We start from the raw sequence: 115,343 nt of genomic DNA, 5'->3' as shown, positions 1-115,343 counted from the left end.
TTTTCTACTCCAATGACAGCCGCATCGAGCTGGCGACATTTATCGAGGACGTGCCGCGCTCCGAGTTTGCCGCACGCCTGGAAAGCCGCCCCACGGGTGACCTGCGTATCAGCAGTGAGGTGATCTACCACGACAGCGACAACACCATTAACCGCGGCAACGTCAGCCTGCGTTATCTGGATGACGATTTTCGTCTGTTTAACGTAAGCTACCGTTACCTCCGCAAGGAAGAGCGCTTCGACTCGACCGATACCTTCCTGGTACAGGGACCGGTACGCCAGGGCGACATCTCTGCGGCCTGGCCAATAAATGATCGCCTTTCGTTGCTGGCCCGCGCCAACTACGATTTCACCTTCGACAGGGAACTGGAGTACCTGGCGGGACTCGAATATGACACATGCTGCTACCGCACCCGGGTGCTGTGGCGCCGTGAACTGGACAATGACCTGGCCGACGTCGTACCACCGGAAGAGCTGGAATTCGACGAGGGTGTCTATATTGAACTGCAGCTGAAGGGCCTAGCCGGCCTGGGCGGTTCCGTCACCCGTATTCTGTCCCAGGGCATTGCCAACTTTGAACAACGAGAAGTACTGAAACAGTGATGACAATAATGCAGATGTTCACCTCTCTTCGCCGCGGCCTGCTCGCCGTAGCCGCCGCCAGCGCCATCGCGCTCCCCGCCTGGGCCCAGGTACAGCAACTGGATCGCGTGGTAGCGGTAGTGGACGATGATGTGGTCATGGCCAGTGAACTGCAGCAACGCATCAATACCATCACCCAGCAAATTGCCGCACAGAATGTGCAGGCGCCACCAATCGATGTGCTGCGCCGCCAGGTGCTGGAGCAGCTGATCGTCGAGCGACTGCAGCTGCAGATGGGTTCTCGCGCCGGCGTTACCATTTCCGAAGAGGAGCTCGATCAGGCCATCGCACGGGTACAGCAGAACATGAACCTGTCCCCGGCCCAGTTCCAGCAAAAGCTTGAGGTAGACGGCATCTCCAACAATGCCTTCCGTCAGCAGATTCGCCAAGAACTGATCATCCGCCGGGTGGAGCAGGGCAGCGTCAGCCGCCGCATCCAGATTACCGACCAGGACATCAACAACTTCCTGCGCTCCAAAGAGGGAGAATTCTGGAAGTCCCCGCAATATGAGCTGGGGCACATCCTGATCGCGGTAAGCTCCAGTGCCCCCGCCGAAGAAGTCACTGCGGCGCGTGAAAAGGCCGATGCTATCTATGAGAAAGCCAAGGGTGGAGAAGATTTCCGTGCCCTCGCCATTTCCAACTCCTCCGGCCAGAATGCGCTGCAAGGCGGCGATCTCGGTTGGCGTAAACCCGTTGAGCTGCCGACCCTGTTTGCCGACGCGCTCGACGGCGTGAAGGTGGGTGAAACCACCAAGCCATTCCGCAGCGATGCCGGTTTTCACATGCTGAAGATCCATCAGCAGCGCGGCGCCACCGAGCAGGTGGTCGAGCAGACCAAGGTGCGTCACATCCTGGTTAAAACCTCTGCCATCCGCGATGACGATGCGGCCTACAACCTGCTTACCGACCTGCGCAGCAAAATTGAAGCCGGTGAGCTGAAGTTCGAAGATGCCGCCAAAGACAATTCCGAAGACATCGGCACCATGCTGCAGGGTGGTGACCTGGGCTGGTCCACGCCTGGCCAGTTTGTACCCGAATTCACCCAGGCCATGAACAACACCCCGGTGGGTGAAATCAGCATGCCGTTCCGCAGTCAGTTCGGCTGGCACATCCTGCGCGTGGATGAGCGCCGCCAGCAGGATATGACGGACCAGTACATCCGCAACCAGGCCGCCAACCTGCTGCGCAACCGCCGCTACGAGGAAGAACTGCAAAACTGGCGTCAGGAAATTCGCGACCAGGCGTATGTGGAAATCAAATTGCCAGATGCCGAATCCAGCGATACCGAGCAAAGCGCCGAGAGCGCCAACGATTCCCAGTAACGCTTTATGGTCCCTCGCATTGCCTTCACCCCCGGCGAGCCCGCCGGGATAGGCCCGGAGCTGGCAGTCAAAATTGCCTGCTCCGAGCGCTCTACATCTGCGGTCCGCGCACAAATCATCGCCATTGCCGATCCAGACCTGCTCCAGCAGGAGGCTTCCCGCCAGGGGAGATCTTTGCAACTGATACCCTTCGACCATGCACGCGCTGCGGAGCCAACCCCCACAGGCAGCCTGCACATAGCCCCGGTAGCACTGGCGGAGCCAGCACGTCCAGGACAACTAAATCCCGCCAACGGTTGCTATGTACTGGAAACCCTGCGCGTTGCCGCCGAGGGATGCCTGCAGCGCAGTTTCGATGCGGTGGTAACCGGACCGGTGCACAAAGGCGTGATCAACGAGGGCGGCGTTTCCTTTAGCGGGCACACGGAATACTTTGCTGAAAAAGCTGGCGTGGAAAAGGTCGTGATGATGCTCGCTGCCGACGATCTGCGCGTAGCGTTGGCAACCACGCACCTGCCGCTGAAAGATGTCAGCACCGCGGTTACCGGCCAATCCCTACAGCAGGTGATTACGATCCTGCACCGCAGCCTGCGTGACCAGTTCCGCATCGAGCAGCCGCGCATTGGCGTGTGTGGCCTCAACCCCCATGCCGGTGAAGGTGGCCATTTGGGGCGGGAAGAAATTGACGTGATCGAGCCCGCCCTGAATACCCTTCGAGCCCTCGGTATAAACCTGATCGGCCCACTGCCCGCCGACACCCTGTTTACGCCGCCGCAACTGGCGCACTGTGACGCCGTACTCGCCATGTACCACGACCAGGGCCTGCCGGTGTTAAAATTCAAGGGATTCGGGCGCGCAATCAATATCACCCTCGGGCTTCCGTTTATCCGCACCTCGGTGGATCACGGTACCGCCCTCAACATTGCCGGCCAGGGCATCGCTGACACCGGCAGCCTGATTGCGGCACTCGATCAGGCGATCGAACTGGCCCAACTGCGCCAGACTTTTTAAAGCGGTTGTTTAAGCGTGCTATTTGTTTGGCGCGCAAACTCTTATCCACACGAACGATTTCATGGACAACTTTTTCCAACACAAGGCGCGCAAGCGCTTCGGCCAGAACTTTCTGGTCGACGAAAATATTATCGAGCGCATCGTGCGCGCCATCGGCCCCAAAGATACCGACAAGCTGGTGGAAATCGGCCCGGGCCAGGGTGCCATTACCTCCCTGCTGATCGACAAGTGCCCGTCACTGACCGCGGTGGAACTGGACCGCGACCTGATACCGATGCTGGAGTTTAAATTCCGCGACTACCCGGATTTCACCATCATCGAGAAAGATGCACTGAAATTTGATTTTGGCAGCATGGTGGAGGAAGGCGAACAGTTGCGCATCGTCGGCAACCTGCCCTACAACATCTCTACCCCGCTGCTGTTCCACCTGCTGAGCTTTCGCGGCAAGGTGAAAGACATGCACTTTATGCTGCAGAAAGAAGTGGTGGATCGCCTCAGCGCAGTACCTGGAGTGAAAGCCTACGGTCGCCTCAGTGTCATGACACAGTACTACTGTCGTGTGCAGGGACTGTTTCCTGTGCCACCGCAGTCTTTCCGCCCGGCCCCCAAAGTCGATTCCGCGATTGTGCGCCTGGTTCCGCACAAATCACTACCGCACCCGGCAGAGAACGAAGCCCTGCTGGAGCGCATCGTCAGCGTTGCCTTCCAGCAGCGTCGCAAAACCCTGCGCAATGCGCTGAAGCCGCTGTTTCCTGACTTAGACCCAGAACAACTGCCAGTGGATACCAGTCGCCGCCCAGAAACCCTGAGCGTAAAGGAGTATGTGGAGCTGGCAAATTTCTGCAGTAACCTGACACCTCCGCAAGCCCAAGCGCAGTAAACGGGGAATACCTTGGCCACTTACGCAATTGGCGACATCCAGGGCTGCTTCGAACCCTTGCAGCGACTGCTCAAGAAAGTCGATTTCAACCCGCACAAGGATAAGTTGTGGCTGGCTGGTGACATGGTGCACCGAGGCCACGACAGCCTTGGAACCCTGCGTTTTCTTTACGAGCACCGCAGTCAGGTGACCGCGGTGCTCGGCAATCACGACCTGCACCTGCTGGCCATCGCTCACGGGGCGAAACGTCTTACCGATAAGGAGCACGACCTCGCAAAAATTCTGCGCGCCAAGGATGCAGACACCTTACTCGGCTGGCTGCAAAAACAACCGCTGATGGTGCACAAAAAGGTCGACGGAAAATATTTTTCGATGGTGCATGCAGGTATCCCGCCTATCTGGAGCATGAGCAAAGCGCTGGAACTCGCAGGTGAAGTGCATAAAGCGCTGCAGGATCCGGCGATGGCTGAAGCCTTTTTCTTTGGCATGTATGGTAATGAGCCGCACAAGTGGAGTGATCACTTGATCGGCGTCGAGCGCCTGCGTTCGATTACCAATTATTTTACGCGCATGCGCTTCTGCAAAGAGGACGGCACCTTGGACCTGGTCACAAAGCAGGGACCGCTGGCCGCTCATCACGATTACCATCCATGGTTCAGCTTTAAAGACCGCAAGACGAAAAACGATCGGATTATTTTTGGCCACTGGGCAGCACTGGAGGGTGAGGCCAATACCAAAAATGTCTACGCACTCGATACCGGCTGTGTCTGGGGCGGCTACCTAACCGCCATGAAAATGGAAGACGAATCGTTTTATTGTGCTGATTGCGCACTATGAGCGGAAACAACGACCAGCAAAACCCCACCCACTGAATGAATTTCACCCAAATGTAACTTACATTTGCTACCCTCCCCCCCACTTTTACCTAAATCACCCCCAACCACTTTTTTCTCCACCCCCCTCGGGTGGGATGCCGTTCTCAGGTACCTGCCCTCTAATCGATCTTCCGTTTTTGTACATGATGTTAAGCGCCCGTCGGTTTGAGGGGGCTCGTGTAACGATGGTGAAGCAGCCAGTGGTAACGCATAAATGCCGCGGCTGACAGAGAATCGATAATAGAAAAATAAGGTCAAAGAGCATGCAAGCATCCTCACATTCCCGGGGGAGTGCCCGCCGCGTACAATTAAGTTCGCTGCTGGCCATGGCGGTTGCCGCCGTCACCCATAGTGCCGCTCAGGCGAGTACAAACTCTGAACTTTCCATGGTCAATATTCCTGGCACCATCCAGACCGCTATCGGTTGTAGCGATGTGTGGCAGGAAGCCTGCCCTGAATCACAGCTGACCTATGACGCGGATGACGACCTGTGGCAGGGCTCTTTCACCCTTCCCGCCGGTGACTACGAATACAAAGTCGCGATCAATGGTAGCTGGGACGAAAACTACGGTGGCAATGCCGACGCGGGCGGCGGCAATATCCCACTGAGCATCGCCGCCGAACAGTCCGTAAAGTTTATCTACGACCACGAGACCAACTGGATTGCCGACAACGTACGGCACACCATCGTTACCGCCGCTGGTGATTTCCAAAGCGCACTGGGCTGCCCGGATAACTGGCAACCCCAGTGCCTGCAAACATTACTGCAGGACGTAGACGGCGACGGTATTTACACCTTCATTACCGACGCGATCCCAGCCGGCGATTACCAGATGAAAGCCGCACTCAATGAGGGCTGGGACGAAAGCTATGGCGATAGCAGCGGCAACAATATTGCGTTCACTGCAGAAGCAGGCAAAGAAATCTACTTTGCGTTCGACAGCAACACCAACAAAGTCGTCGTCAGTACCGACGGCGTTCCCCGCGGCGACCTGACCACCGATAAAGCACACTGGGTCGATACCAGCACCATCCTGTGGCCGGTTACCATGCCAGAAGGCGGTAGCGCCAAACTGGTGGCAAGCGACAGTGCCGCACTCACCCTGGGCCCAGATGGCGTTTCCGGTGATAGTGAAATTGCACTGACAGTAAGTGCAAATGGCGCGCCCGAAGAAGCAATCGCCAAATTCCCACACCTGGCCAATTCCACTGCGCTTACGGTACCCGAAACTGCGGATCTGTCCGCACTGGTAAAAGGCCAGCTAGCGGTCGCCATTTTTGATGCGGAAGGTGCAGTTGTGGATGCCACCGGCATTCAAATGCCGGGTCTACTCGATGATGCGTTTGCCTATGCAGGCACGCTCGGTGCTACCGTTGGTGAGAATGCCATCGAGTTCGCGCTGTGGGCACCAACCGCAAAATCGGTGAAGGTGCACCTGTTTGACAGCGGCGATCAGTTTGAGCCCAGCACCAATGTGGAAATGGTAGAAAACAATGGCGTTTGGACCGCATCCACCAGCATCGACTGGGACCGCAAGTTCTACATGTACGAAGTGGAAGTCTATTCCTACGCGACCCGGAAGATCGAAAACAACTGGGTTTCCGACCCCTATTCCCTCAGCCTGTCCACCAACTCGTACAAGACCCAGATCGTCAACCTGAATGATGATGACCTGAAGCCGGCAGGTTGGGACTCGGTGATGAAACCGTCTCTTGATACGGCCGAAGACATCTCCATTTACGAACTGCACGTGCGCGATTTCAGCATTGCCGACGACATGGTAAGTGAAGCCGCTCGCGGCACCTTCGCAGCGTTTGCCGAGGACGGTCGCGGTAGCCTGCACTTGGCAGAGCTGGCGTCAGCGGGCCTGACCCATGTACACCTGTTGCCCGCGTTCGATTTCGCTACGGTGAATGAAGACCGCTCCGCACAGAAAACTACCGAAGACCTCAGCATCTATGCGCCTGACAGCAGTGAGCAGCAGGCAGCGGTCAATGCAATCCGCGATGACGACGGCTTCAACTGGGGTTACGACCCACTGCACTTCACCGTACCCGAAGGCAGCTACTCCACCGACCCCAACGGCGTACAGCGCATTATTGAATTCCGCGAGATGGTGCAGTCCCTGGGCGATGTTGGCCTGCGCGTGGTAATGGATGTGGTGTACAACCACACCAGCTCTTTTGCCCAGAACGACAAGTCCATTCTCGACAAGATCGTGCCGGGCTATTACCACCGCCGCAACGGTGAAGGCTTTGTGGAAATGAGCAGCTGCTGCGCGAATACCGCCAGTGAGCACACCATGATGGAGAAGCTGATGCGCGACTCCATGAAGGTCTGGGCCACCGCCTATAAGGTGGATGGATTCCGCTTTGACCTGATGGGACACCACACCAAGCAAAACATCCTCAATGTCGCCGCGGATATGGAAGCACTCACCACCGAAACAGACGGTGTCGATGGCTCATCCATTTACCTGTACGGCGAAGGCTGGAACTTCGGTGAGGTGGTTGATGATGCACGCTTCGTACAGGCACGCCAGAGCAATATGGCAGGCACCGGTGTTGGTACCTTTAATGACCGTATTCGCGATTCCGCGCGCGGTGGCAACCCGTTTGGTGGTTTTGAGGAACAGGGCTTCAGTACCGGCCTGTTCACCGACAGCAACGGCAAGTTCAATGGTGACGAGCGCGCGACGCTGCTGACCCTGGCAGATAAGGTGCGTATCACCCTTGCCGGTAACCTGGCAGGATATGAGCTGGAAACCTCAGACGGTACCGTCATGACGGGCGCCGAACTGGAATATAACGGCCAGGCGACTGGCTACACCGCGGACCCACAGGAATCGATCAACTACGTCGCCGCACACGATAACGAGACGCTATTTGATGGCATTCAGATTAAGGCGAACGAGACCACCAGCCTGGCGGACCGTGTGCGCCTGCAGAACTTCAGCACTTCGCTGGTGATGTTCGCCCAGGGTGTTCCGTTTATCCATGCCGGCCAGGAAATCTTGCGTTCCAAATCCATGGATCGCGACAGCTACAACTCTGGTGACTGGTTCAACGCCATCGACTACTCCCTTGCCACCGACAACTGGGCCGCCGGCCTGCCGATCGCTGACAAGAACGACGACAAGTGGAACCTGATGGCACCGCTGCTGGCGAATCCGGATATTGCCCCGCAACAGTCCGATCGCGAATTTGCCCTGGCGGTATTTAAAGAGCAGCTACAGATCCGTGGCAGCAGCAAGCTGTTCCGCCTTCCCACCAAGGAAGCAATCGACTCAGTGGTGTCCTTTGCCAACACCGGCCCTGAGCAGATCCCCGGGCTGATCGCCATGCATTTGAACGATCCGGCAGGCGAGTTCGATGAGGAAACGTCGCAGATCCTGGTGCTGTTTAATGGTGGCGCGGAAGCGCAGGAGTTTACGCTGGGGTCTGCGACAGCACTGCCGTTTGCCCTGCACGAAGTGCAGCAGGCATCTGCAGATGAAGCTCTCGCTGATGCAACCGTAGAAGCCGGCGTATTCTCAGTTCCGGCACGCACCACGGCGGTGTTCACGCTGGCCCGTGAAGACGACAGCTCCATCCCCGTAGACGAGGAAGAGCTGGAAGACGACCAGGGTGAGGATGAGGACAACGACTCCAGTGGCGGCGCCACCGGTTTCGCCTTCCTCGCGCTACTCGCCGCTGCCCTGCTGCGTCGCCGCTTCTTCTAATTAGCGACCCGCTATCAGGCAAATAAAAAACCCGGCTATAGGCCGGGTTTTTTATTGCTGTCTTTTAGACGTTTCGTTACCAAGAGCTACTCGGCATACCCCTGAGGATTTTGCGATTGCCAGCGCCAGGTATCCTCCACCATGCGTTTCAGATCAAATTCTGCTTTCCACTTCAGCTCGCGCTCGGCCAGGGCTGGATCTGCATAGTACTCGGCAACATCACCCGACCGGCGGGGAACGACCTTATAGGGAATCTCCTTGCCCGCCGCTTCGGCGAATGCCTGGACAATTTCCAGTACTGAGCTGCCACGCCCCGTACCGAGGTTGTAGGTATAGCAACCTGCCCCTGTGTCATCGCTGTTGAGCTTGTTCAATGCCGCCAGATGTCCGCGAGCCAGATCCACGACGTGGATGTAATCGCGTACACCGGTACCGTCTGGCGTGTCGTAATCATCACCAAATACCTGTAACTGCGGCAGGCGGCCAATCGCGACCTGAGCCACATAGGGCAATAGGTTGTTGGGGATCCCCTCCGGATCTTCGCCAATGGTGCCACTTGCATGGGCACCAATCGGATTGAAGTAGCGCAGCACGCTGACCTTCCACTGGTTGTCCGGCGCCTTGCACAGGTCGCGCAACATGTCCTCCACCATCAGCTTGCTGGTGCCGTAAGGACTGGCCGCACCGGTGGGAAAGTCTTCACGCACCGGCACGGTCTCCGGGTCGCCGTAAACAGTCGCAGAGGAACTGAAGATTAACTGGCGGACGCCCGCCTCTTCCATCACCTCGCACAGGGTCAGGGTACCGGCAACATTGTTCTGGTAATAACGCAGTGGTTGAGCAACCGATTCCCCAACCGCCTTGAGCCCGGCAAAGTGAATCACCGCCTGTATCGGGTATTGTGCGAATACACCACGCAGCGCTTCGGCGTCGGTGATATCCACCTGATGAAGCGGCACCGAGCGGCCGGTAATCGCCTCGACGCGCCGCAGGGCCTCCTCACTGCTGTTATACAGGTTATCCACCACTACGGGCTCAAAACCGGCCTCAATCAACTCCACGCAGGTGTGGCTGCCGATATACCCCGCGCCCCCAGTTACCAAAATCTTCATCTATGCCCTACTTCTTCGTAAACGTTAATCACAGCAAACCTGTCCTATTAACTATTTCGGATCAGGATCAATCCTTGTCGCATTTTACCTGCCGCTTGTGACTGGTTTTAGCTCGTCAATGCGCTTCGCAAAACTGACGCGCCAATCGACGTATCTTGTCACTATCCGCCTTTCAAGGCCACAGCGCTGACTATCCTGAAAGTGCGGGACCTGTTAGCAGGCCCCCTGTTGCGACAGCAGCATCGTCGCGCAATCAATAGGTAATAACGATAGCGTTCCCGCTCTTCCAGCCTTACCGGAATGATTTTACGGGATGTATTCGCGGTCATCACACGCTGCAGCGCAGTAGGTACTCCACGGCAGGAGGCCGGTTACTGACGCGGTACGCTACAGGGAGTCGTAAACCATGTCGATATTCAATCACTACCTGGAACGCTATGAGTCGATTCAGGAGGAAGAGCTCACTATCCAGGAGTACCTGGAGCTGTGTAAAAATGACCGCAGCGCCTACGCTTCGCCGGCGGAGCGCATGCTGATGGCCATCGGCGAGGCGGAGCTGGTAGATACCTCTCGCGACCCACGACTCTCGCGTATCTTCTCCAACAAGGTCATCAAGCGCTACAAGGCGTTCAGCGAATTCTATGGCATGGAAGAAGCGATTGAGCAGATCGTGTCCTTCTTCCGCCATGCCGCCCAGGGGCTGGAAGAGAAGAAGCAGATTTTGTACCTGCTGGGCCCGGTGGGTGGCGGCAAGTCATCCCTGGCGGAACGGCTCAAGGCGCTGATGGAGCAGATCCCCATTTATGCCATCAAGGGGTCGCCGGTGTTTGAGTCGCCGCTGGCGCTTTTCTCGCCCACCGAGGACGGCCAGATCCTGGAAGAGGATTACGGCATCCCGCGCCGCTATGTAAACACCATCATGTCACCCTGGGCGGTGAAGCGCCTGCACGAATACAACGGCGACATCACCAAATTCAAGGTGGTCAAAATCCGCCCATCGATTCTGGATCAGCAGGCAATTGCCAAAACAGAGCCGGGGGACGAGAACAACCAGGATATCTCTGCACTGGTGGGCAAGGTCGATATCCGCAAGCTGGAAGATTTTCCGCAAAATGACCCTGATGCCTACAGTTTCTCCGGCAGCCTGTGCCGCTCGAACCAGGGCCTGATGGAATTTGTGGAAATGTTCAAGGCGCCGATCAAGGTGCTGCACCCACTGCTGACCGCAACCCAGGAAGGCAACTACAACAGTACCGAAGGGCTGGGTGCCATCCCGTTTAACGGCGTGATCCTGGCGCACTCCAACGAGTCGGAGTGGCAGTCGTTCCGCAACAACCGCAATAACGAGGCCTTCCTCGACCGCATCTACATCGTCAAGGTGCCCTATTGCCTGCGGGTACAGGAAGAGATCCGTATCTACGACAAGCTGCTGGAAAACAGCTCGCTGTCGAAAGCCCCCTGCGCACCGGACACCCTGCGCATGCTGGCACAGTTCTCAGTACTGTCACGGGTGAAGAATCCGGAAAATTCCAGTGTATTTTCCAAGATGCGGGTTTATGACGGCGAGAACCTGAAAGACACAGACCCCAAGGCGAAGACCATTCAGGAATATCGCGACAATTCCGGGGTCGACGAGGGCATGAACGGCCTCTCTACCCGCTTCGCGTTCAAGATCCTGTCCAAGGTATTCAACTTCGACGCGACCGAAGTGGCCGCCAACCCGGTGCACCTACTGTATGTGCTGGAGCAGCAGATTGAACAGGAGCAATTCCCGCCAGAGATTCAGGAAAATTACCTGGGCTTTATCAAGGAATACCTGGCACCGCGTTATGTGGACTTTATCGGCAAGGAGATCCAGACCGCATATCTCGAGTCTTATGCGGAATACGGCCAGAACCTGTTCGACCGCTATGTAACCTATGCGGACTTCTGGATTCAGGATCAGGAATATCGCGATCCGGAGACCGGTGAAATTCTCGATCGTGCAGCTTTGAACGAGGAGCTGGAAAAAACCGAGAAGCCCGCAGGCATTTCCAATCCGAAAGACTTCCGCAACGAAATCGTCAACTTTGTCCTGCGCGCCCGCGCCGGCAACCAAGGCAAAAATCCGGACTGGAGGTCTTACGAGAAGCTGAAAGCGGTCATCGAGAAGAAGATGTTCTCGAACACCGAGGATCTGCTGCCGGTTATTTCGTTTAACACCAAAGCGTCTGCAGACGACCAGAAAAAGCATGCGGACTTTGTTGCCCGGATGGTGGAGCGAGGTTACACCGAGAAGCAGGTACGACTGCTTTCCGAGTGGTATCTGCGGGTGCGTAAGTCTCAGTAATTGATCGGGGTTGGTGTCTCGAAGTCCGACGGTGGCGGCCCTGCCACCGGTGGAGCTCTCCGAGACACGCCGTGAACCCATCCCTGGGGGCTTGTCCGTCGGGTCCCTCCGACGGACAGTCTCGAAGAGCTCCACCGGTGCCAGGGCCTTCAGACAACCCATCCAGCTCCGTGATCAGCAGAGCTGGTATTGATTGCTTGCCACATCGCCGAGTTTGCAGCGGCTTAGGTCAGCAACATAAGGCAGTACTATGAGCTACATCATCGACCGTCGCCTGAATGGCAAAAAGAAAAGCACCGTGAATCGCCAGCGTTTTTTACGGCGTTACAAAGCACACATCAAAAAAGCCGTTGGCGAGGCCATGAATAGCCGATCCATCACCGACTTGGGTAAAGGTGAAAAGATCAGCATCCCCACCCGTGATCTCAATGAACCGATTTTCTCCAATGGCCGCGGTGGGCACATGGAGCAGGTGTTACCGGGCAATAAAGAATTTGTCACCGGTGACCGCATTCCGCGCCCCGGACAGGGGCAGGGCCAAGGCAGTGGTGGCAGTGGCGCCAGCGACAGTGGCGAGGGGATGGATGAGTTCGCCTTCCAAATTTCGCAAGATGAATTCCTTGAGTTCATGTTCGAAGGTCTCGAGCTGCCAAATATGGTCAAGCGCAAGCTCGCCGGTAACGATGCCTTTCATGTGGTGCGTGCAGGTATTTGCAACGAGGGAACGCCCGGACGGCTGAATGTGGTGCGTTCCATGCGTGCGGCAAACGCGCGCCGCATTGCGTTGAGCGGTGGCAAGCGTCGCAACCTGAAGCTGCTGGAGCAGGAACTACTGGCCGAGGAAGAAAAAGATCCCGCGCTGCGTGACCAGCGCAGGCTGGAGGAGCTGCGCGCAAAAATTGAAGATCTGCGTGCTCGCGTGGGTCGCATCCCCTTTCTGGACGACTTTGACCTCAAGTACAACCTGCTCGTGAAACAGCCTCGCCCCAGCTCCAAGGCGGTGATGTTCTGCCTGATGGATGTGTCCGGCTCCATGAACCAGGCCACCAAGGATATGGCCAAGCGGTTTTTCCTGCTGCTCTACCTGTTCCTGCAGCGCAGTTATGAATACACCGAGATCGTATTTATCCGCCATCACACCAGTGCCAAAGAGGTGGACGAACAGGAATTTTTCTACTCCCGCGAAACCGGCGGCACCATCGTATCCAGTGCACTGAAGATGATGCGCAACATCATGCGAGAGCGCTACCCGGCCAGCGAGTGGAATATTTACGGTGCCCAGGCCTCCGATGGCGACAACTGGAACGATGATTCCAGTACCTGCCACAAAATCCTCATCGACGACATCATGCCCCACGTGCAGTACTACTCCTATGTGGAAATTACTCCGCGGGATCACCAGGCCCTGTGGGATGAGTACCAGAGCGTGGCGGCAGTGTTCCCAGAGCACTTTGCCATGGAGCAAATCATCGATATCGGCGATATCTACCCGGTATTCCGCCAGCTATTTACCCAGAAGGTTGCCGCCTGATGCTTGATACAGCACTCACCAATAAGCAGCCCATCTCCACCACCTCCGAGTGGACGTTCGAACTCATTCAGGAGTACGACCGGGAAATCGCGCTGCTGGCCAAAGAGTTTGGCCTGGACACGTACCCCAACCAGATTGAGGTGATCAGTTCCGAGCAGATGATGGATGCGTATTCATCCGTGGGCATGCCGGTGGGTTACAACCACTGGTCCTTCGGCAAGCAGTTCATCAGCGTGGAGAACAACTACCAGCGCGGGCGCATGGGTCTGGCGTATGAAATTGTGATTAACTCCAATCCCTGTATTGCCTACCTGATGGAAGAAAACACAATGACCATGCAGGCGCTGGTGATCGCGCATGCTTGCTACGGACATAACTCGTTCTTCAAGGGTAATTACCTGTTCCGCACCTGGACCGATGCCAGCAGCATCATTGATTACCTGCTGTTTGCAAAAAACTACATTGCCCGCTGCGAAGAACGCTATGGTGTCGATGAGGTCGAGGCGCTACTGGATAGCTGCCACGCATTGATGAATTACGGCGTCGATCGCTACAAGCGTCCCTATCCCATTTCCGCCCATGAAGAAGAGCGTCGCCAGAAAGAGCGAGAGGAGTATCGACAGCGGCAACTGAATGATCTGTGGCGAACCATCCCGAAACTGGGCAGCGGTGAGGAAGAGGCCGCGGTGCATCGTTTCCCCAATGAGCCTCAGGAAAACCTGCTCTACTTTATCGAGAAGAATGCGCCACTACTGGAGAACTGGCAGCGTGAACTGATACGTATTGTACGCAAAATGGCACAGTATTTTTATCCACAGCGTCAAACCCAGGTAATGAACGAGGGCTGGGCAACCTTCTGGCACTACACGCTACTGAACGAACTCCATGCCCAAGGTAAAGTTACCGATGGCTTCATGATGGAGTTTCTGAGCAGCCACACCAGTGTGATCTACCAGCCACCTTACGACAGCCCCTACTACAACGGTATCAACCCTTACGCACTGGGCTTCAGTATTTTTACCGACCTGCGGCGTATCTGTGAAAACCCCACCGATGAAGATCGCGCCTGGTTCCCGGACATCGCCGGTAGTAACTGGAAAGAAACCCTGCAGTTTGCCATGCGCGACTTCAAGGACGAAAGCTTTATCCTGCAGTTCCTGTCACCCAAGGTGATGCGGGACATGAAGCTATTCTGTATTTCCGATGACGATCGCGAGAAAGAAATTGAGGTGGGGGCCATCCACAATGAAGACGGCTATCGGGAATTGCGAGCGAAACTCGCCGGGCAATACAACCTGGGCAATCGCGAGCCGAATATCCAGGTGTATTCCGTGGATACCCGTGGCGACCGCTCAATCACCCTGCACCACACGCAGCATCAGCGCCGGCCTTTAGGGAAAGATACCCTCGAGGTACTCAAGCATTTGCACCGTCTGTGGGGGTTCGACGTGCATCTGCATAGCCTCAACGGCGATGAAATTACCGCGAGTTACCATTGCCCGGAACAGGGAAGAGATCGCTCGGAGCTAGAAGAGTCCATGCTGGTGCCAAAGCCGATCTAATATCGGCGCGGCACCTGCACAGGTACATCGCGCAGACAACGCGGGCAGATTAACCGTGCAGGTAAATCAGGCGTCCAACAGTAGGTTAATACGCCCAACCAGCTCATTGCGGTCGCAACCGGCAGCAACCACCGCATCGGCACCGGCATCCAACCAACGCTGCTGGTTATCTTCGTCTTGTGGCGCAACCAGCACCACGCTCAGGGACGAAAATTCACTGCGTGAACGCAGCATATCCAGTACCTGAAAGCCGTTTACCCCTTCCAGATTACTATCCAGCACCAGCATCGCCGGTTTGCCGCTGGCCAGCATCGCACCAGCACCAAAAGAATCGCTCGCCAGATCGACTTCACAACCCGCCTGTTGCAGTAACTGACGCCCCGCAATCATCTCGGGCGCGTCGGACACCAACAGTATTTTACGCGTGGCGGCGCCCAGCTCTGCTGGTACCGGCATGGCGTTATCGCGCAGGAAGCCCACGAAGTCTTCCACACAGATGCGGTGATCACCACGGCCCGGGAGCTTGTACGCTTTCAGCTGCCCACGCTCAATCCAGCGGATTACGGTACGGAAATTAACTCCGCAATACCGGGCGGCTTCCCCGGTCGTAAGTACATGCACATCGCTCATCTTATTACTTTCCCCCACGAATCGCGCATCTTGTTATCAATTGTGCTGAATTAAACCAAAAAAACAGGCGTTAATTCTATGCCTATATATGTTTAACGAACCAACCGACATTTCCCTCAATTAAAGTTTGAAAGCCATGGTTGACAGTTATGACAGGTTAAATAAAATGAACGCCATGTTGACGTCGACCAATTATGTCGGCAAAACACGCGTTAACTAGCCTGAACATGCAGCCTTTTGTATCAAACTGTCACTAAGTGGCGTTCAACTGGTGTTTTACGGGCCTTTTCAGCGCACACGAGCTTGTTGGGATTCTCTCTTCACGAATACCCTAAGACCCTGGGCCCCCTTGTTTTTTCGGGGCCTTTTTTTTATCTTCCCGATCCTCCATTTTTCTAATATCTACCTGAGTGCAAGCGCTTTTTGGCGTGGTTTATCTCAGGTTCAGCGGTATTTATGGCAGTCTTCGCCTCGTCTCTCGTTCCTCACCTGACCGCCCGCCCCGCTGGTGCGGCGCAGCCATTGATACTGGGGGCCGCGCGATGAATGTCTTTCTGGTTGGCGGTGCTGTCCGTGACAAACTGTTACATCGCCCCGTGCACGAGCGCGACTGGGTAGTAGTCGGTGCCACCGAGCAGGCCATGCGCGATCGTGGCTTCCGCCCGGTGGGCAAGGACTTCCCGGTTTTCCTGCACCCGGATACCGGTGAGGAATACGCTCTGGCCCGTACCGAGCGCAAAAGCGGTCATGGCTACGGCGGTTTTACCGTGTTTGCCAGCCCTGACGTCACCTTGGAGCAGGACCTGCAACGGCGAGACCTTACCGTCAACGCCATGGCAGAAACGGAAAATGGCGCCATCATTGACCCTTACGGTGGGCGTGCCGATCTGGATGCACGCATACTGCGCCATGTATCACCCGCCTTTAGCGAAGACCCCTTGCGTATACTGCGCGTAGCCCGCTTTGCCGCGCGCTACGCACCGCTGGGCTTTACCATCGCCGATGAGACTATGGCGTTAATGCGCACCATGGTGGAGGCAGGAGAGGTAGAGCACCTGGTTGCAGAACGGGTCTGGAAAGAAGTGAGTCGCGCACTTACCGAGCCACGGCCCGATATTTTTATCCGTACGTTGCGGGATTGTGGTGCCCTCAAGGTGCTACTGCCGGAGGTGGATTGCCTGTTTGGTATCCCTCAGCCACCACTGCACCACCCTGAGATCGACACTGGCGACCACGTGCTGCGGGCCCTGCGCCAGGCACCGCCGGAGCTTCCGGTGCGCTTTGCGGTACTGGTACACGACCTCGGCAAGGGCGTTACTCCGCAGGAGGTTCTGCCGAGCCATCGCGGCCACGAAGCGGCCGGCCTGCCACTGGTACGGGCAGTGTGTAAACGCTTGCGCGTGCCCAACCCCATTACGGCGCTATCACTCGGCGTATGCGAATACCACTTACACTGCCACAAGGCCTTCGAACTGCGCCCGCAGACACTGCTGAAACTACTGCGCGCGCTGGATGCGCTGCGCAAACCGGAACGCTTCGAACAGTTTCTGGAGAGCTGTGAAGCGGACGCCCGCGGGCGCCTGGGACTTGAGGACCGCGAGTATCCGCAGGTCGATTACCTGCGCGCGGCGCGCGCTGCTGCCGCACAGGTGGACCCGCAGACACTGATTGCGCAGGGCTTCGCGGGCGCGGAACTCGGCAAGGCGCTGGACCAAGCGCGCGTGCAAGCCCTGACCCAATTAAAAAACACCTACGGAGCCCCCGGTCAGGACTGACCGGCAAGCGCTGCTCCTCGCAACCCATCCGCCGACGGGAATACACGAATGGCCACAGCTCTGATTACCGGCGCCGCCGCGCGCCTCGGGCGCGCAATCGCCGAAGAACTCCACCGCGATCACCAAGTCATTGTGCATTACCGCCACTCCAACCAGGCCGCGCAAGCGCTGGTGGAATCTCTCAATCAGCGCCGCCCCGGCTCGGCGGCCACAGTTCAAAGCGAGCTGGCAAGTGCCGATGACTGCCAGCGGCTGGCAGAGGCTGCTCTGGCCTGCTTTGGCGAGGTTTCCGTGTTGGTGAACAACGCGTCCGCCTTTTATCCCACCCCCATCGGCCAGACCAGCGAACAGCATTGGGGGGAATTGATGGGCAGCAACTTGAAAGCCCCATTTTTTCTCAGTCAGGCCCTGACTCCCGCGCTGGCGGATGCCGGTGGCTGCATCGTCAACCTGGCCGATATTCACGCAGACAAGCCCATGCCCAGCCACACGATTTACAGTGCGGCCAAGGCGGGCCTGGTCATGATGACCAAGAGCCTGGCTCGCGAACTGGCACCACGGGTACGGGTCAATGCAGTGGCCCCGGGAGCGATTCTGTGGCCGGAACAGGCCAGTGAAGGCTATAACAAGGAGCAGATACTGGAGCGCATCCCCATGCAACGCAGCGGTGACCCTTCAGACATCGCACGCACGGTGCGCTTCCTGGCCTGTGATGCCCCCTATATCACCGGCCAGACAATCGCGGTCGACGGTGGCCGCAGCCTGAATATGTAATGCCGGTATTTAAATCGAAGCTTGAGGTAACGCAGTGAGCGAAAAGCAATATATTTCCGCCCAGTCCCTGCTGGACGATTCCTACACCTTGGCCCTGAAGGTCGTGGAGAGTGGTTTTCAGCCGGACTACATCGTTGGGGTTTGGCGCGGCGGGGCGCCTATCGGCATCGCTGTGCAGGAGATGTTCGATTTCCTCGGCTTCCACGCGGACCACATTGCCATTCGCACCTCCTCCTACTCTGGGGTTAACCAGCGCCAGAAAGAAGTCAAAGTGCACGGGCTGACCTACCTGATCAAACAGGTGGAGTCCCATGAAAAAATGCTGATTGTCGACGACGTTTACGATACCGGACTGAGCATCCAGCAAGCCATCAGTGACATGCGCAAGGCGGCAAAGAAAAACACTCCGGAAATCCGGGTTGCCTGCCCCTACTTCAAGCCCAGTCGCAATCAGACCGATATGGAGCCGGACTACTACCTGCACGAAACGGACAAGTGGCTGGTCTTCCCCCATGAGCTCAAGGGCCTGAGCATGGACGAAATCCTCGCGAATAAGGAGGAGCTGCGCAAGCACGAAGATAAATTGCGCGCGCTGAAAAAAAGCGACTAACCATTCACGAAAGTAACCGCTCATCGCACGTCTGCCACAGCGTATCGCAGAGGGTTAACCCTGCCGCCGTAAACGGGTAAAGTCGCACGACTCGAAACCCTTAAGCAGGAGTACACGATGAGCAACCCTCTCGACAGTCTGTTGCGTCCCTTCGAACACAAATCCCTGAAGTTACGCAATCGTGTGGCCATGGCCCCCATGACCCGCACCGCTTCCCCCGGCAATATCCCCAACGATCAGGTAGCGGGCTACTACCGCCGCCGCGCCGAGGGCGAAGTGGGCCTGCTGATTACCGAAGGCACTTTCGTCCACCCGGCCGGGAACGGCTATGAAAATGTGCCTGCGTTCTACGGTGACGAGGCCCTCGCGGGCTGGAAAAAAGTCGTCGAAGGCGTGCATGCAGCCGGTGGCCAGATTATTCCGCAGCTGTGGCATGTAGGCGCAGTGCGCAAGGAAGGCACCGGGCCGGACAAATCCCTTCCCGGTTACTCGCCCTCCGGCCTGTTCAAGCCCGGCAAACCCAACGGCAAGGCGATGAGCAAAGCCGACATCCAGGAAACCGTGCAGGCATTTGCCGATGCTGCCAAAGCGGCAAAAGCGATTGGTTTTGACGGCGTCGAGCTGCACGGTGCCCACGGTTACCTGATCGACCAGTTTTTCTGGGAAGGCACCAACGTGCGCGACGACGAGTACGGCGGCTCGCTGGAAAACCGTACCCGCTTCGCGGTGGAAATTGTCGAAGCCGTTCGTGACGCGGTAGGCGAGGATTTTGCCATTGTCCTGCGCTATTCCCAGTGGAAACAGCAGGACTACGATGCACGACTGGCGCACACGCCAGAAGAGCTGGAGCGCTTCCTGACTCCGCTCAGTAATGCCGGTGTGGATATTTTCCACGCATCGACACGACGCTTCTGGGTGCCGGAATTCGAAGGCTCCGATATGAACCTGGCCGGTTGGACTAAAGAGCTTACCGGCAAGCCGGTCATTTCAGTGGGCAGTGCCGGTCTCGACGATGACTTTATTGGCGGCAACAACCAGGGCATGGGCGGCACCGCCAACCCCACCGGCCTGGACGAGCTGACACGCCGTATGGATAAGGGCGAATTCGACATGATTGCCGTGGGCCGTGCCCTGCTGCAAGACCCGAACTGGCTGCAAAAAGTACAACAAGGTCGCGAAGAAGAAATCGTACCGTTTACCAAAGCGGCATTGGCAAGCCTGAGCTGATCAAAACCTGGGAGCTGCGCCTGCAAAGCCTGCAGCTCCTCAGCAAATCAGATTTCACTTCAATTTCACCGGTACCTTGTCACAATGTCTACTCATCCAACATGTGACAGGCACTGCCGGTGAACTCCCTCAAGATTCTTCTGGTTGAAGACAACCCCACCCTTGCCCGTCAGACCGGTCAATTCCTGGAAGGGCACGGCTGGCATGTGGACTTTGCCAGTAACGGGCAACTCGGCCTGCAACTGGCACTGCAGGAGATCTATGACCTGATTCTGCTGGACCTGAACCTGCCGGACATCGATGGCCTCGAAGTCTGTCGACAGCTGCGTGAGAAAGCACAGTTCGCTGCCCCGATTCTGATGCTGACCGCCCGCGATGCCTTTGCCGACAAGGCACAGGGGTTTGACTCGGGCGCAGATGACTACTTGTGCAAACCGTTCGACCCGCGTGAGCTGGCCCTGCGTTGCCGCGCGCTGGCGCGACGTCGGGAATTGCACCGCAATGACGAAATCCATATCGGCCCCCTGTATGTCCACCGGCGCCGTCGCGAGGCAAGCAGAGATGGGCAAGCCCTCAAGCTCACCACCATTGCCTTCAATATCCTGTGGGAGCTTGCCTGTACCTATCCCGAGCCACTCAGCCGCGGGGAAATTGTGCATCGTATATGGGGCGATAACCCGCCCGACAGCGACGCGCTGAAATCCCACATCTATAGCCTGCGACGTCAGCTGGACCGGCCATTTCCCGAGCCCATGCTGCGCACCATCAGCAGTATCGGCTTCCAGCTGGAGCAACCAAGTGCAAGCTGAAACACCCCGCAGCAACCTGCAGCGTAAAGTCTTCACCCTGTTCGGTGGCTTTACCCTGCTGCTCTGCCTGATTTATTCCGGTATCGGGCTGCTCACGGCCTACGTGATTGAGGACCAGCTGCTCGACAACCTGATTAATGAAGAAGCGCGTTACATCGAACAGTCATTTCGCAATGACGGCACCCTGCCCAGCCCCCGGCTACCGATGTTTACCCTGTACACATCAAATGCCGATACCCCGCCAGAATTCCTTACCGCACTGGCTGGCGAACAACGCAGGGCCGAATACTTTGTTGAAGGGCACCAGCATTTTCACTTGCGCGAACTTTCCCCCGGCACTGGAGCAATACTTGCCGCTGAAGTCGGCGATCTGCTCACCGTTTCCAGTCAATCGGGCCGGCTGATCTGGCTGCCACTGGCCGTGTTTCTGCTCACCACGCTTTTGGCGCTATGGCTTGCCTACCGGCTTGTGACGAGCGCCATTCGCCCAATTCTCAACTTGGCCCGGGAGGTTGAGTCGCAAGCAACCAGCCAGTCGCCACTGGCGCTGAGCACCAGCAGCCGTCACGACGAGATCGGCTTTCTCGCGCGTACCCTGCAACGCAACCTGCACGAACTTCAACAGGCCCGGCAGAGGGAGGCGGAATTCACCCACGATGTCAGCCACGAACTGCGCACAAACCTGGCTATCGCCAGTAACACCCTTGCTCTTGCCACCGAGCAAGGTTTGAATGTGGAAGAATCTCGCAAGCTCAGTGAGATACTGGCGGCAATGAACAGAACCGTCAGCACGCTGCTGACACTGGCACGATCGGAATCCTTCGAGCGTTCCAGTTTCGACCTGCGACCGCTGGTAGAGGAGCGCCTACTCGCGCGCCGCGAGATAACCATGTGCGCAGACTTTCAGTTGGACGTTACGCTACCCGACACTCTGCCGGTAACAGGACACCCGCAACTTGCGGCATCGCTGCTTGATATTCTTCTCGACAATACCAGCCAGCACGCATCCCAACCCGCGCTGCTACTTCACTACGAGGGTGGTGCGCTCACCTTTGAAAACCCCGTAGCGGAAGACCTCGAGACGACATCATTGTTTGAGGCAGGCGCGCGTGGGCCGGACAGTGAAGGCTTTGGACAGGGCCTCTATCTAGCGAACAGAATATTTAGCGCACTGGACTGGCGATTCTCATGCACTTGCGAGAACGGTAAATTTTCGCTCCGTGTATTTCCTACAGTGGATGACAGCGACCAGCAACATCTCGCCAAGTCCACTTAGTCCGATTATTTCACCCGCGCTTCACCTCGGGTCAGACAAGATCTCCCTACTACATACAGGAGATCCTCCATGCTCAAAAAAATACTGACAACCATCCTTTGCATCACCGCAGTTTTGTTCGGTGCCGCCTTCTGGTTAAAAAGTCTTATCCCGTCGGCACCCGATCACGAAGCATTGGCACGCACAACCATCGCGGATGTGCCCTACCTCAAGCAAATTCCTACTGAGAAACCACGCGGACGCATTCTCGTGGTCGTTAGCAGTGCCTCGGAGTTTGGCGACACGGGTAAAAAAACCGGCTATGAATTTACCGAACTCGTGCGCCCCTACTATGTATTCAGCGCCAACGGTTTTGCCGTGGATATCGCCAGCCCACTGGGCGGGGAACCACCCGCGGTGATGGACAAGGATGACATGGGACCGTTCGAATATGCCTTTCTGAACGATGAGGCCGCAATGGCAAAGCTGCGCAACAGTATTCCTTTGGAAAACATTGTCGCGGACCAGTATGAAGGCATCTTCTTTGCCGGAGGCAAAGGCGCCATGTTTGATTTCCCGGGCAACCCAGCCATACATGACCTGGTTGTCGCACTACATGAGAACGATGGCGTCATCGGTGCGGTCTGCCACGGCCCCGCCGCACTGGCAGACATCACACTCGATTCCGGCGCTTCGTTTCTCGAAGGGCGTCGCATCAGTAGTTTCACTAACGAAGAGGAGCTGTTCCTAATACCGGATGCCGAGCAGGTATTTCCGTTCTTACTCGAGACCCGCTTGCGCGATAACGGTGCCGTATTTGAGAAAGGCCCACTCTACCTGAACCAGGTCAGCGCTGATGACGGCCTGATCACCGGGCAAAATCCTTGGTCGTCATGGAATGTCACCGAGGACATGGTTCGCGCGCTGGGTTATACACCGGCACAACGAGCCATCACCGAGACCGAAAAAACCGTGGAAGTACTGCTGGCCTATGAGAGTAAAGGCCACGGGTCAGCCAGTGACGTGCTGCAGAATTTTTTGCAGCACGCAGAAGCTGATGGAGAAGTGATTGACCGACGTTTACTGGCCATGCACGGAATTGTCGCGGCCATGAAGGGAGAGCTGAAGAAAGCACTGGATATCGTGCGGCTGCTTGCCAGCGCCAAACCCAGTGCAACCGATCCTAGTCTTCCGGCCAGTTGAAAGGCACAGGCCAGAGTTTCTGGGACGCTTTATCGTAAGCCTCCCAGAGCTGCTGATAGGTCTGCTTCGCAACGGGATGCACAGCTTGCGGGGCAAGCTCCGAGAACGGCAGCAACACGAACGCATTCTTGAGGATTTCATCGCGCGGCAGGGCCACGCCGTCGACTTCGCCGGTGAGATCGCCATAAGTGAGAATATCGATGTCCAGGGTCCGCGCGCTGAACTTTGGCCCACTGCGCACGCGGCCATTGGCATCTTCGATATCGCGCAGGCGCAGGGCCAGCTCGCCAACCGACAGACCCGTATCGATTGCCGCTACCAGGTTGTAAAAATTATCGCCCTCGAAGCCCACCGCTTCACTTTCGTAGACCTGGGACATTTTCAGGTCTCCGAAGGCTTCTACTAACGCATCCAGCGCGGCACACAAGTGCTTTTCACGGTCAATGTTACTACCGAGACTCAGGTAGACGATTGCCATTGATCAGACCTCCACAGCCTGTTTTTTACCACGTTCTATGATGACACCCACATCGCGCGCGCCGCGCACGGCGCCCGGCTTGGAAAGGCGCAGGCGCAGCCAGCTCACATTGAATTCGCTGCGCACAATCTCCGCGGCCTGTTCTGCCATGGTCTCCACCAGCAGGAACTCGCTGCCCTCGATAAATGCGATCAGGCGCTTGGCAACGGCTTTGTAGTTCAGCGTGTGTTCGATATTGTCCGTGCGGGCAGCCTCACGGATATCGAATGCCATTTCGATATCGAGACTCACGGTCTGGCGCACTTCCCGCTCCCAGTCGTAAATGCCAATAATGGTCTCGACTTTCAAATCACGGATGTAAACGATATCCAACGCTCGTCTCCTTTCATTTGTACTTTTTATTCTGCGCTTGCTCGCTAGCGAGCACCGAGCGCACCGGTCAATTCGGTCAGCGGCCAGCGCGGACGCACTTCGATTTCGAGATCCGCACGCTGCCCGGCCTGCAAACGCAGGCAACCGGCATAAGCGATCATCGCACCGTTGTCGGTACAGAATTCCTGTCGCGGGTAATACACACTGCAGCCGTCTTCTGCGAGCCGCGCTTCCAGCCGCTGGCGCAGCAGGGTATTTGCCGAAACCCCGCCGGCAATCACCAGCGTCTTGCGCTTCGCCTGCTTGAGGGCGCGGCGGCATTTAATGACCAGCGTATCCACCACCGCTTCCTGGAAGGCTGCGGCGATATCCGCACAGGTCTGCTCATCCGGCAAACCGTCTTCCAGTGCATGTTTTTGCACGGTGGTGAGGGTGAACGTTTTCAGGCCGGAGAAGCTGAAGTCGAGCCCGGGGCGGTCGGTCATCGGGCGCGGGAAGGTAAAGCGCAGCGGGTCGCCTTTTTCCGCCAGCGCCGCGAGGCGCGGGCCTCCAGGATAATCCAGGTCCAGCATTTTAGCCGCCTTGTCGAAGGCCTCACCGGCGGCATCATCGAGGGACTCGCCGAGCAACTCGTATTGCCCCAATCCCTGCACATCCACCAGCTGGGTATGGCCGCCGGAAACCAGCAGTGCCACAAAAGGGAATTCCGGCGGGTTTTCCTCCAGCATCGGGGCTAGCAAATGCCCCTCCATATGGTGCACACCGATCGCCGGGACATCCCAGCCGTAGGCAATGGCCCGGCCAGCACAGGCGCCCACCATCAGCGCGCCAATCAGGCCCGGGCCCGCGGTGTAGGCCACACCGTCGATATCTTCGGCGCGAGTATTGCTCTGCGCCATCACTTCGCGCACCAGCGGCAACAGTTTGCGCACATGGTCGCGGCTGGCAAGCTCGGGCACCACACCACCGTAGTCCGCGTGCAGCTTTACCTGACTGTAGAGCGTGTGACCAAGCAGCCCCTGTTCGCTGTCGTACAGGGCTACCCCGGTTTCATCGCAGGACGTTTCTATTCCGAGTACTCGCACAGTGCCCGACTTCCCTTATGTAATGACAATTTAACCGAAAACATGTCGCAACCGGCCAAATTACCGGCACCAACCCCCTTGCGGGGGCGCTATCATACTCTCACGTGGGCCAGAAATCCGCCGCACCGCGCCGAAGTCACCGCCCGTTTGCCAGCAGCGGCCAGATTAACCTCATACTCGAGGCTGCAATCGGGTCATCTGCGATGCCGTCTAGCCAGTCGCAACGCCCGTGTGGCGCTGGCTGGCACCCGGTTGGCGCAATTGCACCCACAAGGCTTGCGAAGGCCAAATCATCTGTATAGAATTTGCGCCCTCGCTGTGAACCGGCCTCCGGCTTGTATCTGCGAGATAGACAGTTTGCCGGATAGGCCCCGCCAGTTCCCGTAGTGTTACGAGTAAGTATTGCTTGAGGGATTCTGGCCGAGAGAAACGAATTTTACAGGTAATCTAATGCCCTCAGTACGCATCAAAGACAACGAGCCATTTGACATCGCTCTGCGCCGCTTCAAGCGCTCCTGCGAAAAAGCCGGTGTACTCTCCGAAGTACGTCGTCGCGAGTTTTACGAGAAGCCCACTTCTGTTCGCAAGCGCAAGGCTGCGGCTGCTGTTAAGCGCCACGCCAAGAAAATGCAGCGCGAAAACCGCAAGTTCCAGCGTCTCTACTGAGTTTTGCCGGGCCTGAGCCCGGTCTCTCGCTCACAGCACGCTGACGCGAACGCGGTTCGCGATCTGAAACGGCGCCCGAGGTCACTCGCGCGCCGTTTTCTATTTGTTGCGCGGCGATTTATCCAAAGCTGCCCCTTCAGCCGCCCCGCCACAGGCGCTATGCTAGCCGCCTTATTCCCATCTTCTGCAACCAGAACCGGACAACGCCAAATGAGCACACTCAAGGAAACCCTCGCTACTGCCACCAAAAACGCCATGAAGGCCCGCGAAAAGGCACGTCTGGCGACCCTGCGACTGATCAATGCAGAGATCAAGCGCGTTGAGGTGGATGAGCGTATCGAGCTGGATGACGCGCGCATTCTGGCCCTGCTGGACAAAATGACCAAGCAGCGCCGCGACTCCATCACCCAGTACGAAAAAGCCGGCCGCCCGGAGCTTGCCGAAGTAGAGCAGCAGGAAATTGAGGTGATCCAGGACTTCCTGCCGGAGCAGCTGAGCGAAGCGGAAATCCAGGAAATCGTAGCCGCGGCAGTCAAGGAAACCGGTGCTGCCAGCATGGCCGACATGGGCAAGGTAATGGCACTGGTGAAGCCGCAAGTGCAGGGCCGTGCCGACATGGGCGCAGTCAGCAAGCTTGTAAAGGCTTCCTTCTAACGCCGCCCTGGTAGTTAGATTAACGACCGATGGCAGGCAAGATCCCGCAGTATTTTATCGACGACCTGTTGGCCCGCGCCGACATTGTTCCGGTCGTCGATAGCCGCGTTAAGCTGCGCAAAACTGGGAAAAACTATTCCGCCTGCTGTCCTTTTCACGACGAAAAAACCCCATCTTTCACGGTAAGTCCTGACAAACAGTTCTACTACTGCTTCGGCTGTGGAGCCAGCGGCAATGCCGTTGGCTTCCTGATGGAATACGACCGCCTACCGTTCCCCGAGGCAGTGGAAAAGCTCGCCGCCAGCCTGAGCCTGGAAGTACCGCGGGAGAAACTGGACGCAGGCCAACTCAAGCGCCAGCAGGAAAGCCAGTCCCTCTACCAGCTCACCGAGAAAGCGGCGGAGTTCTATCGCGAGAAGCTGCGGGACCACAAGGTCTCCACGCCAGCGATTACCTACCTGAAAAACCGCGGCCTGTCCGGCGCCATCTGCAAGGAATTCGGCATCGGCCTGGCACCGCCCGGTTGGGACAACCTGCTGAACCAGCTGGGCACCAGCGCGGAAAAAGCCGCGCAGCTGGAACTTGCCGGGCTGGCGATCCGCCGCCAGGACAGCGACGGCCTCTCAAATCATAAAGAGGGGGGCAAAGTCGAGCCAGCCAAGCGCCACCATTACGACCGCTTTCGCAACCGCATCATGTTCCCGATTCGCGACCAACGCGGGCGCACCATTGCCTTCGGCGGCCGGGTACTGGGGGACGACAAGCCCAAATACCTGAATTCACCGGAAACCCCGATCTTCCACAAGGGCCGCGAACTCTACGGCCTGTGGGAAGCGCGCCAGGCTAACCGCGAGCTCAAGCGGCTGATCGTGGTGGAGGGCTATATGGATGTGGTGGCGCTGGCCCAGTTCGATATCCGCTGCGCCGTAGCCACCCTTGGTACAGCCTGTGGTGAGGACCATATCCAACTGGCGTTCCGCCATACCCAGGAAGTCGTATTCTGTTTTGACGGCGACCAGGCCGGCCGCACCGCCGCCCGCCGCGCACTCGAAGCGGGCCTGCCGCACATGCAGGACGGCCGCAGCCTACGCTTCCTGCTACTGCCGGAAGGGGAAGACCCGGACACCCTGGTGCGCCAGATTGGCGGCGAGCGCTTTGACCAGCTGATCGACGAGCAGGGCCGTCCGCTGGAAGACTTCCTGTTCGACCTGCTTGGGGAAGGCATCAACATCCAGACCATGGATGGCCGCGCGCGCCTGTCGAAGGCCGCCGCGCCCCTGCTCGACCGACTGCCTGCCGGCGTATATCGCCAACTCATGTTCCAGCAACTGGCGCGGCGTACCGGCCTCGAACAGGACATGCTGGAAGAGATTATCGCCGCAGAAAAAGCCCGCAGCGCCGAACTCGCCCGCCAGTCGCAGCCGGCACCCAAACCGGCAGCTAAGCCGGGAAGCCAGCCGGGAAGCCAGCCAGGAAGCAGGCCAGCGGCCAAACCTGCATCCGCCCCCTCTGCGATGCCCATGGCGAACTCCCCCGCCGGGGAAGCAGCGCCGCTACCTTATGGTGACCAGGCGCCCCCCGCAGAGGCCTACGACGGGCCGCCGCCCGACTATGACGAGAACGCAATCCCCCAGGGCTATCCGGAAGACAGCCCGGAAAACAGCCCGGAAAACAGCCCGGCAGCCCAGGAAGGTCCGCGCCGCCGCAGCGGCCAGTACCGCCTGCCCGCCGAGCGCATGCTGATCGCGCTGCTGCTGCACCATCCGCAACTGGCGGAAACGATTGAGGACAGCGGCCGATTTAGCGCCAGTAACGACGCCGATTTGCAGCTGTTCGGCCAAATCCTGCAGGTTCTGCACCAAAACCCCGGCCTTAACAGCAACCAGCTGTTCGGCCGCCTGCTAAACCTGGAGAGCAAGGAAGCCCGCGAGCTGCTGCCGCGCCTCGCCATGAGCCACCCCATTGTCGGCGGCCAGGGCCAGGCCATGGAATACGACCCGCATACCGAGTTCAGCGATTGCCTGCGCACCCTGGACCTCACCGCCGAACGCGAGCGCAAACGGGGCCTGCTGGACCAACTGAAGAGCAACGGCAACCAGCTGAGCGCCGACCAGCTAGCGCTACTGGCACAATTTCGCCGCAAGCAGGACTAAGCACGGCCGCCTGGCAAGGTTTTCAGCCACTCCCCCTTGAATTCCCTCTGGCCAGCACCATATACACAGGCCCGCCGTCATTAGCCGGTGGGGAACCAAAGACAAGCGCGCCAGGACACCCTGAACCACGCCATCTGCCTTGACAGTCATAGTGGTTATTGCTATCGCAAATACGCTATAATCCCGCGTCTTTGTCCAGACAAAAGTCCCGACTATCAATCCCCAGAATTCAGGGTTGTGCATGACCGACAAAACCCAACAGCAAAAAACCACCTCCCGCATTCGAGAACTGATTGCCCGCGGTAAAGAGCAGGGCTACCTCACCTATGCGGAAGTGAATGACCACCTGCCAGAGGACATCTCTGATCCCGATCAGGTGGAAGACATCATCGGCATGATCAACGACATGGGCATCAAGGTGTTTGAACAAGCACCGGATGCCGAAGAACTGTTGATGGCCGAAGGCGACAGCTCCGCTGATGAAATCGCCGCCGCCGAAGCCGCTGCCGCGCTCGCCGCCGTAGAATCCGATGTAGGCCGTACCACCGACCCCGTGCGCATGTACATGCGTGAAATGGGTACCGTAGAGCTGCTTACCCGCGAAGGCGAGATCGCCATCGCCAAGCGTATCGAAGAAGGCCTGCGTGAACTGATGGCCGCCCTCGCCTACTGGCCGGGCGCCGTGCAGCACATCATCGACGAATACGCGCTGATCGAGAAAGAAGAGCGTCGCATCCCCGATGTGATTGCCGGCTGGCTCGACCCCGCCGAAGACGTGCCTCCGGGTGCCCAGGCAGGCCAGGCCGCGCAGGCGTCCAAAGAGGAAGACAGCGACGACGATTCCGACGACGATGATGACTCCGAGGAAGAAGAGGAAAACGTCGGCGGTATCGACCCGGAAGAGCTTGCCGAGCGCATGAACGCGCTGATTGCCGCGCAGAAGAAAGCGGACGCGGCAATCAAAAAGCACGGCCGCGATTCCAAAGAAGCCGGCACTGCCATGGAAGCCGTGGGCGAAGTATTCCGCTTCTTCAAACTGGCCCCGCGCCAGTTCGATCCGCTGTACACCGAAGTGCGCAACATTCTCGACGAAGTGCGCGCCCAGGAACGCCTGGTGATGAACCTGTGCATCAAGCGTGCCCGCATGCCGCGCAAGACCTTCATCAAGGAGTTCCCCGGTAACGAGACCAATCAAGATTGGATCCCGGCGATCATCAAGAAAAAGCGCGACTACTCTGATGCACTGCGTCAGGTAGCGGACGAAATCCAGCGTGCCCAGCGCAAGCTGCAGCAGGCCCAGGAAAAAGCGCAACTGGACGTTGGCCAGATCAAAGAGATCAACCGCCGTATGTCCATCGGTGAGGCACGCTCTCGTCGCGCCAAGAAAGAAATGGTCGAGGCCAACCTGCGCTTGGTAATTTCTATCGCGAAGAAATACACCAACCGCGGCCTGCAGTTCCTGGACCTGATTCAGGAAGGCAACATCGGCCTGATGAAGGCGGTAGACAAGTTCGAATACCGTCGCGGTTACAAGTTCTCCACCTATGCAACCTGGTGGATTCGCCAGGCGATCACCCGCTCCATTGCCGACCAGGCGCGCACCATCCGTATTCCGGTGCATATGATTGAGACCATCAACAAGCTCAATCGTATCAGCCGTCAGATGCTGCAGGAGATGGGCCGCGAGCCGACTCCGGAAGAGCTGGGCGAGCGCATGGATATGCCGGAAGACAAGGTGCGTAAAGTCCTGAAGATCGCCAAAGAGCCGATCTCCATGGAGACGCCGATCGGTGATGATGAAGACTCCCATCTGGGTGACTTTATCGAAGACCAGAACCAGTCTTCGCCGGTGGACACCGCAACCTCTACCGGCCTGCACGATGCAACCCGCTCTGTACTGGGCGGCCTGACCGCGCGGGAAGCAAAGGTACTGCGCATGCGCTTTGGTATCGACATGAACACTGACCACACCCTCGAGGAAGTGGGCAAGCAGTTCGACGTTACCCGGGAGCGTATCCGCCAGATCGAAGCCAAGGCTCTACGCAAACTGCGTCACCCTTCGCGCTCCGAACACCTGCGCAGCTTCCTGGACGAGTAACTTTCCATCGCGGAAAATCGTCCATACTTGAAAAAGCCCGGCTCGCCGGGCTTTTTTGTGGACCACGGTTTTATTGCAAACGGATGAATATCCACAGCAACGGAGCGAAAAAAAAAACAATGGAAGAGCAGTTCGTGAACAAACCCGGCAAAACCGGTATCTCCCGCCTTATTGATGCCACCGAGTACTCCCGTCAGGGGCTACTCGCCACCTGGCGCAACGAAGCGGCCTTTCGCCAGGAAGTCTCCCTGGCGATTTTCCTGATCCCCGCCGCCCTGTGGCTCGGTGAATCCGGCGTTGAGCGCGCCCTGCTGATCGGCGTCACCCTGCTGGTGATGATCGTCGAACTGCTGAACAGCGCGGTGGAAGCCGTAGTCGATCGGGTTGGCCCGGAAAAGCACCCGCTGTCGAAAATCGCCAAAGACACCGGCTCCGCCGCGGTTTCCATTTCCCTGCTACTGTGGGTCAGCACCTGGGCCTGCATCCTGCTACCACGCTGGCTTGGCTGAGCCATTGCCAATGGATGACCGGGCGAATTAGCCCGACAAAATTCGTGACCGCCGGGCGCTGAGCCCGGCATTCCCGGCCACCCCGACCTAAACTCCCTGCACTGACGTACCTAATTGGTACCCCCTAAATAAAGCGCAACGGATTTGCGCCCAGTAATAAGTTCAGGGAAGGAACCATGTTGTATTCTCGGGTGACCCGCGATCTTGGCGCGGGCACAGCGGTAGCTTTGCTTGCCCCATTTCTCGCTGCTCTCCCGCTTTTGCCATTCAGTGCGCAAGCCCAGATTCAATTGGGCGACGGCGACAATCAATACACTCTCGAAAATGGCGACAATGCCGCACGCAACAATGCGCTGTTGATCGATGGCGGCAACGGCTTCGACACACTGACCCTGCGGGATGTCGCTATCAGCAACCCGGCGCGCCTGCAGCGCTGGGAATCCATCACGCTCGACGGCGCTAGCCGCCTGGTACTCGACACCACACTCATCCTCGGCGACGAAGGTAACTATCCGGGTCAACTGCGTATCGGCGGCGACAGTAGCCTCGCTTTACCACATCTGGGCGCGGCAATAATTCCCTATAGCGGCCAAGGACTCACGCTGGTCAACCATGGCGTTATCGACATGCGTGGTCCCACCGCCAATCAACTGCTCGTAAGGGGCGATTACACCGGCACGGGTGTCATCCACATGGATATGATCGCCGGTGGTGACGACAGCCTTGCCGACAGTCTCATCCTGAATGGTGGCCACGCCAGCGGCAGTACACAGCTGGTATTTGAGCGCTTCTCCGGAAACGGCGCCGATACCATTGATGGCATTCTCGTGGTGGAGGCCACCAATGGTGCCACCACCGCCAGTGACGCGTTTTACATGGACAGCCCGATATCCGCCGGACCCTACGAGTACTTGCTGTTTCGCGGCGCCCGCAGCGCCGAGGACAGCGACAACTGGTTTCTGCGCTCCAACCTGCTGCCCGGCGACGCTGGGAGCGGCGAACCCGTCCCCCTCTACCGCCCTGAAGTACCGCTGTATGCCCAGGCGAAGTCCCTCGCGCGCCTGACATCGCTGCAGGAAATTGGCAGCTACCACAAACGCCGCGGCGAGCAGCGCAGCTGGTTTGATGGCGTCAACCAGGAGTGGGCGCGCGTGCACCACACCCGCGCCGACTACAACTGGCATGGCGATGTGGATAACCGCTTCGACGGCAGCATCTCTGGCTTTCAGATAGGTAAGAATTTTTGGGCGGGCCCCACCTGTACCGGTGGCGCACGGGAAATGGGACTGTTTGTGGGCAGCACCCGCAGCAGCGGAGATGTCACCGGCTTCGCCCGCGGCTTCAACAACTACGACGCCGGGCGCAACCAGCTCACCAGTCATCACATAGGCTACTACTTCAACGACTATCGTCCCAACATGGGCTATTTCGACTTCACCGCTAAAGTCGCCTACGTGAAGCTGCACAGCCAATCCACTCGCGGCATCGGCGACAGCATCACCGGCCCACAGCTCACCCTGTCCATGGAAAAGGGTTTTACTTGGCAGGTCACTGAGTCAATAAACCTGGAGCCGCAACTGCAGGCAGTGGTGAATTACACCAACTTCTCCGCCTACGAAGACGGGATTTCTTGGGTGGATACGGACAAGACCCCGGAAGCCAACTTTCGCGCCGGTATCCGCGGTTACAACGTCGACGCCCAGGTGCTCAATGGCAATTTGCGGCTCTACCTGTTCGGCAACCTCTGGCACACCCTCGGCGGCAACGACCAGCTGGTGTACAACCTGAACCAGCAAACCGACCTTGCGCGTGAGGCCACCTGGGGCGAATTTGGCGGTGGCGCGGTACTGCTGGAAAGCCAGTACGGCAGCGCCTTTGTTAACGTGGGCTACCAGACTTCTCTGGACGGTCTGAACTGGTCCGGCGGCAACGCCAGTCTGGGCTTTAACTGGGCATGGTGAGGAACTGGGACAGAGTGGGGAAACTGCCCCAGAGCGTTGATTTAACGCAGAAAATCGAGTACTTTGCCAACCCGTTCGCAGGTCCCTGCGAGCGCCTGTGGGGGCCTTTAGCTCAGTTGGTTAGAGCATCCGACTCATAATCGGCAGGTCCTGGGTTCAAGTCCCGGAAGGCCCACCATATTCACCCCAAGCTCAGCACACTGATCCCGTCGGATGCCGACTCACCTCTCTACCCGAAAGCCGGGCAGGTCCTGGGTTTAAGTCCCGGAAGGCCCACCATTTTTTCTAGGCGCCCTGCGAATTCCCCCAAGTATTCCCCTGAAAAATTAACACCGCCAGAGCAAACACAGTGATTAGCAACGGCGCAAACGATACCCACAGCACCGCATTCCAGCCGTAGGTACTGAGCAGGCCGCCGGAGGCAAATGAACCCAGTGCCATCAAGCCAAACACAATAAAGTCATTGAGGGATTGCACGCGAGTTTTTTCGCTGTCGCTATGGCATTCGAGTACCAGCGCCGAGGCGCCGAGAAAACCGAAGTTCCATCCCAACCCCAACAAAACCAGCGTCACCCAGAAGTGCATTACCGCGACACCGGTCAGCCCCACCGCCGCAGACAGGCCAATGAGCAGCAGCCCCACCATCATCACCCGCTCCGCGCCAAAGCGCGCAATCAGGCTGCCGGTGAAAAAGCTCGGGCCGAACATCGCGATCACATGCCACTGCAATCCCAAATTGGAGGACTCAGTGGAGTGCCCGTGTATATGCATGGCGAGCGGGGCCGCGGTCATCAGGAAGTTCATCAGCGTGTAAGAGATGGCGCCACATGCGGCGGCGGCGATAAAGCGCGGCTGGCGCGCAATAACGCCGAGGGACCTGCCACCACTGCGCAGTGTTGAGACAGGCTTCGGCAAGCGTACGCCGAACAAAATGATGGCGGATAGTGCGGCCACAGCTGCCTGTGCCATAAACGTCACGGCAAAAACATGACCTGCCCACAGGTGCATGGTCCAGGTCACCAGTTGCGGACCAACCACGCCCGCGGCAACGCCACCGGCCATTACCAGGGAGAGTGCGCGCGCCTTGCGACTGGGCGCAACCGCATCCGCAGCGGCGAAGCGAAAAGACAGCACCACGGCAGCATAGGCGCCACCGAAGAAGGTCGAGCCGCAAAACAGCCAGAAGCCCGCCACTCCACCAAGCAGGATTGCATAGGTGCCCAGCACACCCGCCAGTATTCCGGCACCCGCGCCCAACAGAAACGCCGCACGCCGACCATAGCGGCCGGCGACCGCGCCAAACGGCAAAATACACAGCGCCATGCCCACCACAAAAATGGACAGTGGCAATGTTGCCAGCCAGGACGCAGGGGCTAATTCGGCCCCGACAATCGCGCCGGTGGCATAGGCCACTACCGAATTAGCGCCGGCCAGCGCCTGGGCGATCGCCAGGCGCCAGATATTGCCGCTCTGTTCCCGCGCACTGAGCAGTGAAGCATCGCCCACACAGGCCGCAGTAGGCCGAACGGTTTGCTCAGTCACATCGTTCATAAACAGCTATTTCCCCAAGCACAGACGGCAGGCATTTCTTCAGCAAAAGAGCAGGGAATATACCAAAGCCACCGTGGCCAGCACTATCGCCGTCTATGTGCATCCAGCGCCATATTCAACCTCCGGGTCAGCTAGCCATGCTAAAGTGCCAGGTTTCACCTGTAGTCACGGCGGCTAAAACCGTACCGGAGCGCTCAACTTGGTCCGTTTCACCCTGAAAAATGTTCGCAATATGGTCGACCCACGCGCATTTGAGCGCGGTGAGGACTATTTCCAGCGCGGGCGTGTGCAGGAGGCCTACTGGGACCCAGACTCCAATATCTATCGCGGCCGGGTAAAAGGTTCGGCGCGATTCGTTTACCGGGTGGAACTCGATGTCGAACGCGGCCGGTTGGTGGGGCTCTGCTCCTGCCCGGTCGCTCTCAACTGCAAGCATGCGGTCGCCGTGGCGCTGGAACTGCTCAGGCAGGAACAACGTGAGGTCACCGCCGACAAGTCCGACACTGCAACAGGTACCGCGGAGGCCGGCACGGCAGACTGGCAGCAATGGCTCGCCAAGCTACCGAGCACTCCACGCACCCATGCCCTGCCTCTGGAGCACGGACAACACTACCTGCTGTACGTGCTCGAAAAAAATACTCAGGGGCAACTGCAACTCGCCACCAAGAAAGGCTACCTGAAGAAGGACGGCAGCTGGAGTCAGTTGCGCTATTTCACGCAGGAAACCAACCGACTGGGGTGGAATCGCCCCAGTCACCTGCTGGATGAAGACGTCAACATCTTGCAATTGTTACCCCGGGTAAGTGCCAGCGGCAAAATCGAATTATCCGGCGATGCGGGTCGTCGCGCACTGCCCTATCTGCTCGAAAGCAAACGCTTTTATTTCGAAGAAGAACTCATCCGACAAGCCCCGTCGCGGGCACTACAGTGGACCTGGCAGGCAAAGCAGGGCGGTAAACTACAACTCGCGGCAAGCCTTGAAGGGTTGGACTCCAGCAACTGGCACACCATTCCTACGAACCCACCCTGCTATCTGGATGCCGATACCGCCCGCCTCGGCGATATCACCACACCACTCCCCACGGCGCAACTGCTGCACCTGCTCACGATGCCTGCGGTACTGGAACAGGACGTGGGCCTGATGTCTGTCGCGTTGCGCCAGCGCGTGCCGCTGGATCAACTGCCGCTACCGGTTGAGCCGACACTCACCGTTGTTCGTGAATTCAATCCCGTTGTCACTCTGGTGGGCTGCGACTTTGATCACTACAAGTTGCCCGCCTTGAAGCTGAACTTCGATTACGGGGGCTTTTCTCTTGCGCCCAATTACAGCCGCCACTATGCGGGCAAGGAAGTGACCGAAGAACAGGATGGGAACTACTTCCAGATTCTTCGCGACGAAGAAGCAGAGAGCCGCTGTCGCGACCGGATTCACGAGCAAGGCCTCTACTTGATGCAGGAAAACCTGGGCGGCCAGGAAGAAGTCTGGATTCTCGATGCCACCAAGCCCGAGAAAATTTTTCAGCGCTGGAGTGCACTGCTGCGAGAGCAGTTGCCCGAGTGGCGCACACAGGGCTGGGTCATCGAAACCGATGCCAGCTACCGTTTCGATATTGCGCATGCCGACATTGCGATCGCGCTCACCGACCGCGATAACAACTGGTTCGACATGGGATTGGACCTGACGCTGCCCGATGGCCGCCAGTGGCCGATCGTCGACTTGGTCGAACAATGGCTGGAGCAAGATGCCCCAGATGAACTGAGCCTGATCGTGGATGGAGACTGGGTAAGCGTGAACACCCGCCCCCTGCAAGGTATTCGCAGCCTGCTGTTCGACTTGCTCAAAGAGAAAAAACTCGATCAGCCCATTCCGCTGCCCGCCTTCCAGGCGGTGCAGTTTACGGATATCGATATGCTGGACGACGCACGCGCCCCGCAAATTCATCAGCTAAAAGAAACCCTGCGGGATTTTTCCGGGCTGCCCACCATCCCCAAGCCGAAACATCTGCACGCGACCCTGCGACCCTACCAGCAGGATGGCCTGAACTGGCTGGCATTCCTGCAGGGCTATGGTTTTGGCGGCATACTCGCTGACGATATGGGGCTCGGCAAAACGCTGCAGACCCTGGCGCTGGTACAACACATGAAAGAAAGCGGTAGTCTCACCGCACCGGCAATGGTCGTCGCCCCCACCAGCCTCACCGGCAACTGGATACATGAAGCCGCAAAGTTCACCCCGCAATTACAGGTGACACTGATTCATGGCCCCCACCGCGAGGCCGCCTTTCCTCAGGTCACCCACAGTGACCTGGTGATCACCACTTACCCCCTGCTGGCCCGCGATTACGAACATTACCGAGACCACGCGTTTAGCCTGCTGGTATTGGACGAGGCCCAGGCCATCAAAAATCCCAGCACCAAAGTTGCCGAGTATGTTCGTCGTATTCGCAGCAGCACTCGTTTGTGCCTGTCCGGCACGCCACTGGAAAACCACCTCGGTGAGCTCTGGGCACTGATGGATTTTGCCCTGCCCGGGCTACTCGGTGGTAGCAAAGCCTTCCAGCAGGCGTACCGCAATCCCATCGAAAATCATGGCGACCATGAGCGGCAACAAGAACTCGCACGCAAGGTGCGTCCGTTTATGCTGCGGCGCACGAAATCTGAAGTCGTCGCCGACCTGCCGCCGAAAACTGAAACCATGCAGTATGTGGAACTCGGGAGCAAGCAGCGCAGCCTGTATGAAAGCGTACGCATCAGCATGGAAAAGCGAATCCGCGATCTGGTCGCGCGCCAGGGGCTGGGGAAAAGTCAGATCGAGTTTCTCGATGCCCTGCTGAAACTTCGCCAGACATGCATCGACCCTCGACTGGTTAAACTGGAAATGGCGGCGGGTATTGAGGAAAGCGCCAAGCTCAACTGGCTGGAAGAAAACCTGCCACAATTGCTGGAGGAAGGCCGCAGTATGCTGATCTTCTCCCAGTTTACCCAAGTGCTAAAACTGATTGAGCAGCAGCTCGACGAACAACAGGTCGAATACGCGAAACTTACCGGCCAGACCCGCAACCGTCAGCAAGCGATTGACCGCTTTCAGAGTGGTGACGTGCGGGTATTTTTAATCAGTCTCAAGGCCGGTGGGGCCGGACTGAACCTGACCGCCGCAGATGTGGTGATCCATATGGACCCCTGGTGGAATCCCGCGGTAGAAAATCAGGCGACGGATCGCGCCCATCGCATTGGGCAGGACAAGCCGGTGTTTGTGTACAAGCTCATTGCGGCCGATACGGTGGAAGAGCGCATCCAAAAAATGCAGCAGCAAAAGCAAGCGCTGGCGGATGCCCTGTTTGATGCCACGCAGGCACAGCAGCTGCCAAAAAGTGGCGAAGAACTATTGGGATTACTTTCGTAAAATCAGGCCTGGTAACTTAAGCCGGAAAAACGGCACGCAAATTACTGAGTGCCATTTACAGGCTGTCATCCTTGTCGAAACTTTGCAGCTGCGTCTCCAGCGCCCGCAGCAGAATACCCGTCACCCAGTCCGCCACTACTTTTTCAAGATACATACCTGATCACCGTAATAGTTATCGCTGTAATTACATTCAGAGTTACATGCAACGTTCTGTTGAAAACTACATTCGGTGACGGCGGTTGCAGGTAACTCTGTACGTAACAAGTGTGTCGTGGAATTTTTCATTGTTGCTCTCGCTCTTTCTTAATCTGTTCGTCGTGTATTCGCGAAACTAAGACTAAGAATAGACCGAAAGTCACCATAGCGATAATCAAATATAGCTTTCGCCTTGATTGCTGGACACTATCCAGATATGCGAGCGATCGGTGAACCTGCTTTGAGGCGACGGGAACTTGCGGTGAGTCTCAGGGAAAATGGCATTTGTGCGCACATTGGGCATGTGGCGGCTGGTCCCTCGTTTTTTACACTACAGTTAACACGTGGCCGCGCAGACTTTCCGTATCTTTTCCCTGGTCAACACGCTCACGAGAGAATTACCGCGAAAGCAGCAAAGGCATACATCGCAGCGTATATGCAGTAGAGGTTTCCAAATGAATACGCACTTGCCGCTAAAATCCCACCACCAAGCCAAACCTGCCATTCTCGCCACCCGGCAGAAGGACACCACGGCGCATTCACAGTCGCACGCCAAGCTGGGTAAGACCTGTGATAACTTGAGCCTGCGGTATCCAAAGGACTTGGAGCGTTGTTTCGTGCTTGGTAACAACTGAGCAACAAGCAGATAAACGAAAAAGGCCACGGATTGAGCACAATCCGCGGCCTTTCGAAATTCTTGATGCGCAGCGATTCTCTGGCAGACGTTAACCGCTGAGAAAAACGATCAGGCAACCGCAGCGCCGCCCCACCACTTCTCATGAAAATAGTACGCCACCGTGTTACATGCGGGCTCTACGAGTGCCAGTGCGCTTCCGACCAAGAAATCCCCGGTCATCACAAAGCCCACGGTGAATGCGACGGCCATGTGAACTAACGCAAAACTACAGGTCTTCTTCATAGTGAATCATCCTCAGTTGCACCGGTCTCGGGTCGGGCCGCACTGTGCAAATTTTGAGCAGCCACGAACAATATGCCGATTATCGAGAACAATTCCTATTTGTAAAAATTGTTTGCATCTAGCCACTTGATAGAGGTGACCAATTAGACCCCATGACTTCGCGCCGGACTGCTTAGTCCCGGGAAGATTTTCCCTGAACCACCTGCACGCCGTTTTGTTCGAGCACCTGGGCGATACGAGCCCCATCGTTCACACCCGCAGGAATTTCACGATCCAACGCTTCGAACATCTCCACCGCCCGGCTGCCGGGTCCCGTTATCTCAAGTAATTCGGCACCGCTGGCACCAAAGGTAAACGAATGCACCTCGCCTGCCGGGAAGTGCACCAGACTCCCGGCTTCCGCGCAAGTCTCGCACCCTCGCAATGCAAAGTCGACACTGCCGCGCACCACAAAAAAGGTTTCATTCCAGTCATGCCGGTGCGGAGGGGGCCCATCCCCAGCCTTGCCGTGAACGATGGTGATTGCGTACGAGCCCGTCTGCGCGAGTCGCGCAAGGACACTCACCGTATCGCCCATTACATTCAGCGGACGAGGATAGTCCTCGGGAGAAACCGTGAAGGAATGTTTCGCCATAACAGTACCAGCAGCCGGTTAACTGCGAAGCCGGGATTGATTTTTCAGGGATCGGACACTTCTGGTGATTAGTACTTCAGTGTCCCACGAATCGGATAGTGATTGTCCGGATCGCGAATCCAGGCGAGACCGCGAGTCAGCGCGCCCAGCTCCGGGCGTACAAAGGGATTATTTGAGATGTCCACCACGTGCAGATTACCTTGCTCGTTCACCACAAACAGCCCGGGCTCGGCAAAATTGTGGTCCGTCTCTTGTTCTGACCGGGGGATGGAAATATACAGGCCCAGCGTCTTCATCTGCTCTTCCGTCAGCCCGTAGGCAATGGGGAAGCTAACCTGTACTTTTTCCAGGTGCTGCTCCAACTGCTCTTTTGAATCAGCGGACACCGCGAGAATATCCACATCCGCATCCCGAAAGGCCTGCTTGAATGTTTCCAGTTCGCTCAGGTACTTGGTACACAGAGGGCAATGCTTGCCACGATACACAAACACGGCCTGCCAGGTCGCGCCTCCTTGTGGCTTACCGAGGGTAACGCTCGAACCATCCAGCTTGACCGCCTCCAGAGAAGGAAAGGCATCACCTGCTCTCAGTTTGGTAGAAGTAGCCATATTTATATCTCAATTAAGAATATATCGTGGAGAATCTTCGCCATAAGCATAGGTCATGATGTGGAAAACGGCGCTGTTATATTTAGACGGACATCAGGCGGGCAGACACCCGCATAAATAAGAAACTGCTATCCGAAAACCGTATAGTGACGTGAAACGTTCGTAGTCAAGCTACCCCAGCGCGAGCTTTTTACACGCTTTTGGTGATGTTGAAATGCGTCACGATCAATAAATTCCTCGTGAACATTGAAACGTGTCGGCTCTTCAACATCCTGTTCGACCACAAATTTTAGACATCCTGGTTCCGCGCGAGTAAGACGAGTATGCTCGATGAGTTCGCGCTTGATGGCATCAAGCTCTGTCGCAGGGACGAGGATATATCCATCTAATACTACCTTCCCCACTACACCCCCTTTAAACCGTAAAACAAAAAGTGCCAGATCATATCGGGCTCACTATTACCTATTCGCTCAACTTTTATAGCACGAGCTCATAAAACAGAGTATCCATCTCAGCATCGAGCCTTTTGTTAAAACCCAGCTTCTCGAAAAGTCGCTGAGACTGAATATTCTCCAAACTGACACCGCCGATAAGTGCGCTAAGAGATGCCCCCTTGCGCACCTGATCAATAAAGCCGCTCAGCAGTTCACTCGCCAGCCCTTGCCTCCAACATGACTCGCGTAGCAAGAAACCGATATGTGCATCCTGCTGCTGGTTAACGTGGACAAATAGAAAACCGACGGGCTCCTTGTCGATCCGTGTCGTAATCAACAAAAGATGACTCTCGGCACACATACGAGCTAGCCATACTTTCGCAACTTCGGGGGAGGTAATCCCGGAAAAGTGTGGCGGTAGATAAGCAACCACCGCAGGTGTAAGAATTTTCGGTATCTCGACCAGTAATTCCGCTCGATCTGATGCGGCACTATCAGCAGACAGCTCACTCACTAGGAGCCGAGGCGTTTCGAAATCGAACATAATAATTGGTAATTCAAGAAAATATTTTCAGTGACTGCAAGCATACGCCCAAGAGAACTGCCTCACGCAGGAAGCCACCTTCTCCCATAGATTTGCATTAGCCGTCCCTATCGCTTGTTTCTGGAATTCGGCCGTTAAGGAAATTTAGCACCAACGCGGTAAAAATAGCCATCATGATGTAGCCCAGGACGGCCTGTAGTGCAGCCCATTGTCGCATAGCCGGCGTTGGCACGCAGTCGCCGTATCCCAATGTCGTCCATGTGACGATACTGAAATAAATACTTGTGTAGGCATCCTTAACCAGCCTGCCTTCACAGACAATACCTTCTCGCTCATAGAGTGCCGCAAAACCTGCGATCTCCACAACAATGATCACGACAAAGTAGATAAATGCCTGAATCCTGTATCTGAAATCTCGGTGATTAAACGCCCAACTGACAAATATAGGAACCGTTACCGACATAAGGAGGAAGGACAGCCCCCTGAATCCCGAGATTGAACAAAAGAGCGTGGTGAACAAAAGCAGATACATGATTTTTGATTCATTGAGAATCTTCATATTCATCATTTGTATGTTTCGAGTTGATAGCAACGCCAAATGCCACGAGTGCAGCGCATTTATTCGGTTAGCAACAGAAAATGATAGGCGAAAAAAAGCCGGGCTTGTCAGCCCGGCAATACCATCCTGGTGGAGAGAAAATAAGGGTACGTCATGCCGCCAAATGACACCTATGCCACGCGGCAACCTGCGCTGGGACGATTAATCGATCAAGCCCAAGGCGCGCGGCAAGAACTCGCTAATCGCGGGGACCAGGGTAACCAGGGCCAGTACCAGGAACATCATCAGGTACATAGGCAGTAGTGGCCGCACCAGCGCGGTAATCGATGTTTTCGAGATACTCGCCCCGACAAACAGCACACTACCTACCGGCGGCGTACACAGGCCAATGCAAAGGTTCAGAATCATGACGATGCCAAACTGCAGCGGCGACATACCCAGCTCTACCACGACCGGCAGGAAAATAGGGGTAAAGATCAATACCGCGGGGGTCATATCCATAAAGGCACCCACGGCGAGGAGTATCAGGTTTATCGTCAGCAGAATGAGCAGCGGGTTCTCACTCAGGGTAATCAAGGCCTGGCTAATGGTCTGCGGGATGTTCTGGTAGGACATGATCCACGACATCGCCGAGGATGCGGCAATCAGGAACATCACGATCGCGGTGGTTTCTACTGACTTGGTCAATAGCGCAGGAAGCTGGCGCAACTTAACTTCCTTGTACACCACACACGACAGCAGTAATGAGTAAAGTACTGCGATGGCACTGGCCTCGGTGGCCGTGAAAAAGCCACTGATAATGCCGCCGATCACAATAAAGATCAGGAGCAGGCTCGGTACTGCATCCAGTGTCTTCTGCACGGCTTCCTGCAGCGAGGGCTTTTCACCCACCGGATAGCCTTTCGCCTTGGCCCACAAACCACAGACCATCATCAAACCCAGTGCGAGCAACAAGCCCGGAAGGTAACCGGCGATGAATAGTGCCGCAATTGAGACACCACCAGACGCGAGAGAGAAGACGATAAGAATATTACTCGGCGGGATCAGCAAGCCAGTGGTGGATGAGGCCACGGTAACGGCGGTGTTGAAATTCTTATCGTAGCCTTCTTTTTCCATCGAGGGGATCATAAAGCCACCGATGGCGGAGGTGGCCGCCACGGCAGAACCCGAAATGGAGCCAAACAGGGTACAGCTGATAATGTTCACAAATGCGAGGCCGCCGGGGAGCATGCCCACGAGCACCCGCGCGAAGTCAATGATCCTGCGCGCGATACCGCCACTTCCCATGAGCATGCCAGAAAAGATAAAGAACGGGATTGCCAGCAGCGCAAAGCTATCAATACCCGTGGCCATCCTCTGTGCCATGGTGATCATGGCCGGGTCAAAGTCAATCGTACACAGCATGGTGAGCACGGTGGCAACACCGATACTGATCGAAATAGGCACATTGAGCGCAAGCAGGATCAGAAAGCTGATCAGCAGAACCAGAACGGCAACTTCCATGGCGTTATCCCTCGCTTAAGCTTCAACCGCCGGTTCTACCGGCTTGGATTTTTGTTTTACCGCCAGTACTGGCTGATCACTCATCTCCGCTTCATCGTGGCGGGCGGCGGCACTGCCAATAGCAGATTCTTGTGGCTTGTTGGCGATCAACTGTAATAATTGATCAAGCGCAAAGACACTAATCAGCAAACCGGAGAGTGGCAACACGCTGTAGACATATCCCATAGGAAGATTCAGCGCGGCTGACCGCTGCTCGAGTTCAAAGGTCAGCAGAACAAGTTTGGCGCCGCCATAAACCATGACCATTGATGCGAAAACCAGGCAAACAGACACTACAAATAATTGCAGAAGGCGTTTTGGTCGTCCGTGCAGCGCATTACTGAGCAGATCGATACCGAGATGTGATTGCTTGCGATAAGCATAAGCGGCGCCCAGTAGCCCTATCCAAACCAGCAGGTAACGTGCAATCTCTTCGGTGTATGAGCTGGGCTGCATGGGCAGGAAACGGGTGAGAATTTGCCAGGTCACATCGAGCACCATCAGCCCCAGCAGTGCCCCGAGCAGCAGGCCCAGAACTGTTTCAATTTTTTGCATCATCTTCGCTTCCACTTTATTTTTATGCGCGAATTATCGTGCGTTATGGGTGGCTTAATTGATCGCTTTGATCTTATCCAGTAACTCGCCGACGGACGTACCCTGATAGCTGTCGTGCAGGGGTTTAACTGCATCGATAAATGGCTGCTTGTCGGGGTAGATGACTTCAACCCCTGCCGCCTTTACTGCGGCCAAAGATTCTTCGGTAGAAGTTTGCCACAGTGCGCGCTGGTAAGTTACCGCCTCGTCCACAGCCTGGCTCAACCAGCCCTGCTGTTGCGCGGAAAGCTTACTCCACACTTCAGTACTGATTAGCAGCAGGTCCGGCACATACGTGTGCTCGTCCAGGGTGTAGTAGCGGGAAACTTCATAGTGCTTGGAAAGGTAAAAGCTCGGCGGGTTATTCTCTGCACCACTTACCACCCCCTGTTGTAAGGCGGTATACAGCTCTCCCCAACTTACCGGTGTGGCCGCACCGCCCAGGGTATTCACCATCTTGATGGCAGTCTGGCTGTTTTGTACCCGGATCTTCTGGCCGGTTAAATCGGCGGGGGTATGCACCGGCACGTCATTCATGTAGAAACTGCGACTGCCAGCATCGAGGTATCCAAGCCCGCGCAATTTCGCACGTTCACAGGCGAGTAGCAGGTCTTTGCCGATAGGACTTTGCAGTACTTTCCAGAAATGATCGGAGTCACGGAAAACGTAGGGCAGGTTGAACACCTTCATCTCCGGCACGAATCCCTCCATGGGACTTGCCGACACCTTGGTCATGGCGAGGCTGCCAATCTGCAGCAGCTCAATCAGCTCGCGCTCACTGCCCAGTTGCCCCCCCGAGTAGATATCGATGCGCATGCTGTTGTCAGAGAGGTCGCGCAAGCGCTTGTCCATATACACCATGGCACGGTGGACCGAGTGCTGCTGGTCCAGGGTGTGCGCCAGCTTCAGGGCCACCTGCTCATCCTGAAAACCGCAGCTGGCGACAACTACGGCTGTAGCTCCCAGAACTGTGCCTTTCAGCATTCGCCGAAACATTTTCATCATCATTGTGCTGACCTGTGAATTATTTTTTTATTCCGTACAGGTTTGGACCGCGCAGCCTCGCTACGCGTACTGGCGACCCGAACTCATCATACCCTTGTATCGGCTGTATCGGCAGCAATACCCACGGGAGACAGGGATTCCCGTGTGCAATCGTTATATTGGTCACGCGGGATTATCGCTCCGCGGTAACCAATGACCTGCGCCGCGCAGCGATTACCTGCGGCTATAGAGTCATGCGCGCTGGCACCCTGCAGTCGAGCCCCCAGGTAGCCCGCATTGAATGCATCGCCGGCGCCGGTGGTATCGACGACATTGCTGACCGGCGGCACCTCTACCGCAGTCAGTGCGCCGCCCTGTTGCAACAGTACCGGCTCGGCCCCGCGTTTCAGAACCAACTCGCTAATGCCCGCACGGCTGTTGCGCTTCAGGCTCTGCAAGGGGCGCTTGTCGCCCCACAGGGCCTGCTCATCCTCGAAGGTGAGCAATGCAATGTCGGTTTGCTGAAGAAAGTCCAGGACCACTCTGCGGGCGGTATCGGGGGATTCCCACAAACGCGGGCGATAGTTGCTGTCGAAGGCCACCCGCCCCCCGGCTTGCCGATATTCACGCAAGAACTCCAGCAGCGCGGCACGGGCATCGCGCTGCATGATCGCAATGCTGATGCCACTCAGGTAAATGCAGTCCATCTTCTGCAGATGGGACTTTACCAACTGGCACTGGGTGCCCGGCGTCAGTAATGCTCGCGCGGGAGACTCACCACGCCAGTAGGTAAAGTAGCGCTCACCATCCGCTGAATTCTGAATCATGTACAGGCCCGGGCAACGTCCGGGCAACTGTTCGATGGCGCTGACATCAATCCGCTCAGAATGCAGGAGTGTGAGTATTTCCTCGCTGTACGGGTCATCACCCAGCAGGGTTAAGTAACTGACCTCGACACCACTGCGCGCTATGTACACCGCGGTGTTGAAGGTATCCCCGGCGAAGGACTGCCGCAGCAAAGGCTTACCGGTTCTAACACTGGGATCTGGGGTGTGGCCTGCCGCCTGCGGCGCCAGTTCAACCATTACTTCTCCAAGCGCTGCCAGCTTCACCTGTGGATCTCCCGAAAAATCTGCATCACCCCAATTCCTAACCAGGCCCAAACCAAGCCCAAATCCATGCCAAGAAGTCGCATCACCTTCAGCCTCCCATAACTAGAAGCCCACAGGGGTACCACTGCTCCAGAAACAACTGGTAATATGGTCATACCACTTGACCATATAAGCAAATCGAGACCGCATTTGCAACCGCAGATCCGTGGAATACCGGGTGGCGCGCTTCTATCCCCGGGCAGATTTGGCTATCATCATCGGTTATCAGGACTAGTGGTCAGATAGGTTGCCACCCCCGGCGACACTGACACAGCAATATTCAAAGGTATTTCCCGTGGAATTACAGGCAATCAAGGCCGAGCGTCTTTATCTCAAGGTCGCGGAACAACTCTCCTCGCTCATCACCAGTGGCTCGATTAAACCTGGTGAGCGCCTGCCGTCGGAGCGCGTCCTGGCGGACAAGCTTGGGGTGAGCCGGCCGACCATCCGTGAAGCCATGATTGCCCTGGAGATTTCCGGTGTTATTGAGATCCGCACCGGCTCCGGCATTTACGCCACGCAGAAACAGTACCAACAGTCGCAACCAGAGATCGGCGACAAGGGTGTTGGCCCGTTCGAAATTCTTGAAACGCGTTTTATTCTGGAGTCGGAGGCCTGCGCACTGGCTGCGGCGCGCATCTCCAACGAACAGATCCGCGAACTCAAGAATGCGCTGAAGGAAATGGAAGAAGAAGAGAGCCGCCCGGACGCGTCAGAAAAGGCGGATTGGAAATTCCACCGTATTATCGCCGAAGCCTCCCAGAACACCGCCATTACCGGAATCGTCGATTGGCTGTGGGAGCTGCGCAATCAATCGGAACTCAGTACCGACTTTATGCAACGCCTGCGCGCTGAGGGCGTGCACCCGTCCATCGAAGATCATCGCAAGATTATTCTCGCGCTGGAGCAACGCAACCCGGAAAAAGCCCGGGCAGCAATGCGCAACCATATCGACAATGCCACGGCTGCAGCCGCAGCCTATTTCCAGCAGGATAACTCCTGACCTACCGCTACCCCGGGGTAGTGTGGCATGTTTCACACCACCTCGGGTGAGGCCTCCCTCAGCACCACGTCGACTCCCCGCGCAATAATGCGCGCGAGACTGTGCTGTACGCCCGCAATGAGCTTCCCGTCCTGCACCAAAACCACAGGTACACACCCTGCATGGGTGAGCAATGCCTGCACATGGTCCCGGGATGGAAACCCTTTTTGATCTTTCTTGCGCTGCAGCATCTTCACCAGCACTTGCGAACCGCCGTCATTCAACGGAAATCCTCCCGCGGAGAAAGAGTGCAGAAAAAGGTAGGCAAGCCAGGTGGCCACAACGGCAACTAGACGCGATGCCTTGTGCTCGCCCACAACCCTCTCGGCAAGCGGGGAAAAGATACGCTGCGGCAGCTTGCGACTGCTGCCGGCGATGACTTGCACGCAGGTATAGGGCAGTGCGCGGTTGGCGAATCGCGCAAGCGCCTCTTGCGAGTACTGGTGGTAATCAACCTCAGGCAGCTCCGCCAGTGTTGGTATCACCTCTTCCTGCAACAGCTGCAAGACAAATTGGCGGATATCGGGGTCGGAGATGGCCTGATGAATATACGCATACCCCTTGAGCGCCCCCAAAAATGCCACGGTTGAATGAGCCCCATCCAACAGGCGAATCTTCATGCGCTCATAGGGTGTGATATCTGGTACCACCCGGACACCTACTGCACCCCAGTCCGGCACCGGTGCGACAAAATTATCCTCTATTACCCACTGGCGGTACGGCTCACTGAGCACGCAGGCGTGGTCGCGATAGCCGGCTCTCTGCTGAAGTAGCTCCGCCATAGATTTGGTCACCGCCGGCACCATGCAGTCCACCACAGAACTGCAAACCCCCACCTGCTCTTCTATCCAGCTGGCCAACCCGCTGTCTTGCAGGCGCGCGGCCGTGCGCAGGCTGGCACGCAAAATCGCACCGCCGCTGGGGAGGTTATCGCAACAGATAATATTGAAACCGGGTAAACGTTGGTCGCGTCGTAAGCGGCATGCGGCCAGCAAATAGCCCACTACCGTAGTCGGTTCCGCAGGGTGGAGAACATCATGCACGATCGCGGGGTGCGAAAGATCCAGCTGCTGTCCGTCGCTGGACAGGCAGTAAATATGTTTGGTGGCAGTAATGGTGACGATTTTCGTCGAAGCCGAGGCCAGCGCTTCGATGACTTCAGAAGTGGACTCTGGAGCGAACAATACCCTGTCAATCGAGGCAATAACCCGCAGCTGATCGAGTCCGGCCGACTTCTCATGCAGTGTATACAGACCGTTTTGTGGCTGCAGTGCGTCACGGGCTGTAGAGCTGTGCAGGCTTACGCCAATGATCCGCCAGTTTCCGCCACGCCGTCGCAGCAAGTCGTCAATAAACACGGCCTGATGGGCGCGGTGAAAACTGCCACTACCGATATGGACAATTCCGGTACCCAGCAAGCGGGGATCGTAGCCTGGCATGCGTGCGCCATTGCCCAGCGTCCGAGCACCCTTCGACGCAACTTCGACAAATTCATTGTGCAAGGACCGACGCAGAGGCGATGAGGAACTCGTCTGGTCCGTCACAGTGCTATCCGAGTGCTACGCGGTCGCTTTCAGCGCGTGAATGACACCACGCAATTCTGCCAACCCCTTCAAGCGGCCCACATAGGAATAGCCGGGTTTGGCTGAGCCCAACTTTAACTCATCGGCCATGAGGTGGCCGTGATCTGGCCGCATGGGAATTTCGCAATTATTACCGGTGCCGCGCCGGCGCTGCTCTTCCTGCAACAGTGCGCGAATCAGGCCTACCATGTCATTGTCACCACCAAGATGGTCTGACTCATAGAAGGAACCATCCGCTTCGCGAATCACGTTACGCAGGTGAACGAAGTAAATACGCTCGGCAAACTCCTTCGTCATCGCCACCAGGTCATTGTCGCCGCGCGCACCAAATGAGCCGGCGCACATGGTCAATCCATTCGCAGGACTGGGATAGGCATTGAGCAAGGCGCGGGCGTCTTCCGCTGTAGAGACCACACGCGGCAAACCAAACAGGGAGAAGGGAGGATCATCGGGATGGATGCACATCTTCACCCCCACCGACTCCGCTACCGGGATAATTTCCCGCAAGAACATAAACAGGTTTTCGCGGAAGCGATCCGTTCCCAGGTCAGTAAACACTTGGATAGCGCGACGGATACTCTCGCGATCATGCGATCCCTCACCACCGGGAAGCCCGGCGATAATATTGCGCTCCAGCTGGACAAGCCCATCGCTGTCCGTGTTTTCCAGGTAGCGTGCAGCGCGCTCGAGCACATCCGGCGGATAGTCACCCTCTGCCCCCGGGCGCTGCAAGATATGCAGGTCGTAAGCGGCGAAATCCGCCATCTCAAAGCGCAGGGCCTGGCTGCCGTTTGCCAGGGTGTAATTCAGGTTTGTGCGGGTCCAATCCACAACCGGCATAAAGTTGTAACAGATGGTGTCGATACCGGCATTGCCAGCATTGATAACCGACTGGCGGTAGTTTTCCAGCATGCGCTCAAAATCACCGGTACGGGCCTTGATGTCATTGTGCACCGGTATGCTTTCGATAACCGACCAGGTAAGCCCCGCGGCCTCGATCATGTCCTTGCGTTCACGAATGTCAGACTCCAACCAAACCTCCCCAGCCGGCACCTGATGCAGGCTGGTCACAATACCAGTGGCACCCGCCTGTGCGATGTGCTGGAGAGTGATTCCGTCGTCTGGTCCGAACCAGCGCCAGGTTTCTTGCATTGGAGTTTCCTTCTTTCGTGCCTCGGCCACACAACTGGCATGACCACCGGACCAATTAAACTCTGTTTCCCCCCCAATCACAAGGCCAAACCGCCGTATCGCGTGCATTCCCGTTAAAATTAGCTGTCTTTATAGGATTTACAGACTTTTATCTTAGTGAATCGTTGCAAAGTGACGCGAAAGGCTGGTGGCATGATTGTAAGGCCAGTTGTTCTGATCTAGTTTTTGCTGGCCGCATCAGGAGCCTTAGCACGCTCCTGGAACAACCCGCGGCGATGAATGAGACAGAAAGACAACACGTCGAATCGACGACCTGGAGACAATAATGAATAAACACGCTCCTCAAGCCGACGCCGGAACAATCCCGGCAGCGCGGCGACACTGTGCGCGCGGCAAACTGCTGGGCGGCATGGCAGCCACCGTACTGGCCCTTGCGGCCACCCATACACCGGCCCACGCTGCCGGATACAAAGATGGCCAGCCACTGCCCACCAGTTATAGCCAAACCATCAACGCCGCAAGCCATGGTGTTATTGCTAACGACGGTATGGATGATGCGGCCGCGCTGCAAAACATCATCGACACCATGATCCCGCTCGGGAATGCACCATCCAACCGGATCGCCATCCAATTACCCGCCGGCGAAATTCACATTGACGACGAGGTACATGTAGACCGCTCGGGTGTCGTAATCCTTGGTGCCGGCAACAGCCCAACGAGCGGAACAAAAATCACGGTGCGGAGCTGGCAGCCCTATGGCGCGGATTCCAGCGGCGCACCAGATTTTGACAAGAAGTATTGGCCCGGTTTTGCCGCCTTCCGGGTTGAGACTCGCATCAAGCATTCTGGTGAGCAAAATTACGAGGGCAGTATTAACTTTCACTGGAAACACAGCATCGAATTCGATCAGACCGCGTCCATTGGCGATACCGTGCTGCACCTGGAAAACAACGGCGCCAACAAGTTTTCCGTGGGTGACCTGATCTATGTGGGCGCAGCCTCGGATACGGCCTTTATGGATTTGGGTGAGGTCCCCAGTGGCAAACGCTCCAACCTGCAGACCGGGCATATGCGCACGCAGATCTTTACCGTGACCGCGCGCAATACCAGTAATGACACAGTGACCCTGGATGCCCCGCTGGAGTTTGACATACCGCTCAACAACAGCAGCGGCTACAAGAGCCGCGTCATGCCGGTAACGGCGGTGAAGGATGTGGGCTTCCGGGACTTCTATCTGGAGATGGCCACCACAGGCACCAACTGTGCCGGCTACAACGGCAACGACTACTCCGCATCGAATCCCAACGGGGTCGGCCTGAAGTACGTCAATCTGTGCCCGGAAGATGCTATCCACGGCATTCTATTCAAATGGGCAGCAGACGGCTGGGTGGAAGATGTGCGCATGGAAATGACCGGTTCCCACCCGCTGGTGACCGAGTTCGCAAGACACATGACGTTCAAGGACAACCATTTCCACGGCTCCTGGAACAAGGGCGCGGGCGGCAACGGCTACTTCCGCGGCTCCAAGCTGTACAACAGTCTGATCAAGGGGAACGCCCTGTCACGGCTGCGCCACCTCACCCTGCAGTGGTCCGCTACCGGCAATATTGTGGAGGACAACACACTGGACTGTGATATCAACCTGCACGGTGGCTGGGAACGCAACAACCTTATTCGCAACAACACCGTTGCGGTTCCGTTTGAACACCGCAACTGGAGCAATGGCGCACCGGATAGCGGCACCTGGCAGCCGATCTGGTATGGCTCCGGTGATCATGCGAGCAACTGGTCAGGACCGACCGGCCCGAACAATGTGTTTATCAATAACACCCTGTCGAAGGCCACCACGGCAGGCGGGGCGATCACCACCTGGGGCCTGTTTGATACACCAGGGGTGAGCTATGCATTCGCCTGGGATGGCACCGGCTTCAAGCACCTGAACGTCAGTGGCACGCCGGTAAGCACCTGGGACCAGGCCTATGCCGAAGATGTCTACGCACAGATCCCGCTGTCCGGGGTCTATGTCAGCGGCAGCTCGTCCAGCAGTTCTTCGAGCAGCTCATCGAGTAGTAGCTCTTCCAGCAGTTCTTCAAGCAGCTCGTCCAGCAGTTCCGGTGGCAGTAGCTCCTCGAGCAGCTCTTCAAGTAGCTCGGGCGGCAGCAGCTCTTCCAGCAGTTCCTCGAGTAGCTCCAGTGGCGGTAGCTCTTCCAGCAGTTCCGGGGGTGGCAGCGGCTGTGCGAGCTACATCGATCTACCGTGGGACAGCCGTGAAGAGATCACCATCAGCAGCAGTGGCAGCTGCGTGCGATTTGATCGCGACCTGTCCGGTGAAAAACTGCAGGTATGGGACAGCAATGCCAACCCCAGCTGTGATTTCCGCGGCACCGTCACCTCCGTGAACGGCAGCGGCTCCCTCACCGTCGACGGTAATTACGAGTCCACCGGTAATTTGAGTGGCACCATCCTCAAGTACCAGCCCAACAACGGCTGCGTGTATGTGAAGACCCGCGCATACTGATGCGGTTTTTACGGGTGGTGGAAACACCGCCCGTATTCTATTTTCTGCCGGCATAAAAAAGCCCCGCACTGGCGGGGCAAGGCTTCGAAAAGCACCGACGCGAGGTCGGGGAGAAAATGCTTAACCGAGGTCGGACAACGTCAGATGATCCATATCATCAAACTGTTGGTTTTCCCCACCCATTGCCCACACAAAGCTATAGCTGCACGTACCCGCACCACTGTGGATAGACCAGTATGGTGAGGCGATCGCCGTCTTGGGGGCTAGGGGGATCGAGCGGGTTTCACTGGGCTCGCCCATGAAGTGGAATACACGCTCATCTTCCGGGAAATCAAAATACAGATAGACTTCGGTGCGGCGGCGATGGGTATGCGGAGGTTTGGTATTCCACACACTGCCATTCGACAGCCGCGTAACACCCATTACCAGCTGACAGCTGTCCACCACCCCCGGGCAGATCGCCTGATAGATTACCCGCTCGTTGCTACCCTCCAGCGCGCCAAGCTCTACCTTGTGCGCCTTGTCCAGGGTGACGTGCACGGTTTCCGCTTTCCTGTGGGCGGGGTAACTCACCAGGTAGAATTCCGCCGGCGCCTCACCATCACTAAAGAAATTTACCGTACGGCTGCCGCGGCCGACATACAGGAATTCCAGAGAATCCAGCGCATAAGGTTTGCCATCCACCTCCACCCGGCCCGGCGCCCCCAGGTTTACAATTCCCAGCTCACGACGCTCACAAAAATACTCACTGGCAAGCTCTTTGTGTGTGGGCAGGGACAACGGCTGGTGTTGCAGGGGTACCGCGGCACCAACCAATGCGCGATCCACATCCGTATAAGTCAGATTCAACTCACCCGCGCGAAATAGGCCCTCCATGCAGAAGTTTTCGCGCAGTTCTGCGCTGGTCATACGCTGGTAACGGACACTGTCTGCGGTCTGTAAAAAATTCATAAGCGCTGTAATTCCTTGATTATTTCTTTCTTTATTCTGCGTGTTCAGATGGGGACTGATTCAGGCGCGAGACCTGCTGCTGCAGGTAACTGATAAAGTCCTGCTCGCTATCAATACCCTCCGCCCGCCATACACCAGCAAAGTAGTACTCCACCTGCGCAGCGCCCTTTAACTGCACCAGGTGGTTATTGGCATCATCACGAATTTCCGCGAGGTCTGCATTGCGGAAGAAAATCGCCATGCCGAGCTGGTCGTCAGCGAGACTCTGCATCCCCCAGGTGGCGAGATAGCCCCACTCCGAGTCGGCAGGACGATAGGTAAGCGGCTGCAAGCCATGGCGCACAATACCGGTGGCCCAGCCTGGTAGCGGTTGGTCCACCGTGGCCCGCACATGGGTCAAGCGGGAGCCGGGGGCAATACGCAACTGCATGGTGAGATCACGTGCACCCTCTGGGGTTTGCCAGCCGGAGTACTGCAGATCGACACCGGAAGCATCCGGTTCATTGTGGATTTGCAGCGAGGCGCCGTCGAATGTGTTTACCCCGGTGAGCCCGCTGTCACTCCAGGCGCCGATACCGCCAAGGCCAAGCGAATTGCCCACCTTTAAAACATCCATCCCCCAGTCGGCCAGGGTGTGGTAGTCGGAACCATCCACGCCGACTTGCGGCAGCACCAGCTGCGAACGAGTTTTGCCAAAAACATCGATCGCCGCTCGGTGATCAAAGTAAAGCCGGTAGGCCACCAACTCCGATTCCCAGCCCGGTCCTTCATATTTAAACAGCGCATCACCCACGGTGTGGGTCGCCGGCAGCGTCATCGATGCCACCGGCACCAGTTCACCCCCGCGTAGTTTGCCCGCATCATCGGCCACCGCACCGCGGCGCACCGCGAGTTCCGCATAGGCGCCTTTGTCTGCGAGCGGTGCCTTGCCGGCGGTCATCGCGGTGGCGGGCACACTTGCTTGCGCCAGCGCCAGCGCGAGTGCTGCGGCAGGGGCGCAACGCGTCCCAAAACGCGTCCCAAATAGACGCAATATGTTTTGCCCGAAAGTGGTACACATACGAGTGGCACTCGCACCCGCCAGGTTCTGAGCCTGAGTGCGGTATCCGTTTTGTGAATCAGGGGTTTGCATGGCGACCTCCCAGGTCCTCGAGTAGCCGTCCCTGCTGAAACTGCGCAGCGGTGGACACGTTGGTCAGGCCACTATACACTTGGTCAACTGGTAATACCACATTACCAAATAAATACCGAATAACGGTATACGTAGAAGTCCCGACCAGCTGCGCTCAAACAGCGCGCGTTCGCAGTAAAAATAAAATGGGACATCGCCGACAGAGCATCCGCGTGATCACAACAACGCGTCACGCCGCACCGATAACAGAGAAATAACCAGAAAGGCCGCCCTATGTTGAATACTTTGCGCCCCTCCCTGTCACTCCGGCATGTCCTGCACGTTGCCGCGCCTCTTACCCTGTGCGCGAGCCTTGTTGCCTGTGCGAAGGACGAACAGCCCACTGCCCAGCAACAAGCACCCGTCAATGCGGCACATGCGGAAGCGCCACAGTCCCCTGCAGTGTTTTGGCCGCAGCCGGTGCAATGGCAACAGCCCGGGACCGAACAGCAGGCATTCAGCGATAGCCTGAGCCCGAGCGCGATCACCAGCGTGGCCAACCAGGTCGCCGACTGGCAGCTTAGCCAATACGACCTGCGCAGTAATATGATGCGTGCCGAGGGGCGCCCCAGCGGTATCCCACAGGGCTGGATGTATGCGACCTGGCAAATCGGCCTGCTCGACTGGGCAGAAGCGAGCCAGCAGCCCGCCTACGAACAAGCGGTGTTCAATGCATCGGCGGTAAACCTGTGGCAACTGGGCCCGCGCATCCACCACGCAGACGACCATGCAATGGGTGCCGTGTACCTCAAGCTGTATGAAAAGTACGGCGACGCTCACAAGATCAAGCACCTCACCGATACCTTTGACCAGGTACTCGAAAACCCGGCGGACAACAGCCTGGCCTTCGATGACGACGACAAATACCTGCAGCCTCTTGCCTACCGCGACTTCGATGACCCCGCCTGCACCCTGCGCTGGTGCTGGGCCGATGCCATTTTTATGGCGCCGCCGGTATGGGCAGAGCTGGCCCGTGTTTCGGGAGACGAAAAGTACCTGGAATTTATGGACCAGGAATTCTGGGTAACCACGGATTACCTGTACAACACCGACGAAAAGCTGTACCTGCGTGACAGCCGCTATTTTGAGCGCAAAGACGATCAGGGCCGCTTGATTTACTGGGGCCGTGGCAATGGCTGGGTTCTGGCCGGTATCGCCCGCACCCTGCACGCCCTGCCCGATCACTTTGCGGCAAAAGAGCGCTACCAGTCGCTGTTTGTCGAGATGAGCGAACGCTTGGTAGACCTGCAACAAAAAGACGGCAGCTGGCCTTCTTCACTGCTGGAAATCGAGCAGCAGTCTCCGCCAGAATCCAGCGGCACAGGCCTGCTGGTGTACGCGTTGGCTTGGGGAGTGAACAATGGACTGCTCACCGAGCAGAAATACCGTGACGCTGTAGCGCGCGGCTGGTCGTCTCTCGTCGATAGTGTGCACCCGAATGGCAAACTCGGCTGGGTCCAGCAAGTTGCGTTCGCGCCGGGCTCCGCGACGGCCGACGACACCCAGCTGTACGGTACTGGCGCTCTGCTGCTGGCCGCCTCTGAAGTGATTCGCATGACCGGCGAGCAACGCGCGGAGGTCGCGCAATGAGCCAGGCCAGCCAGGACTATTTGCAGCAGCAATTTGGGCTCAACGGAAAAACGGCGCTGGTTACCGGTGCCAGCCGCGGCCTGGGCCGTGCCATGGCCATGGCACTGGGGCAGGCCGGAGCGAAAGTACTGGCAGTGGGCAGCCGCGCGGAAAGCGCGGCAGAAACCGTGCTGGCACTGCAAGAGGCCGGCGCGCAAGCCCAGGCCTATGGGTGCGACCAGTCAGACCCGACGCAAATCGATGCACTGTTCGCGCAGATTGCACAGGATGGCAACACCGTCGATATTCTAGTAAATAACGCCGGCACCATCCGCCGTGCCCCTGCCGCGGATACCTCCGACGTGGACTGGCTGGCGGTGATCGACACCAACCTGAACGGGGTTTTTCGCCTGTGCCGCGCCGCCGGCCAGCAAATGCTCGCGCAGGGCTCCGGCAAGATCATCAATATCGCTTCGCTGTTAAGTTTTTCCGGCGGCATTACCGTACCGGCGTATGCCGCCAGTAAAGGCGCAGTAGCACAGCTTACCAAGGCACTGGCAAATGAGTGGGCATCAGACAACATCCAGGTAAACGCCATCGCACCGGGATATTTTGCCACGGACAACACCGCCAATTTGCGCGCAGATGCCGATCGTTTCGAGTCGATCAGTGCGCGCATTCCCGCCGGACGCTGGGGTGCCCCGGACGATCTGGCAGGCGCGGCGGTGTTTCTCGCCTCGAGGGCCGCAGACTATATGAATGGGCATGTGATGCTCGTCGATGGAGGCTGGATGGCCCGATAAAAATTCGGCAATCCAATAACGAAATCAAAAACGGAGCCAACCATGCAACGCACCGGGGACTCATCCTCAACTTCCAGCACCGCAGTATTATTCTGCGGTGCTTTTTTTTGCCTGTTTTTCTCCAGTGTTTTTGCCGCATCCAACGATGGAAAACAGCGGTTTAATGACGGCTGGTATTACCTGCAAGATGAGCGCACCACCCCACCAGCGGTGAACACGGCTGGCGCTGTGGCGGTGACCCTGCCGCACACGTGGAATGCGACAGACACCGTCGACCCACTGCCCGGTTATCGACGTGCGGCGGGCTGGTATAGCAAAACATTCCGCCTGCCTAGTGCCGCACAGCGCGCGCCGCGCTACAAGCTGCACTTTGAAGGCGCCAACCAGAAGGCGTGGGTCTACCTGAACGGTGAGAAAATCGGTGAGCACATTGGCGGTTACCTCGGCTTTACCGTCGAGCTGACCGAGCAGCTGCGCGCGGGCGACAACCTGCTGCAGGTGCGGGTTTCCAACGCCTACGACCGCAACCTGATCCCGTCACAAAAGGCGGACTTTTTTATTCATGGCGGACTGACCCGCGATGTATGGCTGCTGCCATTACCGGCGAGCCATATTCAGTCCCTCACCATCGACACGCCTGCCGTCAGCAAGCAGTCTGCAGAAACCCGCGTGACCGTGGCGCTGGACCAGCTGGAACCACAGGCACATACGCTGCACCTGGAGTTGCGTGATCCCAAACAGCGGTTGGTCAGCACGCGGCAAGCCTCGCTGGAAAATGCCGGCGACAAGGTGATGGTAGAGTTGCCCGAAATTACCGAACCTAGCCTCTGGTCACCTTCATCCCCCGCACTGTATTCGGTCACGGCAGAGCTGCGCGATGCGCGCGGAAAACCTCTGCACAGTGCACGGCAGCGCTTTGGCTACCGCTGGTTTTCCATGCCCGCGGGCCAAGGGTTCTTCATCAATGGCAAGCGCCTGCTGATACGCGGTACCCATCGCCATGAAGAGCACGCCGGGATCGGTGCTGCGCTCAGCAATGCGCAACACCGTGCGGATATGCAGCAAATCAAAGATATGGGCGCAAACTTCGTGCGCCTTGGGCACTACCCCCAGGACCCGGAAATCTACCGCGCGGCGGATGAGCTGGGGTTGATCCTGTGGGATGAATTGCCCTGGTGCCGCGGCGGCATGGGCGGCAGCGAGTGGCAACAGAACACCGAGCGCCTGCTGCAGCAACAAATCACTCAGAACCGCAATCACCCGAGCATTGCCTTCTGGTCGCTGGGCAACGAAATGTACTGGGAAGAAGATTTTCCCGGTGGTGGTGATGACGAAAAAATTCTGCCGTTCCTGGAGAAATTAAACCAGCAGGTGAAGGCTATGGATCCATCGCGTCTCACCACCATTCGCAAATACTATCCCGGTGCCGATATTGTGGATGCCTTCTCGCCCTCAATATGGGCAGGATGGTACGGCGGCGCCTATGGCCAATACCGCGAAGCGATCACCAGCGCCCAAGAAAAATATCCGGCGTTTTTGCATATGGAATACGGTGGCTCCAGCCATCGCGGTCGCCACACGGAAACGCCACTGGGGCCCGAAGGATTTATCGATGCGCAGGTATCGGTGGCCGAGGCAATGAACCAGGCAGTGGTCAAAAGCGTGGCCAAGGACAGCGACTGGAATGAAAGCTACATAGTCGACCTGTTCGACTGGCACCTGTCGGTGAGCGAAAGCCAGGATAATTTCGCCGGCAACGCACAGTGGGCGTTCAAGGACTTCGGCACACCGCTGCGCCCAGAGAACCCCCTGCCCTACGTGAACCAAAAGGGACTGGTGGACCGTGCCGGCACCCCCAAAGACGCCTACTGGGTATTTGCCAGCTACTGGGCCGAGCAGCCGTTCTGCCGTATCGAGTCCCACAGCTGGACGGTGCGCTTTGGCGATAAGCGCGGCCGCCCGGTGCATGTGTACTGCAATACGGATTCCGCCGAGTTGTTCCTGAACGGCGAAAGCCTTGGGCGCAAGCAGCGGATCGTAGGCAAATTCCCTGCACATGGCCTGGTGTGGCAGGTACCGTTTAGCGAGGGCGACAACCAGCTGCGGGTACAGGGATTTACCGCAAATCGTGAACCCGTCAGCGATGCCATGACCCTGACTTACCATATCGGCGAGCCGGCCCCGGTCGCCAAAGTGGTGATGACGTCCGAGCTGCTTGCCCCCGACCACTACCGCATTACCGCGGAGGCACTGGATGCCAAAGGGCGGCGTGCGGTGCAGTTCAATGACCGCGCCTATTTCTCCACACTGGATGGCGACGGTGCACTGGCGCAGAACCTCGGTACCTACACCGGTTCCAGCATTATCGAGATGGCCAACGGTGTGGCCCAAATCGACTTTACCCCCGGAACTCGGGCGACTACCGTAGAATTCCGCGCCCAAAACATAAAAGGGGTCTACCTGACCCTGCCCGCCGCCCCTTAGAGGGCGCCGGGTACCCGGGCAAGATAGGGGTTGAATATGATGACAGGAGCCAACATGTAAGATGGTCAGGCCACTTGACGGCTTGTCATTTTTAGGGAACCATGCGTATACCCGTCAACAGTAATGCGATGATGGGATCTGACAGCGGTCCGGTCAGAAGAGACATCAAAATAACAAGTCAACCTTTCGGGGACCTGAGCATGACAACTGATAACAACCAATCTTCACGCCCGCGATTTACCAAAACCCTTCTCAGCAGCGTGATCGCCCTTGCGGTTTCTCCTGTAATGGCCCAGGAAGGCAGCGAACTGGAGGAGGTCGTCGTGACCGCGCAATTCCAGCGCAACCTGGATAACGCGCTGGATGTAAAACGCAACGCTTCCACGATTGTCGACGGTATTTCCGCTGACGACATCGGCACCCTGCCCGCACTCGATATGGGTGAAGCCCTCCAGGCTGTTGCTGGTGTCCAGCTAAACCGGGAAGGTGAGCGCCGCGAGTCCAGTATCAACCTACGCGGAATGCCATCCGGTTTTGTACAGACCACCGCGAACGGCCAGACTTTCGCCAGCCCGGCACGCAGCACCAAGGCATTCGGTGCACCCAATCCGTTCGGCGCATTCGATCCAGCAGTATTTAACGGTACTAATGTGATCAAGACCCAGACCGCAGCCATGCAGGAAGGCGGTATTGCCGGTACCGTGGACCTGGTCCTGCCGCGCGCGTTGGATAAAAAAGATGGCCGCCTGGATCTGTCGGTCGCAGGCCGTGCCGAGCAGCTGTCCGATGCGGTTGACAGTGAAATGGTTCTATCCGGTTCCAAGCACCTGATCAGCGACCAGCTCGCGGTCACCGCGACGCTCGCCACTTCCGAGCAAACCTTCCGCCGCGATACGGTTAAGATCAACCGCTACACCAATATCCCGACCAATGACAACTTCGTCGGCGCCAATGGTGAGGACTTCGCGACCTGGGCCGCAGCAAACAACCTGCCGGACAATGCTGTAGTGCGTATGCCCGGTGAACTGCGCCAGGGCTCTGAAATTAACGAAGGTTCACGTACTTCCTTCTCCGGCGGTGTGGAATTCCAGGCAACCGATAACCTGAAGCTCGGCCTGAATGTGCTCTATACCGAGCGCGACATGAACGACAATGGCCAGCAGGAACTCGACCTGCGTACCCGTAGTGGCGGTACCGTAATCACCCCCAACAGTGATCCGCGCAACACCGGCAAGGTAGACGACGACGGCAACCCGATTTATACCGTGTCCGATATCCTGTTTGCGGATGTGGATTACCGCAACACCTCGCGTATCTGGGATACCTACGAACAGTCACAAGCCGTGTTGATGGATGCCGAGTGGTCAAACGACGACTGGACTGTCGATGGACTGGTATCGCTCTCATCCGCGGAAAACAATTGGAGCGAGCTATTCTACACCCCGATCTTTAAAGCGGGCAGCAGCGGTGTTTCCGGGCGTTTGTATACCGGTGAAGGGGATGTGGGTAACTTCGTCACTGAATTCCAGGGCCTGGAAAATATCAGCCTCGAAGGTGAGTGGCTGGTCAAAGACACCCTGAGCGGCTCCGGTGTTACCACCCTTGTGGATAATTCCAATATCCAGGCGCTGATTACCGGCACCTACGAAACCCTGGAAACCGAAGCCAATTCCTTTGAACTGAATGCCAAGCGTGCACTGGAGTTGCCGGTAGTGTCCGCAGTCTCCTTTGGCTATCGCTACTCCAACCAAACGCAGGACTCCGATCGTCTGCGCAGCTCGCCCACCGGTATTGACCTGAACGGCATCCTCAACGACGCCGCCATCGGCAATCCAGCCTATGTCAGCGAAGGCAACTTCTTTGGTGGTGAGGCTCCGGGCTTCGCCGGTGCCGGTGCTGGCTGGTTCGCGCTGGATGTAGACGCAATCAATGCACAGGCCGCCGCCTCCATTGGTAATGTTGCTCCGGACCCCGTGACCGGTGAAATTCCCGTACGCGTACCGACCACCGGCCTGATCGCCCGTGGCGGCCAACAGAGTGCCGGCCTGGTGTACGACGTGGACCTGGATACTTCCGCACTGTACCTGATGGCCGACCTGGAATTCGCCGTCGCCGAAATGCCGGTTTCCGGTAACGTCGGCGTGCGCTATGTGAACTCCGAGCAGACCGCAGAATCGCCTTACTATGCGTTCGGTGCGACCGACATCAACAATCCGGAACAGCGCGCGGTAGAGAACGATTACGACTTCCTGCTGCCGAGCCTGAACCTGGCGATGGACCTGCGTGAAGACCTGGTGCTGCGTGTCGCTTACGGCGAATCGATTTCACGCCCGAACGTGCGTGCGGCAACGCCGGCCACGACCATCTCCTCTCGCCCGGGGGAAGTGAATATCCGCCTGCCGGGTGCCGACGTGGAACCCTTCACTGCACGCTCCTACGACGTGTCACTGGAATGGTATAACCGCGAAGGCAGCGCCATTACCTTTGCCGCTTTCCAGAAGAAGATCGACAACTTCTTCACTGCAGTGGATAGCTGTGATGCCGGGTTGCTTTCCAGCTACGACGTGAATGTAGGTAGCCTCTCTGTTCAGAACGGCAACTGCCTAACCAACGGTGTCGACGCTTACGATGCAATCGATGCGGACTACATCATGGCCGGTGACCAGGTGAGCATCAGCAAGATCCAGAACGTGGACGAGCAGATTGAAGTACGCGGTTATGAAGTCTCTGTACAGCAGAACCTCAGCTTCCTGCCCGCCCCATGGAATGGTTTCGGCGGTATCGTGAACTACTCCAGTACTTCCCAGGACGCACCGCTCGACGCGCGTATTCCGGGTATCTCTGATGACACCTACAACGTTATCGGATACTGGGAAGACGGCCCTTTCGGCATCCGTCTCGCCTACAACTATCGCAGTGAATACGAGCTGGAAAGTGTGGGCACCTTTAACGGTGAAGGAAACAAAAACGTTAAAGCCGCGGGCCGGGTTGACCTCTCCGCCTACTATAACGTGACCGACAACTTCTCGCTGTCGCTGAAAGGCTACAACCTGACCGAAGCACTGTATGAGGAATACCAGGACACGGAATTCCAGCCACGTGCCACCCACTTCGATGGACGCATCTTCGTAATGCAAGCGAAGTACAAGTTCTTCTAAGTCGATTGTGGTCAGATCGCCAAATGAAAAGGGACCCCTGTGGGTCCCTTTTTCACGAACACGCCTAAACAACCCGGGAGACACTCGATGTCGCGCACCAGTTTCCAGCTATCACTCCTGCTGAGCCTGTTTCTGGTTGTTCAGGCTACGTGGGCACAACAGGAAACGGCATCACTTCTGGTCCTTGAGCGCGAGGCTCTTGCGGCAATAGCTGAAGAACCCTCAACCATCGCAGCACTTGTACAGAACGCCGAACAGGCACTGCGCAAGCCGCTGTATTCCGTTACCGACAAAAAATCTCTGGCAGACAGTAAAGACCCCCATGACTACTACAGTCTCGGGCCCTACTGGTGGCCAAACCCAAATACCGAAAACGGATTGCCGTACATCCGCCGCGATGGCGAGCGCAACCCGGAGATAAATACCCAGGCTGGTGACAACCGTCGCCTGGTCGCGCTGAGTCGCGATGTCACTGCGCTGGCCCTCGCTTTCCACTTTACCGGCGAACTGCGCTACGGCAGGAAAGCACGTCAATTGCTGCGCACCTGGTTTATTGACCAGGACACTCGCATGAACCCGAATTTCCAGCACGCACAGGCCATTCCGGGTATCACTACCGGGCGCGGCATCGGCATTATCGAAGCGCGCTTTCTGATCCCCATCATTGATGCAATTACGCTACTGGGTTCACAATTAAGTGCGCAGGAGCAACAACAAATTCGCCAATGGTATGCCGACTTCAACCACTGGTTACGCACCAGTGATAATGGCTTTGAAGAGGACAACTGGCACAACAACCATGGTACCTGGTTCGACGCGCAAGTGGTTGCCTATGCTTTGTTTACCGAAGATATGCCCACCGCAAAACGCCGCCTGCGCATTACCCAGATGCGCCGCATCGGTAGCCAGTTTGATCGCCATGGCAACCAACATGCCGAGTTTGAGCGCACCCGCCCCTGGCACTACGCAAACTTCAACCTGGAGGCGTATAACCTGCTGGGTCGCTTGGGCGAAACTGCCGGCGTGGATATCTGGAATTACTCGGTAGATGGCCACGCACTGAAACAAGGTTATGCATTAATTGCAGAAACCGTACTCGCCCCAGAAACCTGGTCGCATAAAGAGAAATATGGCTTCGACCCGTTGAGAGCAGCGAGTACGCTGTATACCGCACAGCGGGTTTACAACGATACACTGTTTACCGAGGCGTGGCAGAGCCTTCACCAAAATCACGCATTGCCATTCGATCCGCGTCTGACACCGGTACGGTAATGCACAAACACGCTCTTCAATGCATGACAGATAATTTACCAACAGATTAAGCAGCACTGGAAATCTCACAATGACAAATCCCCTGATACTGCACCCCGATCGCCTGTTTCCCGCAGATACCAATATCCGGGATATCGCACGTAACCTGTACCAGAGCGTGAAAGAACTGCCGATTATCAGCCCGCATGGCCATACCGACCCGGCCTGGTTTGCCGACAACCAGCCCTTTGGCAATCCAGCGGATTTACTGATTCGACCGGACCACTACGTGTTCCGCATGCTGTATTCCCAGGGTATTCCGCTGGAGCAATTGGGCATTCGCAGCCAGGACGGCTCACCCGTAGAGCAGGACCCGCGCAAAATCTGGCAGCGGTTTGCAGAAAATTATCACCTGTTCCGCGGCACGCCCTCGCGTATCTGGCTGGATACGGTATTCCACGATGTATTCGACCTGGATGTGCAGCTCAACGGAGATACCGCTGAAACCTACTACGCACGCATCGACAGCTACCTGAGTACGCCAGAATTTTTGCCGCGCGCACTGTTTGAACGCTTCAATATCGAAGTGCTAGCCACTACCGAATCACCGCTGGATGACTTGCGTCACCACCAGAAAATTCGCGAGAGCGGCTGGGCCGGGCGCGTGATCACCGCTTTCCGCCCGGATCCGGTGCTGGACCCGGAGTTTGAAGGCTTTGCCGATAACCTGGCAAAGCTCGCAGAAATTACCGGTGAAGACACGAGCAGCTGGTCCGGCTATCTCGCCGCCCTGCGCAACCGCCGTGCCTTCTTCAAGGAGATGGGAGCAACTTCCACCGATCACGGCCACCCCACGGCCGCCACCGCCAACCTGTCACCGGCTCAGGCCGAGGCATTGTTCAACAGGGTACAAGGCGGCGATTGCAGTGCAGCCGACGCTGAACTGTTCCGCGCACATATGCTGACGGAAATGGCGCGCATGAGTATCGAGGATGGCCTGGTGATGCAAATCCATCCCGGGTCTTACCGCAATCACAATACCGGCGTGTTCCAGCGCTTCGGCCGCGACAAGGGTTGCGATATTCCGCTGCAAACCGAGTATGTGCAGGCGCTGCAACCATTGCTGGAAGCCGTGGGTAACGAGTCGCAGTTGAGCATCATTTTGTTCACCCTGGATGAAACCAGCTACAGCCGCGAGCTGGCGCCATTGGCTGGCCATTACCCGGCACTGAAGCTCGGCCCCGCCTGGTGGTTCCACGATAGCCCCGAAGGTATGCGCCGCTTCCGCGAGCAGGTGACCGAAACTGCCGGCTTCTACAACACCGTCGGTTTCAACGACGATACCCGGGCATTTCTGTCGATACCCGCGCGTCACGACGTCGCGCGACGCATGGACTGCGTGTGGTTGGCGCAGCTGGTGGCAGAGCACCGCTTGCAAGAGTCCGAGGCGTTCGAGCTGGCGGAGGACCTCGCCTATAACCTGGCGAAGCGCGCTTACAAGCTGTGACGGGATACCGAGGAACAAGTGATGAGCCGAGCACTATGAACATGCACAGACTGAATCAGCACGCCCTTGAGTCCCTCCCCGCCGAGGTAATCAAGCCAGCGTATAACCGCGATGCTATTGCCACCGGCATCGTGCACCTGGGTATCGGCGCTTTCCATCGAGCGCATCAGGCCTGGTTTACCGAGCAGCGGATTACCGCGGGCGAACACGACTGGGGAATCCTGGGTGCCAGCCTGCGCTCGGGCAGCGTGCGCGACCAGCTGGCACCTCAGGATGGACTCTACACTGTGGTAGAGCAGTCAAACGGTGCCGCAAAAGCACAGGTTATCGGCGCGGTTCGCGAGGTACTGGTGGGCCCGGAAGACCCGCAACAGCTGCTCGCAGCAATGGCCCAGGAAAGTGTGCGTATTGTTTCCCTGACCATTACCGAAAAAGGCTACTGCCACGACCCCGCCAGCGGTAACCTGAACCTGCAGCACCCGGATATTATTCACGACCTGCAAAACCCGCAGTCACCAAAGTCGGCTTTGGGCTATATCGTCGGCGCGCTGGCACTGCGCAAAGCCCGTGGCTTACCGGGCTTTACCGTACTCTCCTGCGATAACCTGCCATCCAATGGCAAACTACTAGGCCGGGTGTTGGCGCAGTTTGCCGAGCAGCTAGACGGCGAACTCGCACAGTGGATCGCTGGCAACACAACTACCCCGGCCACCATGGTCGACCGAATTGTGCCCGCCACCACCGACGCCGACCGCGACGCGGTGGAAGACCTGTTAGGCGTGCGCGATGAAGCCGCAGTGATTACCGAGCCGTTCGCACAGTGGGTGGTAGAAGATGATTTCCTGCTTGGGCGCCCCGACTGGGACAAGGCCGGTGCCATGTTCGTCAAGGATGTGGAAATTTATGAGTTGATCAAGTTGCGCCTGCTAAATGGCAGCCACTCACTGCTTGCCTACAGTGGTTACCTGGCGGGCTGCGAAACCGTGGCCGATGCAATGGCACAACCGGCATTTAAAAAACTCGTCGAGTATTTTATGCAGCAGGAAGTGGCACCCGGCATCGCCGTACCGCCCACCTTCGATATCGCCGCTTACCAGGCCCAGCTTATCCAGCGTTTTGAAAACCGCGCCCTGCACCACCGCACCTGGCAAATTGCCATGGATGGCTCCCAGAAAATCCCCCAGCGCTGGTTGGGTACCCTGCGCTACCAGCTGGACAGGAAGGGACCGATCTCGGCCATCAGCTTCACGCTGGCCAACTGGTTTCGCTACGTTTCTGCGGTGGATGAACAAGGCAATGCCATCGAGGTCTCCGACCCGCTGGCGCAAGAGCTAAAAGAAATTTGGGATCAATTTAAACCGGCGGGTAATGCAGCGGTAGTTAAGGCATTCCTCGAATTTGCCCCAGTCTTCGGTAAAGACCTCAAACACAGCGCACGCTTACATGCGTCGATCACCCATTGGCTTAATGCGCTGGATGTAGACGGTACTCTGGCTTGCGCCCAACAGGTACAAGCGGAAGCCGTTACCCCGGGCTAATCGACCGGGATAGGTACCCATCAGGGCAGTGCGAAACGCTGGCGAGCGGCACTCATTTCGCGCCGGGCCTGTTCCAGTGCTTCCGCTTCGGTAGCATCCAGCAACTGCTGGACTACGCGCTGCAAATGATCGCGCATCGCATTGCGCGCGGCTTCCGGGTCGCGTGCCTTAATCGCCTGCAAGATACGACGGTGTTCTTCAATGCGCGGTTTGCTGCCGGCCTGACGTGCGCGCTCCAGAATGCGCACGGAAATAGAGGAGCTGTTGCGCAGCTTCCACAGGTGTTCACACACGGAAACCACAGCATCGTTGTGGGTACAGCGGGCAATATGTAAGTGGAATTTTTCGTCCGCGATTTCGGCGCCGGACTCGGCAGCGTTCTCCGCAATCATCTCGTCGAGCAGCACTTCGAGTTGCGCGATTTCACCATCGGACATCTCGCGCGCGGCAAGGCCCGCGGCCTCACCCTCAAACATCATGCGCGCCTGCAATACTTCAAAAGCACCGATATCGTTTTCACCGCCGGAAAAGCCGCCGGGGCGTGCATCGGTCACGTAGACACCGGAGCCACCCTTCACTTCGACGTAACCGCCAAGCTCAAGGGCAATGATTGCCTCGCGCACGGTCGGACGGCTGACCTCAAATCGCTCGGCCAATTTGCGCTCCGCGGGAAGACGGGTACCAGCCGGATAATCCCCCGCGTCGATAGCGGCCGCCAGTTTTTCCGCCACCTGTTGATAAAGTCTCGCGCCCCGCATTCCCCAAACTCCCCTATCTACGACATCCGCCATTATGCTCTGCTTCGCCACACCTATCTGACCACCGCGGCAGCAAAATCAGACTCGAGTAGCTCCAATGGTCATCCCACCTCACCGCACAGCAGCCAGCCCGGCCTGACCTTATGCTGACACTTGCGGCAGCGGAGCACCTGACCAGGCTCCGAGGTAAGCACGCGGTACCCCAAATTGGCGGCTCGGCTAAAAAATTTGGCGGGATTCTAGCAGAAGGAATTTGACGACCTCAACCAAGGCAAGCCAGTTTGGCCTGACCAAAGCTTGCCGGATATTTAGCGAGGGACTGACCGGATTTACCCGGCAAAGCGGTTGCGGGGAGAGGCAGCAGGGAGAGGCAACGGAAAGAGGCAGCGGAGAGAGGCCGCGGAAAGAGTTGCGCCGGGTCATCGAGATTCACCGGCGCACATGCGTTCACCAACACACCGGTGAGGGTTAGTCGAGCGGTTTTGCCGGCGCTTTGCTCAGTAAAACCAGTACCAATGTTGCGAGTGGCCCGAAGATCAAACTCAAGATCCACCAGATCAGGCCACTGCGGTTTTTACCCTGGGCCAGACCCGCGTTGATCAGGGAGAGCGTTCCCCAGCCCACCAGCCACTCCCGTGACTGGATCATGACTTGATACTCTTCCATAGCGTTGGTTCCTGTTAGTTATCCTGCAAGAAACGGGCAATGGTGCGGAAACCATGCCCCTTGGCACCCTGTGCCCACTGGTCATTCGGTGCGGGCAAATAAGAGCCGGATAGGTCCATATGCACCCAGCCGCGACCTTCATCGCGCACAAATTTTGCCAGGAAGGCCGCAGCGGTGGACGCACCGGGGGTGCCCTCGCGGCCGATATTGGCAATCTCCGCAAAGCCGGAAGGGATCTGCTCCAGGTGGAATTTTTCCAGCGGCAGGCGCCAGGCTTTTTCGTGTTCGGACTTGGCCGCACGCAACACCTTGTCCGCCATATCGTCTTCCAGGCTCAGCACCGAATTGTAGTCCCGTCCGACGGCCATTTTTGCCGCACCGGTCAGTGTGGCCGCATCGAGGATGTAGCGCGGGTTCTGTTCGCTCGCCTCTAAAAGACCATCCGCCAGCACCAGGCGCCCCTCCGCATCGGTATTCAGAATTTCTGCAGTTACGCCATTTTTGTAGCGGATAACATCACCCAGTTTGAACGCATGGCCAGAAATCAGGTTTTCCGCGCAGCATAGATACAGCTTCACACGCTTCTGCAAACCCCGTGCAATGGCCAATGCCAGACCTCCGGCCACCATCGCCGCACCGCCCATGTCAGACTTCATATGCGCCATACCGGCGGATGGCTTGATGCTGTAACCACCGGAGTCAAAGGTGATGCCCTTGCCCACCAGGCAAATATCCACATCGCTATCGTCGCTACCCGTGGGGTTGTAATCGAGCTGCAGCATGGCACCGCCGCGCACGCTGCCGCGGCCCACATTGTAAATTCCCATATAGCCTGCATCGCGCAGCGCATCGCCTTCCACAATGCGGAAGCTCACTGCATCGGGCGCAAGCTTTTGCAGCATCTCTGCGGCGCTCTCGGCGAGGGTGCGCGGGGAGACATCTTCCGGTGAGCCATTGGTAATTTCGCGCACCCACAAGGCCGCGGCCTTGCGCGCTTCGAGTTCCGCCAGTTCATCGCCCTTCGCATTACCCCAGTCCACGCTGCTGTCGCGGTTCGGGTTGTAGTAGCCGGCCCAGAAGGCCCAGCGGCTTTCCAGATCCCAGTTGTCGCCAAGCAGGCTAATGTCCGTAACACCCATGCCATCGAGACGGCGCGCCGCGCGCTGGGTGGCGACCAGCGGACCGCCCATGGCGTCGGTAGCGTGAATGCGCGCTTCTGTATCGGCGAAACTCAACAGGGCATTTTTGCCCCAGTGCTCCGCTGCCGCGGAGGATTCCAACCGTACTTGCATCGCTTTGCTCATCTGAACCTCATTTATTCAGTAATGTTCTGCGCAACTGCGCCAGAGTGAATTGTCACTCCGTACAATATTGGGTCAGTCTAGCAGCCTGCAAGGGGGGGTAGATTGCGCCGCCCGGGACAGAGCCGATACACTGGGGAGTGCGCGCGACCGACTGCGCAGTAACGAAGCACAATAACAACAAGGATGTAGACCATGGGCAATGCCTGCCACTACCACTCGAATGCCGATGCCATCTGGCAGTGCAGCGGCTGCAGTAAGGAATACTGCGGCGACTGTGTTCCCGGCTCTGTGGATAACTATTATCGATCCACCCCCAAATGCATTCTGTGTAATAACCGGCTGCAAAATGTGGGTGCGAGCAACAAGGCCAAACCGTTCTGGCAGATGGCCCCGTTCTATTTTCGCTATGCACTTAACGCGGGGCCGTTAACCGTCTCTGCGATCTGCGCGGTGGCCGCCCTGGCCATCACCGGGATGGGCATACTTTCTATCTTTATTTTGGTGGCGATGCTGGCTGTGGTCTTGCGCTACAACCTGCTGGTGATCGAAAAGCTGGCCAGTGGCGATTTGCAGGCGCCCACCTTTGGCGACGCCCAGGATGGGCGTAGTGCCGCGGTGTTTGCGCGGGTCATCGGTATGATTCTGGTCGCCGGTGGCGGCGGCGCATTGGTTGCGACCACCTTTGGGGTAGGCGCTGCGCAGGTATATTCCATTGTGCTGTCGTTACTGGGGCCGGCAGCCATGATTGTGCTGGCGCTGGAGCACAGCATGCGCGCGGCAGTGAACCCGCTCAAGCTGCTGCATTTCACCCTGATTATTGGCTGGCCCTACTGGCTGCTGTGGCTGTCCACCAGCGCGGTTTCCGCTGCCCCTACTTTTTTGCTACCGGTGGTCGAGGACAAGCTGCCGGTGTGGATGCTGTTGCCGTTACTGGCATTTGTCACCAGCTATTTCTCCATCGTTACCAGTGCCATGATGGGCTATATCTGCCTGACCAAGCAGCAAAAGCTGGGCGTTGCTTCACAGGTGGACGCCGAGGAATTTCTCGAAGAGCGCGAGTTCGAGCGCCGCAAAGCCCTGGCGGACTCCAGTATATTGCTGCGCGAAGGACGCCACGAAGAAGCACGCAAAACGCTGGTGGGCTGTTTGCGCCAGCAGCCCAACGATGTGGTCCTGAACGAGCGCTACTATCGTCTGCTGCTGGCTACCGACGACAAAAAAGCGCTGCGCGAGCTTGGCCCGCACCTACTGGAACGCTTTATCAGCATGAACCAGCCACACAAGGCCGCAGAGCTGTATATGGCTACCGCACAGTCCCACGACACACCGGCCATCGACAAGTCGCTGCTACGCCACCAGATTGCCGAGGCGCTGTATCGCCAGCGTCAGTTCAAGCCAGCGCTGGCACTGGTCAACAACCTGCACAAGGAAGACCCGCACTACACCCGGCTGGACAGCGCCTATCTGCTACTGGCAAAGATTTATATGGATGGATTTAACCGCACCGACAACAGCCGCAAGCTGCTGGCGTTTGTGCGCAGCAAATTTCCGAAAAGCGCAGTGCTCGGGGAGGTAGAGCAGCTGGAATCCATTCTCGCCGCGGAGCAGCAGAACAGGAATAGCGCCCAGCCCGCCTAAACTGCGCTGGGCTGCAAAGTGCGGGCAAAGTCCCGCGCCTGCCGCGCGCGCTCCTCATCGCCACTCCGACGGTAGTGGTCCACCACGCCGTTGGCCAGGCGCGCCATCAATGGGTGGCGCTGCTGCTTTTGCTGCAAGCGTTTCAGCAGCACCTCAACCAGAGCCCAGTGTTTTTCGCGCGCCGCCCGTTGCGCGAGGATCAGGCACACCCGCGGTGTCAGCGCGCGCGGCTCCTGCACTTTTTGCCGGTAGGTTTCGACTCCGGCAGCAATGTGCGCAAAGTCCTGTTGCGGCAACTTGGCGAGGGCAAACAGGGCGAGCCAGGCCCGGTGATGGGCCTCACTCTCCGGCGCAAGACCGGTCAGCTCGATGGACTTTTCAATCAGCGGCAGTGACTCCGGATGCTGTTTGAGCGCACTGCTGGCCGCCTGCCCCGCTTCCAGTAACTTGCCATGGTTCTGCAGGGATTCGATGCGCGCCAGGGCCAGCTGCTCCGGCGTGGGCGGAAGGTCCTCCTCCACATGGATGTCGCGACTGGGGCGCACCCGGATCAGCGCCATGGTGCACACGAAGCCGGCCACCAGGCCGCCAAAGTGCGCCCAGTAGGCAATGTTTTCACTACCGAAGAAGTAACCGAATACTTCTTTGCCCAACCACAATGGCAGCACCATCAGCGCCGGTGCCGAAAATTCGCCAAAGGCAAAGCCGAGGGTGTAGAAGAAGCGCAGTCGCCGGATCCCGTAGACGGCGACAAACATTCCCATTACCGCAGATACCGCGCCGGAGGCACCGATCATCGGCATCAGGCTACCCGCTTCCACCCCCATGTGCAGGCCTGCGGCGGCCAGCCCGCCGAGCAGGTACAGGCCGAGGAACCAGGCAGCCCCCAGGGCCAGCTCAACCGACAGGCCAAACAGCAACAGGAACACCATATTCCCCAGCAAATGGTCCCAGCCACCATGCAGGAACATATGCCCGAACAGGCCTTTCAGGGTGGGATCCGCCGGGGTCAGGCCGTAGGCAAAACTGGACAGGCTGTCGCGCAGCTGGGCGAACTCCTGGCGCTGGGCCAGCCACTGCTGGGTGTCCTCGCCCTCCTGCTCCAGTTGTGGAATCAGCCAGTCGTGGAACTCGCGGCTCCACAACAGCTGCTCGTACATGAAGTCTTCCCCGGCGCCCTGGGCGATGGTGCGCCACTCGGGCTTTTCGGTATCCACAAACTCATAGAAACGCGCTTCATCCTGCTCCGGCAGCGTACTGGAGAAGTAATATTCCTCGGCCGCCTGCCAGCGCGCCTCATCGCCGCTCTGGTACAACACATACACCAGCAGGTTCGCCAGGATCAGCGCAAAACACACCAGGGGTGGCCGGCGCCAGTCGGGTTTGTTCTGGATGGGGATAATCAGCAAGGTGGGTTCGCTACAGGTTTGGCGTTGATTGGAAAATGTTCAGGCTTTCCAGAATACAGGGGTGGCAAAATAAGACCAGCCCCCTTGCGGGCCTTTTCGGCAGCTTTTTACGGCCGTTGCGGCCAGTGCCAGCGAATTGCGACGAAATGCGGTGAGTTGCGGACGGCCAGGCTGACTCAGGCGTCAGGGGCCATCACCACCGTCGCCGCCATCCCCGCCTGCACCGTCATTTGAACCCCCATGCGAACCTTGGTCGGCGTCGCCGGACCAGTCCTCAGAACCGCTGGTGCCACGCCGCTCGATGGGCTTGGGTGTCTTATCATCTGATACCTGCGTCGCAGGCGGAGCAGTTTCACCCCAACTGCGCACATGCAGGTCGCGCTGGGGGAAGGGAATCTCGATACCGCGCTGGTTGAACTCGCGCAGCAGCTCGAGGTTATACAACGCATGTAGGTCGCCCAGCGACGACACCGCATTGCTGTTCACCCACACCACCAGCTTGAAGTCGAGGGAGCTGTCACCGAAGGAAGTCAGCCACAATTCCGTTTTGCGTTGCCAGTTGGAAAAGGTCACCGGTACCCGCTCCGCCGCCGCCATGGCCGCCTCGCGCACTTCTTCCGGGTCGGTGCCGTAGGCCACGCCGAACAGCACGTGAATACGCCGCACCGGATCTTCCAGGGTGTGGTTGGTGACGCGCCCGGTTACAAACTCGGAATTGGGCACCAGGATATCCACGTTGTCGCGCGTGGTAATACGCGTGGAGCGCACATTGATATCGCGAATTCGCCCGAACACCCCAGACTCCAGCTCCACCAGGTCGCCGACCCGCAGGGGCTGCTCAAACAGCAGAATAATCCCGGAGATAAAGTTGGAAAAAATGGCCTGCATGCCAAAGCCAATACCCACCGACAGGGCACCGGCGATCAGGGTCAGTTTTGAGGTATCCAGCCCCACCATAGTCAGCAGGATGATGATGGTGATGAGCACAATGCAGTAATTCAACACCCGCCACAGCGCGTAAGCGGCCTGCTCGCTGGTGCGCTTCTTGCTCAGCATGCGCCGCAACACCAGGCTCAATAGCCGCGAGGTGGCCCAGGCGCCGATAATCACCAAAATCATCTGCGCGATGTCTTTGAGGGTGATGGGCTGCTGGCTGATGGCGAAGAGCTCGTAGTTCGCCAGATTGCGCCAGCCACTACGCAATTGCTGCAGCTGCAGCACAAGCCGGTCGCCGAGTGTGCGCCACCAGCCCTGCTGTCGCTGATACACAAACAACTGCGCCGTCTCGTAGCGCTTCACGTCATCGATCAGGTCGCCGGCATGCCCGAGGGCGCTGTTGATTGTCTCGAAGCGCTGCCACCAGCGCTGCATTGCCTTCGGGTCTTCGCCGATCCAGGCCACCACCTGCCGCTGACGCATATTGAGCTGACGCACCAGGTCCGCTTGGGCTTTCTCCGCATTCTCCACCAGCGTTTTACTGATGGTGAGCTTCTCCGCCTCGCCATTGGGATCGAGCACGCTGTTCATTGCCAGCAGCAGCTCCTGCTTGCGCAGTTGCAGGCGATTTTCCAGTGTTTCCACACTGTAATTCATCAAGCTGATCTGTTGCTCGAGCGTGACCTCACTGTCGGCGCTCTCAAAAACCATATGACGGGAATCACTGCGTTCGCGCGCCAGCTCCTCCAGGCTGGATTTTTCTTTGGTGCGCGCCGAGGCCAGCTGGTCGGCAACTTCTTGGCTGAATCGCAATTCCTTGAGCATCCGCTCCAGCTGGGCACGGCCGTAGGTCAGCTCTTCATCCCACAGGGCGAGCTGATCCCTCAGCAACTGCTGCTCTTCCAGCACCTGCAGATGATTGATCTGGCCAAAAAACACATCCAGCGTCGCACTCAAATATTTTGGATCGTTGCGATTAATATCGCGCAGTAACGCTACCTTTTCCCGCAGGCGGGAGAGTGAATGGGCAACGCCATCGTCCATCTGGCTTTTTTCTAATTGCACGCCCTGGTAACGCTGCTGCCCGCGCGCCACGGCCGCGTCGGATTCGGCCCACTGCAAGACCGTGGGCGACTCCGGAAAGGTCACTTCCGGCAGGATCTTGACCGACTTTAAGTTCTCACTTTTTTGCCAGGTTTTGCGGATACCCTCGAGACGCTTGTCAATTTGCAGGACCCGTTCATCCAGCGCCGCCTCTTCCGGCAAGGTCTTTTTCCAGTCCAGCCAGGCCTTTTCGATCTCGACCAACCACTCCGCCTGTTGCTCCTGGGAAACATCCGGCCACTCTGTCCACCAATCGGCGGACAGCGCAGAGAAATCGGGGATAACCGGGGAAAATTCTTTGGGTTTGACGGAGGAGAGTTGTGCGCTGGCCAGCGTAGAAAACGTCAGCACAAATACACAGGTACAAAAGAGCAAAAACTGCCGCCAGCAATCTGGCCGCAGCATCGGGAAGCCCTTTGGGCGGGCGTTACTGGCTAACATGCCGAAACCATCCCTGTACCACACTTCCCAAACACCCGTCCCTGTACCGACCTCGGCTACTGCTCAGCCATTAGCTAATGCACGCATCCCGTGAGCAGGGTGCATCTGTTTCAGTGTAGATGAGCACTGCCGGGGGAATTCTTGCGTCAGCGCCCTGCTCAGCGGCGCCGGTCGTAACGCTGGATACAGTTGCGATAGACCCGCTGATAAATTCGCATGCGCTGGCGATCCAGGGTACTACCACGCTGTGCAGCAGCAGAGGCATCCTGGCGACACCGGGACTCAGCGATGACCCGATTGTCGTAGCGTTCGCCGCTGGCGTCATAGGGGGGGCGAATGTTGGCGTAAGGGCGCGGCTCGCGACGGCGCGGGTCACGGTAACCCTCTGCCTCAAACAGGGTCATGCCCTCGTCATCGACACCGTCCGGGTCCAGCGCATCCGGCGGATAGGCCTGGGGAATACCCGAGCGATCGCGCAGGGTACCGAGGTCCTTATCGGGATAGCCGTACAGGCGCTCTTCGTACTTGCCGGCAAAGTCACCGTTGTAATAGCGCCGCCAGGCATACGGCGGCTGGGTTACCACATAGCGGTCACGACGGGGGTCGAAGCGATAAAAGGTACCGGTGCCACTCAAGAAAAACTGGCGCCCTTCGATCTCGAAGCCGCGACTACCGTAGGGCACAAACTTGAGCTCGGCCCCCAGCGGCGGTTCCACCCGCAGGAAGCCATCGTCTTCACGGCGATAGAAGTAACCGCCCTGGTAGTAATAGATATTGCCACTCAAGGTAAGCTGGACGGCGTCGGAGGAGAGTTGTCGTTGGCGATTGGGGTCGCGCCGGTAGTCTTCTGAGGATTCGCCGCTCGTCGTATCGGGCGGCGGCAGGGTGGTTTGCGCGCCCGCCCCGGAGGACAGGCTGGCCGCGCACGCCATGGCACAAATTACCGCACAGGAGCGCAGCCGATTTACTGGTGGGGGAAGCAACTTCACACAACTACCTCGCGCTTTGCATGGCCTTGACCATGCCATCCACACACAGCAACGCACGGTCTCCCGCCGCCGTAAAAGGCAAGACAACGAGAGGCCGCGCGCGCATAGTAGCCGGAGGCGCCGCTCTGCAAGAGACCGGCGGTGGCGGCAGGGCGCTCAAACTTTTCAGCTTCGCGCTTTCTGCCGTTCGGCCGACTACTTATTCAGTGTAGTTTCGCCTGAGGCAACCCCCAAAGGGTGGTTCAAAAAAGAGTGCCTCCACTACTGCACCGGCTCTGCTGCGCGCAGCACCACACTCAGAGCCACGGCACCGAAGCGGTTCTCGGCGTCATCGTAGTGGCCGCGGGCATGCAGCCGCCTGACCATGGCACCGGCCATTAACCGACTATCGAGTTCGCTGGCAAAGCTGGCAAAGTCGGAGAAGAACACCAGGTCGCCGGCGTCACTGCCGCGCTGGGCGATGGTGTAAATGCCGCGCCCGAAGAACATTGAATCCGCAGGCTCAATGGCAGGCAGCCCGTCCAGCGCCAGCAGGTCGGTGCGGTGCGAACCGCGCAGGATGTGGTGTTTGGCACCAAAGGCGCCGTCAGCGGACAGGGTCAGCCCGGTCGCTGACAGACTCGCAATCGCACTCTCCACTCCTGCCCCTCCTAACTCTCCCGCTTCTGCTGCTCCTTCATCTCCATGTGCCCAACCCACCAGCAGGCGCGCGCGGGCATCGCTGAAGTCGGTGAGCGAGAGGGCGTTGAAGTCCGCGGGCGCACTACCAAAGGGGGCCACATAGCCGCGCAGCTGCAGCGGAGCATCCATGCCAAACGCGCCCAACCCCAGACCGGCAATATTCACCTCGTATGCCGCGGGGTCCGCATCCTGTTCCGCCGTTACACCGGTGCCGGCAAAATCAAACATGGCAACTTCGCGACCACCGAAGGTCAGCGCCGCTGCTTCCAGAGTGCTGTCGCTCTGCGCAGCGGCAGTTGCCGACAGGCGTGTCAGCAACAGGTGGGCAAGACCTTCCCGCGCGTCGAATACTTCGCTCTCGGCATCCCAACTACCCAGCACGCGAATACGCTGGCCAACGGATATATCCTGCAGGCCCAGCATCTCATGCTGGTAACGGGGCTTGCTCACCTTGGTCAATTCGCCGAGCTGCACCTCCACCGTCTGGTTGAACTGGACCTCGCCGTCCACACGTACCAGGTTCGCACCGCGCAAGGTCAGGCGGTCGCCAGCGCGCGCAATCACATGTCCGTGCAAAGCGTCCAGGTCGGCACCGGGCACACTGGAGCCCACCAGTACCGAGTGTGCGGTAAATTCTCGTGACTCGCGGTTGAAGACACCCATCGCCAGCGTCACGGTGCCGGCTTCGAATTCCGCCAGCGCGGCCAAGCCGGTAGCACCGACATAGGTCTCACCGTCGATTTCCCAGGACGTTTCACTGTCGGTGATGATATCAATTCCACCCAGGCGCCCCTGCTTGTGCTGGAACGGGCGCAGCGCAATACGGTAATCGCCTTCGCTCTCGTCCACCTCGATCAGCGGGCCGCGCATGCGGAAGTCCTTTTGCGCGTCTGCATTCACCTCTGCAACCAGCACGGGATACAGCTCGGCGACAGGTGCCGCTCCTTCCAGATTCACCGTATGTGATGCCGCGAGGTCAAAGTCGGCGGTCAGCATGGCCGGTACACCCGGCGCGATTACCAGCTGGTTGCGGTTATCGATGGTGAGCGCCAGGGTAACCTCTCCTACTGCCTCGCCGGATTCATCCACCACCGTGGCGGCATGGGCTTCGCCATCCTTTTCGATGTAAATGTTTGCGTCCGTGTAATTGAGCGTGATTTCCCCGCGCACATAGGTACCCACGGGTACCGTTGCCGCGGTGACCAGCTCGGTAACATCCACATACTGGGCGAAGTCCACGATGTTGCTGGTAGGCAATACATCCACACGCGCGCCGTTTGCCCGCTCCAATGACAGTGACACCACTTCCACCTGGTACTGCAAGAAGTCGCCGTCGGCATCGGTGATACCGATCAACACCGTGCCACAAGAGTCTGAGTTACTGCCGCTATCGGAGGTTTCGCAACTGCTACCGCTCGGCGGGATCGGGTTAACCGGGTCCGCAATGACTTCGGTGGTATCGCTGCCGCCACCGCAGCCGGCCAGCAGAGCGCTCAATAACACCGCACTGAGCCAGCGCGCCGGGTGCGGTTTAACCTGCCGGTACAGGCGCATTGAATTAGGTATTGTCCACATCCTTGGTTCCTCGTTATTTGTTTTGCTAGCAGCCCCGAGAAACAACTCGGATGCTGCGCATGGAAAATCAGGTAACTGACCAGGTCGCCTGTATAAAACGGGGAGCGGGGACAAAGGTTGACAGGAAATCGAAAGAAATTTTATGCAGCTCGAGACGGCACAAAATGGCACATAGGAAATGACGGCCTGAAAAGAGCGGACACAAAAAAGGCGCGAACCCGGAGGTTCACGCCTTCTCGCCGCGCCCTCCCGGTAGCGATGACTACCTAAACGAGCGCGATAAGCCGGTAAGAAATCAGGCCAGGGTGATGATGACCTCACGCAGCTTGCCGACGATCTCATCAATTTCATGGGCCTCGATAATCAGCGGCGGCGACATGCACAGCGCGTCACCAATACCGCGCGCCATCACACCCGCTTCCCAGGCCAACGCAGAAGCCTTGGCACCAAACTTACCTTTTAAATGCTCCGGCGCACGCAACTCAATCGCGCCGACCAAACCATAGTTACGCACGTCGATCACGTTATCCAAGTCCGCTAGGCTGTGCAGGGCATTTTCCCAGTGCTTGCCTATATCGCCAGCAGCGCGGGTCAGCAGACCTTCGCGCTCGTAAATATCCAGCGTCGCCATACCGGCAGCACAGGCTACCGGGTGGGCGGAGTAGGTATAGCCGTGGAAGAATTCCACCATGCCTTCGGCTGCCGCATCCATCACGGTGCTATAAATCTTGTCACTGACAAACACCGCACCCAGTGGTACCGCCGCATTGGTAATACCCTTGGCGGAAGTAATCATGTCCGGGGTGACACCAAACTCCTGCGAAGCGAACGGCGAACCGGTACGACCCCAACCGGAAATTACTTCATCAAAGATCAGCAGCAGATCGTGCTTGTCACAGATTTCACGCAGGCGCTGCAGGTAACCCTTCGGTGGCAGCACCACACCACCGGCACCAGAGAACGGCTCTACAATCACCGCCGCAATCTGATCCGCACCGTGGAACGCCACCAGCCGCTCCAGATCTTCCGCCAGCTCCACACCGTGCTCCGGCAGGCCTTTGCTGAACGCATTGCGCTCGATATCCAGCGTGTGACGCATATGGTTCGCCTTCACCGGCTGGCCAAAGCTCTGGTAGTTCGGCGCGATACCGCCCACAGAAATACCACCGAAGTTCACCCCGTGATAACCCTTCTCACGGCCGATAAACATCGTGCGCGAGCCCTTGCCGCGAGCGCGCTGGTACTGCAATGCAATCTTCAGCGCAGACTCCACCGCCTCAGAACCGGAGTTACCAAAGAACACCCGGTTAAGGCCTTCCGGCGTGTGCTTGATCAAACGTTCGGAGTATTCAAAGCCCAGCTCGTGGCCAAAGTTGAAAATGGAGCTGTAATCCAGCTTCATCGCCTGCTGCTGAATCGCCTGCGCAATTTCGCTGCGACAGTGGCCGGCGTTGGAACACCAGAGGCCCGCGGTCGCATCGATAATTTTGCGGCCAGATTTCTCAAACAGGTAAATGCCTTCCGCGCGCTCGACAATACGCGGCGCTGCCTTGTAGCTGCGGTTGGGGGTAAACGGCATCCAAAATGCGTCTGTGTTTAAACCGTTATTCGATTCGGACATGATGTTCTCCGATAAAATTTTGTGCGTTTTCTAGCGCAATAAAAAGGTAACAAATAACTTCAATGCGAAGGCAAAGGGCCGGGTATCTGTTTTCAGAAGCGTCGCAAACAGGATGTTTGCGCCGCAGCGCCCAGGGATGGGTTCACAGCGGTTCTGAAAACAGATACCCGGCGCTTTGCCGCCACAAAATCTATTTACTGCCGAGCCACTCAGGCTCCGTAACAGCAATATTTGGTTTCATAGAATTCGGCCATGCCTTCAACGCCGCCTTCGCGACCGATACCGGATTCTTTGCATCCACCGAACGGCGCCACCGTAGTGGAGAACACACCTGCGTTGCAGGCCACCATGCCATACTCCAGCGCCTCCACCACACGGTTCGCGCGGTGGATATTTTCACTCATCACATACGCTGCCAGACCGTAAGGTGTATCGTTTGCACGACGAATCACATCGTCTTCATCACGGAACTTCTGCACCACCGCCAGCGGCCCAAAAATCTCTTCCCGCGCAACGCGCATCTCATCGTGTACATCCACCAGCAAAGTCGGCGCATAGTAATTTTCACCGTGCGGCAGGAAATCACCGCCCAGCAACAGGCGCGCACCATTGGCGACCGCCTCCTCCACGAGACCATGTACCTGATCCACCGCACGGCGGTAAATCAGCGGACCGAAATTAGTACCCTCTTCCAGGCCATGCCCCGGCTGTAAGGTTTCCATCTGCGCCTGCAGCTTCGCAACAAACTCATCGTGTACCGACTCGTGCACATAAATGCGGTTAGTCGACACACAGGTCTGGCCCGCATTGCGCATCTTGGTGGCCATGCACGCAGTCACCGCCACATCGATATCCGCATCGTCGAACACGATAAACGGAGCATTGCCGCCGAGCTCCATGGACATCTTCTTCACCGTGCTCGCGCACTGCTCCATCAGCAACTTGCCCACCGGCGTCGAACCGGTAAACGTGAACTTGGCCACGCGTGCATCCTGGGTCAGCACCTTGCCGACGCCGCGGGAATCTTTACTCGCCACCACATTCAGGGCGCCCGCCGGAATACCGGCTTCCTCGGCCAGCGCACACAGCGCCAGGGCCGACAGCGGCGTCTCGCTCGCCGGCTTGATGACCACGGTACAGCCCGCCGCCAGCGCCGGGGCCGCCTTGCGGGTAATCATCGCGTTGGGGAAGTTCCACGGCGTAATACAGGTCACCACACCCACCGGCTGGCGGATAGTGTGCAGGCGCATAGCCGGGTTGTGGGTCGGGATCGTCTGGCCGTACGCTCGGCGACACTCTTCCGCGTACCACTCGATGTAGGAGGCGCCGTAGTCGATCTCACCCAGGGCCTCTGCCAGCGGCTTGCCCTGCTCCAGGGTCAGCATGCGCGCCAGGTCTTCACGATTTTCCACAATCAGCTGATACCAGCGCTTCAGTACCGCCGCGCGCTCAGCTGCGGTTTTGCTGCGCCATTCAGGGAACACGCGGTGCGCCGCGGCGACCGCACGCTCGGCATCGGCAACGCTGCCATTGGCGATTTCCGCCAGCAGCACGCCGTTGGCCGGGTCAGTGACCGCCAACTTAGTGTCCCCCTCGCACCACTGACCATCGATATAATTCTTGGTCCGCAGTAACTGGCTATTGTTCAAGTTCATCGAATACTCCCTGATCCCTTTATTTATCAGTATTGGAGCAATAGTGGCGGGGAAGTCTGGTGGCGAAAAGTAAGAGTTTTAAAACTAAAATTTATGTTTTTCTAACTTTAGATTAGGCTGTGTCAGATATACGGTGCCTGCAAGCACCTCAGCCGGGCAAATTGAGGCCAAAATTCATGAAAAGCAGCCAAAAATCCGCAAAAACAGCACTCTCCGGCCGACTTAGTGACATGGATCTGCGCCTGCTGCGGGTATTCCGTGAGGTCGTACAGGCCGGCGGCCTGGCACCCGCCGAGGTGACCCTCAATGTCAGCCGCTCCACCATCAGTGTGCACCTGTCAGATCTCGAGACCCGGTTGGGTATGCAGTTGTGCCTGCGCTCTCGCGGTCGCGCCGACTTCAAACTCACCCCGGAGGGGGAATCCCTGTACCAGGCAATTCTGGAGCTTGATGGTCACCTGGCCACCTTCAAAAGCCAGGTCAATGCCATCCAGTCGCAACTGACCGGCAAACTGAGGCTGGTACTACCGGACGACGTCCTCTCCATGCCGCAGCTGGACCTGCCGGGCACCATTGCGCAACTGCGCGCACGCGCCCCGCAACTGCAGCTGGATATCCAGCTGGCCGCGCCCCACGCGCTGGAGCTGGAAATTCTCGCCGGGCGTGCCGATGTCGGCATCAACCCGCTGCACTCGCGCCGTCCCGGCCTGAGCTACCAGCCGCTGTTCAGCCATCAGTCATTACTGTATTGCGCCGCCAACCACCCCTGCGCCGAGCAGGCGGCTCTGGATATCGATGAAGAACTGATCACCCAACAGGAACTCGCCGCCCCGGACCATGCTGTTCTGTCTGGCGCCGCGCATTTGTATCGACTGTTTCCGCACAAAAGCATCGCCAACCATATGGCCGCGCGTTTGGCGATGATTCTGTCCGGAAAATTTATCGGCTTTTTACCCGCCTACTTGGCGGATGAATATGTTAGAAATGGATCCCTGAGTGCGCTGCGCCCGGAGCGCTTTTGCTACCAGATCCAGAATGCCATTACCTGCAAAAGCAGTGCACTGGAGCAACCTGCGGTGCAGCTGTTTATCGAATCGCTACAGATGCCGGCGAGCGAAGCTTAACGAGCCAGCACAGGGATAAACTCAGAAAAATAACATGCCTAAAAACGCGAAAATGCAGAAATAACTCGGGATGTAACCATGGCTTCCGATATCAAAGATAAGTCCGAAAACACCACAAAAAAATATACCGAACAAACCCTGAAGTCCTGGAATGAGGCAGCCGCTATTCACCACCAGCGCAACCCAGATCTGGCCGAGCGCGTTGCCGAACCAGGTTTCAACGCACTGGAAGCGGATTTCAACCGCCTGGTGGATGCACAGGAACTTACCGGCGCTTCGGTGGTGCAGGTGTGCTGCAATAACGGCAAAGACCTGCTGTCGATCAAAAACAAGGGGGCGGGTTATTGCCTGGGCATCGACGGCTCCAGTAAGTTCATCGAGCAGGCGAATAGCCTTGTTAAGAGCGGCGACTTCTCGGATGTGGCATTCGAAACCCACAACGTGTACGAGATTCCGCAGCACCACTATGGGCGTTTCGACTTCGCTGTCATCACCATCGGCGTACTGAACTGGATGCCCGACCTACAGGGTTTTATCCAAACCTGCAGCAGGCTACTAAAACCCGGTGGCCGCCTGCTGATGGAAGAAATACACCCGGTACTGAATATGTACGCCGAGGGCACGCCGTCACATATCGCCTACTCCTATTTCGACCGCGAGGCACAAGTGAGCGACGACGGTCTGGATTATTTCACCGGCGAAAAGTACGCATCCGAACCCCATTACAATTTCCAGCATACCCTGGGGGATATCTTCACCGCAGCTATCGCCAGCAATCTGGTGCTGGAAACCTTTGAAGAGATTGCCGAAGACGTGGGCAACTGTTGTGGCGACCTCGCCGAAATCCCACATAACCCACCCCTTGCATTTACCGCCAGCTGGAGGAAAACCTGAGATGCAACAGGAAAAATTCATCGAGGAAGTCGCGCGCCGCTTGCGCCAGTTGTTTACCAATTCGAAACTCGGCATGCAGATTCCCGTCGTCGAGCGCCACCGCCTGGAAGGCTTTATGCAGGCCGGCATCTTTTTTGGCCTGAACAGCAAGACCGAGCTGGCCCAATTGATGGAGGAGATTCACATCGAGGTATTCGGCAAGACCATCGCCGAACGCAAGGCACACGCGCCACACGCCTGGGTATTTGAAGAGATCGACTACCGCCCCTACGAAACGCCAACCTATGTGCGCAATCAGTAATACTGCGACCGCCAACGCGCGATCAAACTTCGGAGCAAACCGTGAGCGTAACCACCTACTACCTGGAAATGACCGACCCGGGCCAACTGAATAGCAAGCCATGCCCGGACGGGCTTTCAATTGTGGAGGCGGAAGAAAAGGAATTCCGCTTTAACCGCTACCTCTACCAGCTGGTGGGAGAACCCTGGGAGTGGACGGATAAACTCAAGCAATCGGACGCGCAATGGCAGGACTACGCAGAGCGTGACGCGCTGCGCACCTGGGCGGCCTACTACCGCGGCACCATTGCCGGCTACTTCGAGCTGGAGAAACAGGCGGACGATAGGGTACAGATCGCCTATTTCGGCCTGGCCCAGCGCTTTATCGGCCGCGGCTTTGGCGGGCACCTGCTGAGCCGGGCACTGGAGGAAGCGTGGAGCTGGGGTCCCTGCAAACGCGTGTGGGTGCACACCTGCACCCTCGACCACGAGGGTGCGCTGGCCAACTATCAGGCGCGCGGCATGCAGATTTACCGCACCGAAAGCGAGGACGAAAACTGAAGAACTATGCTGAAGTCCATTCATCACGCCGCGATTATTTGCTCCGATTACCCGCGCGCGAAAGATTTTTACGTAAATATACTCGGGCTTGAAATCCGCGCGGAGAATTACCGCGCGGTACGGGATTCTTGGAAGCTGGATTTGCAATTGCCGGATGGCGGCCAGGTGGAGCTGTTTTCTTTTCCGGATGCACCGCAGCGGCCCAGTTATCCGGAGGCGCAGGGATTACGTCACCTGGCGTTTTGTGTGGATTCGGTGGAGGCTACCAAGGCGCAGCTGGAGGCCCGCGGCGTGGAAGTGGAACCGGTGCGCGTGGACGAGTACACCGGCAGGCACTTCACCTTTTTCAGTGATCCCGACGGGCTGCCGCTCGAGCTGTATGAGGGCTAGCGCTGCGCAATGCGCTATTTAACACTTTCAATGACATACACCGGGCGCCGTTTGGATTCCATATAAATGCGCCCCACGTACTCGCCCACCACACCGATACCTACCAGCTGGATGCCGCCGAGAAACAACACCACCACAATGGTGGATGCGTAACCCGGGGTGTCCACACCAAACACCAGTGTGCGCAGGATAATCCAGGCCCCGTAGAGAAAGGATACGGATGAGACCAAACCGCCAATGTAGGTCCACACCCGCAGCGGCACGGTACTGAAACTGGTAATCCCCTCCCACGCCAAATTCCACAGCCTCCAACCACTGAAACTGCTCTCCCCGGCAACCCGCTCCAGGCGCTCGTAATCCACATAAGTGGTGGGGAACCCGCACCAGGCAAACAAACCCTTCATAAAGCGTTGGGATTCCGGCAGGTTGTTGAGCACGGTCACCACCCGGCGTGACATCAGGCGGTAATCACCGACGTTTTCCGGTATCTGTACCTTGGATAGACGCTTCAGCAGGCGGTAGAACATGCCGGCGGTCCAGCGCTTGGCCAGCGAATCGGATTTACGCGAAGTACGGCGCGCGAGCACCACATCAAAACCCTGCTGGTACTGCGCGAGCATTTTTGGAATCAGTTCCGGCGGGTCCTGCAGGTCGGCATCAATTGGAATCACCACATCGCCAGCAGCGACGCTCAAACCTGCGGAAAGGGCGCGCTCCTTGCCGAAATTGCGGGTCAGGTTGACCACCCGCAGCGCCTTAACTTCCTGCTGTTTCGCATACAGCGCTTCCAGCGTGTCGTCGGTGCTGCCGTCATTGACGCAAATCAGCTCATAGGGATGTTCCAGCTGATCCATGTGCCGGGTAATTTCTTTGAAGTAGTGATCAAGGCCCGCACTTTCGTTGTACATCGGGCACACAATCGATATCAGAAGGCTCAAGACTCCCTCCAGCCGATTCAGGATTTATTATTATCTTCCCACCAGTAAATGGCAGGCCTCTGAAACCAAAAACTGGGTCCGATAGTAGCGGCTAATGCTTGCCGCTTCTATCGGATACCCAGTAAAGAAGTCGAAAGATGTCGTTATCGGATCAGGGGCTAGCCTTGTTGCTGCCGCCTGCGGCCATCGCATTTTTGTTTTTCGCCGATGTATTGCCGTGGTTATGGTTTTGATGGTGGTGATGACTATGGCCCTGCGCACTGGCATGGGCGGTCGAGCGGCCCGCTTTCGGCTTCATCTCGGCCAGCATCATCTTCATCTGGTTGTATTCGTGCTCATTGGTAAGCTCCAGCATCAGCGGCTGCGCAACCTGGGTGAAGTACGCCGCGTCTTTGCGATCGTACAGCTCCTGAGCCATCCACTGGGCGATATGCAGTTCGCGCGGGGCACGCAGGTAAGCCTGCTCAAGCATTTCCACATACTGCTTTTTCGGGTAACCCAGCATCTGCATGGTGATCGCCAGACCGTACCAGTTCATCGCCTGGCCAGACTGGTTGTTAACCAGCTTTACGAACTTGTCGCGGGCACCTTTCAGGTTTTCCTTGCTGCGTTCGTTCCCCACGCTGCCGATCTCGCGGTTCAGCCACAACCAGGCCTGGGCTTTCTGGTACCAGAACTCATCCCGGTCGGAAGGGGCAACCTGCGCCAGCAAACGCGCTGCGCGGTCAAAGTCACCTTCACGGGTTGCCGCATCTGCGCGCACCGCGGTCAATTCCGGAGAATAAACATCGGCGCTCTGTGCGTAGGCCGCCAGATCGCGGATACCCTGCTGGTTGTAGCCAGACTTCACCAGGAAGCGCGCCAGCTCAACAACCGTCTCCTGACCGCTCATTGCGCGCAACTTGGGACGCTCGGACTTGAAGCTCGCCGGCACCTTGCCGCGGGCCAACTGGAAGCGGCCTTCCAGGAATTGTGCGTTGTACGCTTCTTCGATCTCGGCGATGGACATACCCAGGTTTTTGCTCAGCGCACGTACCGGGTCGGCACCGTTGTTGTAGTCCTTAACGAACTGCTTGAATTCCTCGGCCTTGCCACTCTTCATGATGATCCAGTGGGCCAGCATCCAACCACTGGCGTACACACGGCCCTTTTCCTCATCCGGCGTGTTGTGCACGGTCGCGCGCAACAGTTCCTGCAGCGGTACCGGGCTGGTGTACAGCAGGGTCATGGCTCGCTCACCGGGGATGGCACCGATATCGTAGGTGTTGCCCGGGCCAAAGGTCATGGTGGACATGAACTCGGCGAAACCTTCACTGTACCAGTACGGATAGTGGGTCGTGGTGCCGTTATAGCTCAGGAAGTGGGTGTACTCGTGGAACAGGAATTCACGCGCTTCCAACTGACGCTCACCGGTACGACCGTCGAGGTTCACCAGCGCGTAGCTGCCCTCTGCGGTGGTATCAAACAGACCATTGGTCAGCTCGGAAAGGTCATCACCTACCAGACCGGCATAGCTCTCGCGGTCAGCGGCAGCATAAATGGTCAGCTTGGCACCATCATCTTTGGCACCCAGCAGGCTCAAAGCCACCGCGCGATAACGTTCCAAATCCTCGGCCAGGCGACGCACAGAGCTGGGCTCGCCGTTGGTCACGATGTGAAAGTTAGCGCTGTCAATTTCGTACCAAGTGTCTTCCGCGAGACTTTCTGCCATGACATCACTGGTCGACAGCCAAGCGCCGGAAAAAACAACTAAATACGCGAGCATTCGTGAAAACATATTCTGACCATCCGGGTGTTTCGCCAATGGTGCAGCTGTCCGTTTTTTGAACAGCGCTGCGTGAAAAGCCACAATAACCGTTTTCACTGGTTAAAAAAAGAACAATCTTAAACGAGAACCCATAATTCATCTTTGGCATAAGGGCGGTCACGAACGAAATAAACCAACCAGTCACAAAATGACCGAAAAGTTCTGGGTTTAGCCGTGCGCCACTGACTGATGATTGGTTCACAGTCACAAAACTTGCCCTCTCCACATTTTCTGCGGGCTCCATAGACTTCTTGGATCCGCCCCGGTCCCGCACCAGGGACGGAGCGATGAAGCAGTAAAACGATAATAAATACCGAGAGAAAGCCATGAAGACATTTGCCCTGCCGGCGCTGCTGGCCGGTGCCCTGTGCGCCGGATTTACCGCAACCAGCCAGGCCGCTCCTACCTTTATTCCGGACGTCGATATCACCACCTTCGACGGCACCGAACTGGATGCCAACCTCTATATTCCGGAAACGCCGGCGCCGGCCGGCGGCTACCCCACGGTGCTATTCACCAACAGCTGGATGCTGGATAAGAACCAGTACCTCTCGCAGGCCAAGGCGCTCGCCGAAAATGGCTATCTGGTGATGAGCTATTCCACCCGCGGCTTTGGTGTCTCCGGGGGGCTGGTCGACGTGGCTGGGGATAACTCCATCAACGACGCCAGCGTGCTGATCGACTGGCTGCAGGCCAATTACCCGGTGGGCAAGCTTGGCATGGCCGGTATTTCCTACGGCGCCGGTATTTCTCTGGTCACCGCCGCCCAGGACCCGCGGGTAACCGCGGTTGCCGCGCTGTCGGGCTGGTCGGATGTGATCGAGGGCCTGTACCCGAACAACACCGTAAACCTGGTGTGGGGCACCATCCTCACCACCACCGCGCTCAATCTGGACCCGCAAGTGGACACCATCTGGGCCAACCTGCGCGCCACCGAAGACATTGCCGGCGTCGAAGCCTTCGCCGCACCGCGCTCCGCCCTCTCCTATGTCCCGGGGCTCAACAGCAATGGCACCGCGGTACTGATGTCGAACAACTTCGCCGATTACCTGTTCAAACCCAACAGCATGACCCAGCTGTATACCCTGCTCGACGGCCCCAAAAAACTGCTGTTGAACCCCGGCACCCACGCGGTGACCGAGACCCTTGGCGGTAACGACGGGCATATCTGGGCCACCACCTTCCGTTGGTTCGACCGCTATCTGAAAGAGGAAGCCAACGGCATCGACAACGAGCCCAAGGTCGACATGACCGTGCGCATCAGCAACAAGCTGGAGCAGTTCGACGACTTTCCGGTAACTGACAAATCCACCCGCTACTACCTGCACCCGCGTCTCAGTTACTTCAACAACGCCAGTATGAAAACCAGCAGCTACTCCGGCTGGGGCTGGAGCAACGACTTCCACGGCGGCGCCGACACCAAGGCGGGCACCGGCATTCCGGTGGTTTCCGATGCGCTGGAAGGCTTTGGTATTCCGGTCTACACCGACATGACAGGGATCAACGGTTACCACGCCATCGAATACAACTCACCGGTGCACTGGAGCACCTTCAAGATCCGCGGCACCCCGAAACTTGAAATGTGGATAAAACCGAGCAAGCCGGAGGTGCAGCTGCACGTCCACCTCTACGATACCGGCCCACTCGGCCTCGGCCGCCTGATTACCCATGCGCCGATCACCGTGCGCAACGCGGCGGTCGGTCAGAGCCAGAAGATCTCCCTGGACCTGTTCACTACCTCCTACGATGTTCCCCCGGGGCATGTGGTTACCCTGGCCATCGACACCCAGGGGCTGATTTATCAAAAGCCTGCGGATACCTGGTACGAAATCACGGTGCCGTATCGCCGCAGCCAGCAGTCAATGCTGACGATTCCGCACCTGTAATGCCGAAAATGGAAAAATTCAGAAGTCCTATATAAAGGTCAGGTGCCGGGTATTGGTTTTCAGAGATATTTTTTAACCCAATATCTGGTACCTGAATGCTATTTAGGTCACAACGCCCTCCCGCTAGCTGACACCAAAATCAGTACCCCTCCCCTGTAGAGCAAAGCGCGCGACCCGCTACAATAGGGCCTGCTACAATAGGGAAAAATTATTCCTTGATTCCCACTCCAAAAACGAAATCTCAGTTATTGAACAATCACGAGTTATGGAGAACATTCACATGCGCACCAGGATAGTGCTCTTGTTTTTGCTTATAACCGTCCCATTTAAAGTTCTGTCAGGAGAACTCATAAACCCTAAAAATATGGACGAGCTACAGACAGAAATTTCGAAAAGCCCAAATAATAATCGAAGTTTCTATATAGAGTTTCCATACCTATTTTCTACCGACCAAGTAGAGGAACTAGTCTCCACTTATAATCTTTTCCCACTAGACCTAAGTGGCACATATGATGTAAAAGGTGAGACACGATACTTCGCAATCCATGATTTCACCCAAGTAGATGGCAATTTAAAATTAGGGATAAAGAAAGCGTTTGGGCGACACAATAAAAGAGCATCAAACAGAAAAAATTCAGGAAAAATAAAAAAATATGAACTTTCCGACGGCACGGAATCAGTAAATAACTCAGGCTCGGTGAATATCAGATGGGTTAGGATTAAGGCTCTGGGAACATACAGGTCAATAAATCAAATTGTAGGTTCACCAAATTCATTGAGAATTACTTTTACAACTAAAAATATTGGTCCTCAATTTGACGAATATCTAGAAACCCTAAAATCTAGCAGATAGGCTATGGATCCACGTTATGAAATTACCATGTCGTATCGTAGGGTGCGGTAGTCATTACAGGCAATTCCCTACCCGTCATTACGCAAATGGAAGCGGTTAAAATTTACACAAAACCGTAAGTGCAGGTTAGCTTACTAGAACTCCTTGTTTGACTGGCACCAAAATCAGTGCATCGCCCCTGTAAAGCAAAGCGCGCGACCCGCTACAATAGAGCCCACTACAATAGGGAAAACCTTTCCTCTATTTTCCAATCCAAAAAACACGCAAAGATTTCCAATGCAAAAATTTGCCTTACCCGCCCTGTTGGCCGGGCTGATCCTGCTTACTGCATGCGGATCCGACAAAAAGAACACCGAAGACACTCCATCAATGGAGCCTGCAGCCAAGAGTGAACAAGGCGCTGCGCCCGAGGCATCAGAAGAGTCCATCAGCCAGCCCCAGGCCAGCACAAATCCACGCGAGCAAGCGCCTGCGGGCAGGCTTCCGGACGACGTGCGCCCGAGTGCCTACCGCCTGGACCTCACGCTCGATCCGCGCCAGGACACGTTCCATGGCCAGGTGGAAATCGACATCGATCTGGATAACCCCACCGACCATATCTGGATCCATGGCAACAATATTGACGTTGCCGATATAGGCGCCATCGTTCACGCCGAAGAGGACATCGCACTACCCAACGCGGAAAGCAGGAAAGTGGTGCCGGCACAGTACCAACAGGTTCTCGATAGCGGAGTCGTGCGTGTCGACTTCAGTAGAGAAGTCCCCGCCGGCAAGATCACCCTGCGTATCCAATACAGCGCCCCCTTCGACAAAAACCTCGCGGGCCTGTTCAAGGTGGAAGAAAAAGGCGATGCTTACGCCCTGGCAAAATCGGAGTCCATCCAGGCGCGCCGCTTCCTGCCCGGCTTTGACGAACCCGGGCTCAAGGCGACCTATGACATCAGCCTGACCATCCCCGAGGGTTATGTCGCCATCAGCAATGAACCGGAAACGGGGCGCAGCGATGCCGGCGATGGCATGCAAAAAATCACCTTCGCCCAGTCACCGCCCATGCCTACCTACCTGCTCTCACTGGCGGTAGGTCCGTTTGACGTGGTGGAGCGCCCGGCTATCCCCGCCAACCAATACCGCAAAGAACCGCTGCCGCTGCGCGGTTTCGCGCGCAAAGGGCGCGGCAAGGACCTGCAATACGTGCTGGATATTACGCCGCAAATGCTGCGCGTATTTGAAGAGCAGATCCGCCGCCCGTATCCGTTCCGCAAACTCGACATCATCGCCGCACCACAGTGGCCGAGTGGCGCCACCGAGCTTTCCGCGGCAATTACCTACCGGGAACAGCGCATTCTGGTCGAGGGCGACGAGCCGGCACCGGGACAACGCCTGGCTCTGTTGGGAATTCACGCCCATGAAATTGCCCACATGTGGTTCGGCAACCTGGTTACTCCACCCTGGTGGGACGACCTGTGGCTGAAAGAGGGCTTCGCTACCTGGGGTACGCCACTGGCGCTGACGATTATGGAACCGGACGGTGGCCACGACCTGAACGCCGCGGCACGCGCGATCAGCGCCATGCAACTGGATTCACTCGCCAGCACCCGCGCCATCCGCGAACCGATTACCGATAACAACAATATCCGCAACGCCTACGATGCGATTACGTATTTGAAGAGCCTCGGCGTTATCCACATGGTGGACGAGTACTTCGGTGCGGATACGTTCCGCCCGGCACTGGGACGCTATGTAGAGAAATTTGCCGATGGGGTTGCCGACTCACCGGACTTTTACAGAGTCATCGGCGATGAAACCGGCAGCCCGCAACTGACCGAAACCTTCCGTACTTTTGTCGAACAGAAAGGCGTGCCGCTGCTCTCACTCACCGTCGACTGCAATACCGAAGGCAACGCCCAGGTACATATCACCCAGGAGCGCTACAAGCCGCTCGGCTCGCCCATCGCCGATACCGGTGTGCAGTGGAGCATTCCGTTCTGTATGCGCGGCAGTACTGGCGTCGCACAGTGCGAGTTCCTCACCGAGAGTAAACAGACGCTGGCGCTCTCCGGCGGCGTCTGCCCCAAGTGGGTTATGCCGAATGCCAATGGCAGTGGCTACTACCGCTTCAATATGGATGAGCCCCAATGGCAAGCCCTGCTCGCAGCCTTTGACGCCCTCAATACCACCGAGCGCCTGGCTCTGGTCGATAGCGCTTTTGCCGCATTCGAGGCAGGCCAGCTGCAACCGGCAGCACTGCTGGAAACTGTGCGTCTGTCTGCCACCTCCGATGTACGCCAGGTGGTGGAAGCTCCGCTGGTATACCTCAGTAAATACAGCGATCATTATGTGGATCGTGAAAACGCCGGTAACTGGCATGCATTCCTGATGAAACTGTACGGCAAGAAAGTACAGGAACTGGCGGGCAACGACGATCCGGAAAGCAAGCTGTTGCACAGCCGCCTGCTCGGTTTCCTGGCGCTGGAGGCAAACGACAAACAGGCCCGCGCACAGCTGCGGGAAAGCGCCGAACAGTTCACCGGCTTTGGTGTGCCGCGGGATTCCAAGGCATTGGACTCAGACCTGTATGAAAGTGCCCTGACGGTCGCGGTACAGGATTCGGGCAAGGACTTCCTCGACCACCTGATTAGCGTGCGCAAAGAACTGGATGATCCACTGTTCGAAAATGCCAGTGCCAATGCCATCGGCCGGGTGACCGACCCATCACAACTGGACACCATCCACGCGCTCGCCCTGAGCGACGAGCTGGGCCCGCGCGAAAGCTTCGGCCTGATACTGAATTCCATGGCCAGTTCCGAGCTGCAAACCCGCAACTGGCAGTGGCTGCAGGAAAACTTTCCGGCGGTGGTAGAAAAGATCCCCGGGCAATGGCGACGCAACACCCCGCGTTTTTCGGCGAGCTTCTGCGATCCGCAGTCACTGCAGGAAGTTCAGCTGTTATTTGCCGACAACAAACAGCTCATTCCCGGCTTCCAGCGCGCCCTGGCGCAGACGGAAGAGCGGATCTCACTGTGTATTGCCCAAAAAGAGAAAGGCACCGAACTGATCGGTGCCCTGAAGTAAATATCCGATTGAAAAATGGCAGCCTCGGCTGCCATTTTTTATGTCCGTCATTTATCTACAGCAATGTCCGCCTGCACAAGGATATCTCGCATTGGTTGTAACTGCGCCGCGTAGTTACGCCATTTGTTGAGGGACGTCTGATAGACCGGCTGATGCACCTGCGCCGCACTCGCCGTCGCAGTGCCTTTGCCCGCCTTGTAGTAGCGGGTCGCAACAGCGTCATCCCAAGGCAGATCACAGCGACGATACAGCGCCTGCCCGGCACTCGGCAGGTCGCTCACCAGGCTTTCGTAATGCACATCGATAATCCGCTCTGGCAGGGTATCCCGCCAGTGCTGCATCAGCTGATGATAGCCGCCGTAGTACTGCGCCATCTCCGACTGACTGTAGGAAAACGGATACGCCGTCTTGAACAGCGTCTTGTACACCGCATAGCAGGTATCCATAGGGTTGCGACACAGATGAATAATCTTGGCACCGGGCAGCGCGCGGGCAATCCAGCCCAGATAGAGAAAATTCATCGGGTTCTTGTCGATAATCCGGCGGCCGCCCGCGAGCTGCGCACGCGCGCGCAGCTGCTGCACATATGCACGGCCCAGGAAATGCATATCAAGACTTTCCCCCGCCTGCAAAATTATATTGCGCGCACTGTCGCCGTCGGCACCCTGCACATTGGCGGCCTCTTGCAGCAATAAGCGCGCAAAGGTATCCGGCTCACCAGCCGAAACCACTTCTCCGGATGCACATAGTACGCGGTCGAGCAACGTGGACCCGGTACGCGGCATGCCAAGAACAAAAATAATTTCTTTGCCGAAATCTGACGGTACATCAGCGCCCGCCAAAAAATCCGGGGTAAAGCGCGCGGCGATGTCCGACATAATCGACAGGTCATCAGTGACCGCATAATCAATCGATTTTCTTCTTACCTCACAGCCTCGCTGCAGTGCCGTGAAGCTCTCCGCATGCTGACCCAGATCCTCAAATTCTTTGGCAAGGGCAAACTGCAATTGCACTCTGGCCACATCTGGCAAATCGCACAGGGCAAGCTGTTGTTGCAATTCCGCAACATGGTTGCGCTGCAGATTTTGCTTACGGAGGTCGGAGCGGTTCTTATACGCCTCCCAGTCTTGCGGGTTCAATGACAGGACGCGATCGTAGAGTTCTTCCGCGCGCGCCAGGTTACCCATAGCACGGTTTGCCGCCGCACAATTAAACAAAAACAGTGGATCGTCGGGCTGCCCGGCCAGCGCACACTCAAATACCCGCAGCGCAGCATCGTGGGACTCACACAGGGTCAACAGATAGCCGAGTTGGGACAGCAGGGCTGCGTCCAGGGCTTCTACGGGCTCCAGGTCGCTAGTGGTGAGCACCGCGAGTGCTCCCGCCAGGTCGCCTTCCCGCACAAAGCTGATGGCTTTATGCAGCAGGATCGGGCGACGGCGATCAACCTGATCCGCAAATGCCTGCAGCGCACTATCCAGCTGGCCGCGCGCAGCCGCAAATTGATTAAGGCCGATTAATATGTCTGCATACAGGCGGCGGCCACTGGCAAACGCGGGAGAATGGCGGACCACTTCTTCAGCGGCATCCTGCGCGGCACGCAGGTTCCCGGAGCGAAAGTACTGGCGAGCGCGAATATACGCTTGCTTGGCCTCAGTGTTGGGTTCAACCACGGTCTGCATAGTATCCACGGCCTGAATAGTATTGAGTTTTTTCACCTTATCGCTTGAGTGTACCGGTTTTTGTGGCATAAAAAAGCCGGCGCAGAGGCCGGCTAAGTGTCACACGGTGAGACAACGATGAGGCTTAGAAGTGATAGCGCCCGGAAACCCCCAGGGTGCGTGGCAGACTGATGTAGTCTTTTGACGCATTACCATAGAAGTTTTCGGCCGGGTCCGTGCCCATGTGTGCTTCGGTCAGGGCACCGGTTACGCCATCTTCATTGAAGAGATTCTTCGCAAACAGCGTGACATCCCAGTCGTTGGCCACCAGCGTGCTACTCGCATTCCACAGTTGGAACCCATCAAACTCGGTAAAGGTCCGACCGCTACCAATGGCGTTGGTGGTTTCCGACTGGTAGTAACCGCTCAGGCGCGATACCAGGGTCAGATCCGTCGCCACCGTGGTGGTGTGATCCAGAGAGAGTGACATGGTGTGCTCGGCAGTGCCGGGCAGCGTGGTGCCGGACTCGGCAACCATAAACTCACCTAAGTCTCCGCTGCCCTGCCAGTTACCGCTGGGCTGGTAGAAATCGCTGGTCAGCTCAGCATCGACAAATGCATAACCGAAGGTATAGCCAATGCTTTCGCTCAGGTCGCCATTCAGCTCCACTTCGAGGCCCTGGGTGCGCGCTTCATCGCCATTAACCGCGGCGAAAAAGCCCCAGTTAGTAGTGGCGGTATTGAGCTGGGGGTCGGTCCAGTCCATGCGGAACAGGGACACGGTATAGCGCATTGCATCTGTCGTGCCCTTAACACCCAGTTCGTAGTTCAAAACCTGGTCTGCGCCATATTCCAGATACGCTGGGTTCTCGGCAAAGTTCCCCATCAGCGGCACCGCATTGGCGCCACCGCGGCGATAGCCCTCGGAGACGGTTGCGTAAAGCATGGTGCTCTCGCTCATATCCCAGGACAGGTTAGCCTTGAGCAAGGTATCGTCATCCTCGGTGGTGAAACTCGCGCGAGTATCTTCTTCAGGCTCCGGCCAGATCGGCAGCTGCAGTACCGAATCATTTGTTAGCTTGTTGTCAAAGTGGCGCAGGCCCAGGGTCATACGCAGGGTGTCGGAGAAGTTAAACGTGGTCTCACCGAAAATAGCCACATCGGTAAACTTCTGGTTACGGCGGAAGTAGAAGTCCTGATCCTGAACATTGCCGCCATAGAATTCAAAATCCCCTTTAACGGAATCCGCGACTAACCATTGAGATGGTGCTTCTGCTGCCCAGGCTGCCCAACCCGGCATATAGCTGTTCTGCCCGGCCTTGCTGTCCTGATCCATATAGAAGAAACCGGCTACCCAATCGACTGCATTGTCACCATTGGAAACCAGGCGAATTTCCTGCACCAGTGCGCTGTCATCGTAGAAGCGCTCGGCCTGTGCCAGCGGACGCGGGGAACCGCCGTAGTAGTTCGCGAACCAGCCGTTCTGTGCGTAGAAGCCGGAGTTATCACTGATGGCAATGCCGTCGTGAGAGTAGCTGGAAGTACTGGAGGTGAAGGTGGCGAAGCCCATATCCAGGGAGATTTCCAGCGAAGTCAGGGAGACGTCGCGCTCGGAGGGCTCGAGGGTTACCGCACCGTTTTCATAGTCATCGTAAAACTCTTCTTCACCACTGACCCAATTGGTGCCGCGGGTAACCTGGCGGCGCCCGCCAATTTCATCGCTCTGCATCTGATGCGAGAGCTGTACGCTCAACTGGTCATTCGGTTCAATCAGCAGTGCCGCGCGGGCGTAACTAATTTCCACCGTATCTGCGTCTTCCACGCTGCGGAATACCGGCGCACCGTTGGCGATATCACCGCCGGCGGCGACAGGCGCGCCCTGTGCATCGAGTTCATACACATTGGTGTAGTCGACGATGCCGTCGTTATCGATCATGCCCACGTTTGCACGCAGTGCCACATTGTCCCCAAGCGGTACATTGATCAGCGCGTCGCTATTCATGTTAAAGCCGTCGGAACCTTCGGTCTGGCTGAAACTGCTGCCCACGGTTGCTTCAAACTCGCCGAGCTTCGGCTTGTTCATGATGTAGCGCACGGTGCCCGCCAGGGAGCCGGATCCATACAGGGTGCCCTGAGGTCCACGCAATACTTCCACGCGCTCGATGTCTTTCAGCACGAAGTTGGCGTACAGCGGGGTATCGTCCACATAGGTCGCAACGGTAGGTACCGCCGAAAGCGGAACGTCACCATTGGAACCGCTATCGACATTCACACCACGAATCATCACACCATTGACGGTACCCGAGTTGCGGTAGCCGCGATCCACAACGGTCAAGCCGGGAACGCCACGCATCATCTCTGCAGCATCGGTGATCTGGCTTGCTTCCAGCTCATCACCGGCAACCGCAGAAATATTGTAGGGAATGTCCTGCACGCTCTGCGCGCGACGGGTTGCGGTAACGATGATTTCTTCCACCGCTTCAGCATCCTGCGCCACGGAAATTTGCGGAACCGCAAATAACGTACCCGCAGATACGGCCGCGACCGCACTGGCCAGCGTGGATTTGGTAAACCTCTGCTTGATTGTATGTTTCATGGTGCCCTCTGCTAGGTTTGGAACTCTCTTTGAATTGTTTTTGCTGGCCAAACAGCGCCGGCTTTTGTTGTGGTTATTTTTTAACTCCGGACCCTGACCCCAACCTAGTGCCAGTTAGTCTATAACGACTGGTCCAGTTTTTACGCATCCTGTGAGAATGGATTCGATTCATGTGTCGCGCGCGCCCGTCTCAGTCCGGCACTCAATCCGGTACCTTTAGCTCGCCGAGGCGCTGCAGCGCAGGTGACACTGCACCCACCTCATACTGAGGATAGTGCACGCGGCCATCGCGAAAACTCTTTAATGTCTGACCAAGGCCCTTCATGCCGCGCTCGCGTACCCCGGTAACTTTGTCCAGGTCAATTTCGAAGGCGATGACTTCCTCCTCTACCGAGGCCTCATGTAGCGTCTCGCCTTCCGGGCCGACGATGATGGAACGGCCCACACCCTGGGTGCCCGCGGAGTTCACATCGACGATGTAACACTGGTTCATGGTTGCGCTGGCGCGCACAATGGAGAGCTCATCCTTGCGGTCGATGGTGTCGGTTTTGGTGGGGTGAATAATCACCTCTGCGCCCAGCCATACCATGGCGCGGGTGGTTTCCGGGAACCACATGTCATAGCAGATCGACACACCGAAACAGCCGACTTCCGGCACATCAAACACCACAAACTGGTCGCCAGCGGTCACGCCTTTTTCATAGGGGAGGAAGGGGTACATCTTGCGGTAGCGGGCAATCACTTCACCCGCCGGGTTAATTACTGGTGTGGTATTGAATACAGCGCTGCCGCACTTTTCATACATGGAACCCGGGATCAGCCAGATGCCTAATTCACGGGCGGCGCGACAGAATGCCTCTTCCTCTGCGGAGGGCAGCTCGCGGGCGTGCTGGGCACCGACGCCGCGCAGCGCCAGCTCGCTCAACACAACCATTTTTACCCACGGGTAGCGCAGCTTGGTACGCTGGATTTTCTGCAGCAGCAGCTCCAGATTATCTGTTTCTTCAAGCTTCAGTTGCAGCGCGGCTATCCCGAACGTATTGGGTTTGCTACTCATCACACCGATTCCTGGTTGTGCAGTCTTGTTCATATTGCCTGGGGCCATACTGGCGTATGTGGCACTGCCGCTATAGGGCCAGATGGCCGCATGGGATGAGTCCAAAGCCCGTTTACCCCGGAAATGCGGCTTTTGGCTCTAACGACAGGGCCAATCTGGCACTATGGATAGCGATGTAATAAGTTAGTTTTGATCCGGGGCCTGACTGCGACAGCAATGCAGGCAGATAGACATACACCCATAACAACAATGACGCACCGGAGCAGGCATGCAAGATCCAGTAAACAGCGCAGTAACTGACGCTTCCGACAGTGGCGGCGGCGTGCTGCCAGACAGCAGCGCAGCGCAACTCGGAATGGCCAGTGGCCGGTTCGCGAGCAACGGTTGGGTGGCGAGTGTATTTCTCGCATTCCTGTCCTCAGCGGGGCTCTACTACGTCAACATCTTTCCGGTCATCGTGGACGCCTTGATGGCCGGTGCGGGACTGAGTGCGGAGCAGGCGGGGCAAATTACCTTTGCCAACACCATCGGTGCGGTTATTGGAGCATTTGGGGTTTCCTGGCTGATTCGCCATATCCCGCGCTGGAAACGTGCGGCGGTGATCCTGTTGTGCTGCTCGATCGGAATGGATGTGTTGACCATCCAGCTGGCCAACTTGGATCTGTTGATTCCATTGCGCCTGGTGCATGGCATTCTCGGCGGTGCACTGGTCGGTCTGGGGTTTGCGGTCATTGCCCGCAGCGGCATTGCGGGCCGCAGCTACAGCATGGTGCTGCTGGTGCAATACACCGGTGGTGCCATTGGCATGGGATTCCTGCCGGCGCTGGTGGTGGAGCACGGCACCTACGTGCCCTTCTATGCCCTGATCACATTTAGCGTAATTACCCTGCTGATGCTGCCGCTTATCGCGGACTATCCTTTGCCGCGCGAAAGCGCAACCAAAGCCTCAGTCGAGTCGCACCCCCAATCGCCCAGGACCGCACGCGCGTATTTCCCCATCGCAATTACCTTGCTTGCGCTGTTCTGCTTTCAATTCGCCAATATGGCCCTGTTCGCGTTTATTTTTGACCTGGGGAAAACCTATGCACTGCCGCTTGGGTTTATCAGCCAGACGCTGTTCTGGGCCAACCTGATCGCCATCAGCGGTGCCCTACTTGCCGCAGTGACCGGGCAAAAATATCCGCTGGCGAAGCCGCTGGCGGCGGCATTGGTAATTACGCTGGTCGGGTTACTGCTGTTCTTGCTCAGTGATGTGCGCGCGATGTTTATTGTCGCCAACGTGGTTACGGGCATTACCTGGGCGTTCTGCGTACCTTATTTCCTGACCATTGCCTCGCGCTTTGACAGTGCGGGCCAGATGGGAGCCTTTGCAGGGTTTGCATCCAAGCTAGGGCTCGCCTGCGGGCCATTATTTGCCGGGTACTTCATCACCGCTGGTGGTGGCTACGCGCAGCTGATTATCCTGGCCACGGTCATTCTGGGCATCTGCCTGATCGCCATTCCCGCCGCAAGCCGGCTGGACCATTCAAGCCAGCCGGGCTAACCACCACTCGGCTCGTCAAAACTGGGTTAACCACCTTGGTCGACCCAGTTACTCGTTGGCAATAACCGCCGTATCAATCAGTTTTCCACACTGGCTAAACCACTTGATACGGTGGCCATCGGTGACCACGTGGAAGCTTGCCTTGCGCCCGTACGACCAACTGCGCCACTGACGCACCCACTGGTCGCCATCGAGCCACCAGCGCCCGGTATCCGTCTCATCCATTTCTACATCATTGCGCGAGTAACCCAGCATGGTGCCGTCGGGTTTCAACTCGATGCGATAGGATTCACCCAGGGTATTGGTGCCGAGAAAAATCGCCCCGGGCATTTCCCGTTGGAGGTCGCTGGCACTCAAGCGCCTGCCCGCAGTATTCGCCAGCGATTCTTCTTCTGCCTGCAGTTCGCCATTGATCAGCTGTGCGAGTACCCGCACACCACCTTCAATTTTGTCTGCATCGATAGCAGAGAAACCCAGCCGCACCGCGCGGCCATCACCGACAGCCTCCAATAACAGGCCGTTCTTCTCCGCGCTAATTTGCAGCTGTGCGCCGTCGATATGCGGTGGCAGTTCCAGCCAGCAGGCGGTACCGCAGCTTGCACGCCGGACCTTCAGTTTCGGCAGGTGATACATCAGAGCTTCGCCCAGCGCGGTCCACCGCTCTTTTAACTGCTGGGTGATTTTAAATAGGGCCGCGTCAAGATGCCCGGCGGCCACGAATTTTGCCAGTAACCGCTGGTTGAGAGCGGGTACGCGCTCGCGCAGGGTGTAGCGCAATGCACGCAAGCGCTGGATCACCGGCTTGGGCGCGACGACAAAGGCCAGCTGCATACCCGGATCGATAATTTTGGGGAACTGATAGAGGTAGATGACCGAGCTGCCGCCATCCATACCTTTCAGCGGTGGCAACGGGTTACCGTGATAGCAGAAGTCGTGGTCGCAGTCGTTCTCAATCACCACCGCGCCCTGCTCCCGCGCCTGCTTCAGCAACAAGCGGCGACGCTCCAGACTACAGGTCACCGCCGTGGGGTTGTGCACATTGGGCTGCAGGTAGATGCAGTCGGCCTGTTTCAGGTTCTGGTCGAGCAGGGGGCCATCGGCGTCCTGCACCAGGGGCAACATCTGCGCACCGGTGCGACGAAAAATTTCGCCGGTCTCACCCGCAACCGGTTGCACCAGGGCAAGTTTGCGCTGGTCCCCCAGTAACAGCTCGCCCAGCAAATGGCAGGCCTGCTCCATGCCACAGGTCAGCAAGATCTGCCCGGGCTCCACATAAATACCCCGACGCGGCAGCAAGCGCGTGCAGATTTGCTCCACCAGATGACGATCATCTTCGTTGTTGCCCAGGGTTGCCCACTGGGCCACTTCGCGCGCAGTAAAAATATCCCGCGTGCACTCACGCCACTCCGGCCCCGGATACAGGCGCGGGTCATATTCGTTGCTGACAAAGGGAAAGGGGTATTGCAGCCAGTTGGCCGGGCGGGCCTTGAGCGCGCGACGGCTTACCGAGACCGCATTACAGTGCGTGCGCCAGAAACTGCGATCAACGTCATCCCGCTGGGGCTCACCGGCGCCGTGGCTGATTACCCCCTGCTGGGAAAGGGTATCACTGACATAGAAGCCGCTGCGCTCGCGGGTTACCAGAAAGCCGTCGTCCACCAGTTGCTGATAGGCGAGCACCACGGTGTTGCGCGCCACCCCCAACTGCTCGGCCATACGGCGCGAAGAGGGCATTTTATGGCTTGCAGGAATACTCCCGGACAGAATGCCCTGGATTAGCTTTTCGCGGATTTGCTGCTGCAGGCTTTTTTCTGCTGCTGGATCGAGAATGATTAGCGCTTCGCTCATGTTCGGCTCGTTATATTTGTTCTTGCCTGATACACACCGAAAACGACTTAAGCATCACTACTACACGTCAAAAGTCACCCACAGTGTGCACGCGGGCCCCTGCAGTTTCAAGCACGGGCCGAGAGCTTGTCCCTAGCGAATGGCCCCGAGCCCCCGGGCTGTTGGGGGCTCGGGTAAGCTCATGCGGATTGCGTGCCAACCTTCTTCAGGCGGAAGGCCAACCACACCAGAATGATACCGAATGCGATGGCATAGCCACCGATAAGCCACAGCAGTGCCAGCGCGCCCGCCCCGGGCTTGATCAGCAGGAATAATCCAACAATCACCGACAGCACACCCGCCAGTATCAGCAGCCACTCGTGATCAATCTCCTTGCGCAGGCGGATGGCCCCCACAATCTCAAAGATCCCACGTACCAGCGCCCAGGCGCCGATAAAGATCACCAGTACCAGGGCGGTGACCTGCGGATACACAAAGGTGATGATACCCGCGGCGATGCCCGTAAGCCCCACAAACAGCAGCCACCACAGGGATGAGCGCTCCGCGGAGCCTCGCCCCTTAATGGCTCCGTACAGGGCCACAACGCCATCCACCAAAGTGTAGGCTCCAAAGAGAAGAACGAGGCTGAGAAGGGATATACCGGGCCAGACAAAGGTAAGCACACCGAACACAATGGCGAGCAAGCCGCGCACCAGTGCCACCCACCAGTTTTCCGCCAGTGCCCGCAGCAGCGGGCGCTGACCCATCGAGATTTGCGCACCGCTCGGGCTCTGCGGTTGCGGGCTGTTTTCTGTCGCCATGGGGCCTCCAAAGCAGGAAGTTCGCGTTAGCAGGGAGTTTTAGTCTCCCATGACACAGAAAACGAGATTATTTTTCCTTTTAGCACGACTCAGTGCGGGTCAGTGCGACTCAGTGCAGTACTGCCCCGCACGCAGTCCCGCGCATCGAGGCCAACCGGTTAGATAAAGTGCTGAACCTTGGTCTTGTAGCTGCGGCTCATCTTGAGTCGCTCGCCATTATTGAGCACCAGGTGGTACTCACCGTTGATGTGCGCACATATCTCGCGCACCCGCTTCAGGTTGACGATGGTCGAGCGGTGAATACGCTGGAACACTTTGGGGTCCAGCTGCTGTTCCAGCTCCTTCATGGTGATGCGCATAACGTGTGTTTCGCCATTGGCGTGCACGCACATGTAATCCCCGGCGGCGTCGATCCAGTCGATATCCCGCGCGGGCACCAGGGTAATTTTTCCGGAATCCTTGATCGCGATTTTTTCCGGGTAGCGGCTGCCACCCAGCTCGCCCGCCGCCAGTTTTTCTTCCAGCGCCTCCGGGGATTCGTGAGTCAGGTCTGCAACCGCCTCCAGCAATTGCTCGCGCTGGGCCACGAGATTTTCACTACCGCGTTTCTCCCGCACCCGCTGCAACGCCATCGCCAGGCGATCTTCTTCGATAGGCTTCAATACGTAGTCGACCGCATTCACCTCAAACGCTTCCACCGCGTATTGATCGTAGGCCGTGACAAATACAATTTGTGGCATATCGTCGGCCGGTAACAGCTGCACCAAATCGAGGCCACTCACCCCAGGCATCTGGATATCCAGAAACGCGACGTCCGGCTTCAGTGCCAGGATCTGTTCGCGCGCCTCGCGGCCATTGCCACACTCGGCCACCACTTCTATGCCGCCGAGGTTTTCCAGGCGCAGGCGCAAACCGCGCCGGGCCAGGGGTTCATCGTCCACAATGATGACTTTCAGAATATCGCTGCTCACCAGTACGCCCTCTCCAGATAATCCGGTTATTCCTGTTCAAACGGAATGCGCAAATGCACACTCAGGCCGCCTTGCGGGCGGTTGCAGAAGCGGGTCTTCTGCTCGTCACCATAGAGCGCACGCAAGCGCTCACAGGTATTGCGAATACCCACACCGGCACCCTGCCCCAACCCTGCGAGTTCCTTCTCGGGCACGCCCGGGCCATTGTCGCTGACCTCGATCAGCAGCTCACCGGCAAACACCCGCGCCTTGATGGTGATCTCCCCGCCCCATTCGCGCTGGGAAATACCGTACTTGATCGCGTTTTCCACAACCGGTTGCAGCAACAAGCTCGGCACCAGTGCGCGGGGTGCGTCGCCTTCCAGATCGATATTGATCTGCAGGCGGTCGGCGAAGCGCACCTTTTCAATGTCGAGGTACAACATCAGCGCCTCGACTTCCTTCGCCAACGTCACCTTTTGCATAGGGTCGTTATCCAGCGAGTGGCGCAGGAACTGCGACAGGCGGGTCACCATGCTGTTGGCAGTCTTGCCATCCTGATCCAGGATTAAGGTGGAAATCGCATTCAGGGTATTGAACAGGAAGTGCGGGTTCAGCTGATAGCGCAGCATCTTGAGCTGTGACTGATGCGCGATGGATTCCGCCTTCAGCGCCTTCTCCTGCTGCTGCAGGGATGTCTGATAGTACTTAATGCCGTAGTAGAGAGCGGTCCAGGTCATGTAGATCAGGAACGAGTAGGAGAACCAGTAGACCGACATCACCAGTGGGTGCTCGTCGCTCTCCTTGCCGTACAGCCACAGGTTGCCGCCAAACTTGATCGCCGCCCAAAGCGCCGCCGCCAGGATGATCACCGCGAGAGAGCCAATCAGGCGTGTAGCCGGTGGCTTGTCCCACAAGCGCTGGAAACCACGACGCATGCCTTCGGACAGGGCAATACCCGATGCGGTGGCCACGGCGAGGTAGCCGCTATAGAGCAGATGATTCTCCACCCAGAAGAAGCCGCCGATAAACGTCAGCAGCGTATAGCCCGCCCAGCCGCTCCACTGCAGCGCCCAGTACTGGTGACGCTCAGTGGCCAGCTTGTCGGAAAGCCAGTTAAAAACAGATGTACCCATATTTCTCCAAAAGTGCGCACGTATTGCGCCAATCTGGGAAAATAGCCTAAATGACACGAGCGCTGAACGGTATACCACCAACCGCAGCAATCTGACAGGTTGCCGCAGAAATCGCGCAGAATTGGGGATTAGTGATGAATTACTGGCTGTTTAAGTCGGAACCGGACGAATATAGCCTGGATGACCTGAAGCGAGAACCTGGTCATACAGGCCGCTGGGATGGCATCCGCAACTACCAGGCGCGCAACTTCCTGCGCGACGCGGTGCAGGAAGGCGACGGCGTGCTGTTCTACCACAGCGCCTGCAAGGTCCCGGCCATTGTCGGCACCGCCAGTGTGGCGCGTGGCGCCTATCCAGATCCGGCCCAGTTTGACCCGGAGAGTAAATACTTCGACCCCAAGGCAACCGCAGAGCAGCCGCGCTGGTACTGCGTGGATATCCGCTGGCAAAGCGCCTTCGCCCAGCCGGTGCCATTAAAAGACATCAAGCAAAACCCGGCGCTGGAGGAGATGGTACTGGTGAAGCAGGGCCGGCTTTCCATTCAGCCGGTCACTGCAAGGGAGTGGCAGCTGATCGAGCAACTGGGCGAGACAGGCTAAATTTATTGAGCCGATACTTTCGGGTGCGCTAGATAAACTCGGCGATTTCCTCGAGCGGCTTTTTGTGGATCGCCGGCACTTCGGCGCCCTCTTCCGGCAGGCCCGCCACCACGATCATATAAGGGCGCTCGTCACTGGGGCGGCCGAGGATCTGGTTGAGAAACTTCATCGGGCTCGGGGTGTGGGTCAAAGTGGCGACGCCGGCGTTGTGCAATGCCGCCAGCAGCATACCGGTAGCGATTCCTACGGACTCCGCGGTGTAGTAATTCTTCAGCTGCTCGCCCGCTTCATTCTGGGAAAATTTCTTCAGGAAGATCACGATCAGGTAGGGCGCTGTTTCCAGAAAAGGTTTATTCGCGTCGGTGCCCAATGGGGCCAGCGCATCGAGCCACTCTTCCGACGCGCGCCGTTCGTAAAACTCGCGTTCCTCCGCTTCCGCCGCAATGCGGATTTCTTTTTTTACCGCTGCTGACTCCACCACGCAGAAGTGCCAGGGCTGCATATTGGCCCCGCTGGGTGCACTGCCGGCGGTACGCACCGCGTCTGCAATCACCGCACGCGGTACCGGCGCACTGGAAAAATCGCGCACCGAGCGTCGCTGCCGCATCTGCTCATAAAATGCTTTGGCCCGCGCGGCCTTGGTCGCGTCATCAAGTTGCGCAAATTGCAGTGGGATAAATTCTTCGGCTTCCGCCATAGCCTTAAACTCCTATTTCAAACCCGGCGCCTGGTAAGCGCTCCCCGCCTCACACAACACCCTTGGTGCCCGCAATAAACAGGCTGAGCAGAGAAAGCAGGGTCAATACAATCAGGATAATGCCGAGCAACATAAGCGGGCGGAACGGCTTGCGCTCGACCCGGTTGTAGCCCCGGGCCAGATAGCGGTCGACCTTTGCCTGGTCTTCGTCGGAGAGTTTTTTCGGTGGCACCGAAAGGTCTGCATCCTGCTCTGGATTGGACTCAAATTTGGACATGGGCAACCCGGTATTTTTATTGTGTTGCCCCGAGTGTAGGAGATTCGCCGCAATGAAAAAAGCCCCGCGGATGCGGGGCTTTTTTGAACTGCGGACGGAAGATCAGAACAGCTCTTCTTCCAGGTCCATCAGGGTATCACTACCGGCCATCACACTGGCAGCCAGGGCCTGGGACTTCGGCAGCAGACGCGCGAAGTAGAAACGCGCGGTCTTGACCTGCGAGCGGTAGAAATCCTCGTCTTTGCCCAGAGCAACGCTGGCGATCTTGGCCCACATAAAGGCGTAGGCTACATAACCAAACAGATCCAGGTAATCCACAGAGGCCGCGCCCGGGGCGCTCGGATCGGTTTTGGAGGCTTCGATAACCGCTGCGGTCGCGCCTTTGAGACGCTGCAGTTCACCGGCCAGCGGCTGAATGAACTCCGCCAGGTCGGCATTGCCAGCATTGGCGTCGATAAACTGCTGCACGTCGGCGGCAAACAGCTCAAACAGGGCGCCACCGTTGGCCACGGTCTTGCGGCCGATCAGGTCCAGCGCCTGGATGCCGTTAGTACCCTCGTAGATCTGGGTAATACGTACATCGCGCACCAGCTGCTCCTGGCCCCACTCGCGAACATAGCCGTGGCCGCCAAATACCTGCTGGCCGATTACGGTGCAGTCGAGGCCGCGGTCGGTAAAGAAGGCCTTGGCCACCGGGGTCAGCAGCGCCACCATCGCTTCCGCCTGCTGCTTTTCCTCACCTTCGCCGTATTTGGCCAGGTCCAGCCACTTGGCGACATAGGTAGACAGCGCGCGGGCGCCGCCAATGTAGGCTTTCTGAGTGAGCAGCATGCGGCGTACGTCCGGGTGGACGATGATCGGATCAGCGGTCTTCTCCGGCTGCTTGGCACCGGAAGGAGAGCGGCTCTGCACGCGGTCGCGGGCGTATTCGATCGCATTTTGATAGGAGCGCTCGGAAGCACCCAGGCCCTGGATACCCACACCCAGGCGCTCATAGTTCATCATGGTGAACATGGCCGCGAGGCCCTTGTTCAGCTCGCCTACCAGCCAGCCCTTGGCACCGTCGAAGTTCATCGCACAGGTGGAGGAGGCCTTGATGCCCATCTTGTGTTCGATGGAGCCACAGTTGACCGCATTGCGCTCGCCCAGGCTGCCGTCTTCGTTCACCAGAATTTTTGGCACCAGGAACAGGGAGATCCCCTTGGGTCCTTTCGGCGCATCTGGGAGCTTGGCCAGCACCAGGTGAATCACGTTCTCAGACAGATCCTGGTCGCCGCCGGTAATGAAGATCTTGCTGCCGGTAATTGAGTAGCTGCCATCCGCCTGCGGCTCCGCCTTGGTGCGGATAATGCCGAGGTCGGTACCGGCGTGCGGCTCGGTGAGGTCCATGGCACCGGACCAAGTACCTGCGTACATGTTGGGCAGGTACTTTTCTTTCAGCTCCTGGCTGCCGTGGGCATCGATCGCCAGGCACGCGCCGTTGGTCAGCACCGGATACAGGGCGAAGGAGATATTCGCCGAGTTCAGCATCTCTTCGACCTGGGCACCCAGCATCTTGGGCATGCCCATGCCACCAAATTCGGGGTTACCCACCAGCGCACCCCAGCCGCCTTCACAGAAGGTGGCATAGGCTTCGGGGAAGCCTTTTGGCGTGGTTACCACACCATCGTTCCAGGAGCAGCCTTCTTCGTCGCCGCTGCGGTTAATCGGGTCTAGGGTGTTCGCGGCCAGCTTGCCCATCTCTTCCAGAATGGCATCGGCGGTCTCGCGGTCCGCGGTTTCCGCCAGCGCGGGCAGGCGCGCCCACAGTTTGTCTGCCTCGAACACTTCGTGCAGCAGGAAGTTCATCTCGCGCAGTGGCGCCTTGTAATCGGCCATGGTGTCGCCTCTTAGAATCGATTTTTCAGTGTGTCTGGGGTGGCTCTGCGATGCGCAGGCCGGAGTCACTCAATCGTTTGTTTCAAACGCATGTTTGAAATCTAGGCTGAAGGGCCCCCCAAGTCAAGCCGGACCCACGGTCCGGCCGGGGGAATCAACCCAGTTTGCTCAGTTGGAAGAAGATAGCAGCGGGGAGAGGTCGAGGTGGGCGGCGCCATTGCGGTAGTCGCCCGATTCGTCGTGCGGCAGGGTGCCGAGGCATGGCGCGGGCAGAATTGCCCGCAGGGTCATCAGATTTTCCTCCGCGCGCGGCATATCTTCCTGCGGACCGCGCACAAAGTTTGCCACCCAGCCCGCCAGCGGCAGACCGTCGCGGCGAATGGCTTCAGCGGTCAGCAGCGCATGGTTGATACACCCCAGTTCAATGCTCACCACCAGAATAACCGGCAATTCCAATGCGCGCGGCAGATCCGACAGGAACTGACGTGGAGCCAGCGGCACCCGCCAGCCACCGGCACCTTCGATCAGCACCAGATCAGCGCCGCTGCTCATGACACCGCGACAGATACCCTCCAGCCGAGAAACATCCAGTCGGCGCCCCGCTTCCATCGCCGCAATATGTGGGGCGATGGCCGGCTCCAGTGCCACCGGGTTGACCTGCTCGTAGGGCATATCCTGGTTCATCGCCTCCATCAGGGTCAGCGCATCGCTGTTGCGCAGGCCCTCGGCGGTCTGCTCACAGCCGGATGCCACGGGTTTCACCGCCGCGGTTTTCAGCCCCTGCTGCCCCGCCGCGTGCAGCAGTGCCGCGGTAGCGTAGGTTTTGCCGACCTCAGTATTCGTTCCGGTCACAAACAAAGTTTCGGTCACAAATTCTTCCTCATTCTTTGGTTTTTGTTTGACGGCTCTTTAAACATGATCTACTTGCTGATAAATTAACCAGTTAGAGCGGTATTCATACAACCCATTACGCCATTTAGGGCCCGGGTTAGGATAATTGCCTAAAAAAATCCCCGGACCTGGTTTGGGGTGGCAGCCAAGGACAGCGCTGTCATAACGCTATTGCGTCATTAAGTCGCACCGCGCAACCACGTTTCTCCGCACGGCAGCTCGGTTCTGCCCATACGCCGAGACACCCCGCAATTGCCAGGGATGTGGAAGTGCGAAAGCACGGAAGCTGATTGTTCAGCCCCGGAATGACACCGAAAATGCCATTACTACCGACGAGAGCCATGCGATACCTGAAACTAAGCCTGATTGCCCTGTTAATCATCCCCACCCTGGCTATGGCCAAAATCAAAGCCGTAGATGAGGTGGTTGTCTACAAGTCCAAACACCTGATGCAACTGAAGCGCGCCGGCAAGGTGGTGAAGAGCTACAAGGTGGTGTTCGGCAAAAACCCGATTGGACATAAGCAGTACGAGGGTGATTCGCGCACGCCGGAAGGCCGCTACACCCTGAACTGGAAAAAGAAAAACAGCACCTACTATCGCGCCATCCAGGTTTCCTACCCGAATGCGGCGGACCGCGCGCGGGCGAAAAAAATGGGCCGCAGCCCCGGTGGCGCCATCATGATCCACGGCCAGAAACCGCACTGGAAAGGTATTGAACAGTACCTGACCCGCATGAACTGGACCGACGGCTGTATTGCGGTAACCAACCCGGAGATGGACGAGATCTGGGCGATGGTGGATACCGGTACGCCGATTGAGATTTTTCCGTAAGGCCCGCCGCTCCAATTTCGAAGCGTAAAAATCAGAATTGAAGGCCGGGGGCTGGGGCAAGTTTTTCGAACCGTCGTCGCCATGGATGGCGGCGCCGGAGCGTACATGGATGTACTCGCAGCGATTCGAAAAACTTGCCCCAGCGATCGGCCGCCACCACGTTGCAGACGGTGCTCCGCACCACCACCGTGGCGGCGAACCACTGGGGGCGGATTTTCAGGACCGAGCTAGGCGCCCCCCTGTGAACCCATCCCTGGGCGCTTCGGCGCAAACATCCTGTTTGCGACGATCCTGAAAACCCGCCCCCAGCACTTCGCCTTCAATTTGTGCTTCTGTGCCAAGAACCAATAAAGATCGCGAAAACCTTTAGTGCTCTTCCTGGTAGTACTCAGGCGCCAAATCATCAAAGCGGGTGAACTTACCCACAAACGCCGCACGGCAGGTGCCGATTTCACCGTTACGCTGCTTACCGATAATCAACTCAGCCAAACCCTTATCCGGGCTGTCCTCGTTGTAATACTCATCGCGGTAGATAAACAGGATCACGTCCGCATCCTGCTCGATCGCACCAGATTCCCGCAGGTCCGAGTTCATCGGGCGCTTGTTCGGGCGCTGTTCCACCCCCCGGTTCAACTGCGACAGCGCAATCACCGGGCATTCGTATTCTTTGGCCAGCGCCTTCAAGGAGCGGGAGATTTCCGAGATCTCCTGGGTACGCCCCTCGGTGCTGCCCTTTACCTGCATCAGCTGCAGGTAATCCACCATCACCATCGCCGGCATGGCGCGCTGCTCTGCATCCTCACGGCTCAGCCTGGGGTCGGCCTGCATTAGCTTGTTGGTGTGATCGCGCACCGTGCGCTTCACCCTTGCACGCACCTCCGACGGCGACAGGCCAGGGGTATCGTCGATATACAGCCCCTTACCCTTCATCTTTTGTACAGCACTGGAGAGTTTGGGCCAATCCTCTTCCTGCAACTTGCCGTTACGGATACGTCCCTGATCGATCTTGCCGATGGAAGACAGCATCCGCATAACCAGGCTGTCCGACGGCATCTCCATACTGAAGACCAGCGTCGGCTTTTCCTGGCTGAGCATGGCGGCTTCAACAAAGTTCAGCGCCAGCGCGGTCTTACCCATGGAAGGACGGGCGGCGAGGATGATGAGTTCACCGGGCTGCCAGCCGGAGGTGCGCTCGTCGAGTTCGGTGAGGCCGGTGCTGAGGCCGGTGAGGTCGCCCTCGGATTTGAACAGCTCGTCGATACGCTCGACGGTTTTCTTGAGCAGCGAGTCGACACCGACAAAGCCGCCCTCTTTGGCGCGGCCCTCGGCAATCTCTGCCACGCGGCGCTCGGCCATTTGCAGCAGGTCGATGGAGCCGAGGCCACCGGGATTAAAACTGGTACGGCTGATTTCGCCGGCGGCGGCAATCAGCTGGCGCAACATGGAGCGCTCGCGCACGATTTTCGCGTAGGCGACGATGTTGGCGGCAGAGGGGGTGTTTTCCGCGAGTTCGGCGAGGTATGCCGGGCCGCCAATGTCGGCGAGCAGGTCGCGACTTGCGAGGCCCTCGGCGAGGGTAACGATATCCAGCGGCTGCTCGCCACCGGATAGTTCCAGCATCACGCCGAATATAATCCGGTGATTGGCGACAAAAAAATCTTCCGCACTCAGCTGTTCGGCCACGGCATCCAGACGACTGGCGTCGAGCATCAGGCCACCCAGTACGGACTGTTCGGCCTCGACCGAGTGCGGCAGCGGGGAGCTGGCGGTGGCTTCCTGGGCCTCTTCTTGCGGAGCGTATTCGTTCATGTTCGCTGCTGTTCGCTGCTCTGTGTTACTACCGGTCGTTGCGGTCATGGGTTCCAGGGATGTCCCGCAGCGGGCTTACAGGCCAGATGCGCCGGGGGCTGAATCCATTTGCCGGACTCACAAACAAGTCAGGCGCTGCACCCTCCATCGCCGGCAGAAGACCGGCTGGGAGAATCCAGCGCCTGATTGTAGCGCGGCTGGGCGGAGAACGGGCAATTCCATTCTCCACAGGCCACGCTGTGGCGATTCGGTAACTGCAGAAGCTTATTCGGCTTCTACAACAACCTTCACGCTGCTGATTACGTCGGCGTGCAGCTGTACGTCTACGTCGTACTCGCCCAGTTCACGCAGAGCGCCTTCCGGCAGCTTCACTTCAGCCTTGCTTACTTCAACACCGGCAGCGGTGATCGCTTCTGCGATATCGCGAGTGCCGATGGAGCCGAACAGCTTGCCTTCGTCGCCAGCGTTGGCAGCGATGGTAACAACCAGTTCTACCAGCTTGGCAGCGCGGCTTTCAGCTTCGCTTACTTTTGCAGCGGCTGCTGCTTCCAGTTCAGCGCGCTTGGCTTCGAACTCAGCAACGTTTGCTGCGTTGGCCAGTACCGCTTTACCGGTAGGCAGCAGGAAGTTGCGGCCGTAACCGGCTTTTACTTCAACGCGGTCGCCCACGTTGCCCAGTTTGCCTACTTTGTCGAGCAGAATAACTTCCATCTCGGAACCCTCAGTTTCAGTTCTTGTGCGCCGCTCAGCGTTTGTCGCTTGCGCGTGCGCGAATATCAATCCAGCTATCGATCAGTGCCAGTCCGCACAGGAAACCAGCCAGCGGCAATGCCGCGATAATCAGCATCACATACAGGGCAACCAGCGGACCGCGTCCCCAGCCCCGTTGGGCTACCAACCAGTGGATCAGGCATATGCCTGCCACCATGATCGGGAAAGCGGCAACCGCACCCCAGAACACAAAGTGTTCACTGACTAGGCAGTAAATCCACAACAGCATGCCAGCGGCAGCAAGCGGCAACGGCATACGCAGGTTGTGCATCTCCTGCTGCAAACCACCGGGGTTGTACAACAGGGCCTGCCACCAGCGCCCCAGCAACAAGGCCAACATGGCGCTGATTACCGAGACCCAAGCCAGGTATCCGGTAGCCTGCGCTTCGCTGGTAAATGCCTTACCCAGCTGCTGCGCTTCCGGTGTGCTGGCGCCGCCCGCGGCCTCATTGACCGCCTCGAGCAGGTTGCCCAGTACACCGCCAGCCACCTGCGAGGTCAGCAGGATGCCTGCGGCGGTCACGGCGGTCAGTGTTACCAGCGTCCAGCTCCAGGTGCGCGTTTCGCGCAGAACCAAAGCACTCGCCAACACCGCCACAAAGTGCGTGATCGCCATACCAGCCATCAGCGGGGACATATAGCCCGCGCCAGCTGCGGCAACAATCGGCAGTAGCCCCCAGACCAGTACAAACAGGCCGTCGCCACTGCCGCGGCGTAACCCCACCAGCGCAAGCACCGCGGGGCTGATCAGCGGGATTCCCACCATGGTGAGGATCACCGCGCGCACGCGCGATCGCATGGCAAATTCAGCGATAGCGCGCACTAGATAGCTTCTCTATAACAATCCATACGAAGCAAAGCGATGCTTAGGCTTCGTGGCTGTCCGTGTACGGCAGCAGCGCAATGTAACGCGCGCGCTTGACCGCAGTGGCCAGCTGACGCTGATACTTGGCTTTGGTGCCAGTGATACGGCTCGGTACGATTTTGCCAGTTTCAGAAACGTAGGCTTTCAGGGTATCGAGATCTTTGTAATCGATACGCTTTACGCCTTCAGCGGTGAAACGGCAGAACTTACGACGACGGAAAAAACGTGCCATCTGACTATCCCCTTACTCTTCGTCTTCAGTGGTGTCGGAAGACTTAGCTTCCTGGGCGCCTTCGGAAGAAGATTCTTCACGTTCGGCGCGCTCGCGACGCTCAGAGCGTTCTGCGCGCGCAGCTTTGCGCTCGCGGGACTCTTTTTCAGCCTTCATGATCGGGCTTTCTTCGGTGATCGCTTCGTCTTCACGGATCACCAGGTTGCGCAGCACGGCGTCGTTGTACTTGAAGTTGGTGGTCAGTTCGCCCAACGCTTCTTCAGTACACTCAACATTCATCAGAATGTAGTGAGCCTTGTGGATCTTGTTGATCGGGTAAGCCAGACGGCGGCGGCCCCAGTCTTCCAGACGGTGAACATTGCCACCGGTCTCTTTGATGGTCGCAGTGTAACGCTCGACCATGCCGGGTACCTGCTCGCTCTGGTCCGGGTGAACCAGGAATACAATTTCGTAATGACGCATTTTAGCTCCTTACGGGTTAACACAGCCTCCCGGCTTGCCGCCGCCCTGAATACCTATTCAGTGACAGCAACCGCCCAGTGAGGCAAGGAGTACGCAACAGCACCGGGATGGGGCTATTGCGGGCGGCGTATTCTATGCCTCTGCCGGAGTGGTTGCAAGTTGAACAACGGGTTGGCCGCCGCAAACAGAGACAACGCAGTCTGTGAGCACCCACTTACGCCCTAATGCCTATCTCGCTTTCGCTGCGTCAACAGGCTCAAGGACTCAGAGTGCCGCCTACATACCGCAACCCGTCCGGCCAGTCACGCCGATAGCGGCAACCGATCCTGAGCGAGATCAAGAGCCCAAGGCCGATTTCAGAAATAATTAAACAAGAGATTGAGGGGGTTGGCGCGCCAGACGTCATACAGGCATAGGTCGCGAAAATAATTCTAAACAATAACAATAATTTGCATGGACCGAAGAATAACAAGCGGGACAACACCGTAGGGGGGCACTTGTGCCCCTTCATTTTTTTGCCCTCCCAGCGCGCGCATCAGAATACGTAACTGACCCCGAAGCTCAATTCAGTCTTGTCGTAATCGTAGATTGTGCGGTTCTCCCGATTGTCGATGCGCAGGAGCTTGCCATCGAGACTCAAGCGCGGCGTCAGCCGATATCGGGTCGACACCCAGGATTTCACCCTATCCGACTCGCGTTCGTATTCGAGCAACTCACCGTTGCTATCACTGACCCGATTGGTTCCGTCGTACACGCTATAGCGAT

Annotated in this window: 93 protein-coding genes and 1 tRNA gene (2 of these 94 cut by a window edge); 45 read left to right on the top strand and 49 right to left on the bottom strand. The window is 57.6% G+C overall.

What is annotated here, in order from left to right; genetic code table 11:
* The 6 genes from AS89_RS0114345 to pulA form a co-directional block, all read left to right on the top strand.
* Positions 1-602: part of an LPS-assembly protein LptD coding region (locus AS89_RS0114345; protein WP_010133405.1), annotated on the top strand (this coding region is incomplete at its 5' end). The annotated region extends 1,800 nt beyond the left edge of the window; the window shows 602 of its 2,402 annotated nt.
* Positions 602-1,966: a peptidylprolyl isomerase gene (locus tag AS89_RS0114340; protein ID WP_010133404.1), complete on the top strand. Its 1,365-nt coding sequence runs from the start codon at positions 602-604 to the stop codon at positions 1,964-1,966. The genes AS89_RS0114345 and AS89_RS0114340, both read left to right, overlap by 1 nt.
* Positions 1,967-1,972: 6 nt before the next feature.
* Entirely contained in the window at positions 1,973-2,977 is a 1,005-nt protein-coding gene (gene pdxA, locus AS89_RS0114335) for a 4-hydroxythreonine-4-phosphate dehydrogenase PdxA (protein WP_010133402.1), read from the top strand.
* A gap of 61 nt (positions 2,978-3,038) precedes the next feature.
* Entirely contained in the window at positions 3,039-3,857 is an 819-nt protein-coding gene (gene rsmA, locus AS89_RS0114330; protein ID WP_010133401.1) for a 16S rRNA (adenine(1518)-N(6)/adenine(1519)-N(6))-dimethyltransferase RsmA, read from the top strand.
* Positions 3,858-3,869: 12 nt separating this feature from the next.
* Complete coding sequence (locus AS89_RS0114325; RefSeq protein WP_010133400.1) at positions 3,870-4,694, top strand: symmetrical bis(5'-nucleosyl)-tetraphosphatase; 825 nt, start codon at positions 3,870-3,872, stop codon at positions 4,692-4,694.
* Positions 4,695-4,995: 301 nt separating this feature from the next.
* Complete coding sequence (gene pulA / locus AS89_RS0114320) at positions 4,996-8,454, top strand: pullulanase-type alpha-1,6-glucosidase (protein ID WP_237709697.1); 3,459 nt, start codon at positions 4,996-4,998, stop codon at positions 8,452-8,454.
* 86 nt (positions 8,455-8,540) lie between these two features.
* Here pulA and galE read toward each other — a convergent pair whose 3' ends face one another.
* On the bottom strand, positions 8,541-9,566 hold the full coding sequence (gene galE, locus AS89_RS0114315) for a UDP-glucose 4-epimerase GalE (protein WP_010133398.1): 1,026 nt from the start codon (positions 9,564-9,566) through the stop codon (positions 8,541-8,543).
* 406 nt (positions 9,567-9,972) lie between these two features.
* On the opposite strand from galE, the gene AS89_RS0114310 reads away from it, so the two are divergent.
* The 3 genes from AS89_RS0114310 (at position 9,973) to AS89_RS0114300 (ending at position 14,988) form a co-directional block, all read left to right on the top strand.
* Entirely contained in the window at positions 9,973-11,895 is a 1,923-nt protein-coding gene (locus AS89_RS0114310) for a PrkA family serine protein kinase (protein ID WP_010133397.1), read from the top strand.
* A gap of 250 nt (positions 11,896-12,145) precedes the next feature.
* On the top strand, positions 12,146-13,426 hold the full coding sequence (locus AS89_RS0114305; protein ID WP_010133395.1) for a YeaH/YhbH family protein: 1,281 nt from the start codon (positions 12,146-12,148) through the stop codon (positions 13,424-13,426).
* Positions 13,426-14,988: a SpoVR family protein gene (locus AS89_RS0114300; RefSeq protein ID WP_010133393.1), complete on the top strand. Its 1,563-nt coding sequence runs from the start codon at positions 13,426-13,428 to the stop codon at positions 14,986-14,988. Before AS89_RS0114305 ends, AS89_RS0114300 begins: the two co-directional genes overlap by 1 nt.
* A gap of 66 nt (positions 14,989-15,054) precedes the next feature.
* On the opposite strand, the gene AS89_RS0114295 is transcribed toward AS89_RS0114300, so the two are convergent.
* Complete coding sequence (locus tag AS89_RS0114295; RefSeq protein ID WP_010133391.1) at positions 15,055-15,618, bottom strand: response regulator; 564 nt, start codon at positions 15,616-15,618, stop codon at positions 15,055-15,057.
* A 542-nt stretch (positions 15,619-16,160) separates the two neighbouring features.
* On the opposite strand from AS89_RS0114295, the gene AS89_RS0114290 reads away from it, so the two are divergent.
* From AS89_RS0114290 to AS89_RS0114260, 7 genes are all read left to right on the top strand, one after another.
* The gene (locus AS89_RS0114290) at positions 16,161-17,393 is read left to right on the top strand and encodes a multifunctional CCA addition/repair protein (protein WP_010133389.1); all 1,233 of its coding nucleotides are present in this window, start codon (positions 16,161-16,163) and stop codon (positions 17,391-17,393) included.
* 48 nt (positions 17,394-17,441) lie between these two features.
* Complete coding sequence (locus AS89_RS0114285) at positions 17,442-18,167, top strand: pteridine reductase (protein WP_010133388.1); 726 nt, start codon at positions 17,442-17,444, stop codon at positions 18,165-18,167.
* 34 nt (positions 18,168-18,201) lie between these two features.
* Positions 18,202-18,777 (top strand): phosphoribosyltransferase, encoded by a 576-nt coding sequence (locus AS89_RS0114280; RefSeq protein ID WP_010133387.1) that lies wholly within the window; start codon positions 18,202-18,204, stop codon positions 18,775-18,777.
* Positions 18,778-18,894: 117 nt separating this feature from the next.
* Positions 18,895-20,004 carry an NADH:flavin oxidoreductase gene (locus tag AS89_RS0114275; RefSeq protein ID WP_010133386.1) on the top strand — a complete coding sequence of 370 codons (1,110 nt, stop codon included), beginning with the start codon at positions 18,895-18,897 and terminating at the stop codon, positions 20,002-20,004.
* A gap of 119 nt (positions 20,005-20,123) precedes the next feature.
* Positions 20,124-20,813 (top strand): response regulator transcription factor, encoded by a 690-nt coding sequence (locus AS89_RS0114270; protein ID WP_010133385.1) that lies wholly within the window; start codon positions 20,124-20,126, stop codon positions 20,811-20,813.
* On the top strand, positions 20,803-22,089 hold the full coding sequence (locus tag AS89_RS0114265) for a sensor histidine kinase (RefSeq protein WP_010133384.1): 1,287 nt from the start codon (positions 20,803-20,805) through the stop codon (positions 22,087-22,089). Before AS89_RS0114270 ends, AS89_RS0114265 begins: the two co-directional genes overlap by 11 nt.
* 69 nt (positions 22,090-22,158) lie before the next feature.
* Complete coding sequence (locus AS89_RS0114260) at positions 22,159-23,271, top strand: type 1 glutamine amidotransferase domain-containing protein (protein ID WP_010133383.1); 1,113 nt, start codon at positions 22,159-22,161, stop codon at positions 23,269-23,271.
* Here AS89_RS0114260 and folK read toward each other — a convergent pair.
* The 3 genes from folK to tsaD are packed head-to-tail and all read right to left on the bottom strand — an operon-like array spanning position 23,252 to position 25,206.
* On the bottom strand, positions 23,252-23,749 hold the full coding sequence (folK, locus tag AS89_RS0114255; protein ID WP_010133382.1) for a 2-amino-4-hydroxy-6-hydroxymethyldihydropteridine diphosphokinase: 498 nt from the start codon (positions 23,747-23,749) through the stop codon (positions 23,252-23,254). The genes AS89_RS0114260 and folK overlap by 20 nt on opposite strands.
* Before the next feature lie 3 nt (positions 23,750-23,752).
* Positions 23,753-24,121 (bottom strand): dihydroneopterin aldolase, encoded by a 369-nt coding sequence (gene folB, locus AS89_RS0114250; RefSeq protein WP_010133381.1) that lies wholly within the window; start codon positions 24,119-24,121, stop codon positions 23,753-23,755.
* A gap of 44 nt (positions 24,122-24,165) precedes the next feature.
* On the bottom strand, positions 24,166-25,206 hold the full coding sequence (gene tsaD, locus AS89_RS0114245; protein ID WP_010133380.1) for a tRNA (adenosine(37)-N6)-threonylcarbamoyltransferase complex transferase subunit TsaD: 1,041 nt from the start codon (positions 25,204-25,206) through the stop codon (positions 24,166-24,168).
* A gap of 450 nt (positions 25,207-25,656) precedes the next feature.
* Between tsaD and rpsU the strand changes: the two genes are divergently transcribed.
* The 7 genes from rpsU (at position 25,657) to AS89_RS0114210 (ending at position 33,425) form a co-directional block, all read left to right on the top strand.
* Complete coding sequence (gene rpsU, locus AS89_RS0114240) at positions 25,657-25,872, top strand: 30S ribosomal protein S21 (protein WP_010133379.1); 216 nt, start codon at positions 25,657-25,659, stop codon at positions 25,870-25,872.
* 210 nt (positions 25,873-26,082) lie between these two features.
* The gene (locus tag AS89_RS0114235; RefSeq protein ID WP_010133378.1) at positions 26,083-26,526 is read left to right on the top strand and encodes a GatB/YqeY domain-containing protein; all 444 of its coding nucleotides are present in this window, start codon (positions 26,083-26,085) and stop codon (positions 26,524-26,526) included.
* A gap of 29 nt (positions 26,527-26,555) precedes the next feature.
* Entirely contained in the window at positions 26,556-28,679 is a 2,124-nt protein-coding gene (gene dnaG, locus AS89_RS18280) for a DNA primase (RefSeq protein WP_010133377.1), read from the top strand.
* A 241-nt stretch (positions 28,680-28,920) separates the two neighbouring features.
* A complete protein-coding gene (gene rpoD, locus AS89_RS0114225) occupies positions 28,921-30,777 on the top strand; it encodes an RNA polymerase sigma factor RpoD (RefSeq protein ID WP_010133375.1) in 1,857 nt (618 codons plus the stop codon).
* A gap of 119 nt (positions 30,778-30,896) precedes the next feature.
* Positions 30,897-31,286: a diacylglycerol kinase gene (locus AS89_RS0114220; protein WP_033230573.1), complete on the top strand. Its 390-nt coding sequence runs from the start codon at positions 30,897-30,899 to the stop codon at positions 31,284-31,286.
* 176 nt (positions 31,287-31,462) lie between these two features.
* Positions 31,463-33,247: an autotransporter family protein gene (locus AS89_RS0114215; RefSeq protein WP_010133373.1), complete on the top strand. Its 1,785-nt coding sequence runs from the start codon at positions 31,463-31,465 to the stop codon at positions 33,245-33,247.
* A 101-nt stretch (positions 33,248-33,348) separates the two neighbouring features.
* Positions 33,349-33,425, top strand: a tRNA-Ile gene (locus AS89_RS0114210).
* Between the two features lie 107 nt (positions 33,426-33,532).
* Here AS89_RS0114210 and AS89_RS0114205 read toward each other — a convergent pair.
* Positions 33,533-34,798 carry an MFS transporter gene (locus AS89_RS0114205; protein WP_010133372.1) on the bottom strand — a complete coding sequence of 422 codons (1,266 nt, stop codon included), beginning with the start codon at positions 34,796-34,798 and terminating at the stop codon, positions 33,533-33,535.
* 199 nt (positions 34,799-34,997) lie between these two features.
* Between AS89_RS0114205 and AS89_RS17725 the strand changes: the two genes are divergently transcribed.
* Positions 34,998-38,201, top strand: coding sequence for a DEAD/DEAH box helicase (locus AS89_RS17725; RefSeq protein WP_010133371.1), 3,204 nt, complete (start codon positions 34,998-35,000; stop codon positions 38,199-38,201).
* A 940-nt stretch (positions 38,202-39,141) separates the two neighbouring features.
* Here AS89_RS17725 and AS89_RS18480 read toward each other — a convergent pair.
* The 10 genes from AS89_RS18480 to AS89_RS0114145 all read right to left on the bottom strand — a co-directional run bounded on the left by AS89_RS18480 (position 39,142) and on the right by AS89_RS0114145 (position 46,326).
* Positions 39,142-39,315, bottom strand: coding sequence for a DUF2061 domain-containing protein (locus tag AS89_RS18480; RefSeq protein WP_010133370.1), 174 nt, complete (start codon positions 39,313-39,315; stop codon positions 39,142-39,144).
* A gap of 172 nt (positions 39,316-39,487) precedes the next feature.
* Positions 39,488-39,949, bottom strand: a complete 462-nt coding sequence (locus tag AS89_RS0114180) for a cupin domain-containing protein (protein ID WP_029250053.1) — start codon at positions 39,947-39,949, stop codon at positions 39,488-39,490.
* 68 nt (positions 39,950-40,017) lie between these two features.
* A complete protein-coding gene (locus AS89_RS0114175; protein WP_010133368.1) occupies positions 40,018-40,557 on the bottom strand; it encodes a redoxin domain-containing protein in 540 nt (179 codons plus the stop codon).
* A 128-nt stretch (positions 40,558-40,685) separates the two neighbouring features.
* Positions 40,686-40,961 (bottom strand): putative quinol monooxygenase, encoded by a 276-nt coding sequence (locus tag AS89_RS18475; protein ID WP_010133367.1) that lies wholly within the window; start codon positions 40,959-40,961, stop codon positions 40,686-40,688.
* Positions 40,962-41,034: 73 nt separating this feature from the next.
* Positions 41,035-41,505 carry a GNAT family N-acetyltransferase gene (locus tag AS89_RS0114170; RefSeq protein WP_158217372.1) on the bottom strand — a complete coding sequence of 157 codons (471 nt, stop codon included), beginning with the start codon at positions 41,503-41,505 and terminating at the stop codon, positions 41,035-41,037.
* A gap of 127 nt (positions 41,506-41,632) precedes the next feature.
* A complete protein-coding gene (locus AS89_RS18275; RefSeq protein ID WP_010133365.1) occupies positions 41,633-42,103 on the bottom strand; it encodes an ion channel in 471 nt (156 codons plus the stop codon).
* A gap of 192 nt (positions 42,104-42,295) precedes the next feature.
* On the bottom strand, positions 42,296-43,597 hold the full coding sequence (locus tag AS89_RS0114160; RefSeq protein ID WP_010133364.1) for a TRAP transporter large permease: 1,302 nt from the start codon (positions 43,595-43,597) through the stop codon (positions 42,296-42,298).
* A 15-nt stretch (positions 43,598-43,612) separates the two neighbouring features.
* Complete coding sequence (locus tag AS89_RS17715) at positions 43,613-44,194, bottom strand: TRAP transporter small permease (protein ID WP_010133363.1); 582 nt, start codon at positions 44,192-44,194, stop codon at positions 43,613-43,615.
* 51 nt (positions 44,195-44,245) lie between these two features.
* Entirely contained in the window at positions 44,246-45,214 is a 969-nt protein-coding gene (locus tag AS89_RS0114150) for a TRAP transporter substrate-binding protein (RefSeq protein ID WP_237709696.1), read from the bottom strand.
* A gap of 107 nt (positions 45,215-45,321) precedes the next feature.
* Positions 45,322-46,326 carry a sugar kinase gene (locus AS89_RS0114145; protein ID WP_010133360.1) on the bottom strand — a complete coding sequence of 335 codons (1,005 nt, stop codon included), beginning with the start codon at positions 46,324-46,326 and terminating at the stop codon, positions 45,322-45,324.
* A gap of 334 nt (positions 46,327-46,660) precedes the next feature.
* Between AS89_RS0114145 and AS89_RS0114135 the strand changes: the two genes are divergently transcribed.
* Positions 46,661-47,368, top strand: coding sequence for a FadR/GntR family transcriptional regulator (locus tag AS89_RS0114135; RefSeq protein WP_010133359.1), 708 nt, complete (start codon positions 46,661-46,663; stop codon positions 47,366-47,368).
* Positions 47,369-47,400: 32 nt separating this feature from the next.
* On the opposite strand, the gene AS89_RS17710 is transcribed toward AS89_RS0114135, so the two are convergent.
* Positions 47,401-48,951 carry a mannitol dehydrogenase family protein gene (locus tag AS89_RS17710; protein ID WP_138976414.1) on the bottom strand — a complete coding sequence of 517 codons (1,551 nt, stop codon included), beginning with the start codon at positions 48,949-48,951 and terminating at the stop codon, positions 47,401-47,403.
* Positions 48,952-48,966: 15 nt separating this feature from the next.
* Positions 48,967-50,142 (bottom strand): mannonate dehydratase, encoded by a 1,176-nt coding sequence (gene uxuA / locus AS89_RS0114125; protein WP_010133357.1) that lies wholly within the window; start codon positions 50,140-50,142, stop codon positions 48,967-48,969.
* Between the two features lie 325 nt (positions 50,143-50,467).
* Between uxuA and AS89_RS0114120 the strand changes: the two genes are divergently transcribed.
* Positions 50,468-52,660, top strand: coding sequence for a hypothetical protein (locus tag AS89_RS0114120; RefSeq protein WP_010133356.1), 2,193 nt, complete (start codon positions 50,468-50,470; stop codon positions 52,658-52,660).
* Between the two features lie 120 nt (positions 52,661-52,780).
* Here AS89_RS0114120 and kduI read toward each other — a convergent pair whose 3' ends face one another.
* Positions 52,781-53,611: a 5-dehydro-4-deoxy-D-glucuronate isomerase gene (gene kduI / locus AS89_RS0114115; protein ID WP_010133355.1), complete on the bottom strand. Its 831-nt coding sequence runs from the start codon at positions 53,609-53,611 to the stop codon at positions 52,781-52,783.
* 31 nt (positions 53,612-53,642) lie between these two features.
* Positions 53,643-54,743, bottom strand: coding sequence for a DUF4861 family protein (locus AS89_RS17705; protein WP_010133354.1), 1,101 nt, complete (start codon positions 54,741-54,743; stop codon positions 53,643-53,645).
* A gap of 273 nt (positions 54,744-55,016) precedes the next feature.
* Between AS89_RS17705 and AS89_RS0114105 the strand changes: the two genes are divergently transcribed.
* From AS89_RS0114105 to AS89_RS0114075, 7 genes are all read left to right on the top strand, one after another.
* Complete coding sequence (locus AS89_RS0114105) at positions 55,017-56,372, top strand: glycoside hydrolase family 88/105 protein (RefSeq protein ID WP_010133353.1); 1,356 nt, start codon at positions 55,017-55,019, stop codon at positions 56,370-56,372.
* Positions 56,369-57,154: an SDR family NAD(P)-dependent oxidoreductase gene (locus AS89_RS0114100; RefSeq protein WP_010133352.1), complete on the top strand. Its 786-nt coding sequence runs from the start codon at positions 56,369-56,371 to the stop codon at positions 57,152-57,154. The genes AS89_RS0114105 and AS89_RS0114100 overlap by 4 nt, the downstream gene beginning before the upstream one ends.
* 42 nt (positions 57,155-57,196) lie before the next feature.
* The gene (locus tag AS89_RS0114095; protein WP_010133351.1) at positions 57,197-59,638 is read left to right on the top strand and encodes a glycoside hydrolase family 2 protein; all 2,442 of its coding nucleotides are present in this window, start codon (positions 57,197-57,199) and stop codon (positions 59,636-59,638) included.
* Positions 59,639-59,838: 200 nt separating this feature from the next.
* Positions 59,839-62,796 carry a TonB-dependent receptor gene (locus AS89_RS0114090; RefSeq protein WP_010133350.1) on the top strand — a complete coding sequence of 986 codons (2,958 nt, stop codon included), beginning with the start codon at positions 59,839-59,841 and terminating at the stop codon, positions 62,794-62,796.
* A gap of 87 nt (positions 62,797-62,883) precedes the next feature.
* Positions 62,884-64,068, top strand: coding sequence for an alginate lyase family protein (locus AS89_RS17700; protein WP_010133349.1), 1,185 nt, complete (start codon positions 62,884-62,886; stop codon positions 64,066-64,068).
* Positions 64,069-64,138: 70 nt separating this feature from the next.
* Positions 64,139-65,554 carry a glucuronate isomerase gene (uxaC, locus tag AS89_RS0114080; protein ID WP_010133348.1) on the top strand — a complete coding sequence of 472 codons (1,416 nt, stop codon included), beginning with the start codon at positions 64,139-64,141 and terminating at the stop codon, positions 65,552-65,554.
* Between the two features lie 35 nt (positions 65,555-65,589).
* Positions 65,590-67,092: a mannitol dehydrogenase family protein gene (locus AS89_RS0114075; protein ID WP_010133347.1), complete on the top strand. Its 1,503-nt coding sequence runs from the start codon at positions 65,590-65,592 to the stop codon at positions 67,090-67,092.
* A gap of 20 nt (positions 67,093-67,112) precedes the next feature.
* Here the strand turns inward: AS89_RS0114075 and AS89_RS0114070 are convergent, their stop codons facing one another.
* The 3 genes from AS89_RS0114070 to pepB all read right to left on the bottom strand — a co-directional run bounded on the left by AS89_RS0114070 (position 67,113) and on the right by pepB (position 69,820).
* Positions 67,113-67,850, bottom strand: a complete 738-nt coding sequence (locus tag AS89_RS0114070; RefSeq protein ID WP_010133346.1) for a FadR/GntR family transcriptional regulator — start codon at positions 67,848-67,850, stop codon at positions 67,113-67,115.
* Between the two features lie 468 nt (positions 67,851-68,318).
* On the bottom strand, positions 68,319-68,516 hold the full coding sequence (locus AS89_RS0114065) for a hypothetical protein (protein WP_010133345.1): 198 nt from the start codon (positions 68,514-68,516) through the stop codon (positions 68,319-68,321).
* 14 nt (positions 68,517-68,530) lie between these two features.
* Positions 68,531-69,820: an aminopeptidase PepB gene (gene pepB / locus AS89_RS0114060; RefSeq protein WP_010133344.1), complete on the bottom strand. Its 1,290-nt coding sequence runs from the start codon at positions 69,818-69,820 to the stop codon at positions 68,531-68,533.
* Between the two features lie 192 nt (positions 69,821-70,012).
* Between pepB and AS89_RS0114055 the strand changes: the two genes are divergently transcribed.
* A complete protein-coding gene (locus AS89_RS0114055) occupies positions 70,013-71,458 on the top strand; it encodes a hypothetical protein (RefSeq protein WP_010133343.1) in 1,446 nt (481 codons plus the stop codon).
* Here the strand turns inward: AS89_RS0114055 and AS89_RS0114050 are convergent.
* The 6 genes from AS89_RS0114050 to AS89_RS0114025 form a co-directional block, all read right to left on the bottom strand.
* A complete protein-coding gene (locus AS89_RS0114050) occupies positions 71,455-72,867 on the bottom strand; it encodes a rhomboid family intramembrane serine protease (protein WP_010133342.1) in 1,413 nt (470 codons plus the stop codon). The genes AS89_RS0114055 and AS89_RS0114050 overlap by 4 nt on opposite strands.
* A gap of 183 nt (positions 72,868-73,050) precedes the next feature.
* Positions 73,051-75,258 carry a mechanosensitive ion channel domain-containing protein gene (locus tag AS89_RS0114045; protein WP_158217371.1) on the bottom strand — a complete coding sequence of 736 codons (2,208 nt, stop codon included), beginning with the start codon at positions 75,256-75,258 and terminating at the stop codon, positions 73,051-73,053.
* Between the two features lie 248 nt (positions 75,259-75,506).
* Positions 75,507-76,337 carry a DUF6515 family protein gene (locus AS89_RS0114040; protein WP_138976413.1) on the bottom strand — a complete coding sequence of 277 codons (831 nt, stop codon included), beginning with the start codon at positions 76,335-76,337 and terminating at the stop codon, positions 75,507-75,509.
* Between the two features lie 261 nt (positions 76,338-76,598).
* Positions 76,599-78,593 carry a DUF4382 domain-containing protein gene (locus AS89_RS17695; protein WP_138976412.1) on the bottom strand — a complete coding sequence of 665 codons (1,995 nt, stop codon included), beginning with the start codon at positions 78,591-78,593 and terminating at the stop codon, positions 76,599-76,601.
* Between the two features lie 295 nt (positions 78,594-78,888).
* The gene (locus AS89_RS0114030) at positions 78,889-80,214 is read right to left on the bottom strand and encodes an aspartate aminotransferase family protein (protein WP_010133337.1); all 1,326 of its coding nucleotides are present in this window, start codon (positions 80,212-80,214) and stop codon (positions 78,889-78,891) included.
* A gap of 209 nt (positions 80,215-80,423) precedes the next feature.
* On the bottom strand, positions 80,424-81,869 hold the full coding sequence (locus AS89_RS0114025; protein WP_010133336.1) for an NAD-dependent succinate-semialdehyde dehydrogenase: 1,446 nt from the start codon (positions 81,867-81,869) through the stop codon (positions 80,424-80,426).
* Between the two features lie 176 nt (positions 81,870-82,045).
* Here AS89_RS0114025 and AS89_RS0114020 point away from each other — a divergent pair, with 176 nt between their 5' ends.
* The 5 genes from AS89_RS0114020 to gloA2 all read left to right on the top strand — a co-directional run bounded on the left by AS89_RS0114020 (position 82,046) and on the right by gloA2 (position 85,117).
* Positions 82,046-82,993 carry a LysR family transcriptional regulator gene (locus AS89_RS0114020; protein ID WP_010133335.1) on the top strand — a complete coding sequence of 316 codons (948 nt, stop codon included), beginning with the start codon at positions 82,046-82,048 and terminating at the stop codon, positions 82,991-82,993.
* Positions 82,994-83,071: 78 nt separating this feature from the next.
* A complete protein-coding gene (locus AS89_RS0114015; RefSeq protein ID WP_010133334.1) occupies positions 83,072-83,887 on the top strand; it encodes a class I SAM-dependent methyltransferase in 816 nt (271 codons plus the stop codon).
* 1 nt (position 83,888) lies between these two features.
* Complete coding sequence (locus tag AS89_RS17690; protein ID WP_010133333.1) at positions 83,889-84,188, top strand: hypothetical protein; 300 nt, start codon at positions 83,889-83,891, stop codon at positions 84,186-84,188.
* A 41-nt stretch (positions 84,189-84,229) separates the two neighbouring features.
* Entirely contained in the window at positions 84,230-84,727 is a 498-nt protein-coding gene (locus AS89_RS0114005) for a GNAT family N-acetyltransferase (protein ID WP_010133331.1), read from the top strand.
* Positions 84,728-84,733: 6 nt separating this feature from the next.
* A complete protein-coding gene (gene gloA2, locus AS89_RS0114000; protein WP_010133330.1) occupies positions 84,734-85,117 on the top strand; it encodes an SMU1112c/YaeR family gloxylase I-like metalloprotein in 384 nt (127 codons plus the stop codon).
* A gap of 14 nt (positions 85,118-85,131) precedes the next feature.
* Here gloA2 and AS89_RS0113995 read toward each other — a convergent pair whose 3' ends face one another.
* The 3 genes from AS89_RS0113995 to AS89_RS18835 all read right to left on the bottom strand — a co-directional run bounded on the left by AS89_RS0113995 (position 85,132) and on the right by AS89_RS18835 (position 88,106).
* Entirely contained in the window at positions 85,132-86,055 is a 924-nt protein-coding gene (locus AS89_RS0113995; protein WP_029250048.1) for a glycosyltransferase family 2 protein, read from the bottom strand.
* Positions 86,056-86,206: 151 nt separating this feature from the next.
* A complete protein-coding gene (locus tag AS89_RS0113990) occupies positions 86,207-87,766 on the bottom strand; it encodes a hypothetical protein (protein WP_193374575.1) in 1,560 nt (519 codons plus the stop codon).
* 4 nt (positions 87,767-87,770) lie between these two features.
* On the bottom strand, positions 87,771-88,106 hold the full coding sequence (locus tag AS89_RS18835; RefSeq protein WP_162096926.1) for a hypothetical protein: 336 nt from the start codon (positions 88,104-88,106) through the stop codon (positions 87,771-87,773).
* Positions 88,107-88,188: 82 nt separating this feature from the next.
* On the opposite strand from AS89_RS18835, the gene AS89_RS0113985 reads away from it, so the two are divergent.
* The 3 genes from AS89_RS0113985 to AS89_RS0113980 all read left to right on the top strand — a co-directional run bounded on the left by AS89_RS0113985 (position 88,189) and on the right by AS89_RS0113980 (position 93,673).
* Positions 88,189-89,748, top strand: coding sequence for an alpha/beta fold hydrolase (locus tag AS89_RS0113985; protein ID WP_010133327.1), 1,560 nt, complete (start codon positions 88,189-88,191; stop codon positions 89,746-89,748).
* A gap of 280 nt (positions 89,749-90,028) precedes the next feature.
* Positions 90,029-90,601, top strand: a complete 573-nt coding sequence (locus AS89_RS18710) for a hypothetical protein (protein ID WP_138976411.1) — start codon at positions 90,029-90,031, stop codon at positions 90,599-90,601.
* A 276-nt stretch (positions 90,602-90,877) separates the two neighbouring features.
* Positions 90,878-93,673 carry a M1 family metallopeptidase gene (locus tag AS89_RS0113980; protein ID WP_010133326.1) on the top strand — a complete coding sequence of 932 codons (2,796 nt, stop codon included), beginning with the start codon at positions 90,878-90,880 and terminating at the stop codon, positions 93,671-93,673.
* Between the two features lie 47 nt (positions 93,674-93,720).
* Here AS89_RS0113980 and AS89_RS18270 read toward each other — a convergent pair whose 3' ends face one another.
* From AS89_RS18270 to AS89_RS0113965, 3 genes are all read right to left on the bottom strand, one after another.
* Positions 93,721-95,391, bottom strand: a complete 1,671-nt coding sequence (locus AS89_RS18270) for a tetratricopeptide repeat-containing sulfotransferase family protein (RefSeq protein ID WP_158217370.1) — start codon at positions 95,389-95,391, stop codon at positions 93,721-93,723.
* Between the two features lie 88 nt (positions 95,392-95,479).
* Complete coding sequence (locus AS89_RS0113970; protein WP_010133324.1) at positions 95,480-97,930, bottom strand: TonB-dependent receptor; 2,451 nt, start codon at positions 97,928-97,930, stop codon at positions 95,480-95,482.
* Between the two features lie 202 nt (positions 97,931-98,132).
* Positions 98,133-98,987 carry a carbon-nitrogen hydrolase family protein gene (locus AS89_RS0113965; RefSeq protein WP_010133323.1) on the bottom strand — a complete coding sequence of 285 codons (855 nt, stop codon included), beginning with the start codon at positions 98,985-98,987 and terminating at the stop codon, positions 98,133-98,135.
* A 268-nt stretch (positions 98,988-99,255) separates the two neighbouring features.
* Between AS89_RS0113965 and AS89_RS0113960 the strand changes: the two genes are divergently transcribed.
* Positions 99,256-100,530, top strand: coding sequence for an MFS transporter (locus AS89_RS0113960; RefSeq protein ID WP_010133321.1), 1,275 nt, complete (start codon positions 99,256-99,258; stop codon positions 100,528-100,530).
* Positions 100,531-100,578: 48 nt separating this feature from the next.
* Here the strand turns inward: AS89_RS0113960 and AS89_RS0113955 are convergent, their stop codons facing one another.
* From AS89_RS0113955 to AS89_RS0113940, 4 genes are all read right to left on the bottom strand, one after another.
* On the bottom strand, positions 100,579-102,378 hold the full coding sequence (locus AS89_RS0113955) for an aminotransferase-like domain-containing protein (protein WP_010133320.1): 1,800 nt from the start codon (positions 102,376-102,378) through the stop codon (positions 100,579-100,581).
* A 179-nt stretch (positions 102,379-102,557) separates the two neighbouring features.
* Positions 102,558-103,178: an HdeD family acid-resistance protein gene (locus AS89_RS0113950; protein ID WP_010133319.1), complete on the bottom strand. Its 621-nt coding sequence runs from the start codon at positions 103,176-103,178 to the stop codon at positions 102,558-102,560.
* Positions 103,179-103,336: 158 nt separating this feature from the next.
* Positions 103,337-104,149 carry a LytR/AlgR family response regulator transcription factor gene (locus AS89_RS0113945; RefSeq protein ID WP_010133318.1) on the bottom strand — a complete coding sequence of 271 codons (813 nt, stop codon included), beginning with the start codon at positions 104,147-104,149 and terminating at the stop codon, positions 103,337-103,339.
* Between the two features lie 26 nt (positions 104,150-104,175).
* Positions 104,176-105,264 (bottom strand): sensor histidine kinase, encoded by a 1,089-nt coding sequence (locus AS89_RS0113940; protein WP_010133317.1) that lies wholly within the window; start codon positions 105,262-105,264, stop codon positions 104,176-104,178.
* A gap of 134 nt (positions 105,265-105,398) precedes the next feature.
* On the opposite strand from AS89_RS0113940, the gene AS89_RS0113935 reads away from it, so the two are divergent.
* The gene (locus AS89_RS0113935) at positions 105,399-105,863 is read left to right on the top strand and encodes an EVE domain-containing protein (protein ID WP_010133316.1); all 465 of its coding nucleotides are present in this window, start codon (positions 105,399-105,401) and stop codon (positions 105,861-105,863) included.
* A 28-nt stretch (positions 105,864-105,891) separates the two neighbouring features.
* Here AS89_RS0113935 and AS89_RS0113930 read toward each other — a convergent pair whose 3' ends face one another.
* The 4 genes from AS89_RS0113930 to bioD all read right to left on the bottom strand — a co-directional run bounded on the left by AS89_RS0113930 (position 105,892) and on the right by bioD (position 109,585).
* The gene (locus AS89_RS0113930) at positions 105,892-106,560 is read right to left on the bottom strand and encodes a nitroreductase family protein (protein WP_010133315.1); all 669 of its coding nucleotides are present in this window, start codon (positions 106,558-106,560) and stop codon (positions 105,892-105,894) included.
* A gap of 49 nt (positions 106,561-106,609) precedes the next feature.
* Complete coding sequence (locus AS89_RS0113925) at positions 106,610-106,837, bottom strand: DUF3094 family protein (protein ID WP_010133314.1); 228 nt, start codon at positions 106,835-106,837, stop codon at positions 106,610-106,612.
* Between the two features lie 102 nt (positions 106,838-106,939).
* Positions 106,940-108,715 carry an acyl-CoA dehydrogenase C-terminal domain-containing protein gene (locus AS89_RS0113920; protein WP_010133312.1) on the bottom strand — a complete coding sequence of 592 codons (1,776 nt, stop codon included), beginning with the start codon at positions 108,713-108,715 and terminating at the stop codon, positions 106,940-106,942.
* Positions 108,716-108,883: 168 nt separating this feature from the next.
* Positions 108,884-109,585, bottom strand: a complete 702-nt coding sequence (gene bioD / locus AS89_RS0113915; RefSeq protein ID WP_010133310.1) for a dethiobiotin synthase — start codon at positions 109,583-109,585, stop codon at positions 108,884-108,886.
* A 362-nt stretch (positions 109,586-109,947) separates the two neighbouring features.
* Here bioD and AS89_RS0113910 point away from each other — a divergent pair, with 362 nt between their 5' ends.
* Positions 109,948-110,439, top strand: a complete 492-nt coding sequence (locus AS89_RS0113910; RefSeq protein ID WP_010133309.1) for a L,D-transpeptidase family protein — start codon at positions 109,948-109,950, stop codon at positions 110,437-110,439.
* Between the two features lie 366 nt (positions 110,440-110,805).
* Here AS89_RS0113910 and dnaB read toward each other — a convergent pair whose 3' ends face one another.
* From dnaB to AS89_RS0113880, 6 genes are all read right to left on the bottom strand, one after another.
* The gene (dnaB, locus tag AS89_RS0113905; protein ID WP_010133308.1) at positions 110,806-112,248 is read right to left on the bottom strand and encodes a replicative DNA helicase; all 1,443 of its coding nucleotides are present in this window, start codon (positions 112,246-112,248) and stop codon (positions 110,806-110,808) included.
* A gap of 264 nt (positions 112,249-112,512) precedes the next feature.
* Positions 112,513-112,959 carry a 50S ribosomal protein L9 gene (gene rplI / locus AS89_RS0113900; protein WP_010133307.1) on the bottom strand — a complete coding sequence of 149 codons (447 nt, stop codon included), beginning with the start codon at positions 112,957-112,959 and terminating at the stop codon, positions 112,513-112,515.
* Positions 112,960-112,993: 34 nt separating this feature from the next.
* Positions 112,994-113,818 carry a hypothetical protein gene (locus AS89_RS0113895; protein ID WP_237709695.1) on the bottom strand — a complete coding sequence of 275 codons (825 nt, stop codon included), beginning with the start codon at positions 113,816-113,818 and terminating at the stop codon, positions 112,994-112,996.
* 67 nt (positions 113,819-113,885) lie between these two features.
* Positions 113,886-114,116: a 30S ribosomal protein S18 gene (gene rpsR / locus AS89_RS0113890; RefSeq protein ID WP_010133305.1), complete on the bottom strand. Its 231-nt coding sequence runs from the start codon at positions 114,114-114,116 to the stop codon at positions 113,886-113,888.
* A gap of 12 nt (positions 114,117-114,128) precedes the next feature.
* The gene (rpsF, locus tag AS89_RS0113885) at positions 114,129-114,578 is read right to left on the bottom strand and encodes a 30S ribosomal protein S6 (RefSeq protein WP_010133304.1); all 450 of its coding nucleotides are present in this window, start codon (positions 114,576-114,578) and stop codon (positions 114,129-114,131) included.
* Between the two features lie 535 nt (positions 114,579-115,113).
* Positions 115,114-115,343 carry the end of a tetratricopeptide repeat protein gene (locus AS89_RS0113880; RefSeq protein ID WP_010133302.1) on the bottom strand. 1,084 nt of this gene lie beyond the right edge of the window, so 230 of the gene's 1,314 nt are visible here — the last part of the coding sequence; its start codon lies off the right edge, out of view; the stop codon is at positions 115,114-115,116.

Source organism: Microbulbifer agarilyticus S89 (assembly GCF_000220505.1).
Lineage (GTDB): Bacteria > Pseudomonadota > Gammaproteobacteria > Pseudomonadales > Cellvibrionaceae > Microbulbifer > Microbulbifer agarilyticus_B.
Note: the sequence above shows the minus strand (reverse complement) of the source record. Positions and strands in the feature narration are given on the sequence as shown.

Excerpts from the sequence above, each read along its gene's own strand:
- AS89_RS17700 (WP_010133349.1), top strand. The coding sequence starts at position 62,884 with ATGTCGCGCACCAGTTTCCAGCTATCACTCCTGCTGAGCCTGTTTCTG.
- AS89_RS0114120 (WP_010133356.1), top strand. The coding sequence starts at position 50,468 with ATGAATAAACACGCTCCTCAAGCCGACGCCGGAACAATCCCGGCAGCG.
- AS89_RS0113965 (WP_010133323.1), bottom strand. The coding sequence starts at position 98,987 with ATGAGTAGCAAACCCAATACGTTCGGGATAGCCGCGCTGCAACTGAAG.
- AS89_RS0114285 (WP_010133388.1), top strand. The coding sequence starts at position 17,442 with ATGGCCACAGCTCTGATTACCGGCGCCGCCGCGCGCCTCGGGCGCGCA.
- AS89_RS0114070 (WP_010133346.1), bottom strand. The coding sequence starts at position 67,850 with ATGCGGGGCGCGAGACTTTATCAACAGGTGGCGGAAAAACTGGCGGCC.
- gloA2 (WP_010133330.1), top strand. The coding sequence starts at position 84,734 with ATGCTGAAGTCCATTCATCACGCCGCGATTATTTGCTCCGATTACCCG.
- AS89_RS0114065 (WP_010133345.1), bottom strand. The coding sequence starts at position 68,516 with ATGGAAGAGTATCAAGTCATGATCCAGTCACGGGAGTGGCTGGTGGGC.
- AS89_RS0114175 (WP_010133368.1), bottom strand. The coding sequence starts at position 40,557 with ATGGCTACTTCTACCAAACTGAGAGCAGGTGATGCCTTTCCTTCTCTG.
- dnaB (WP_010133308.1), bottom strand. The coding sequence starts at position 112,248 with ATGAACGAATACGCTCCGCAAGAAGAGGCCCAGGAAGCCACCGCCAGC.
- AS89_RS0114055 (WP_010133343.1), top strand. The coding sequence starts at position 70,013 with ATGGGCAATGCCTGCCACTACCACTCGAATGCCGATGCCATCTGGCAG.
- AS89_RS0113895 (WP_237709695.1), bottom strand. The coding sequence starts at position 113,818 with ATGCGATCGCGCGTGCGCGCGGTGATCCTCACCATGGTGGGAATCCCG.
- rpoD (WP_010133375.1), top strand. The coding sequence starts at position 28,921 with ATGACCGACAAAACCCAACAGCAAAAAACCACCTCCCGCATTCGAGAA.
- rpsR (WP_010133305.1), bottom strand. The coding sequence starts at position 114,116 with ATGGCACGTTTTTTCCGTCGTCGTAAGTTCTGCCGTTTCACCGCTGAA.
- AS89_RS0113980 (WP_010133326.1), top strand. The coding sequence starts at position 90,878 with ATGCAAAAATTTGCCTTACCCGCCCTGTTGGCCGGGCTGATCCTGCTT.
- AS89_RS18480 (WP_010133370.1), bottom strand. The coding sequence starts at position 39,315 with ATGAAGAAGACCTGTAGTTTTGCGTTAGTTCACATGGCCGTCGCATTC.
- kduI (WP_010133355.1), bottom strand. The coding sequence starts at position 53,611 with ATGAATTTTTTACAGACCGCAGACAGTGTCCGTTACCAGCGTATGACC.
- AS89_RS18835 (WP_162096926.1), bottom strand. The coding sequence starts at position 88,106 with ATGGAGCCCGCAGAAAATGTGGAGAGGGCAAGTTTTGTGACTGTGAAC.
- AS89_RS0113960 (WP_010133321.1), top strand. The coding sequence starts at position 99,256 with ATGCAAGATCCAGTAAACAGCGCAGTAACTGACGCTTCCGACAGTGGC.
- AS89_RS0114260 (WP_010133383.1), top strand. The coding sequence starts at position 22,159 with ATGCTCAAAAAAATACTGACAACCATCCTTTGCATCACCGCAGTTTTG.
- AS89_RS0114290 (WP_010133389.1), top strand. The coding sequence starts at position 16,161 with ATGAATGTCTTTCTGGTTGGCGGTGCTGTCCGTGACAAACTGTTACAT.
- AS89_RS0113955 (WP_010133320.1), bottom strand. The coding sequence starts at position 102,378 with ATGAGCGAAGCGCTAATCATTCTCGATCCAGCAGCAGAAAAAAGCCTG.
- AS89_RS0114095 (WP_010133351.1), top strand. The coding sequence starts at position 57,197 with ATGCAACGCACCGGGGACTCATCCTCAACTTCCAGCACCGCAGTATTA.
- AS89_RS0114075 (WP_010133347.1), top strand. The coding sequence starts at position 65,590 with ATGAACATGCACAGACTGAATCAGCACGCCCTTGAGTCCCTCCCCGCC.
- AS89_RS18275 (WP_010133365.1), bottom strand. The coding sequence starts at position 42,103 with ATGATGAATATGAAGATTCTCAATGAATCAAAAATCATGTATCTGCTT.
- AS89_RS0113910 (WP_010133309.1), top strand. The coding sequence starts at position 109,948 with ATGCGATACCTGAAACTAAGCCTGATTGCCCTGTTAATCATCCCCACC.
- AS89_RS0114180 (WP_029250053.1), bottom strand. The coding sequence starts at position 39,949 with ATGGCGAAACATTCCTTCACGGTTTCTCCCGAGGACTATCCTCGTCCG.
- folK (WP_010133382.1), bottom strand. The coding sequence starts at position 23,749 with ATGGCAATCGTCTACCTGAGTCTCGGTAGTAACATTGACCGTGAAAAG.
- AS89_RS0113970 (WP_010133324.1), bottom strand. The coding sequence starts at position 97,930 with ATGAAACATACAATCAAGCAGAGGTTTACCAAATCCACGCTGGCCAGT.
- AS89_RS0114150 (WP_237709696.1), bottom strand. The coding sequence starts at position 45,214 with ATGCTGAAAGGCACAGTTCTGGGAGCTACAGCCGTAGTTGTCGCCAGC.
- AS89_RS0114295 (WP_010133391.1), bottom strand. The coding sequence starts at position 15,618 with ATGAGCGATGTGCATGTACTTACGACCGGGGAAGCCGCCCGGTATTGC.
- pdxA (WP_010133402.1), top strand. The coding sequence starts at position 1,973 with ATGGTCCCTCGCATTGCCTTCACCCCCGGCGAGCCCGCCGGGATAGGC.
- rplI (WP_010133307.1), bottom strand. The coding sequence starts at position 112,959 with ATGGAAGTTATTCTGCTCGACAAAGTAGGCAAACTGGGCAACGTGGGC.
- AS89_RS17715 (WP_010133363.1), bottom strand. The coding sequence starts at position 44,194 with ATGATGCAAAAAATTGAAACAGTTCTGGGCCTGCTGCTCGGGGCACTG.
- AS89_RS0113925 (WP_010133314.1), bottom strand. The coding sequence starts at position 106,837 with ATGTCCAAATTTGAGTCCAATCCAGAGCAGGATGCAGACCTTTCGGTG.
- AS89_RS0114205 (WP_010133372.1), bottom strand. The coding sequence starts at position 34,798 with ATGAACGATGTGACTGAGCAAACCGTTCGGCCTACTGCGGCCTGTGTG.
- AS89_RS0114100 (WP_010133352.1), top strand. The coding sequence starts at position 56,369 with ATGAGCCAGGCCAGCCAGGACTATTTGCAGCAGCAATTTGGGCTCAAC.
- AS89_RS0114025 (WP_010133336.1), bottom strand. The coding sequence starts at position 81,869 with ATGAACTTGAACAATAGCCAGTTACTGCGGACCAAGAATTATATCGAT.
- AS89_RS0114215 (WP_010133373.1), top strand. The coding sequence starts at position 31,463 with ATGTTGTATTCTCGGGTGACCCGCGATCTTGGCGCGGGCACAGCGGTA.
- uxaC (WP_010133348.1), top strand. The coding sequence starts at position 64,139 with ATGACAAATCCCCTGATACTGCACCCCGATCGCCTGTTTCCCGCAGAT.
- AS89_RS0114300 (WP_010133393.1), top strand. The coding sequence starts at position 13,426 with ATGCTTGATACAGCACTCACCAATAAGCAGCCCATCTCCACCACCTCC.
- AS89_RS0114275 (WP_010133386.1), top strand. The coding sequence starts at position 18,895 with ATGAGCAACCCTCTCGACAGTCTGTTGCGTCCCTTCGAACACAAATCC.
- AS89_RS18710 (WP_138976411.1), top strand. The coding sequence starts at position 90,029 with ATGCGCACCAGGATAGTGCTCTTGTTTTTGCTTATAACCGTCCCATTT.
- AS89_RS0114015 (WP_010133334.1), top strand. The coding sequence starts at position 83,072 with ATGGCTTCCGATATCAAAGATAAGTCCGAAAACACCACAAAAAAATAT.
- AS89_RS0113920 (WP_010133312.1), bottom strand. The coding sequence starts at position 108,715 with ATGGCCGATTACAAGGCGCCACTGCGCGAGATGAACTTCCTGCTGCAC.
- galE (WP_010133398.1), bottom strand. The coding sequence starts at position 9,566 with ATGAAGATTTTGGTAACTGGGGGCGCGGGGTATATCGGCAGCCACACC.
- AS89_RS0113985 (WP_010133327.1), top strand. The coding sequence starts at position 88,189 with ATGAAGACATTTGCCCTGCCGGCGCTGCTGGCCGGTGCCCTGTGCGCC.
- AS89_RS0113935 (WP_010133316.1), top strand. The coding sequence starts at position 105,399 with ATGAATTACTGGCTGTTTAAGTCGGAACCGGACGAATATAGCCTGGAT.
- AS89_RS0114160 (WP_010133364.1), bottom strand. The coding sequence starts at position 43,597 with ATGGAAGTTGCCGTTCTGGTTCTGCTGATCAGCTTTCTGATCCTGCTT.
- AS89_RS17690 (WP_010133333.1), top strand. The coding sequence starts at position 83,889 with ATGCAACAGGAAAAATTCATCGAGGAAGTCGCGCGCCGCTTGCGCCAG.
- uxuA (WP_010133357.1), bottom strand. The coding sequence starts at position 50,142 with ATGCAAGAAACCTGGCGCTGGTTCGGACCAGACGACGGAATCACTCTC.
- AS89_RS0114090 (WP_010133350.1), top strand. The coding sequence starts at position 59,839 with ATGACAACTGATAACAACCAATCTTCACGCCCGCGATTTACCAAAACC.
- AS89_RS0114310 (WP_010133397.1), top strand. The coding sequence starts at position 9,973 with ATGTCGATATTCAATCACTACCTGGAACGCTATGAGTCGATTCAGGAG.
- AS89_RS0114340 (WP_010133404.1), top strand. The coding sequence starts at position 602 with ATGACAATAATGCAGATGTTCACCTCTCTTCGCCGCGGCCTGCTCGCC.
- AS89_RS0114235 (WP_010133378.1), top strand. The coding sequence starts at position 26,083 with ATGAGCACACTCAAGGAAACCCTCGCTACTGCCACCAAAAACGCCATG.
- pepB (WP_010133344.1), bottom strand. The coding sequence starts at position 69,820 with ATGAGCAAAGCGATGCAAGTACGGTTGGAATCCTCCGCGGCAGCGGAG.
- rsmA (WP_010133401.1), top strand. The coding sequence starts at position 3,039 with ATGGACAACTTTTTCCAACACAAGGCGCGCAAGCGCTTCGGCCAGAAC.
- dnaG (WP_010133377.1), top strand. The coding sequence starts at position 26,556 with ATGGCAGGCAAGATCCCGCAGTATTTTATCGACGACCTGTTGGCCCGC.
- AS89_RS0114020 (WP_010133335.1), top strand. The coding sequence starts at position 82,046 with ATGAAAAGCAGCCAAAAATCCGCAAAAACAGCACTCTCCGGCCGACTT.
- AS89_RS0113930 (WP_010133315.1), bottom strand. The coding sequence starts at position 106,560 with ATGGCGGAAGCCGAAGAATTTATCCCACTGCAATTTGCGCAACTTGAT.
- AS89_RS0113990 (WP_193374575.1), bottom strand. The coding sequence starts at position 87,766 with ATGGCAGAAAGTCTCGCGGAAGACACTTGGTACGAAATTGACAGCGCT.
- AS89_RS17705 (WP_010133354.1), bottom strand. The coding sequence starts at position 54,743 with ATGCAAACCCCTGATTCACAAAACGGATACCGCACTCAGGCTCAGAAC.
- AS89_RS0114305 (WP_010133395.1), top strand. The coding sequence starts at position 12,146 with ATGAGCTACATCATCGACCGTCGCCTGAATGGCAAAAAGAAAAGCACC.
- AS89_RS0114030 (WP_010133337.1), bottom strand. The coding sequence starts at position 80,214 with ATGTCCGAATCGAATAACGGTTTAAACACAGACGCATTTTGGATGCCG.
- AS89_RS0113940 (WP_010133317.1), bottom strand. The coding sequence starts at position 105,264 with ATGGGTACATCTGTTTTTAACTGGCTTTCCGACAAGCTGGCCACTGAG.
- pulA (WP_237709697.1), top strand. The coding sequence starts at position 4,996 with ATGCAAGCATCCTCACATTCCCGGGGGAGTGCCCGCCGCGTACAATTA.
- AS89_RS0114105 (WP_010133353.1), top strand. The coding sequence starts at position 55,017 with ATGTTGAATACTTTGCGCCCCTCCCTGTCACTCCGGCATGTCCTGCAC.
- AS89_RS0114220 (WP_033230573.1), top strand. The coding sequence starts at position 30,897 with ATGGAAGAGCAGTTCGTGAACAAACCCGGCAAAACCGGTATCTCCCGC.
- AS89_RS17695 (WP_138976412.1), bottom strand. The coding sequence starts at position 78,593 with ATGTGGACAATACCTAATTCAATGCGCCTGTACCGGCAGGTTAAACCG.
- rpsF (WP_010133304.1), bottom strand. The coding sequence starts at position 114,578 with ATGCGTCATTACGAAATTGTATTCCTGGTTCACCCGGACCAGAGCGAG.
- AS89_RS0113950 (WP_010133319.1), bottom strand. The coding sequence starts at position 103,178 with ATGGCGACAGAAAACAGCCCGCAACCGCAGAGCCCGAGCGGTGCGCAA.
- rpsU (WP_010133379.1), top strand. The coding sequence starts at position 25,657 with ATGCCCTCAGTACGCATCAAAGACAACGAGCCATTTGACATCGCTCTG.